At 72.1% G+C, this 113058-nt stretch carries 104 protein-coding genes, 1 tRNA gene, 2 pseudogenes and 1 riboswitch (2 of these 108 cut by a window edge); of the genes and pseudogenes, 51 read left to right on the top strand and 56 right to left on the bottom strand.

All coding sequences use genetic code 11. The features are described 5' to 3' along the window. A protein-coding gene (locus D1J63_RS12355) for an SEL1-like repeat protein (protein ID WP_125628923.1) crosses the window boundary here: on the top strand, window positions 1–749 show its end. Its footprint begins 1081 nt before the window's first position; only the last 749 of its 1830 coding nucleotides appear in the window; its start codon lies off the left edge, out of view; the stop codon is at window positions 747–749. 256 nt (window positions 750–1005) lie between these two features. Here the strand turns inward: D1J63_RS12355 and D1J63_RS12350 are convergent. Beyond that, window positions 1006–1079, bottom strand: a tRNA-Met gene (locus D1J63_RS12350). Window positions 1080–1129: 50 nt separating this feature from the next. Continuing rightward, window positions 1130–1546, bottom strand: a complete 417-nt coding sequence (locus tag D1J63_RS12345; RefSeq protein ID WP_125628922.1) for a Fur family transcriptional regulator — start codon at window positions 1544–1546, stop codon at window positions 1130–1132. A 153-nt stretch (window positions 1547–1699) separates the two neighbouring features. On the opposite strand from D1J63_RS12345, the gene D1J63_RS12340 reads away from it, so the two are divergent. Next, window positions 1700–3151 carry a catalase gene (locus D1J63_RS12340; RefSeq protein ID WP_125628921.1) on the top strand — a complete coding sequence of 484 codons (1452 nt, stop codon included), beginning with the start codon at window positions 1700–1702 and terminating at the stop codon, window positions 3149–3151. A 146-nt stretch (window positions 3152–3297) separates the two neighbouring features. Here D1J63_RS12340 and D1J63_RS12335 read toward each other — a convergent pair whose 3' ends face one another. Continuing rightward, complete coding sequence (locus D1J63_RS12335; RefSeq protein WP_164712815.1) at window positions 3298–3705, bottom strand: CBS domain-containing protein; 408 nt, start codon at window positions 3703–3705, stop codon at window positions 3298–3300. A gap of 132 nt (window positions 3706–3837) precedes the next feature. Next, a complete protein-coding gene (gene hisN, locus D1J63_RS12330) occupies window positions 3838–4638 on the bottom strand; it encodes a histidinol-phosphatase (RefSeq protein WP_125628920.1) in 801 nt (266 codons plus the stop codon). 194 nt (window positions 4639–4832) lie between these two features. Between hisN and D1J63_RS12325 the strand changes: the two genes are divergently transcribed. Then, on the top strand, window positions 4833–5444 hold the full coding sequence (locus tag D1J63_RS12325; RefSeq protein ID WP_125628919.1) for a TetR/AcrR family transcriptional regulator: 612 nt from the start codon (window positions 4833–4835) through the stop codon (window positions 5442–5444). Between the two features lie 11 nt (window positions 5445–5455). Here the strand turns inward: D1J63_RS12325 and D1J63_RS12320 are convergent, their stop codons facing one another. From D1J63_RS12320 to D1J63_RS12305, 4 genes are all read right to left on the bottom strand, one after another. Beyond that, entirely contained in the window at window positions 5456–5779 is a 324-nt protein-coding gene (locus D1J63_RS12320) for a multidrug efflux SMR transporter (RefSeq protein ID WP_030400671.1), read from the bottom strand. Window positions 5780–6000: 221 nt separating this feature from the next. Next, the gene (gene rsgA / locus D1J63_RS12315; RefSeq protein WP_125628918.1) at window positions 6001–7014 is read right to left on the bottom strand and encodes a ribosome small subunit-dependent GTPase A; all 1014 of its coding nucleotides are present in this window, start codon (window positions 7012–7014) and stop codon (window positions 6001–6003) included. A 12-nt stretch (window positions 7015–7026) separates the two neighbouring features. Further along, entirely contained in the window at window positions 7027–8343 is a 1317-nt protein-coding gene (gene aroA, locus D1J63_RS12310) for a 3-phosphoshikimate 1-carboxyvinyltransferase (protein ID WP_102928308.1), read from the bottom strand. 165 nt (window positions 8344–8508) lie between these two features. Continuing rightward, the gene (locus D1J63_RS12305; protein WP_125628917.1) at window positions 8509–9231 is read right to left on the bottom strand and encodes a M50 family metallopeptidase; all 723 of its coding nucleotides are present in this window, start codon (window positions 9229–9231) and stop codon (window positions 8509–8511) included. Window positions 9232–9281: 50 nt separating this feature from the next. Between D1J63_RS12305 and D1J63_RS12300 the strand changes: the two genes are divergently transcribed. From D1J63_RS12300 to D1J63_RS12255, 10 genes are all read left to right on the top strand, one after another. Then, on the top strand, window positions 9282–10097 hold the full coding sequence (locus tag D1J63_RS12300) for an SOS response-associated peptidase (protein WP_125628916.1): 816 nt from the start codon (window positions 9282–9284) through the stop codon (window positions 10095–10097). A gap of 22 nt (window positions 10098–10119) precedes the next feature. Beyond that, the gene (locus D1J63_RS12295) at window positions 10120–10755 is read left to right on the top strand and encodes an alpha/beta family hydrolase (RefSeq protein WP_125635416.1); all 636 of its coding nucleotides are present in this window, start codon (window positions 10120–10122) and stop codon (window positions 10753–10755) included. A 257-nt stretch (window positions 10756–11012) separates the two neighbouring features. Beyond that, window positions 11013–11696 carry an RNA polymerase sigma factor SigR gene (sigR, locus tag D1J63_RS12290; protein ID WP_102928304.1) on the top strand — a complete coding sequence of 228 codons (684 nt, stop codon included), beginning with the start codon at window positions 11013–11015 and terminating at the stop codon, window positions 11694–11696. Further along, window positions 11693–12004: a mycothiol system anti-sigma-R factor gene (gene rsrA, locus D1J63_RS12285; protein ID WP_102928303.1), complete on the top strand. Its 312-nt coding sequence runs from the start codon at window positions 11693–11695 to the stop codon at window positions 12002–12004. Before sigR ends, rsrA begins: the two co-directional genes overlap by 4 nt. Window positions 12005–12142: 138 nt before the next feature. Beyond that, window positions 12143–13465: an HD-GYP domain-containing protein gene (locus D1J63_RS12280; protein ID WP_125628915.1), complete on the top strand. Its 1323-nt coding sequence runs from the start codon at window positions 12143–12145 to the stop codon at window positions 13463–13465. Between the two features lie 712 nt (window positions 13466–14177). Further along, complete coding sequence (locus tag D1J63_RS12275) at window positions 14178–15398, top strand: metal-dependent phosphohydrolase (protein WP_125635414.1); 1221 nt, start codon at window positions 14178–14180, stop codon at window positions 15396–15398. A gap of 113 nt (window positions 15399–15511) precedes the next feature. Next, complete coding sequence (locus tag D1J63_RS12270; RefSeq protein WP_102930966.1) at window positions 15512–16492, top strand: hypothetical protein; 981 nt, start codon at window positions 15512–15514, stop codon at window positions 16490–16492. A 151-nt stretch (window positions 16493–16643) separates the two neighbouring features. Further along, window positions 16644–17294 carry a peptide deformylase gene (gene def, locus D1J63_RS12265; protein WP_087807313.1) on the top strand — a complete coding sequence of 217 codons (651 nt, stop codon included), beginning with the start codon at window positions 16644–16646 and terminating at the stop codon, window positions 17292–17294. 259 nt (window positions 17295–17553) lie between these two features. Then, window positions 17554–18639: an epi-isozizaene synthase gene (gene cyc1, locus D1J63_RS12260; RefSeq protein ID WP_125628914.1), complete on the top strand. Its 1086-nt coding sequence runs from the start codon at window positions 17554–17556 to the stop codon at window positions 18637–18639. Beyond that, on the top strand, window positions 18636–20021 hold the full coding sequence (locus tag D1J63_RS12255) for a cytochrome P450 (RefSeq protein ID WP_125628913.1): 1386 nt from the start codon (window positions 18636–18638) through the stop codon (window positions 20019–20021). The genes cyc1 and D1J63_RS12255 overlap by 4 nt, the downstream gene beginning before the upstream one ends. A gap of 15 nt (window positions 20022–20036) precedes the next feature. Here the strand turns inward: D1J63_RS12255 and D1J63_RS12250 are convergent, their stop codons facing one another. Then, window positions 20037–21005, bottom strand: a complete 969-nt coding sequence (locus D1J63_RS12250) for a helix-turn-helix domain-containing protein (RefSeq protein ID WP_125628912.1) — start codon at window positions 21003–21005, stop codon at window positions 20037–20039. 92 nt (window positions 21006–21097) lie between these two features. On the opposite strand from D1J63_RS12250, the gene D1J63_RS37145 reads away from it, so the two are divergent. Continuing rightward, window positions 21098–21352 (top strand): hypothetical protein, encoded by a 255-nt coding sequence (locus D1J63_RS37145; RefSeq protein WP_125628911.1) that lies wholly within the window; start codon window positions 21098–21100, stop codon window positions 21350–21352. Here the strand turns inward: D1J63_RS37145 and D1J63_RS12240 are convergent. The 6 genes from D1J63_RS12240 to D1J63_RS12215 all read right to left on the bottom strand — a co-directional run bounded on the left by D1J63_RS12240 (window position 21265) and on the right by D1J63_RS12215 (window position 28436). Then, window positions 21265–22296, bottom strand: coding sequence for a ribonucleotide-diphosphate reductase subunit beta (locus D1J63_RS12240; protein ID WP_102930970.1), 1032 nt, complete (start codon window positions 22294–22296; stop codon window positions 21265–21267). The genes D1J63_RS37145 and D1J63_RS12240 overlap by 88 nt on opposite strands. Beyond that, window positions 22296–24704 carry a ribonucleoside-diphosphate reductase subunit alpha gene (locus D1J63_RS12235; RefSeq protein ID WP_125628910.1) on the bottom strand — a complete coding sequence of 803 codons (2409 nt, stop codon included), beginning with the start codon at window positions 24702–24704 and terminating at the stop codon, window positions 22296–22298. The genes D1J63_RS12240 and D1J63_RS12235 overlap by 1 nt, the downstream gene beginning before the upstream one ends. Before the next feature lie 144 nt (window positions 24705–24848). Next, window positions 24849–24946, bottom strand: a riboswitch (cobalamin riboswitch). Between the two features lie 93 nt (window positions 24947–25039). Next, the gene (locus tag D1J63_RS12230) at window positions 25040–25546 is read right to left on the bottom strand and encodes a GNAT family N-acetyltransferase (protein WP_102930972.1); all 507 of its coding nucleotides are present in this window, start codon (window positions 25544–25546) and stop codon (window positions 25040–25042) included. A 73-nt stretch (window positions 25547–25619) separates the two neighbouring features. Continuing rightward, window positions 25620–27230, bottom strand: coding sequence for a sodium:solute symporter family protein (locus D1J63_RS12225; RefSeq protein WP_125628909.1), 1611 nt, complete (start codon window positions 27228–27230; stop codon window positions 25620–25622). Then, a complete protein-coding gene (locus tag D1J63_RS12220; protein WP_164712812.1) occupies window positions 27227–27514 on the bottom strand; it encodes a DUF3311 domain-containing protein in 288 nt (95 codons plus the stop codon). The genes D1J63_RS12225 and D1J63_RS12220 overlap by 4 nt, the downstream gene beginning before the upstream one ends. Window positions 27515–27671: 157 nt before the next feature. Beyond that, window positions 27672–28436: a GntR family transcriptional regulator gene (locus D1J63_RS12215; protein ID WP_003973740.1), complete on the bottom strand. Its 765-nt coding sequence runs from the start codon at window positions 28434–28436 to the stop codon at window positions 27672–27674. A 453-nt stretch (window positions 28437–28889) separates the two neighbouring features. Between D1J63_RS12215 and D1J63_RS12210 the strand changes: the two genes are divergently transcribed. The 4 genes from D1J63_RS12210 to D1J63_RS12195 all read left to right on the top strand — a co-directional run bounded on the left by D1J63_RS12210 (window position 28890) and on the right by D1J63_RS12195 (window position 33693). Further along, on the top strand, window positions 28890–30191 hold the full coding sequence (locus D1J63_RS12210; RefSeq protein ID WP_102930975.1) for a sugar ABC transporter substrate-binding protein: 1302 nt from the start codon (window positions 28890–28892) through the stop codon (window positions 30189–30191). A 138-nt stretch (window positions 30192–30329) separates the two neighbouring features. Further along, window positions 30330–31322 carry a sugar ABC transporter permease gene (locus D1J63_RS12205; protein ID WP_102930976.1) on the top strand — a complete coding sequence of 331 codons (993 nt, stop codon included), beginning with the start codon at window positions 30330–30332 and terminating at the stop codon, window positions 31320–31322. After that, window positions 31319–32194, top strand: a complete 876-nt coding sequence (locus tag D1J63_RS12200) for a carbohydrate ABC transporter permease (RefSeq protein ID WP_102930977.1) — start codon at window positions 31319–31321, stop codon at window positions 32192–32194. The genes D1J63_RS12205 and D1J63_RS12200 overlap by 4 nt, the downstream gene beginning before the upstream one ends. An 8-nt stretch (window positions 32195–32202) precedes the next feature. Then, window positions 32203–33693 (top strand): glycoside hydrolase family 3 N-terminal domain-containing protein, encoded by a 1491-nt coding sequence (locus tag D1J63_RS12195; RefSeq protein WP_125628907.1) that lies wholly within the window; start codon window positions 32203–32205, stop codon window positions 33691–33693. A gap of 325 nt (window positions 33694–34018) precedes the next feature. Here the strand turns inward: D1J63_RS12195 and nagB are convergent, their stop codons facing one another. Together nagB and D1J63_RS37140 are read right to left on the bottom strand one after the other, a co-directional pair. Then, on the bottom strand, window positions 34019–34804 hold the full coding sequence (gene nagB / locus D1J63_RS12190; protein ID WP_102931833.1) for a glucosamine-6-phosphate deaminase: 786 nt from the start codon (window positions 34802–34804) through the stop codon (window positions 34019–34021). 132 nt (window positions 34805–34936) lie between these two features. Then, window positions 34937–35068: pseudogene (locus D1J63_RS37140) on the bottom strand (short-chain dehydrogenase); the annotation flags it as partial. Here D1J63_RS37140 and D1J63_RS12180 point away from each other — a divergent pair. Beyond that, window positions 35052–35255: pseudogene (locus D1J63_RS12180) on the top strand (TetR/AcrR family transcriptional regulator); the annotation flags it as partial. The pseudogenes D1J63_RS37140 and D1J63_RS12180 sit on opposite strands and share 17 nt — an antisense overlap. 432 nt (window positions 35256–35687) lie before the next feature. Next, entirely contained in the window at window positions 35688–37163 is a 1476-nt protein-coding gene (locus D1J63_RS12175) for a PAS domain-containing sensor histidine kinase (RefSeq protein WP_102931832.1), read from the top strand. Window positions 37164–37357: 194 nt separating this feature from the next. On the opposite strand, the gene D1J63_RS12170 is transcribed toward D1J63_RS12175, so the two are convergent. Beyond that, window positions 37358–37615 carry a WhiB family transcriptional regulator gene (locus tag D1J63_RS12170; protein ID WP_003973730.1) on the bottom strand — a complete coding sequence of 86 codons (258 nt, stop codon included), beginning with the start codon at window positions 37613–37615 and terminating at the stop codon, window positions 37358–37360. Between the two features lie 320 nt (window positions 37616–37935). Beyond that, the gene (locus tag D1J63_RS12165; RefSeq protein WP_125628906.1) at window positions 37936–38904 is read right to left on the bottom strand and encodes a diacylglycerol kinase family protein; all 969 of its coding nucleotides are present in this window, start codon (window positions 38902–38904) and stop codon (window positions 37936–37938) included. Window positions 38905–39037: 133 nt separating this feature from the next. On the opposite strand from D1J63_RS12165, the gene D1J63_RS12160 reads away from it, so the two are divergent. Next, window positions 39038–39490: a hypothetical protein gene (locus D1J63_RS12160; protein WP_125628905.1), complete on the top strand. Its 453-nt coding sequence runs from the start codon at window positions 39038–39040 to the stop codon at window positions 39488–39490. Between the two features lie 19 nt (window positions 39491–39509). On the opposite strand, the gene D1J63_RS12155 is transcribed toward D1J63_RS12160, so the two are convergent. The 3 genes from D1J63_RS12155 to D1J63_RS12145 all read right to left on the bottom strand — a co-directional run bounded on the left by D1J63_RS12155 (window position 39510) and on the right by D1J63_RS12145 (window position 41516). After that, window positions 39510–40574 carry an RNA polymerase sigma factor SigF gene (locus tag D1J63_RS12155; RefSeq protein ID WP_164712811.1) on the bottom strand — a complete coding sequence of 355 codons (1065 nt, stop codon included), beginning with the start codon at window positions 40572–40574 and terminating at the stop codon, window positions 39510–39512. Between the two features lie 17 nt (window positions 40575–40591). Next, window positions 40592–41005, bottom strand: coding sequence for an anti-sigma regulatory factor (locus tag D1J63_RS12150; protein ID WP_003973726.1), 414 nt, complete (start codon window positions 41003–41005; stop codon window positions 40592–40594). 250 nt (window positions 41006–41255) lie between these two features. Beyond that, entirely contained in the window at window positions 41256–41516 is a 261-nt protein-coding gene (locus D1J63_RS12145; RefSeq protein ID WP_059300643.1) for a UBP-type zinc finger domain-containing protein, read from the bottom strand. A gap of 62 nt (window positions 41517–41578) precedes the next feature. Here D1J63_RS12145 and D1J63_RS12140 point away from each other — a divergent pair, with 62 nt between their 5' ends. Beyond that, on the top strand, window positions 41579–43171 hold the full coding sequence (locus D1J63_RS12140) for a Na+/H+ antiporter (RefSeq protein WP_125628903.1): 1593 nt from the start codon (window positions 41579–41581) through the stop codon (window positions 43169–43171). A 29-nt stretch (window positions 43172–43200) separates the two neighbouring features. On the opposite strand, the gene D1J63_RS12135 is transcribed toward D1J63_RS12140, so the two are convergent. Both D1J63_RS12135 and D1J63_RS12130 read right to left on the bottom strand, forming a co-directional pair. Next, the gene (locus D1J63_RS12135) at window positions 43201–44109 is read right to left on the bottom strand and encodes a pyridoxal-phosphate dependent enzyme (RefSeq protein WP_125628902.1); all 909 of its coding nucleotides are present in this window, start codon (window positions 44107–44109) and stop codon (window positions 43201–43203) included. A gap of 95 nt (window positions 44110–44204) precedes the next feature. Beyond that, complete coding sequence (locus tag D1J63_RS12130; protein WP_125635412.1) at window positions 44205–44783, bottom strand: N-acetylmuramoyl-L-alanine amidase; 579 nt, start codon at window positions 44781–44783, stop codon at window positions 44205–44207. A 359-nt stretch (window positions 44784–45142) separates the two neighbouring features. On the opposite strand from D1J63_RS12130, the gene D1J63_RS12125 reads away from it, so the two are divergent. From D1J63_RS12125 to D1J63_RS37135, 5 genes are all read left to right on the top strand, one after another. Further along, entirely contained in the window at window positions 45143–46549 is a 1407-nt protein-coding gene (locus D1J63_RS12125; protein WP_125628901.1) for a family 2B encapsulin nanocompartment shell protein, read from the top strand. Between the two features lie 85 nt (window positions 46550–46634). Then, window positions 46635–47810 carry a family 2 encapsulin nanocompartment cargo protein polyprenyl transferase gene (locus D1J63_RS12120; RefSeq protein ID WP_125628900.1) on the top strand — a complete coding sequence of 392 codons (1176 nt, stop codon included), beginning with the start codon at window positions 46635–46637 and terminating at the stop codon, window positions 47808–47810. 216 nt (window positions 47811–48026) lie between these two features. After that, window positions 48027–48671 carry a GNAT family N-acetyltransferase gene (locus D1J63_RS12115; protein ID WP_125628899.1) on the top strand — a complete coding sequence of 215 codons (645 nt, stop codon included), beginning with the start codon at window positions 48027–48029 and terminating at the stop codon, window positions 48669–48671. A gap of 91 nt (window positions 48672–48762) precedes the next feature. After that, window positions 48763–49347 (top strand): dihydrofolate reductase family protein, encoded by a 585-nt coding sequence (locus D1J63_RS12110; RefSeq protein WP_125628898.1) that lies wholly within the window; start codon window positions 48763–48765, stop codon window positions 49345–49347. A gap of 26 nt (window positions 49348–49373) precedes the next feature. Beyond that, window positions 49374–49595, top strand: a complete 222-nt coding sequence (locus tag D1J63_RS37135) for a hypothetical protein (RefSeq protein ID WP_125628897.1) — start codon at window positions 49374–49376, stop codon at window positions 49593–49595. Between the two features lie 180 nt (window positions 49596–49775). Here the strand turns inward: D1J63_RS37135 and sodN are convergent, their stop codons facing one another. Beyond that, window positions 49776–50171, bottom strand: coding sequence for a superoxide dismutase, Ni (sodN, locus tag D1J63_RS12100; protein WP_003973716.1), 396 nt, complete (start codon window positions 50169–50171; stop codon window positions 49776–49778). 145 nt (window positions 50172–50316) lie between these two features. Between sodN and sodX the strand changes: the two genes are divergently transcribed. Beyond that, the gene (gene sodX / locus D1J63_RS12095; protein WP_164419795.1) at window positions 50317–50751 is read left to right on the top strand and encodes a nickel-type superoxide dismutase maturation protease; all 435 of its coding nucleotides are present in this window, start codon (window positions 50317–50319) and stop codon (window positions 50749–50751) included. Here the strand turns inward: sodX and D1J63_RS12090 are convergent. Next, window positions 50655–51284 (bottom strand): CGNR zinc finger domain-containing protein, encoded by a 630-nt coding sequence (locus D1J63_RS12090; protein ID WP_102928404.1) that lies wholly within the window; start codon window positions 51282–51284, stop codon window positions 50655–50657. The genes sodX and D1J63_RS12090 overlap by 97 nt on opposite strands. Before the next feature lie 98 nt (window positions 51285–51382). Between D1J63_RS12090 and D1J63_RS12085 the strand changes: the two genes are divergently transcribed. Then, window positions 51383–52192 (top strand): class I SAM-dependent methyltransferase, encoded by an 810-nt coding sequence (locus D1J63_RS12085; RefSeq protein WP_125628896.1) that lies wholly within the window; start codon window positions 51383–51385, stop codon window positions 52190–52192. 62 nt (window positions 52193–52254) lie between these two features. Here D1J63_RS12085 and D1J63_RS12080 read toward each other — a convergent pair whose 3' ends face one another. From D1J63_RS12080 to D1J63_RS12070, 3 genes are read right to left on the bottom strand one after another with little or no spacing between them, the layout of a single operon-like run. Next, window positions 52255–53016, bottom strand: coding sequence for an amino acid ABC transporter ATP-binding protein (locus tag D1J63_RS12080; RefSeq protein WP_125628895.1), 762 nt, complete (start codon window positions 53014–53016; stop codon window positions 52255–52257). Beyond that, the gene (locus D1J63_RS12075; RefSeq protein ID WP_102928401.1) at window positions 53013–53963 is read right to left on the bottom strand and encodes an amino acid ABC transporter permease; all 951 of its coding nucleotides are present in this window, start codon (window positions 53961–53963) and stop codon (window positions 53013–53015) included. Before D1J63_RS12075 ends, D1J63_RS12080 begins: the two co-directional genes overlap by 4 nt. A gap of 30 nt (window positions 53964–53993) precedes the next feature. Continuing rightward, window positions 53994–54956: an ABC transporter substrate-binding protein gene (locus D1J63_RS12070; RefSeq protein ID WP_125628894.1), complete on the bottom strand. Its 963-nt coding sequence runs from the start codon at window positions 54954–54956 to the stop codon at window positions 53994–53996. A gap of 639 nt (window positions 54957–55595) precedes the next feature. Here D1J63_RS12070 and D1J63_RS12060 point away from each other — a divergent pair. The 4 genes from D1J63_RS12060 to D1J63_RS12045 all read left to right on the top strand — a co-directional run bounded on the left by D1J63_RS12060 (window position 55596) and on the right by D1J63_RS12045 (window position 59012). Beyond that, window positions 55596–56825, top strand: a complete 1230-nt coding sequence (locus D1J63_RS12060) for an NADP-dependent malic enzyme (RefSeq protein WP_125628892.1) — start codon at window positions 55596–55598, stop codon at window positions 56823–56825. A gap of 294 nt (window positions 56826–57119) precedes the next feature. Further along, window positions 57120–58085: a zinc-binding dehydrogenase gene (locus tag D1J63_RS12055; RefSeq protein ID WP_102928398.1), complete on the top strand. Its 966-nt coding sequence runs from the start codon at window positions 57120–57122 to the stop codon at window positions 58083–58085. Between the two features lie 151 nt (window positions 58086–58236). Continuing rightward, complete coding sequence (locus D1J63_RS12050; RefSeq protein WP_061442592.1) at window positions 58237–58446, top strand: helix-turn-helix domain-containing protein; 210 nt, start codon at window positions 58237–58239, stop codon at window positions 58444–58446. Continuing rightward, window positions 58446–59012, top strand: a complete 567-nt coding sequence (locus tag D1J63_RS12045; protein WP_125628891.1) for a Clp protease N-terminal domain-containing protein — start codon at window positions 58446–58448, stop codon at window positions 59010–59012. Before D1J63_RS12050 ends, D1J63_RS12045 begins: the two co-directional genes overlap by 1 nt. A 105-nt stretch (window positions 59013–59117) precedes the next feature. Here the strand turns inward: D1J63_RS12045 and D1J63_RS12040 are convergent, their stop codons facing one another. Together D1J63_RS12040 and D1J63_RS12035 are read right to left on the bottom strand one after the other, a co-directional pair. Continuing rightward, window positions 59118–60203, bottom strand: a complete 1086-nt coding sequence (locus tag D1J63_RS12040; protein ID WP_125628890.1) for a PadR family transcriptional regulator — start codon at window positions 60201–60203, stop codon at window positions 59118–59120. Window position 60204: 1 nt separating this feature from the next. Continuing rightward, window positions 60205–61155: a DUF4097 family beta strand repeat-containing protein gene (locus tag D1J63_RS12035; protein WP_164713173.1), complete on the bottom strand. Its 951-nt coding sequence runs from the start codon at window positions 61153–61155 to the stop codon at window positions 60205–60207. A 137-nt stretch (window positions 61156–61292) separates the two neighbouring features. Between D1J63_RS12035 and D1J63_RS12030 the strand changes: the two genes are divergently transcribed. After that, window positions 61293–62231 (top strand): hypothetical protein, encoded by a 939-nt coding sequence (locus tag D1J63_RS12030; protein ID WP_125628889.1) that lies wholly within the window; start codon window positions 61293–61295, stop codon window positions 62229–62231. A 172-nt stretch (window positions 62232–62403) separates the two neighbouring features. Here the strand turns inward: D1J63_RS12030 and D1J63_RS12025 are convergent, their stop codons facing one another. Further along, window positions 62404–62586: a DUF6104 family protein gene (locus tag D1J63_RS12025; protein WP_014176503.1), complete on the bottom strand. Its 183-nt coding sequence runs from the start codon at window positions 62584–62586 to the stop codon at window positions 62404–62406. Between the two features lie 179 nt (window positions 62587–62765). Between D1J63_RS12025 and D1J63_RS12020 the strand changes: the two genes are divergently transcribed. From D1J63_RS12020 to fxsT, 8 genes are all read left to right on the top strand, one after another. Beyond that, window positions 62766–63236, top strand: a complete 471-nt coding sequence (locus D1J63_RS12020) for a CU044_2847 family protein (RefSeq protein ID WP_125628888.1) — start codon at window positions 62766–62768, stop codon at window positions 63234–63236. After that, window positions 63233–65488 (top strand): trypsin-like peptidase domain-containing protein, encoded by a 2256-nt coding sequence (locus tag D1J63_RS12015; RefSeq protein ID WP_125628887.1) that lies wholly within the window; start codon window positions 63233–63235, stop codon window positions 65486–65488. The genes D1J63_RS12020 and D1J63_RS12015 overlap by 4 nt, the downstream gene beginning before the upstream one ends. Window positions 65489–65657: 169 nt before the next feature. Continuing rightward, window positions 65658–66680, top strand: coding sequence for a MoxR family ATPase (locus tag D1J63_RS12010; RefSeq protein ID WP_102928373.1), 1023 nt, complete (start codon window positions 65658–65660; stop codon window positions 66678–66680). A gap of 208 nt (window positions 66681–66888) precedes the next feature. Further along, a complete protein-coding gene (locus D1J63_RS12005; RefSeq protein WP_125635410.1) occupies window positions 66889–70128 on the top strand; it encodes an SAV_2336 N-terminal domain-related protein in 3240 nt (1079 codons plus the stop codon). A gap of 85 nt (window positions 70129–70213) precedes the next feature. Beyond that, complete coding sequence (gene fxsA, locus D1J63_RS12000) at window positions 70214–70420, top strand: FxSxx-COOH cyclophane-containing RiPP peptide (protein ID WP_125628886.1); 207 nt, start codon at window positions 70214–70216, stop codon at window positions 70418–70420. A 233-nt stretch (window positions 70421–70653) separates the two neighbouring features. Beyond that, entirely contained in the window at window positions 70654–71964 is a 1311-nt protein-coding gene (locus D1J63_RS11995) for an FxsB family cyclophane-forming radical SAM/SPASM peptide maturase (protein ID WP_232249167.1), read from the top strand. After that, window positions 71964–73589, top strand: coding sequence for an HEXXH motif-containing putative peptide modification protein (locus D1J63_RS11990; protein ID WP_125635408.1), 1626 nt, complete (start codon window positions 71964–71966; stop codon window positions 73587–73589). The genes D1J63_RS11995 and D1J63_RS11990 overlap by 1 nt, the downstream gene beginning before the upstream one ends. Window positions 73590–73718: 129 nt before the next feature. Further along, window positions 73719–76742 (top strand): FxSxx-COOH system tetratricopeptide repeat protein, encoded by a 3024-nt coding sequence (fxsT, locus tag D1J63_RS11985; RefSeq protein ID WP_125628885.1) that lies wholly within the window; start codon window positions 73719–73721, stop codon window positions 76740–76742. A gap of 112 nt (window positions 76743–76854) precedes the next feature. On the opposite strand, the gene D1J63_RS11980 is transcribed toward fxsT, so the two are convergent. The 4 genes from D1J63_RS11980 to D1J63_RS11965 form a co-directional block, all read right to left on the bottom strand. Beyond that, the gene (locus D1J63_RS11980) at window positions 76855–80658 is read right to left on the bottom strand and encodes a multifunctional oxoglutarate decarboxylase/oxoglutarate dehydrogenase thiamine pyrophosphate-binding subunit/dihydrolipoyllysine-residue succinyltransferase subunit (protein ID WP_125628884.1); all 3804 of its coding nucleotides are present in this window, start codon (window positions 80656–80658) and stop codon (window positions 76855–76857) included. A gap of 280 nt (window positions 80659–80938) precedes the next feature. Next, window positions 80939–82063 carry an ATP-binding protein gene (locus D1J63_RS11975; RefSeq protein WP_125628883.1) on the bottom strand — a complete coding sequence of 375 codons (1125 nt, stop codon included), beginning with the start codon at window positions 82061–82063 and terminating at the stop codon, window positions 80939–80941. Further along, the gene (locus D1J63_RS11970) at window positions 82060–82794 is read right to left on the bottom strand and encodes a response regulator transcription factor (RefSeq protein ID WP_003973686.1); all 735 of its coding nucleotides are present in this window, start codon (window positions 82792–82794) and stop codon (window positions 82060–82062) included. The genes D1J63_RS11975 and D1J63_RS11970 overlap by 4 nt, the downstream gene beginning before the upstream one ends. Window positions 82795–82907: 113 nt before the next feature. Next, window positions 82908–83606: a spermidine synthase gene (locus D1J63_RS11965; protein WP_125628882.1), complete on the bottom strand. Its 699-nt coding sequence runs from the start codon at window positions 83604–83606 to the stop codon at window positions 82908–82910. Between the two features lie 184 nt (window positions 83607–83790). Between D1J63_RS11965 and lon the strand changes: the two genes are divergently transcribed. Next, window positions 83791–86214, top strand: a complete 2424-nt coding sequence (lon, locus tag D1J63_RS11960) for an endopeptidase La (RefSeq protein ID WP_125628881.1) — start codon at window positions 83791–83793, stop codon at window positions 86212–86214. Between the two features lie 75 nt (window positions 86215–86289). Here the strand turns inward: lon and D1J63_RS11955 are convergent, their stop codons facing one another. After that, window positions 86290–87114 (bottom strand): lysozyme, encoded by an 825-nt coding sequence (locus tag D1J63_RS11955; protein ID WP_125628880.1) that lies wholly within the window; start codon window positions 87112–87114, stop codon window positions 86290–86292. A gap of 256 nt (window positions 87115–87370) precedes the next feature. Here D1J63_RS11955 and D1J63_RS11950 point away from each other — a divergent pair, with 256 nt between their 5' ends. Next, entirely contained in the window at window positions 87371–87865 is a 495-nt protein-coding gene (locus D1J63_RS11950) for a MarR family transcriptional regulator (protein ID WP_061442572.1), read from the top strand. A 21-nt stretch (window positions 87866–87886) separates the two neighbouring features. Here D1J63_RS11950 and D1J63_RS11945 read toward each other — a convergent pair whose 3' ends face one another. Then, the gene (locus tag D1J63_RS11945) at window positions 87887–88678 is read right to left on the bottom strand and encodes a protein phosphatase 2C domain-containing protein (RefSeq protein WP_125628879.1); all 792 of its coding nucleotides are present in this window, start codon (window positions 88676–88678) and stop codon (window positions 87887–87889) included. Between the two features lie 462 nt (window positions 88679–89140). Between D1J63_RS11945 and D1J63_RS11940 the strand changes: the two genes are divergently transcribed. The 5 genes from D1J63_RS11940 to D1J63_RS11920 are packed head-to-tail and all read left to right on the top strand — an operon-like array spanning window position 89141 to window position 95449. Then, window positions 89141–92539 carry a nitrate- and nitrite sensing domain-containing protein gene (locus D1J63_RS11940; RefSeq protein ID WP_125628878.1) on the top strand — a complete coding sequence of 1133 codons (3399 nt, stop codon included), beginning with the start codon at window positions 89141–89143 and terminating at the stop codon, window positions 92537–92539. Beyond that, entirely contained in the window at window positions 92536–93057 is a 522-nt protein-coding gene (locus D1J63_RS11935) for a roadblock/LC7 domain-containing protein (protein WP_164712810.1), read from the top strand. Before D1J63_RS11940 ends, D1J63_RS11935 begins: the two co-directional genes overlap by 4 nt. After that, window positions 93054–93506, top strand: a complete 453-nt coding sequence (locus tag D1J63_RS11930; RefSeq protein ID WP_102928170.1) for a DUF742 domain-containing protein — start codon at window positions 93054–93056, stop codon at window positions 93504–93506. The genes D1J63_RS11935 and D1J63_RS11930 overlap by 4 nt, the downstream gene beginning before the upstream one ends. After that, window positions 93487–94128, top strand: coding sequence for an ATP/GTP-binding protein (locus D1J63_RS11925; RefSeq protein WP_164712809.1), 642 nt, complete (start codon window positions 93487–93489; stop codon window positions 94126–94128). The genes D1J63_RS11930 and D1J63_RS11925 overlap by 20 nt, the downstream gene beginning before the upstream one ends. A gap of 58 nt (window positions 94129–94186) precedes the next feature. Beyond that, window positions 94187–95449, top strand: a complete 1263-nt coding sequence (locus D1J63_RS11920) for a styrene monooxygenase/indole monooxygenase family protein (RefSeq protein WP_125628877.1) — start codon at window positions 94187–94189, stop codon at window positions 95447–95449. Between the two features lie 211 nt (window positions 95450–95660). Here the strand turns inward: D1J63_RS11920 and D1J63_RS11915 are convergent, their stop codons facing one another. From D1J63_RS11915 to D1J63_RS11865, 11 genes are all read right to left on the bottom strand, one after another. Further along, window positions 95661–96797, bottom strand: coding sequence for a C40 family peptidase (locus D1J63_RS11915; protein ID WP_125628876.1), 1137 nt, complete (start codon window positions 96795–96797; stop codon window positions 95661–95663). Window positions 96798–96900: 103 nt separating this feature from the next. Beyond that, entirely contained in the window at window positions 96901–97224 is a 324-nt protein-coding gene (locus tag D1J63_RS11910) for a hypothetical protein (protein WP_125628875.1), read from the bottom strand. 66 nt (window positions 97225–97290) lie between these two features. Next, complete coding sequence (locus D1J63_RS11905) at window positions 97291–97944, bottom strand: TetR/AcrR family transcriptional regulator (protein ID WP_125628874.1); 654 nt, start codon at window positions 97942–97944, stop codon at window positions 97291–97293. A 48-nt stretch (window positions 97945–97992) separates the two neighbouring features. Then, window positions 97993–98931, bottom strand: a complete 939-nt coding sequence (locus D1J63_RS11900) for a diiron oxygenase (protein WP_125628873.1) — start codon at window positions 98929–98931, stop codon at window positions 97993–97995. Window positions 98932–99078: 147 nt separating this feature from the next. Continuing rightward, window positions 99079–99585 (bottom strand): DUF3291 domain-containing protein, encoded by a 507-nt coding sequence (locus tag D1J63_RS11895; RefSeq protein ID WP_125628872.1) that lies wholly within the window; start codon window positions 99583–99585, stop codon window positions 99079–99081. 45 nt (window positions 99586–99630) lie between these two features. Then, the gene (locus D1J63_RS11890; protein WP_125628871.1) at window positions 99631–101088 is read right to left on the bottom strand and encodes a penicillin-binding transpeptidase domain-containing protein; all 1458 of its coding nucleotides are present in this window, start codon (window positions 101086–101088) and stop codon (window positions 99631–99633) included. Then, on the bottom strand, window positions 101085–102446 hold the full coding sequence (locus D1J63_RS11885; RefSeq protein WP_164712808.1) for an FtsW/RodA/SpoVE family cell cycle protein: 1362 nt from the start codon (window positions 102444–102446) through the stop codon (window positions 101085–101087). Before D1J63_RS11885 ends, D1J63_RS11890 begins: the two co-directional genes overlap by 4 nt. Window positions 102447–102489: 43 nt before the next feature. Then, the gene (locus D1J63_RS11880) at window positions 102490–102936 is read right to left on the bottom strand and encodes an SH3 domain-containing protein (protein ID WP_125628870.1); all 447 of its coding nucleotides are present in this window, start codon (window positions 102934–102936) and stop codon (window positions 102490–102492) included. Window positions 102937–103073: 137 nt separating this feature from the next. Then, a complete protein-coding gene (locus D1J63_RS11875) occupies window positions 103074–104318 on the bottom strand; it encodes a HAMP domain-containing sensor histidine kinase (protein ID WP_125628869.1) in 1245 nt (414 codons plus the stop codon). Beyond that, window positions 104315–105127, bottom strand: a complete 813-nt coding sequence (locus tag D1J63_RS11870) for a hypothetical protein (protein WP_125628868.1) — start codon at window positions 105125–105127, stop codon at window positions 104315–104317. Before D1J63_RS11870 ends, D1J63_RS11875 begins: the two co-directional genes overlap by 4 nt. 129 nt (window positions 105128–105256) lie before the next feature. Further along, window positions 105257–105763, bottom strand: coding sequence for a dual specificity protein phosphatase family protein (locus tag D1J63_RS11865; protein ID WP_164712807.1), 507 nt, complete (start codon window positions 105761–105763; stop codon window positions 105257–105259). A 106-nt stretch (window positions 105764–105869) separates the two neighbouring features. Between D1J63_RS11865 and D1J63_RS11860 the strand changes: the two genes are divergently transcribed. Beyond that, window positions 105870–106673, top strand: a complete 804-nt coding sequence (locus D1J63_RS11860) for a nuclease-related domain-containing protein (RefSeq protein WP_125628866.1) — start codon at window positions 105870–105872, stop codon at window positions 106671–106673. A gap of 13 nt (window positions 106674–106686) precedes the next feature. Here the strand turns inward: D1J63_RS11860 and ligD are convergent, their stop codons facing one another. Further along, on the bottom strand, window positions 106687–107568 hold the full coding sequence (gene ligD / locus D1J63_RS11855) for a non-homologous end-joining DNA ligase (RefSeq protein ID WP_125628865.1): 882 nt from the start codon (window positions 107566–107568) through the stop codon (window positions 106687–106689). 65 nt (window positions 107569–107633) lie between these two features. Between ligD and D1J63_RS11850 the strand changes: the two genes are divergently transcribed. Next, window positions 107634–108755, top strand: a complete 1122-nt coding sequence (locus D1J63_RS11850; protein ID WP_164712806.1) for a Ku protein — start codon at window positions 107634–107636, stop codon at window positions 108753–108755. A 37-nt stretch (window positions 108756–108792) separates the two neighbouring features. Here D1J63_RS11850 and D1J63_RS11845 read toward each other — a convergent pair whose 3' ends face one another. The 6 genes from D1J63_RS11845 to D1J63_RS11820 form a co-directional block, all read right to left on the bottom strand. Beyond that, complete coding sequence (locus D1J63_RS11845) at window positions 108793–109461, bottom strand: hypothetical protein (RefSeq protein WP_125628863.1); 669 nt, start codon at window positions 109459–109461, stop codon at window positions 108793–108795. 240 nt (window positions 109462–109701) lie between these two features. After that, window positions 109702–110448, bottom strand: coding sequence for a DUF4142 domain-containing protein (locus D1J63_RS11840; protein WP_125628862.1), 747 nt, complete (start codon window positions 110446–110448; stop codon window positions 109702–109704). Between the two features lie 195 nt (window positions 110449–110643). Then, a complete protein-coding gene (locus D1J63_RS11835; RefSeq protein ID WP_102932870.1) occupies window positions 110644–111078 on the bottom strand; it encodes a PPOX class F420-dependent oxidoreductase in 435 nt (144 codons plus the stop codon). 101 nt (window positions 111079–111179) lie between these two features. Beyond that, the gene (locus D1J63_RS11830; protein ID WP_125628861.1) at window positions 111180–112091 is read right to left on the bottom strand and encodes a DUF3152 domain-containing protein; all 912 of its coding nucleotides are present in this window, start codon (window positions 112089–112091) and stop codon (window positions 111180–111182) included. A gap of 247 nt (window positions 112092–112338) precedes the next feature. Further along, window positions 112339–112674, bottom strand: coding sequence for a TcmI family type II polyketide cyclase (locus tag D1J63_RS11825; protein WP_011030169.1), 336 nt, complete (start codon window positions 112672–112674; stop codon window positions 112339–112341). Between the two features lie 33 nt (window positions 112675–112707). Continuing rightward, window positions 112708–113058, bottom strand: the 3' portion of a protein-coding gene (locus D1J63_RS11820) for an SRPBCC family protein (RefSeq protein ID WP_102932868.1). It continues 129 nt past the right edge of the window; 351 of the gene's 480 nt are visible here — the last part of the coding sequence; its start codon lies off the right edge, out of view; it ends in the stop codon at window positions 112708–112710.

Here is a 113058-nt window from a genome sequence, read left to right as displayed (position 1 = left end):
TCCTGCTGCTGCGGGCCGGGGACGAGGCCGGTGCCGAGCCGTGGTTCTCCAAGGCCGCCGAGGCGGGCAGCGTCGACGCCGCCTTCAACCTCGGGATCCTGCACGCCGGGCGGAGCGAGGAGCGGGCGGCGCTGCGCTGGTACGAGCGGGCGGCGGCGGCCGGACACACGGAGGCCGCGCTCCAGGTCGGGATGGCCCGGCTGCGCGGCGGGGACGAGCGCGAGGCGGAGCGGTTCCTGCGCTGTGCGGCGGGGGGCGGCAGCGCGGAGGCGGCGTACCGGCTGGCGACGGTGCTGGACGCGCGCCGGCCGCCCGCGCCCGCGCACGAGCTGGGTGAGCCGGCGCAGGAGAAGTCCGAGTGCGAGGAGTGGTACGAGCGGGCCGCGTCCCAGGGGCACCGGCGGGCCCAGGTGCGGGTCGGGATGCTCGCCGCGGCGCGGGGCGACGTGGTGGAAGCCGCGCGGTGGTACCGGGAGGCGGCGGAGGCCGGGTCGCGCAACGGGGCGTTCAACCTCGGGCTGCTGCTGGCCCGTGAGGGCAGCGAGCCGGAGGCCGTGGTGTGGTGGCGCCGGGCGGCCGATGCCGGGCACGGGCGGGCGGCGCTGCGGCTGGCGCTGGTGTTCGCGCGGCGCGGGGAACTGGCGGAGGGGCAGCGGTGGGCCGACCTCGCGGTGTCGCTGGGGCCGGCGGAGGTGGGGGAGCGGGCGGCGCGGTTGCGGGACGCGTTGCGGCAGGAGCTGTCGGCGTGACGCGTGACGCTGCGCTGGGCTGGGGCGCCGTTTTGTAGGTGCCCGGTGTTGGAGTGGGGCGTGGGTGGGGAGCGCGGCCCGGCGTTGGCGGGGTGCCTCCCCCAGTGCCTGAACGGCCTGGGAGGTACCCCCAGCGCCCACCCGTGCCGCCCCAGCGGCACGACTGCCCGCAGCTACGACGGCATGCGACTGGCCGCAGTTCCTGTAAACACGCCTGGGGCCGGAATCCGTTTGGATTCCGGCCCCAGGGTTTCAGTAGCGGGGACAGGATTTGAACCTGCGACCTCTGGGTTATGAGCCCAGCGAGCTACCGAGCTGCTCCACCCCGCGTCGATGAATGGAACACTACGTCAAGACGAAGACGAGAAGCAAATCCGTGCTCACGCCGCCGCGCAGTCCGGGCAGGTGCCGCGGTAAGTGACCTCGACCTCCGACACCGTGAAGCCGAAGCGCTCGGAGTCGGGGAGGTCGGCCAGCGGGTTGCCGGTCGGGTGGACGTCGCGGATCGCACCGCACTGGGCGCAGACCAGGTGGTGGTGCGGCCGGTGGGCGTTCGGGTCGTAGCGCTTGGCGCGCTTGTCCGTCGCGACCTCCAGCACCTCGCCGAGGGAGACCAGCTCGCCCAGGGTGTTGTAGACCGTCGCCCGGGAGATCTCGGGGAGCTTGTCCACGGCCCGGGAGTGCACCTCGTCGGCCGTCAGGTGGACGTGTTCGCCGTCGAGGACCTCGGCCACCACGCGACGCTGCGCGGTCATGCGCCAACCGCGACCACGCAGCCGTTCCAGAAGGTCACTCATACCGACCAGCCTAACAGCAAGGGGGACCAGGTCCCGAACGGGTGTGACTTTGGAGTCCTACTTGACTTAGACATTGTCTATTGTAGGATCTGGAACGGCATTAGCCAAGGAACAGAACGTGCAGTACTGCCAGGACTGGCACAGGAGGAGCTCGTGACGCAGGGACCGCTCACTACGGAGACAGGTGCTCCCGTAGCCGACAACCAGAACAGTGAGACGGCGGGCGTCGGCGGCCCCGTGCTCGTCCAGGACCAGCTCCTGCTGGAGAAGCTGGCCCACTTCAACCGTGAGCGCATCCCGGAGCGCGTCGTGCACGCCCGCGGCGCCGGTGCGTACGGCACCTTCACGGTCACCGCCGATGTCACCCGGTACACGCGCGCCGCCTTCCTCTCCGAGGTCGGCAAGGAGACGGAGACCTTCCTCCGCTTCTCCACCGTCGCCGGCAACCTGGGGGCGGCGGACGCGGTCCGCGACCCGCGCGGCTTCTCGCTGAAGTTCTACACCGAGGAGGGCAACTACGACCTCGTCGGCAACAACACCCCGGTGTTCTTCATCAAGGACGCCATCAAGTTCCCCGACTTCATCCACACCCAGAAGCGCGACCCCTACACGGGCTCGACCGAGATGGACAACGTCTGGGACTTCTGGAGCCTGTCGCCGGAGTCGACGCACCAGGTGACCTGGCTGTTCGGCGACCGCGGCATCCCGGCGTCGTACCGCCACATGGACGGCTTCGGCTCGCACACCTTCCAGTGGAACAACGAGGCGGGCGACGCCTTCTGGGTCAAGTACCACTTCAAGACCGACCAGGGCATCAAGAACCTCACCCAGGCCGAGGCCGACAGGCTCGCCGGCGAGGACCCCGACTCCCACCAGCGCGACCTGCGCGAGGCCATCGAGCGCGGCGACTTCCCGTCCTGGACGGTCGGCGTGCAGATCATGCCCGTGGCCGAGGCGGCGACCTACCGCTTCAACCCGTTCGACCTGACCAAGGTGTGGCCGCACGCGGACTACCCGATCGTCTGGTTCGGCAAGCTGGAGCTCAACCGCAACCCGGAGAACATCTTCGCCGAGGTCGAGCAGTCGATCTTCTCCCCGGCGCACTTCGTGCCCGGCATCGGCCCGTCCCCGGACAAGATGCTCCAGGGCCGCCTCTTCGCGTACGGCGACGCCCACCGCTACCGCGTCGGCATCAACGCCGACCAGCTGCCGGTGAACCGCCCGCACGCCACCGTGGCGCGCACCAACTCCCGTGACGGCCACCTGTACGACGGCCGCCACAAGGGCGCGAAGAACTACGAGCCGAACAGCTTCGGCGGCCCCGTCCAGACGGACCGCGCCCTGTGGCAGCCGGTCCCGGTCTCCGGCGTCACCGGCGAGACCCGGGCACCCTCCCACGCCGAGGACGACGACTTCGTCCAGGCGGGCAACCTCTACCGGCTGATGACGGACGAGGAGAAGGAGCGGCTGATCGGCAACCTGGCCGGCGCCCTCTCCGGCGTCTCGCGCGACGACATCGTCGAGCGTGCGATCGACAACTTCCGTCGGGCCGACGGTGACTTCGGCAAGCGGCTGGAGGCCGCGGTCCAGGCCCTGCGCGGCTGACATCCAGCACTGGACCGCTTGCCGTAGCGGCGGGCCGGATCCCCGGGAGGGGGCCCGGCCCGTTTGTCGTAGGGATCGTGTGTCCGGGAACGCGCGTCCGGGCCGGCCGTGCCTCCGGGCGGCCGTGCGTACGTCGCTCCGTTCCGTCAGGCGGTCACCACCGGCGCGTTGTGCGGGGTGCGGGCGGGTGCCCAGCGGCGGATGATGTCGCGCACCGAGACGATGCCGACGGGCTCACCGCCGTCCAGGACGATGAGGTGGCGGAAGCCGCCGTGTGCCATCGCGGCCGCCGCCTCCTCCACGGTCCAGGTCGGTGCGGCGAACACGACGTCGGTGGTGGTGTGGCCGTGGGCGCGCTCGGTGTCCGGGTCCTGGCCCCGGCCCACGGAGACCAGGACGTCGCGTTCGGTGAGGATGCCGATGCCGTCGGCGTCGGGGTCGTGCACCACCGCCGCGCCGACGCGGCGGGCGGACATCAGGGCGGCGGCCTGGCGGAGCGTGTGGGCGGGACCGATGGTGAGGACGACCGTGCTCATGACTTCGCGGACGAGCATGGGTGGAGCCACCTCCTGCCGGTGATCCATGAGTTAGTTCATGGATTCACAAGTTCACAAGTGGGGGAACTCTCAGAGTGGCAGGTAAAGCAGGGGTCAACAAGGGGGCGCGGAGGGCGAGTCGGCGGGCGCTCAGTAGCGCTGGTTGAGATACCCGAGCAACTCGTCGTGGAGCCGGCCGTTCGACGCCGCCGCGTTGCCGCTGTGCGGGCCGGGGCGGCCGTCGAGGCCGGTGAAGGTGCCGCCGGCCTCCGTGACGATGATCGCGTTCGCCGCCATGTCCCAGAGGGAGAGCTCGGGTTCGGCGCAGATGTCGACCGAGCCCTCGGCGACCATCATGTACGGCCAGAAGTCGCCGTACGCGCGCGTGCGCCACACCTCGCGGGTCAGGTCGAGGAAGCCGTCGAGGCGGCCCTGCTCCTCCCAGCCGCTCAGCGAGGAGTACGCGAAGGAGGCGTCGGAGAGCGTGGAGACCTGGGAGACGTGGAGCCGGGAGGCCGAGGTCAGGCTGCGGCCGGTGAACGCGCCGTGGTCCTGCACCGCCCACCAGCGACGGCCGAGGGCGGGCGCCGAGACGAGGCCGACGACCGGCTGGTAGCCGCCCTCCTTCGCCTCCATCAGCGCGATGAGGGTGGCCCAGACGGGGACGCCCCGCACGTAGTTCTTGGTGCCGTCGATCGGGTCGATCACCCAGCGGCGCGGGCCGGTGCCCGCCACGCCGAACTCCTCGCCGTGGACCGAGTCACGGGGGCGGGCGCGGGCGAGGTGACCGCGGATGAGTTCCTCGGCGGCCTTGTCCGCCTCGCTCACCGGGGTCATGTCCGGCTTCGTCTCGACCTTCAGGTCGAGGGCCTTGAAGCGGTCCATCGTCGCGGCGTCGGCGGCGTCGGCTAGCACGTGGGCGAGGCGGAGGTCGTCGAGGTAATCGGGCATGCCGTCACGCTATCTGTCCCGGGCGGGCCGGGGCCACCAGGGGTTTGGCGGGCGTGGCGGAGCGCGGGAAGGCAGTGCGGGGACGCCGCTCAGCGGGTGCGAGAACCCTTGACAGTGCCCCCATACCCGTCAAATCTGGCAGCGAGTCGCTCGGCATGACTGGCAGCAAGTCGCTCGGCCCGAGGGAGGCGAGGGTGCCTGCAGCCCGGGAGTCCCTGCTCGACGCCGCCCGTACGGCGTTGGCGCGCCGGCCGTGGTCCGCCGTGCGGATGGTGGACGTGGCCGCCTCCGCCGGGGTGTCCCGGCAGACGCTCTACAACGAGTTCGGCAGCAAGGAGGGCCTCGCCCGGGCGCTGGTCAGGCGCGAGGCCGACGGCTATCTCGCCGGAGTGGACCGGGCGCTGTCCGGGGCCGGCGACCCCTGCGAGCGGCTCGCCGCGACCGCCGAGTGGATGATGGCGGCGGCTCACGACAACGCCCTGGTCCGGGCCATGCTCACCGGTTGCTGGAGCGAGCGGCTGCCCTCGCCGGCCCTGACGGCGGTGCCCTCCTCCTCCGCCGTGCCGGCCCAGCGGCGGGCCGACGGTCCGCTGCCCTCGCCCGGCGACTTCGTGGGCCTCGTCCGCGACCGCGCCGTGGCCGTGCTCCACGCCGCGGGCCCGGCTCCGCCGCCGGACGTCGCCGAACTGGCCCGCTCCTGCGAACTGGCCGTCCGGCTCGCCCTCTCCTGCGTCGCGGCGCCGCCGGCCCGGGGCGGGGTGGCCGACCTGCTGCGCGCCGCCCTGCCTCCCCGGCCGACGGCGTAGCGGCGCTCGGCTCAGTGGGCCGAGCCCGACAGCTGCAGCCCGATCACGCCGATGATGACGAGGCTGATCGAGACGATCTTCAGGGTCGAGACCAGGTCGCCGAGGAAGACCATGCCGTAGATGGCGGTGCCCGCCGCGCCGATGCCGGTCCACACCGCGTAGGCGGGACCGACGTCGAGCTTCTTGAGGGACATGGTCAGCAGGCCGAAACTGCCCAGCGCGAAGGCGCAGAAGGCGATGGTGGGCCAGAGCCGGGTGAATCCGTGCGAGAGCTTCAGACAGACGGCGAAGCCGGTCTCGAGCACTCCGGCCACTATGACCAGCAGCCACGCCATGTCTCGTCCTCCCGTAGTCCCGTACCGTGACCGCTGTGTCGATCGGTGTCGATCAGGTGTCGATCAGTGGCTTCGTCCGGCAAAGCCCCCGCCCGGCAAACGACTTCGTCCGGCAAACGACTTCGTCGGGCAAGGACTTCGCCGGGTTTTGCTCGGGCTTGGTTGCGGCTTGGTGCGATTATGCACTTACCGGCCGCAGCGCATGGCAAACAACGCGGTGGTCAGTCGCCTTCCTTGCGTTCCCGTGTCGACAGCAGCCGGCGCAGGGAGTACAGCCGGGCCGGGTCGGCGTGCCCCTCGGCGACCCAGTCGTCCAGCGCGCAGTCGGGCTCGTCGTGACTGCACGCGCGCGGGCAGCCCTCGGTGCCCGGCACCAGGTCGGGGAAGGCGTTGATCACCCGGGACGGGTCGATGTGCGCCAGCCCGAACGACCGTACGCCCGGGGTGTCGACGACCCAGCCGCCCTCCGCCGAGGACAGCGGCAGGGCGAGCGCCGAGGTCGTGGTGTGCCGGCCGCGCCCCGTCACCGCGTTGACGTGCCCCGTCACCCGGCGGCGGTCCTCCGGCACCAGGGTGTTGACCAGGGTCGTCTTGCCGACGCCGGAGTGGCCGACGAAGGCGGTGATCCTGCCGTCCAGGTGCTCGCGCACGAGGTCCGCGGCGGCGCCGTTCTCCAGCTCATCGCGGCTGGTGACGACGTACGGGATGTCCAAGGCGCCGTACAGCTCCAGGAGTTCGTCCGGCGGTGCCAGGTCCGACTTGGTCATCACCAGCAGCGGGGTGAGGCCGCCGTCGAACGCCGCGACCAGGCAGCGGTCGATGAGGCGGGGGCGCGGCTCGGGATCGGCGAGGGCGGTGACGATGGCGAGCTGGTCGGCGTTGGCGACGACGACGCGCTCGTACGGGTCGTCGTCGTCCGCGGTACGGCGCAGTACCGACGTGCGCTCCTCGATGCGGACGATGCGCGCGAGGGTGTCCTTCTTGCCGGACAGATCGCCGACCAGGGCCACCCGGTCGCCGACCACCGCGGCCTTGCGGCCCAGTTCACGGGCCTTCATCGCCATGACGACCCGGTCCTCGACCAGACAGGTCAGCCGGCCGCGGTCCACCGTCAGGACCAGGCCCGCGGCTGCGTCCTCGTGCTTGGGGCGGATGTGGGTGCGAGGCCGGTTGCCCTTGCGGTTCGGGCGGGTGCGGATGTCGTCCTCGTCGGTGTGCTTGCCGTAGCGGCGCATGGCGAACCGTCCCTACGCCCCGAGCATCCCGGTCCACAGGTCGGGGAAGTCGGGCAGGGTCTTGGCGGTGGTCGCCACGTTCTCGATCTGCACGCCCTCGACCGCGAGGCCGATGACGGCGCCGGCGGTGGCCATGCGGTGGTCCTCGTAGGTGTGGAACACGCCGCCGTGCAGCCGGCGCGGGCGGATGTGCAGGCCGTCGGCGGTCTCGGTGACGTCACCGCCGAGTTCGTTGATCTCCTTGGTGAGCGCGGCCAGCCGGTCCGTCTCGTGCAGCCGCAGATGGGCCACGCCCCGCAGCGTCGAGGGGGAGTCCGCCAGGGCGGCGACGGCCGCGATGCCCGGGGTCAGCTCGCCGACCTCGCCGAGGTCGACGTCGATGCCGTGGATCGTGCCCGATCCCGTGAACACGAGCCCGAAGTCCGTCAGTTCGCAGGAGCCGCCCATCTCGGTGAAGATCTCGCGCAGCCGGTCCCCGGGCTGGGTGGTGCGGGACGGCCAGTCGGGGATCAGGACCTTGCCGCCGGTCACCAGCGCCGCCGCCAGGAACGGCTGGGCGTTGGACAGGTCCGGCTCGATCGTCAGGTCCCGGCCGAGCAGGGCGCCCGACGTGACCCGCCACACGTTCGGCTCGCCGCCGGACTCCGGGGTGTCGACCTGGGCGCCGACCGCGCGCAGCATGTCGACGGTCATCCGGATGTGCGGCATTGACGGCAGCGCGGAGCCGGTGTGGCGCACCTCGACGCCCTGGTTGAAGCGCGGCCCGGACAGCAGCAGGGCGCTGACGAACTGCGAGGAGGACGACGCGTCGATCTCGACCGGGCCGCCCTCCAGGGCGCCGCCGCCCTGCACGGTCAGCGGCAGGGAGCCCCGCCCGTCGTCGTCGATCCGGGCGCCCAGCACGCGCAGCGCGTCGATCACGCCGTGCAGCGGACGCTCGTACGAACGCGGGTCGCCGTCGAAGCGGACGGGACCGTCGACGAGCGTGGCGACCGGCGGCAGGAAGCGCATCACCGTGCCGGCGTTGCCGACGTCGACCGTGGCCGGGCCGCGCAGGCCCGCGGGGATGACCCGCCAGAACTCGCCGGTGCCGTCCGGGCCGACGCCCTCCTCGATCTCGACGCCCATCGCGCGCAGCGCCTCGGCCATCAGCACGGTGTCGCGGGAGCGCAGCGGGCGGCGCAGCCAGCCGGGCTCGGAGGCGAGGGCGGCCAGCACCAGGGCGCGGTTGGTGACCGACTTGGACCCGGGCACGTGGACGGTCGCGTCGACGGCTCCGCTCGCGTGCGGGGCGGGCCAGAGGGCGGTGTGCGCGGGATTCACGGTCATGGGCCCCACTTTAATGGCTGGGGACGGCCGGAGATCTTGATCAAAAGCGGCGAAACCTGACCGAAACTACGACAGTGCACTTGCCGTGCATATATGCGGTCGCCGGGACGTTTCCTCTGCGGTCGCCGGGAGGATTCCTCTCGGGCGCCGTCGGAGGTTCGCGCCTCACAGCTCCAGCAACCAGCGTCCGCCGCCGATCAGCGAGCACAGCGACACCGCGTGGAAGAGGAAGAACCACACCCCCGCCGGCGCGTGCGTCAGCCGCGCCAGCTGGTCCGCGTCCGAGTCCCCGGCCCCGCCCCGCGCCCGCTTGGCCTGCAGCTCGAACGCCGGGCGCACCCCGCCGAGCAGCAGGAACCAGACCACCGCGTACGCGAACGCCGCCTGCACCTGCGGCCCGGCCAGCCAGGACACCAGGACGAACGTGCCGCCGGTGACCACCACCGTCAGCACCCCGTAGGCGTTGCGGACCATCACCAGCAGGGCCACGAGCAGCGCCGTCGCCAGCCACAGCAGCAGCGTGATGCGCCCCGCCGCCAGCAGCGCGGCGCCACCGAGCCCGAGCAGCGGGGGAGCGGTGTAGCCCGCGACGGCGGTGAGGATCATCCCGAGGCCGTGCGGCTTGCCCCGGCTCACGGTCAGGCCGCTGGTGTCCGAGTGCAGGGTGATCCCGGTCAGGGTGCGCCCGGTCAGCAGGGCCACCAGTCCGTGACCGCCCTCGTGGGCGATGGTGATCGCGTTGCGCGCTATCCGCCACGACCCGCGCGTCACGACGACGGCGAGCGCGGCCACCAGGGTCGCGATCACCACCCACAGGTCGGGATCGGGCTGGGTGCCGGAGACCTCGTCCCACAGGGAGGTGAGCGAGGCCGTTGCGAGGTGGTCCATGTTCGGGGAGGGCTCCTCGTAGAAACGCGGGGTCTGGCAGTGTGGCACGTATGTGCGGACGGTATGCGGCGAGTCGTCGACCCGAGGATCTCGCGGGAATCTTCGAGATCGAGAAGTGGGAGCCCAAGGAGAGCTTGGAGCCCGACTACAACGTGGCCCCCACCAAGGAGGTCTACGCGGTCCTGGACCGTCCTCTGAAGGACGTCGAGGACCCGAAGCCGGTTCGCCAGCTGCGGAAGCTGAAGTGGGGACTCGTTCCCTCCTGGTCCAAGACGCCCGAGGGCGGCGCCCGGATGATCAACGCCCGCGCGGAGACCGTCCACGAGAAGCCCTCCTACCGCCGTGCCTTCAGCACCCGGCGCTGCATCCTGCCCGCCGACGGCTACTACGAGTGGGTCACCGGCAAGCAGGAGCGGGACCTGGAGGTCGAGGGGCGCAAGAAGCGGCCCCGCAAGCAGCCGTACTTCGTCACGCCCGCCGACGGCTCCGTGTTCGCCATGGCCGGGCTCTACGAGTTCTGGCGGGACCGGACCCTTCCCGACGACCACCCGCAGGCCTGGTGGGTGACGTGCTCGGTGATCACCACCGAGGCCGAGACCGCGCCGCTCGCCGTGGCCCCGGCCGACGGCCCGCACGCCCTGGCCGACATCCACCCCCGGATGCCGCTGATGCTGACCCCGGACCGCTGGGACGACTGGCTCGACCCGGCGCGCACCGACCCCGACGAGCTGAACTCCCTCCTGGCGCCGCCGCCCACCGGTCTGATGCGGGCCTTCCCCGTCTCGACGGCCGTGAGCAACGTCCGCAACAACGGGCCGGAGCTGCTCAAGGAGCTGGAGGCACCGGAAGAGGGCACACTCTTCTGACGTGACGGATGCGACAGAGGTTGTGACAGAGGCGGTCGAGACGGACGCGGGCCCCGCCCGCATCACCTGGCACCGGGCGAGGCGGCCCCGGCTCGTCCTCGCCGCGAGCCACGGCGCCGGCGGCGGCATCGAGGCACGCGACCTGCAAGCCCTGGCCGGCGCCCTGCCCGCCCACGGAGTGAGCGTCGCCCTCGTGGAGCAGCCCTGGCGGGTGGCCGGCAAGAAGCTGGCGCCCGCGCCGAAGACCCTGGACACCGGCTGGCGGGGCGTCTGGCCCGCGCTCGCCGCGCCCGGCCTGCCGGTGATCTCGGGCGGCCGCAGCGCAGGAGCCCGGGTCGCCTGCCGCACCGCGGCCGAACTGGGCGCCCACGCCGTGCTCGCGCTCAGCTTCCCCCTGCATCCGCCGGGCAAGCCGGAGAAGTCCCGCGCCGCCGAGCTGCTCGGGGCCGGGGTGCCCACCCTCGTCGTCCAGGGCGGCAACGACCCCTTCGGCAAACCGGCGGAGTTCCCGGCGGCGCCCGAGGGCACCTACGACCTGGTCGAGGTGCCGTACGGAGACCACGGCTTCGCCGTGCCCAAGCGGGCCGAGATCAGCCAGGAACGGGCGCTGGAGCTGATCACCGACGGCGTCCTGAAGTGGACCGGCTCACTCGGCTGAACGGCCGGGAATGACCGGCGCACGGCCGCTGTTGTGCGGTGCATACGTTGCTGAGAATCAGCACCGACGCCGTAGGAGAGGAAGTCCGCCGCATGGGTTCAGCCTTCTGCCCGAGTCGCAGCAGCCGCGCCGACCTGGACTGGACCGTGCTGCACGCTGCCAAGACCGCCCCTATTCGGGCGGCGGGCGGACCGGATCGTCGTCTATCCTCCGATTCGAGTGAGGCCGCTCTCGGTTTCACGACGACACTGGAGGAGGTGGGTCCGGTCACTGGGACCGACGCAGGGACCGAACACGGCCAGGCGGAGCAGCCCGAGGGCCGGGGTACGGGCGCGGAGTCGGCCGCCGAGCGCAGTGCGCGCTTCGAGCGGGACGCGCTGGAGTTCCTCGACCAGATGTACTCGGCCGCGCTGCGCATGACGCGTAATCCGGCCGACGCCGAGGACCTGGTGCAGGAGACCTACGCCAAGGCGTACGCGTCCTTCCACCAGTTCCGCGAGGGCACCAACCTCAAGGCATGGCTGTACCGCATCCTCACCAACACCTTCATCAACTCGTACCGCAAGAAGCAGCGCGAACCCCAGCGCAGCGCGGCCGAGGAGATCGAGGACTGGCAGCTCGCGCGTGCCGAGTCGCACATGTCGACGGGTCTGCGCTCCGCGGAGTCGCAGGCGCTCGACCACCTGCCCGACTCGGACGTGAAGCAGGCGCTCCAGGCGATCCCCGAGGAATTCCGTATCGCCGTGTATCTGGCGGACGTCGAGGGCTTTGCCTACAAGGAGATCGCGGACATCATGGGGACACCCATCGGTACGGTGATGTCCCGGCTGCACCGTGGACGCCGTCAGCTGCGCGGCATGCTGGAGGACTACGCCCGCGACCGCGGTCTGGTCCCCGCCGGCGCCGGAGAGTCGAACGAAGCGAAAGGCTCGGGGTCATGAGCTGCGGAGAGCCGCACGAGACGGATTGCAGCGAAATCCTCGATCATCTCTACGAGTTCCTCGACAAAGAGATGCCGGACTCGGACTGCGTGAAGTTCGAGCACCACTTCGAGGAGTGCTCGCCCTGCCTGGAGAAGTACGGGCTGGAGCAGGCCGTGAAGAAGCTGGTCAAGCGGTGCTGCGGCCAGGACGACGTGCCGGGTGACCTGCGCTCCAAGGTCATGGGACGGCTGGACCTGATCCGGTCCGGGCAGTCCGTGCCCGAGCACGACGTCACGGCCACACCTTCGGCACCGCAGGAGTCCTGAGCCGTCTCCAGCCGTCGCGAGTCCTTCGTACATCACTCGTACGTCACTCGTACGTGCTAATCCGCGGGTTATCTGCCCGCGGCCTCCCCTTCGCCGCCCTAGGCTCCGAGCCTTACAGGCGTGGCCGGGGAGGGGCTCATGGACGCGGTACCCGCACGCGCGCGTGCGTACGTCGTTTGCGTCGCCCTCGTCGCCCTGCTGTGCCTGCGGCCCCTGCCGTCGGTGCACGCGCCCTGGTGGGCGGTGCTGCTGCTGGCCGGGGTGTACGCGGGCTCCGAGCTGGTCGCGCGGTCCCGCTTCGTAGGAACCTGCTACCCCGTCCTGCTCGCCGGTGCCTTCCTGCTGCCGCCGCCCGCCGCCGCGCTCGTGGCGCTGCCCGGGGCCCTGCTGTCCCCGGTGCCCCGGCGGCCGTTCGGCCTGCGGCGCGTGTGGCGGGCCGCGCAGTTGACCCTCGCCGTGTGGGCCGCCGCCTGCGTCCACTGGCGGCTCGGCGGCCGAGACGCGGTCGTGGAGCCCGCCTTCCCGTACGCCCTCGTGCCGGCCGGGGCCGCCGTCCTCGCGTTCTGCCTGGTGCTCACCGTCCTGGACGGCGGGATCCTCACCCTGGCCGACCGCGTGCCGCCGAGCCGGGCCTGGCGGGGGCTGTTCTCCCGGTCGCTCGCGCCGATCGCCGTGCACGGGCTCGCCGGGCTGATGATGGCCGTCCTGTGGCGCAGCCCGTACGGTCCGGTGGCCGCGCTGCTCGTGCTGCTGCCGATGTGCGTGGCGTGGTGGGCCTTCGCCCAGTACCACCGCGAGCGGGCCGCGCACCAGGCGACCATCCGGGCGCTGGTGCAGGCCGTCGACATCAAGGACGGCTACACGCGCGGCCACAGTGAACGCGTCGGCCAGGCCTCCATGATGATCGCCCGCGAGCTGGGCATGGACGACGAACGCGTCGAGACCCTCCGCTTCGCCGGGATCCTGCACGACGTGGGCAAGCTCGGCGTCCCCACCCGGCTGTTGCGCAAGGACGGGCCGCTGACGCCCGACGAGCGGCGGGTGATCGAACTGCACCCCGAGTACGGGCACGAGATGGTGCGCGGCATCCGCTTCCTCGGAGAGGCCCGCGCCGCCGTCCTCCACCACCACGAACGGCTGGACGGCAGCGGCTACCCCTACGGACTGGCCGGCGACCGGATCCCCGAGTCGGCCCGGGTGGTGGCCGTGGCCGACGCCTTCGACGCGATGACCTCCACGCGCTCCTACAGCAGAGCACGTCCCGTCGCGGTGGCGCTGCAGGAGCTCCAGCGGTGCGCCGGGGCGCAGTTCGATCCGCGGATGGTGCGGGCGCTGGTCCGTGCCCTCGGCCGCCACGGCTGGCGCCCGTCGGTGACGGCGGACGGCACACCGGCCCGCGCCGACCCGGTACCGGGCGGGGGCGATGGCGCGCGGGACCGGGTCGGCAGGGGGGCGTCATGAGGAACGCGGGGCCCTCGGCGGGCCTCCCCCGGCCCTGCCACCCGCGTCGCGTCTGCCGCGTGCGACCCGTTGGGCGCCTAGGTGCGGTTCGTCGTCCGTGCTCTGCGGGGAGCTTCCGGGAGACCCGCCGCCCGCGCCGGGTCCGGTGTCCGTGGCCCGTGGGGTGGCTCGGTTCGGTTGTGAGTGCGGGTCGTGCGGAGGGTCTGCGGCGGGGCTGTGGTCCGGGAGGTTGCCGTCTTTGCCGGGGTGGTCGCCCGGCGTGTTGGGTTTGGGGGCTGTGGTCCGTGGGGTGGCTCGGTTCGGTCGTGAGTGCGGGGCCGGCGGACGGCCTCCGGCGGGCCCGCCGTCCCGACGGTCGCCGTCCTCGCCGGGGCGGTCATCCGGGCCGCGCCCGTTGTACGCCTGCCGTCGGCCTAATCCAGTGCGCCTGGTGGTCGGGGCGTGACCGGGGGACGGCACCGGCCGGACGCGGTCGGGGATCGGGCCTGGCGGGCGCGGCGGCGTGGGACGTCCGTGCGTGCACGGGGTCCGCGGGCCGGCGGTTCCCGGTGGCGGGGCGCGGCGCTGAGCGCGCGGGCGGGGGTGTGCCGTGACGTCCTTCCGGCCGCGGGCCACTTCCTCCTCCGCGTCGCCGCCGCTGCGGCGAGGGCGTCCGGTCGCGTTCCCGGGGCCCGGGAGTGGAGGACAGCACCGTTCCCCGGCTCCGGCGGCGCTGCTTCTCGTACCCGGCTGTGCCGGGCTCCTCGCGTTCGGGTGTCTGGCCTCCGTACTGGTCTCGGGGCCCGTGCAGCGGCCCGTGGCGCTCGCTTTCGGGGGCCTCGTCGCCCTCGGCGAGCTGACCCGGCGGACCGGCACCGAGGCCCGGGAGGCGGCGCCGCTCGGGGCCGCGGGCGCGCTGGCGTACGCGCTGCTCGGGGACGTCGCCGGGCAGCCCGCGCACCACGGTGTCGCGCAGACCGTCACCGTCGTGCTCGCCGCCTCACTGCTGGGCAGCGTGCCCTACGTCGCCCGCGGCAGCGGCCCCGTCCTCGACCACCTGGCGCGGCGCGTACTCACCGTCGCGTTCGCCGCGGTGTGCTTCCGGCCGCTGTCCAACCAGGGCGTCTTCGACTACTGGAGCGGTCCCGCCTACGCGCTGCTCCTGATCGCGCTGCTCGCCCTGACCACGCTGTGCGACGCCGTGCTCGCCGCCGCGCCCGCGCACGCGCGCACCGGCTGGCCCTTCGGGCCCCTGCTGCGCGAAGAGCTGCGCGGCATGGTCGGGATCACCTCCGCGGTGTGCGCGACCGGCGCGGTGATGGCGCTCGCGGTGAGCGTCGCGGGACTGTGGGCGCTGCCCGTCTTCTCCGTTCCCCTGCTGCTCGCCCAGCTCTCCTACCGCCGGTACGCGGCCGTCCGGGCCACCTACCGGCAGACCATCGCCTCCCTGGCCCGCGCCACCGAGATCGCCGGGTACACCCCGGCCGGGCACGCCCGCCGCGTCGCCGGACTCGGGGTGGCCGTCGGGCGGGACCTGGGGCTTTCCGGGGCCGAGCTGACCGTGCTGGAGTACGCGGCCCTCATGCACGACATCGGCCAGCTGAGCCTGGTGGACCCGGTCCCGGCGGGCGCCACCGCGGACCTGCCCGTCACCGAACAGCGGCGGATCGCGCTGCTCGGCGGGGCCGTCGTCCGCCAGACCGGCGTCGACGCGGCGGTCGCGGTGGTGGTGGAGCGGCAGGCCGACCCGTGCCGGGAGCAGCCGGTCGCCGCGCGGATCGTCCGGGTCGTGAACGCCTACGAGGAGAAGGCGCGGGACGCGGGCCCCGGCGGTGTGCTGACGGCGCTGGAGGAGCTGCGTCTGGCCACCGCCGGTGACTACGCTCCCGAAGTGGTGGAAGCGCTGGCCCGGGTCCTTTCCCGGGGCAGCCTTACCGGGCCCTCGGCTGGGTAACCCATGGGTAATGAGCGCCTCCGCAGCCGTACGTGGTTTGATGCCCGGGAGAGGGTGTCCGGGGGCGCGAAAGGCACAGCCAGCCCACTGAACGGAACTGGCAGGCGGGAATCGTGAGGATCTTCGGCAAGGCACGGCACCGGCCCTCCGCCTCCTGGCGGCAGGCCACCGACCGCGCGTTCACGCTGATCGGCGACGGTCGCTACGAGGACGCGGGCGCGCTGCTCACGCGGGCGGCGGACCTGGAGCCCTGGCTGTCGGAGTCCTGGTTCAACCTGGCGCTGCTGCACAAGTTCCGGCACGACTGGGAGCAGGCCAGGGCGGCCGGTCTGCGCGCCGTCGCGCTGCTCGACCGGGACGCCGGCGCGCCCGACTGGTGGAACGTCGGCATCGCCGCGACCGCCCTGCAGGACTGGCCGCTGGCCCGCCGGGCCTGGCAGGCCTACGGGCTGCGCACCCCGGGGGACGCCACGGACGCCGGTGAGCCGCTCGGTATGGACCTCGGCAGCGCGGCCGTACGGCTCTCCCCGGAGGGCGAGGCCGAGGTGGTGTGGGGGCGGCGGCTCGACCCCGCCCGCGTCGAGGTGCTGTCCATCCCGCTGCCGTCCTCGGGCCGGCGCTGGGGCGAGGTCGTCCTGCACGACGGCGTGCCGCACGGGGAGCGGACGACCAGCGCCGGGCACTCCTACCCCGTCTTCGACGAGATCGAGCTGTGGGCGCCGTCGCCCGTGCCCACCTGGGTGGTCCTCCTGGAGGCCGCCACCGAGGCCGACCGCGACGCCCTGGAGCAGCTGGCCGCCGACGCCGGGTTCGCCGCCGAGGACTGGTCCTCCTCCGTCCGGCTGCTGTGCCGGATGTGCTCGGAGTCCCGGATGCCGTCCGACGAGGGCGAGGGCGAGCACCTGGACCCGCACGACCACAGTGAGCCGGGACACCCCGGGCCCCTCGGGCACCGCACCGACGGGCAGCTGTGGGTGCCGGAGCGGGAGTGCGGGGTGGCCGCGCCGGCGGGGCTGGTGAAGGGGCTGCTGGACGGGTGGGTCGCGGACAGCCCCGATTCCCGGGACTGGCGGGACCTGGAAGAGGTCTGCTGAGGACTCTCTTTCCAGTGCGGCTACGTCGTGGCTGGTCGCGCCCACGCGGCGGAGCCGCATATCGACGCTGGCCCGCGCCCCTGAAGGGGCGCGTCACCGTACCCTGTACCAAGCATCACGCAGGTTTCATCCAGGAAGGCATACGTCGGTCATGGCCCAGCAGGACACCGATCAGCAGCACCCTGGCGTGCTCCCCGTGGACGACGAGGGGTTCGTCGTCGACACCCAGGACTGCGAGGAGCGTGAGGCCGACTGGCGCGGGCGCGGCACCTCGCGCCCGATCACGGTGGTCGGCAACCCGGTGCTGCACAAGGAGTGCGAGGACGTCACGGACTTCGGCGAGGAGTTCCAGCAGCTGGTGGCCGACATGTTCGCCAGCCAGCGCACCGCCGAGGGCGTCGGCCTGGCCGCCAACCAGATCGGCGTCTCCAAGAAGGTCTTCGTCTACGACTGCCCCGACGACGAGGGCGTCCGCCACGTCGGCGTCGTCTGCAACCCCAAGCTGGTCGAACTGCCCGCCGACCGCCGTCGCCTGGACGACAGCAACGAGGGCTGCCTGTCCGTGCCGACCGCCTACGCACCGCTCGCCCGCCCCGACTACGCCGAGGTGACCGGGCAGGACGAGAAGGGCAACCCCGTCAAGGTGCGCGGCACCGGGTACTTCGCCCGGTGTTTGCAGCACGAGACGGACCACCTGTACGGGTACCTGTACATCGACCGGCTCTCCAAGCGCGAACGCAAGGACGCGCTGCGGCAGATGGCCGAGAACGAGCCCCGCTACCCCGTGGTCGCGAACGACTGACACCGCCCCACCCGCCCCACATCTCCCTTGTGTACGGCGCCTGTTCGGGTCTCCCCCGAGCCGGCGCCGTTCGTCTGTGCACGCGCATGGAAAGCCGCCACACAACAGGAGAATTCCGGCACCGGGGGGTAGTGAATGAAGCAAATCCGTTCCCAGAACGGTCAGTTGTGGTGCTGAATGGGAAGTGCGGGGATACGCAACGGCGCACGCCCCGCTCAGGGAGAGGGGTGCGCCACCGGCGGCTGAGAGGGGTTTGTTCGTGCATGCTTTCTCACACGGCACCACAGCGACACCGACCGCGATCGCAGTACCGTCATCGCTTCGTCTTCCGGTGATCGAGGCGGCATTTCCCCGGCAACTGCATCCGTATTGGCCCAGGCTCCAGGAGGCCACCCGCGCCTGGCTGCTCGAAAAGCGGCTCATGCCGGCGGACAAGGTCGCGGAATATGCCGACGGCCTGTGCTACACGGACCTCATGGCGGGCTACTACCTGGGCGCCCCCGACGAGGTCATGCAGGCGATAGCGGACTACAGCGCGTGGTTCTTCGTCTGGGACGACCGGCACGACCGCGACATCGTCCACGGTCGTCCCGGCGCCTGGCGGCGGCTGCGCGCCCGGCTGCACACGGCACTCGACTCACCCGGTGACCACCTGCACCACGAGGACACCCTGGTGGCCGGGTTCGCCGACAGTGTGCGGCGGCTCTACGCCTTCCTGCCGGCCACCTGGAACGCCCGGTTCGCCCGGCACTTCCACGCGGTGATCGAGGCGTACGACCGGGAATTCCACAACCGCACCCGCGGAATCGTGCCCGGCGTCGAGGAGTACCTCGAACTGCGCCGGCTCACCTTCGCGCACTGGATCTGGACCGACCTGCTGGAGCCGAGTTCGGGCTGCGAACTCCCGGACGCCGTACGGAAACACCCGGCATATCGCCGGGCGGCGCTGCTGAGTCAGGAATTCGCCGCCTGGTACAACGACCTCTGCTCACTGCCGAAGGAAATAGCGGGAGACGAGGTCCACAATCTCGGCATCAGTCTCATCACCCATCATTCACTCACGCTCGAAGAAGCCATCGGAAAAGTCCGGCGACGCGTCGAGGAATGCATCACCGAATTCATCGCCGCGGAGCAGGACGCCTTACGGTTCGCCGACTCGCTCGCCGACGGAACCGTACGCGGAAAGGAACTGAGCGGCGCCGTGCGGGCCAACGTCGGCAATATGCGGAACTGGTTCAGTTCCGTCTACTGGTTCCATCACGAGTCCGGCCGGTACATGGTCGACAGCTGGGACGACCGGTCCACGCCCCCGTACGTCAACAACGAAGCGGCAGGTGAGAAATGACCGTCGAGTCCGTCAACCCCGAAACCCGCGCACCCGCGGCACCCGGAGCACCGGAGCTGCGCGAACCGCCCGTCGCGGGCGGCGGCGTGCCGCTGCTCGGCCACGGCTGGCGGCTGGCCCGCGACCCGCTGGCCTTCATGTCCCAGCTGCGCGACCACGGCGACATCGTGCGCATCAAGCTCGGCCCGAAGACCGTCTACGCGGTCACCAACCCGGAGCTGACCGGCGCCCTCGCCCTGAACCCCGACTACCACATAGCCGGCCCGCTGTGGGAGTCGCTGGAGGGCCTGCTCGGCAAGGAGGGCGTGGCCACCGCCAACGGGCCGCTCCACCGCCGCCAGCGGCGCACCATCCAGCCGGCCTTCCGGCTCGACGCCATCCCCGCCTACGGGCCGATCATGGAGGAGGAGGCGCACGCGCTCACCGAGCGCTGGCAGCCGGGGAAGACCGTCGACGCGACCTCCGAGTCCTTCCGGGTCGCCGTGCGCGTCGCGGCCCGCTGTCTGCTGCGCGGGCAGTACATGGACGAGCGGGCCGAGCGGCTGTGCGTCGCGCTCGCCACCGTCTTCCGGGGCATGTACCGGCGCATGGTGGTCCCGCTCGGACCGCTGTACCGCCTGCCGATTCCGGCCAACCGCCGATTCAACGACGCGTTGGCCGATCTGCATCTGCTGGTCGACGAGATCATCTCCGAGCGCCGTGCATCCGGTCAAAAGCCGGACGATTTGCTCACGGCATTGCTGGAGGCGAAGGACGACAATGGTGACCCGATCGGGGAACAGGAGATCCACGACCAGGTGGTCGCGATACTCACCCCGGGCAGTGAAACCATCGCGTCCACGATCATGTGGTTGCTCCAGGCACTTGCCGACCATCCGGAACATGCCGACCGCATACGCGACGAAGTCGAAGCGGTGACCGGAGGGCGCCCCGTGGCATTCGAGGACGTCCGCAAGCTCGCGCACACCGGCAATGTCATCCTGGAGGCCATGCGTTTGCGTCCGGCCGTATGGGTATTGACGCGGCGCGCGGTGGCCGAGAGCGAACTCGGTGGCTATCGCATTCCGGCCGGTGCGGACATCATCTACAGCCCGTACGCAATCCAACGCGATCCGAAGTCGTACGACCACAACCTGGAGTTCGACCCGGACCGCTGGCTCCCGGAACGCGCGAAGAATGTGCCGAAATACGCCATGAAGCCTTTCAGCGCGGGCAAGCGGAAGTGCCCCAGTGACCACTTCTCGATGGCCCAGCTCACGCTGATCACGGCCGCGCTCGCCACGAAGTACCGCTTCGAGCAGGTGGCGGGCTCCAACGACGCGGTACGGGTCGGCATCACGCTGCGCCCGCACGACCTGCTGGTCAGGCCCGTGGCGCGATGACGCGACCGTGACGGATCAGGCGGCGGCCTCCGGGCCCCGGAAGGTGCGCCGGTAGGCCTGCGGGGTGGTGCCCAGGGTCCGGACGAACTGGTGCCTCAGGGCCGCCGCCGTGCCGAAACCGGCGCGCCAGGCGATCGTGTCCATCGTCTCGTCCGTCGCCTCCAGCAACCGCTGGGCCAGCAGCACCCGCTGGCGCAGGATCCAGCGGTAGGGAGTCGTACCCGTCTCCTGCTGGAAGCGGCGGGCGAAGGTGCGCGGGGACATGTGCGCCCGGGCGGCCAGCTGCTCGACGGTGACCTCCTCGTCGAGGTGCTGTTCCATCCAGGCCAGCACCTCGCCGACGGTGTCGCAGGAGGAGCGCGGCAGCGGCCGTTCGATGTACTGCGCCTGTCCACCGTCCCGGTGCGGCGGCACCACCATGCGCCGGGCGATGCGGTTGGCGACCTCCGGCCCCTGCTCCTTGCGCACGATGTGCAGGCAGGCGTCGATGCCGGCGGCCGTTCCGGCGGAGGTGATCACCGGGTCCTCGTCGACGTAGAGCACGTCCGGCGCGACCCGCGCCCGCGGGTACTGCCGGGCCAGCTCGGCCGCGTGGTGCCAGTGCACCGCGCACCGCCGCCCGTCCAGCAGACCGGCGGCGCCCAGCACGAAGACGCCGGAGCACACGCTCAGCACGCGGGTGCCCCGGTCCGTCGCCCTGCGCAGGGCGTCCAGCAGCTCGGGCGGGTACTCCCGGCGGACGAAGTCGCTGCCCGCCGGGACCGCGATCAGGTCGGCCTCCTCCAGCCGCTCCAGACCGTACGGCGTGGAGACGGTCAGCCCGCCGACGTGGGTGCCCAGCGTGGGGCCCTCCGCGGAGACCACCGCGAAGTCGTACCCCGGCAGGCCCTCGTCGCTCCGGTCGATGCCGAAGACCTCGCAGATCACGCCTAGTTCGAAGGGATGCGCACCGTCCAGCAGGACGGCCGCCACGTTCTGCAGCATGCCGCCAGTGTGCCTCGCCGGTGGCAGGAAATCGAGGTCTTACGGCAGTCCTGCCACTGACGGTAAGGAGTCTCCGGCGCGACAGTGGTGTCATGACCGGAAACCAGATAGAAGGCCTCGTCGGAATGCTCGCGACCTTCGGACTCCTCGTCCTCATGGTCCTCCCCTCCGTGATCGGCATCGTGCGCGACAGGCGCATCGACCGCCGGATCAGGGAGGCCCAGGAGGGGAGGGGTCAGGGAAAGGAAACCCGGAAGACTCAGAAGTCCTCGTCCAGGTCGACGGTGCCCTCCACCGCCACCTGGTACGCCGAGGGACGCCGCTCGAAGAAGTTGGTCAACTCCTGAACACCCTGCAGCTCCATGAAGGAGAAGGGGTTCTCGGAGCCGTACACCGGGGCGAAGCCGAGCCGCGTCAGACGCTGGTCGGCCACGCACTCCAGGTACTGCCGCATCGAGTCGGTGTTCATCCCCGGGAGGCCGTCACCGCACAGGTCGCGCGCGAACTGCAGCTCGGCCTCGACGGCCTCCCGCAGCATGTCGGTGACCTCCTGCCGGAGCGCGTCGTCGAACAGCTCCGGCTCCTCCTTGCGCACGGTGTCGACCACGTCGAACGCGAAGGACATGTGCATGGTCTCGTCCCGGAACACCCAGTTGGTGCCGGTGGCCAGACCGTGCAGCAGGCCACGGCTGCGGAACCAGTAGACGTAGGCGAAGGCGCCGTAGAAGAACAGGCCCTCGATGCACGCGGCGAAGCAGATCAGGTTCAGCAGGAAGCGGCGCCGGTCGGCCTTGGTCTCCAGGCGGTCGATCGACTCGACGGAGTCCATCCACTTGAAGCAGAACCCGGCCTTCTCCCGGATGGACGGGATGTTCTCCACGGCCGCGAAGGCGGCGGCCCGGTCGTCCGGGTCGGGCAGGTAGGTGTCGAGGAGCGTCAGATAGAACTGGACGTGGACGGCCTCCTCGAAGAGCTGGCGGGACAGGTACAGCCGCGCCTCGGGGGAGTTGATGTGCTTGTACAGCGTCAGCACCAGGTTGTTCGCGACGATCGAGTCGCCGGTGGCGAAGAAGGCCACCAGCCGGCCGATCAGGTGCTGCTCCTCGGGGCTGAGCTTGGCCAGGTCGGCGACGTCCGAGTGGAGGTCGACCTCCTCGACGTGCCAGGTGTTCTTGATGGCGTCCCGGTAGCGCTCGTAGAAGTCGGGGTAGCGCATGGGGCGCAGGGTCAGTTCGAAGCCCGGGTCGAGCAGGTTCTTGGTGGTGGGGTTCGCGGGGGTCTCGGTGGTCATTACTGGCAGGCCTCGCAGGACTCGGGGTTTTCCAGGGAGCAGGCGACCGCTTCGGGGTCCGGGCCGGCCTGCACGGGGACGGGGGCGGTGGCTCGGGCCGCGGCGCGGGCGATCCGGGTCGCCGGGCGGGAACGCAGGTAGTACGTGGTCTTCAGGCCCTGCTTCCAGGCGTAGGCGTACATCGAGGAGAGCTTGCCGATGGTCGGCGTCTCCAGGAACAGGTTCAGCGACTGGGCCTGGTCGAGGTACGGGGTGCGGGCGGCGGCCATGTCGATCAGGCCGCGCTGCGGGATCTCCCAGGCGGTGCGGTACAGCGCGCGCACGTCCTCGGGGATCCAGCTGAAGCCCTGCACCGAGCCGTTGGCCTCGCGCAGCGCCTCACGGGTACGGGCGTCCCACACGCCGAGCCGCTTGAGGTCGTCCACCAGGTAGGAGTTGACCTGGAGGAACTCGCCCGACAGTGTCTCGCGCTTGAACAGGTTGGACACCTGCGGCTCGATGCACTCGTAGACACCGGCGATGGAGGCGATGGTCGCGGTCGGCGCGATGGCCAGGAGCAGGGAGTTGCGCAGCCCGGTCGTCGCCATGCGCGCGCGCAGGGCGGCCCAGCGCTCCGGCCAGGCGGGCTCGACGCCGTAGTGGTCCGGGTGCAGCACACCCTTGGCCGTGCGGGTCTTCTCCCAGGCCGGCAGCGGGCCGTTGCGCTCGGCGAGGTCGGCGGAGGTCTCGTACGCGGCGAGCATGATCCGCTCGGCGATGCGGGTGGACAGGGCCCTGGCCTCGGGGGAGTCGAAGGGCAGCCGGAGCTGGAAGAAGACGTCCTGGAGACCCATCGCGCCGAGGCCGACCGGGCGCCAGCGGGCGTTGGAGCGGCCCGCCTGCTCGGTCGGGTAGTAGTTGATGTCGACGACCCGGTCCAGGAAGGTGACCGCGGTGCGGACGGTGGCGTCCAGGCGCTCCCAGTCCATGTCGCCGTTCGCGGGGTCGACGAAGGCGCCGAGGTTGACCGAGCCCAGGTTGCAGACCGCCGTCTCCCCGTCGTCGGTGACCTCCAGGATCTCCGTGCAGAGGTTGGAGGAGTGGACGACGTGGCCGGGGGTCGCGGTCTGGTTGGCCGTGCGGTTGGCGGTGTCCTTGAAGGTCATCCAGCCGTTGCCGGTCTGCGCGAGGGTGCGCATCATGCGGCCGTACAGCTCACGGGCGGGCAGCGTCCTGCGGGCGAGCCCCGCCTCCTCCGCCCTGCGGTAGGCCGCGTCGAACTCCTCGCCCCACAGGTCGGTCAGCTCCGGCACGTCGGCGGGGGAGAACAGCGACCAGGTCCCGTCGTCGTCCACGCGGCGCATGAACTCGTCCGGGATCCAGTGCGCCAGGTTCAGGTTGTGCGTACGGCGGGCGTCCTCGCCGGTGTTGTCCCGCAGCTCCAGGAACTCCTCGACGTCCGCGTGCCAGGTCTCCAGGTAGACCGCCGCCGCGCCCTTGCGCCGGCCGCCCTGGTTCACGGCCGCCACCGAGGCGTCCAGCGTCTTCAGGAACGGGACGATGCCGTTGGAGTGCCCGTTGGTGCCGCGGATCAGCGAACCCCGGGCGCGGACACGGGAGTAGGCGATGCCGATGCCGCCCGCGTGCTTGGAGAGGCGGGCCACCTGGTGGAGGCGGTCGTACAGGGAGTCCAGCTCGTCCCTGGGGGAGTCCAGGAGGTAGCAGGACGACATCTGGGCGTGCCGGGTGCCGGAGTTGAAGAGGGTGGGGGAGGAGGGGAGGTAGTCCAGGCGGCTCATCAGGCCGTACAGGGCGGCGACCTCGTCCACCGCGCGGACCGTGTCGTCCTCGGCGAGTCCGGCGGCGACCCGGAGCAGGAAGTGCTGGGGCGTCTCGACGGCCTTGCGGGTGATCGGGTGGCGGAGCAGATAGCGGCTGTAGAGGGTGCGCAGTCCGAAGTAGCCGAAGCGGTCGTCGGCGTCCGGGTCGATCAGCGCGTCCAGGCGGTCCGCGTGCTGCCGTACGAAGGCGGCCGTGCGGTCGGCGATCAGGCCCTCGCGATGGCCGGTGGCGACCGAGTCGGTGAACGTCACGACGCCCTGGGAGGCGGCCTCGGCGCGGATGCCGATGGTCAGCAGGCGGGCGGCCAGCCGGGAGTAGACCGGGTCCTCGGAGATCAGACCGGCGGCCGCCTCGGTGGCCAGCTCGCGCAACTCCGCCTCGTCGGCGTGGGCGGACCGGCCGCGCAGTGCGGCGGCGGCCACCCGGCCGGGGTCGGCGTCCTGGAGGTCGGCGGTCAGCCCGGTCAGGGTCCGCAGCAGGGCGGCACCGGGTCCGTCGGGTTCCCCGGTGGTGGGGTCGGCGGATCCAGGGGCGGCCGGAGCCGTCACCGGTTTCGCTGAAGCCGGGTCCGCTGGCGCGATGGTCACGTGGAGCACTCCCTCGCTCGGCACGGGGCCTGGGAGAGGGCAGGGGGCAGCTCACGAGCGCGCACGGCGTCGCGTCCACCGGCCCACTCCACGAGGCCCGGACGTATGGCACCCGGGCCGGGGCGGCCGGGCGCACTGTCGGCAGGTCCTCGGACTGAACAGGCGTGCGCGCACGTGCGAAGACGTACGGATGCACGCAAGTACACCGTTGCGGGACAGTTCCGGATTCGCACCGGATTCCCCTGCGGCGACAGCGAGCATGAGCATACATCTTGTGCCGGACTTCGCCAGCACCCCCAGATGTTGTGTCAGCGCGTCAGTTCACCGCTTCGGGTTCACAGCGTCAGTTCGTAGGCGAGCAGCATGATGTCGTCCAGCTCCGGCAGGGGATTCCAGTCGCGGTCGGGCGTGCGGACGAAGCCCAGGCGCTCGTAGAGGCGGTGCGCGGTGCGCATGGCGGCCTGCGTCGACAGCACGACGCCCGTGCAACCGGCCACCGTCCGGGCGCGGTCCACGCAGGCCCGCACCAGGGCCTCGCCCGCCCCGCGGCCGCGCGCCTCGCGGGCGACGGCGAGCATGCGTATCTCGGCCTCGCCGGGACGCGCGATGTCCGCCATGGGGCCGCCGGACGGCACGAAGGTCACGCCGCCGAGCACCCGGCCGTCCGCCGCCGCGACCAGCACCTCCGCGGCCGCGGCGCGCTTGGCCACGTTTCGCAGCTCGTCCAGGTACGAGTCGCTCTCCCCGAAGTCGAGGAGCCCGTCGCGCAGGTAGGCCTGCGCGGTGATCTCGCCGAGGGTGTCGTACTCCTCGGCCGCCGCCCGCCGAATCACGAAGTCCATGCCGCCGAGTGTGCCCCACGGGCACGACGACGGGCCGCCGGATTTCTCCGACGGCCCGCTGAAGAGAGCGCCGCTAGTGCGAGCTGCCCGCCGTGGCCGGCGGCAGTTCCACCTGGACGCCCGGGTCGCCGGCGTCCGCCGTGTAGTCGCTCGGCCGGGTCTCGTCGACGCCGTCGGGCGCCTTGACCGCCCTCAGGACGAAGGTGAGGACCACGGTGACCAGCACGTTCAGCACGAAGGCGGTGAGGCCGATGTAGCCGATCTCGCCGATGCCGGGGATCTCGTCGGAGGAGCCGCCGAAGTGCTTCTGCGTCGGCGAGGCGACACCGTAGGCGGCGACCGTGCCGTAGACCATGCCGACCGCCCAGCCGCCGAGCAGCGCCCAGCGGTGGAACCAGCGGGTGAACAGGCCGCCGACCAGGGCCGGGAAGGTCTGCAGGATCCAGATGCCGCCCAGCAGCTGGAAGTTGATCGCGACGGTTTTGTCCATGCCCAGGACGAAGATCAGCGCGCCCACCTTCACCAGCAGCGACACCAGCTTGGAGACCTTGGTCTCCTGCTGCGGCGTGGCGTCCGGCTTGATGAAGTCCTTGTAGATGTTGCGGGTGAAGAGGTTCGCGGCCGCGATCGACATGATCGCCGCCGGGACCAGGGCGCCGATGCCGATCGCCGCGAAGGCCACGCCCGCGAACCAGTCCGGGAACATGTTCTCGAACAGCTGCGGGATCGCCAGCTGGCCGTTCTCCACCTTGACCCCGGCCGCGATCGCCATGAAGCCCAGCAGCGCCAGCAGGCCCAGCATCAGCGAGTACAGCGGCAGGATCGTGGTGTTGCGGCGGATCACCTCACGGCTGCGCGAGGACAGCGTGGCGGTGATCGAGTGCGGGTACATGAACAGCGCCAGTGCCGAACCGAGCGCCAGCGTCGCGTACGTCCACTGGCCCTCCGAGTCGGGCACCACTCCACCCTTGCCCGACTCGGTGAACTTGTCGCTCGCCGACGCGAAGATGTCGTCGAAGCCGCCCAGCTTGATCGGGATGTAGATGATCGCCACCGCGATGACGATGTAGATCAGCGTGTCCTTCACGAACGCGATCAGCGCGGGCGCCCGCAGTCCCGACGAGTAGGTGTACGCCGCCAGCACACCGAAGGCGATCAGCAGCGGCAGGTCCTTGATGAACCAGTTGGTGTCCTCGCCGCCGCCGACGCCCATCACGTCGAGGACGGCCTGGATGCCGACCAGCTGGAGCGCGATGTACGGCATGGTCGCCAGGATGCCGGTCACGGCCACCGCCAGCGACAGGCCCTTGGAGCCGAACCGGCCGCGCACGAAGTCCGAGGTCGTCACGTACCCGTGCTTGTGCGAGACCGACCACAGGCGGGGCAGGAAGGTGAAGATCAGCGGATAGACCAGGATCGTGTACGGCACCGCGAAGAAGCCGGACGCGCCCGCCGCGTAGATCGCCGCCGGGACGGCCACGAAGGTGTACGCGGTGTACAGGTCGCCGCCCAGCAGGAACCAGGTGACCCAGGTGCCGAACGAGCGGCCTCCCAGGCCCCACTCGTCGAGGCTGTGCTCGTTCTCGGCCCGGCGCCAGCGGGCGGCCATGAAGCCCATGGCGGTGACGAGGACGAAGAAGAAGATGAAGACGGCGAGTGCGACGCCGTTCACGCCGTCGTTCATCGCGACTCACCGCCCTTCGAGGCAGCGGGAGCGGAGTGGGCGGCGGCGCGTCCGCGCTGGTCGCGCTGCCACAGCTTGTACGCGGTGACCGTGAGCAGGGTGGAGATCAGCACCCAGGCCATCTGGTACCAGTAGAAGAACGGGATGCCGATGAAGGCCGGGTCCGTCTTCGTGTACGAACCGACCCAGAGCATGGCCACGAACGGTGCGACGAGACAGAGCCCGATGACGACGCGCACCGGCGTCACCACCGGCTCTCTGCTCACTTCTGTGTCTTCTGACATGCGCGGCTCCGTCCCCTCGCTGATCACCTCGTGCAGTGCGCACGAAATGTAGGTGACGGCGTCAAGACAGCGGAAGACCTCGTCCGTATATCGGTCCTCAACCGCAACTTCGCGCCCGTGCGTGGGGGGAAATCACCGGGTATGTGCCGGGCCGGTCCTAGTCCTGGGGGCGCTTGAGGCGGGCCACGAACTTGTAGCGGTCGCCCCGGTACACCGAGCGGACCCATTCCACCGGCTGACCGGTGCGGTCCTGGGAGTGCCGGGAGAGCATCAGCATGGGCAGGCCGACGTCGGTGCCGAGCAGGCCGGCCTCGCGCGGGGTGGCCAGGGAGGTCTCGATGGTCTCCTCGGCCTCGGCGAGGTGGACGTCGTACACCTCGGCGAGCGCGGTGTAGAGGGACGTGTACTTCACCAGGGAGCGGCGCAGGGCGGGGAAGCGCTTCGCGCTGAGGTGGGTGGTCTCGATCGCCATCGGCTCGCCGTTGGCCATGCGCAGCCGCTCGATGCGCAGCACCCGGCCGCCGGCCGTGATGTCCAGCAGCCCGGCGAGCCGGTCGTCGGCGGTGATGTAACCGATGTCCAGCAGCTGGGAGGTGGGTTCGAGGCCCTGGGCCCGCATGTCCTCGGTGTAGGAGGTGAGTTGCAGCGCCTGCGACACCTTGGGCTTGGCGACGAAGGTGCCCTTGCCCTGGATGCGCTCCAGGCGGCCCTCCACGACCAGCTCCTGCAGGGCCTGGCGCACCGTCGTGCGCGAGGTGTCGAACTCGGCGGCCAGCGTGCGCTCGGGCGGGACCGGTGTGCCCGGCGTCTGGGTCCGGGTCATGTCGAGCAGATGCTTCTTCAGACGGTAGTACTTGGGCACGCGCGCGGTACGGACGGTCGCCCCACCCTCGTTCTCCGCACTGCTGACGTCGGTGCTCATGCTCTGCCTTCCCGGCTCCGGATGCCGAAGCGACCGCTTCCCTGTCGGCCACGGCTCACATCGTGGCACGGCTTCGTGCCGGGATGGCCCCCGCACGCTCCGTGATCCCTTCTGTATACCCGCGGGAACACCCTTGGTCTAGTCCACAGCGGGGTCGGACGCCGCTGGTACGCGCGTTCGGGGGTCGGCCGGCGCGCCATTCGGTGGGGGGTGGTACACCCGGTCCCGGTGCGCCCGTTCTGTCGCTTGCGCAATGAAAGGTCCCTGCATATCTCGGTCGCATCACGGACGGACCGACTGGGTTTGAACACCCTTGACAGGCCTATTGGTCTGGGCCAAGCTCCCCCTACTGGTCTACACCATTGGTCCAGGTCCCGGCCCCAGGAGCGGTACGCGTTCACGCTTGAACCGCAGGGAGGCAGGGGGGTTTGTGGCATCCCTGAGGAGGGTGGCGTGAAGCGCAAGCTGATAGCCGCGATCGGTATCGCGGGCATGATGGCAAGCATCGCGGCGTGCGGAGGCTCGGACGACGAAGCGTCCAAGCAGGACCCGAAGGACCGCAAGGGCGAGCTCACCGTCTGGCTGATGGTGGACGCCCAGAGTAGCTGGCCCGAGCTGGTCAAGCAGGCGAACACCGAGTTCAACAAGAAGTACCCCGGGGTCAAGGTCAACGTCCAGTACCAGCAGTGGGGCGACAAGACCAAGAAGCTCGACGCCGCCCTCTCCGGCGACTCGTTCCCCGACGTGGTCGAACTCGGCAACACCGAGACCATGACGTACATCCTCAACGGCGCCCTCGGCGAGATCGACGCCAAGAAGTACGACAACTCGGACACCTGGATCGAGGGCCTCAAGGACACCTGTTCCTACGAGGGCAAGCTCTACTGCGTCCCGTACTACGCGGGTGCCCGCGTGGCCATCTACAACAAGGACATGTTCAAGGCCGGCACGGGCTCCGACCAGCTGCCGAAGACCGAGGACGAGCTGCTCAAGGCGCTCGACAAGGTCCAGGACAAGTACAAGAAGGACAACGCGTTCTCCGCGCTGTACCTGCCGGGCCGTTACTGGTACGCCGCCATGTCCTACGTGGCCGCCTACGGCGGTGAGATCGCCACCTACGACGAGGGCAGCAAGGAGTGGAAGGCCGCCCTGTCCACGCCCGAGGCGCAGAAGGGCATCCAGCACTTCATCGACCTGGTCAAGAAGTACAACCACGGTGACCAGACGAAGGACGAGCAGGACCACGCCAATGTCATGGCCAACGAGAAGACCGCTCTTCTCTACGGCAACGCCTGGGAAGCCGGCAGCGTCGTCGACTCCAAGACGAACGGCAACCCCAAGCTGAAGGACAAGATCGTCACGGCCGGCATGCCCGGTCCGGAGGGCAAGGCGCTTCCGTCCTTCATCGGCGGTTCCGACCTCGCGACGGTCTCCAAGTCCGACCAGCAGGACCTGGGTCAGGAATGGATCTCGTTGTTCACCAACGAGAAGTCCCAGGCCGCCCTGGCCGAGAAGAACATCCTGCCGAACAACACCAAGCAGCTCGAGCCGCTGAAGGCCAAGCCCGAGACGGCGCCGATCGCCAACGCGGTCCCGGACGCCTGGTTCACCCCGATCGCGCCGGGCTGGTCCGCGATCGAGAAGAAGGAAACGCTCGAGACGATGCTCCTCGACATCCTCAAGGGCAAGTCGGTCGCCGAAGCCACCAAGGCCGCCGACGCGGAGATCAACTCTCTAATCAACGAGGCCTCCTGAGCCTCCCCGCTCGAACCTCGTTGACCTCCGGTGCCTTGTCCGGCCGCGCCGCCGGACAAGGCCGGTCGGGCGGCCGGCCGCCTTGGGCGGGCCGGCCGCCGACTCGATGCAGAACCCTTCGAACGGAAGGCCAGCACAGTGAGTGCCGCCGACATCAAGACAGCCGGCCCGGAGGTGTCCGCCTCGCGGCCGCCTCGCGGTGACGGCCCGGCACCGTCCGCACCCCGGCGGAGCCGGTGGACGAACGGGCCGTTGCTGCCCTATCTGCTGATCGCGCCGGCTGTCGTGGCCCTCGCCGCGGTCTTCGTCTGGCCGCTGATCAAGACCGTGATCATGTCCTTCCAGGACGTCGGCCGACGGGAACTGTGGACCGGCCAGGCCGCCGAATGGGTCGGCTTCGACCAGTTCACCAACATCCTCGGTGACAGCGAGTTCTACGACGTCGTCTGGCGCACCGTGCTGTTCATGGTGGTGTGCGTCGTCAGCACGCTGGCCATCGGCCTCTTCCTCGCCCACGCCATGCAGCGCATGACCAAGGCGGTGCGGCTGCTGCTGACCGGCGCCCTGATCGCGGCCTGGTCGCTGCCCCTGCTGGTCGCCACCTCGATCTTCCGCTGGTTCGCCGACTCCGACTACGGCGTCGCCAACATGGTGCTCACCGAGTACCTGGGCCTCGACTTCCAGGGTCACAACTGGTGGCTCGACCCGAAGCAGGGCTTCCTCATGATCGGTGCCGTGGTGGTGTGGGGGGCCGTGCCCTTCGTCACCGTCACGCTGTACGCCGCCTTCACCCAGGTGCCGAGCGAGCTCGAGGAGGCCGCGGAGCTGGACGGCGCCGGACGCATCGGCGTGTTCCGCTACGTGACCTGGCCGGTGATCAAGCCCGTCTTCCAGATGGTGGCCACGCTCTCGGTGATCTGGGACTTCAACGTCTTCGGCCAGGTCTTCCTGATGCGCGGCAACAAGCCGGAGGAGGAGTACAACCTGCTCGGCCTCTACTCCTACGAGAAGGCCTTCGAGTCGAACAGCTTCAGCCAGGGCGCCGCCATCGCCCTGATCACCGTGCTGCTCCTCTCCGGCGTCGCCGTCTACTACCTGCGCCAGCTGCTCAAGATCGGAGAGGTCGAGTGAGCGAGACGACAGCCCCCGGCGCCACGGCGCCCGAGTACCGGCCCGACCGCAAGAAGCGCAGCCGGCACGTCTACAACCTCGTCGGTCTCGTCACCTTCGTGGTGATGGCCTTCCCGGTCTACTGGCTCGTGGTGAGCGCGCTGCGCCCCAACAACGAGATCCGCTCCTACGACCAGAAGCTCTGGCCGAACTCCGTCACCTTCGACAACTTCCGCCGGGCGATCGACGCGCCGAACTTCGGCACGGCCATCCAGTCCAGCCTCATCATCTGTGTGACCGCCGTCCTCGGTGCCATGGTGCTCTCCACGATCGCCGCCTTCGCGATCGGCCGGTTCCGGTTCGCCGGCCGCAAGGCGTTCATGATCGTGCTGCTCGTGGTGCAGCTGCTGCCGCCCACGGCCATGCTGATCCCCCTCTACATCCAGCTGAACGACCTGGGGGCGATCAACGAGTACTGGGGCGTCATCGTCATCTACCTCGTCACCACGCTGCCGTTCGCCACCTGGATGATCCGCGGGTTCGTCGTGAACATCCCGCTGGAGCTGGAGGAGGCCGCGATGGTCGACGGCTGCTCCCGGATGGGCGCCTTCTGGCGCGTGGTGTTCCCGCTGCTCGCCCCCGGTCTCGCCGCCGCGTCGATCTTCTCCCTGATCAACGCCTGGAACGAATACCTGCTCGCCTACATCGTGCTGCAGGACAACGACAAGTACACGCTCAACGTCTGGCTCATGAATTTCACCACCTCGCACGGCACCGACTACGGCGCCCTGATGGCCGCCTCGACGATGATCGCCATACCCGTCGTGGCCTTCTTCATGATCGTGCAGAAGAAGATGGCCGCCGGCCTCACCTCCGGCGCCGTGAAGGGATAGCGCCACCCATGACGACCCTCGCCAGGGCCACCGACACCCTCACCCGCGACGCGCTCACCGTCCTCCAGCCCGGCTTCGCCGGGACCACCGCCCCCGACTGGCTGCTGCGCCGGCTCGGCGAGGGGCTGGCCTCCGTCGCCCTGTTCGGGCGGAACGTCACCTCGCCCGAGCAGGTGGCGGCGCTGACCGCACAGCTGCGCGCCGAGCGCGAGGACGTGCTGGTCGCGATCGACGAGGAAGGCGGTGACGTCACCCGACTGGAGGTGCGCACCGGCTCCTCCTTCCCCGGCAACCACGCCCTCGGCGCGGTGGACGACGTCGGGCTCACCCGGGCGGTTGCCGCGGAACTGGGCCGACGGCTCGCCGCCGCGGGCGTGGACTTCAACTGGGCCCCGTCCGCCGACGTGAACTCCAACCCGGACAACCCGGTCATCGGCGTGCGCTCCTTCGGCGCCGACACCGACCTGGTCGCCCGGCACACCGCGGCCTACGTCACCGGCATGCAGTCCGCGGGCGTGGCCACCTGCACCAAGCACTTCCCGGGCCACGGCGACACGGGCATCGACTCCCACCACGCCATGCCGCGCATCGACGTGGACGCGGACGTGCTCGCCGAGCGCGACCTGGTCCCCTTCCGCGCGGCCATCGCGGCCGGCACCCGCGCCGTGATGAGCGCCCACATCCTGGTCCCGGCCCTGGACCCGGACCGTCCGGCAACGTTGTCCCGCCGCATCCTGACCGACCTGCTCCGGGGCGAGATGGGCTACGACGGGCTCATCGTCACCGACGGCATCGAGATGAAGGCGATCGCCGGCACCTACGGCATCGAACGCGGCACCGCCATGGCCATCGCGGCCGGCGCCGACGCCATCTGCGTGGGCGGCGGCCTGTCCGACGAGGGCACCGTACGGCGGCTGAGCGACGCGCTGGTCGAGGCGGTCCGCGCGGGCGAACTCCCCGAGGAGCGCCTGGCCGACGCCGCGGAGCGGGTCAGGGCGCTGGCCCGCTGGACCACGGCGAACCGGCCGGGCGCGGAGGCTTCGGCCACCGCGGACGGTGACGTGGGCCTGCGTGCGGCCCGCCGCGCCCTGCGGGTCACCGTCGCGGGGGAGTCCGCGCCGCTCACCGAGCCGGCGTACGTCGCCGCGTTCACCCCGGTGGCGAACATCGCGGTCGGCGACGAGACCCCCTGGGGTGTGGCCGCCGAGCTGGGCCGCCTGCTCCCGGGGACCGAGACCGGCAGCTTCAGCGGCGCCGACGCGGGCCGCGAGGCACTGGCCGCGGCGGGCTCCCGGCGCATCGTCGCCGTCGTCCGCGACGAGCACCGGCACCCGTGGATGGCGGCGGCCCTCGACGTCCTGCTGGCGGCCCGCCCCGACACGATCGTCGTCGAAATGGGCGTCCCGCGCGCGGAGGCCCGCGGCGCCCTCCACCTGGCCACCCACGGCGCGGCCCGCGTCTGCGGCCGGGCAGCGGCCGAGGCCGTCGCCGGCGTCTGACGACCACCCGTCGCCCCACTGAAGGCGCCGGTACCCTGACGGGCCGGCGCCTTCGGTGTGCGTGGCCGCGCACGGCCTCCCGGCGAAGGGCGGGCGAGCCCGGACGGTGGGCGAGGGAAACCGTCGCCGCGCGGGTGCGGGGAGCAGCGTGCTGGTGGCGGCGGGAGTGCGGGCGCTGGAGCGCGGTGCCCGGGGCGGTGCGGCCGGGACGCGGGCGCCGTGCCGGTGGTGGTGTGCGGGTACGGCGAAGGCGCCGGGGCCCTGTGACGGGATCCGGCGCCGTGCGCGCAGGGGTGTCCGGCCCGCCGGACCGGGACTGGACGGGTCAGATGCCCTGCCAGTCCGGCTTGTGGGCGTAGGTGTGCCGGAAGTAGTCGGCGAGCTTCAGCTTGGACGCGGCGGCCTCGTCGACGACGACCGTGGCGTGCGGGTGCAGCTGCAGCGCGGAGGCCGGGCACACCGCCGCGACCGGGCCCTCGACGCTCGCGGCGACCGCGTCGGCCTTGCCCTCGCCGGTGGCGAGCAGCACCACGTGCCGCGCCTCCAGGATGGTGCCGATGCCCTGGGTGATCACGTGGTGCGGCACCTGCTCGATGTCGCCGTCGAAGAAGCGCGCGTTGTCGACGCGGGTCTGCTCGGTCAGCGTCTTGATGCGCGTCCGCGAGGCGAGCGAGGAGCACGGCTCGTTGAAGCCGATGTGTCCGTCGGTGCCGATGCCCAGCAGCTGGAGGTCGACCCCGCCGGCCCCGCTCAGCGCCCGGTCGTAGGCCTCGCACGCGTCCTGCACGTCCGCGGCCGTTCCGTCGGGGCCCATGAACGCGTCCATGCCGATCCCCAGCGGCTCGAGCACCTCGCGCCGCAGCACCGAGCGGTACGACTCCGGGTGCTCCGCGGGCAGCCCCACGTACTCGTCGAGCTGGGCGATCCGGGCCCGCGCGGTCTCCACGGCACCCGAGCGCACCTTGGCCGCCAGCGCCTCGTACACGGGCAGCGGCGTCGAGCCAGTGGCCACCCCGAGCAGGGCGTCGGGCTTGCGCCGGAGCAGCTGCGCCATGGCTTCGGCTATGAGTTCGCCGCCCGCTCTGGCATCGGGAACGATGACAACTTCCACGCTGGCCTGCCGTTTCGAAGAGAGGACTCACCCGGGGTCCGGGACTGGCTATGTGGTTTAGACCAATCTAACAGAGCGGGGCCCCGCGGTCGCGCCGAAACGGTCGGGTGGGTGGCCGTGTCCGCGCGGCGGCGTCAGGTCAGCGCCCCCCGTGGCGTCCACCCAGCTTCCCGTGATCCACCGGCTCTCCCGCGGGGCGAGGAACGCGACCACGTCGGCCACCTCGGCCGGCGTCCCCACTCCGCCCAGCGCCAACATCGAGGCCATCGAGCGCCGGATCGAGGCCGACGTGGACCGGGGTGTGCTGCCCCCGGGCACCGACGCCCCCGCCCTCGCCCGGCACACCGGTGCGATGATCCAGGGCATGTCGCAGCAGGCGCGCGACGGCGCGAGCCGGGCGGAGCTGGAGGCGCTCGCGGAAATTGCCCTGGCGGTCCGGCCCCGTGGTTGAGCCAACAGGGTTAGGCTTCTAGGGGCTGCTACCCAGGGACGCAGTCGGCACGAGTCACCAGCAACAAACAACGTCCACCGCATGGACACGGTAAGTGGTCTAGTCCAGAATGGTCGCTGAGACACTGACCGAGTCACTCACGCAAGGTGATCGTCGAGCTTCCGTCCTCCCCGCACAGGAGGACGGACCGAGGATCCGGAGCTCTCTGCCCTGACTGCCCCGGCTCCTCATCCTTCGGCCGACCGGGACCGCACACCCCACGGCCGATGTTGCTCCGGGCTGCGGTGCCGGGAGGGTTGAGGGTCCCTCTCAGGCGCCGCGGCCCGCGGGTGTTTCCGGGGGCCGTCCGGACGGCGTCGGAGGCCGGGGCGGGGATCCGTGGAGCGTGGCTGGTTTCCGTCGCCGTCCGTACCGCCAGGTACGCTCAGCCCCGTGCCCTCCATGAACGAACTCGTACGCCAGCACACCGCACTCGACGACTCCGACCTCGAGTGGCTCCATCTGCTGGTCTCGGAGTGGCAGCTGCTGTCCGACCTCTCCTTCGCCGACCTGGTCCTGTGGGTCCCCACCCGCGACGGCACGCGCTATGTCTCCGTCGCCCAGATGCGGCCCAACACCGGCCCCACCTCGTACCAGGACGACATGGTCGGCCACCTCGTCCCGCGCGGCCGGCGCCCCATGCTGGACGCCGCCCTGGACGAGGGCCGCATCGTGCGCGAGGGCGACCCGGAGTGGCGCGAGGAGGTCCCCGTCCGCGTCGAGTCCATCCCCGTGCGCCGCCAGGGACGCGTCCTCGGGGTCATCGCCCGCAACACCAACCTGCTCACCGTGCGCACTCCGAGCCGGCTGGAGCTGACCTATCTGCAGAGCGCGTCGGACCTGGCCCAGATGATCGCGGCCGGGGCCTTCCCGTTCGAGAACCAGCAGGTCGACATGGACGCCTCGCCCCGCGTCGGCGACGGCCTGGTCCGGGTCGACGGCGACGGCATCGTCCAGTACGCCTCCCCGAACGCGCTGTCGGCCTACCACCGCATGGGCCTGGCCGCCGACCTGGTGGGCCAGCACCTGGGCCGCACCACCGCCGAACTCGCCCCCTCCCGCGGCCCGGTGGACGAGGCGCTCGCCAAGGTCGCCAGCGGCTGGGCGCCGCGCGAGTTCGAGATCGAGGCGCACGACGGGGTGATCCAGTTCCGCGCCATCCCGCTCAAACCCAAGGGCACCCGCATCGGTTCGCTCGTCCTCCTGCGCGACGTGACGGAACTGCGCCGTCGCGAGCGCGAGTTGATCACCAAGGACGCCACCATCCGGGAGATCCACCACCGGGTGAAGAACAACCTCCAGACGGTGGCGGCCCTGCTGCGCCTGCAGGCCCGGCGCATCGAGTCCGACCGGGGGCGCGAGGCACTGGAGGAGGCCGTGCGCCGGGTCGGCTCGATCGCGATCGTGCACGAGACGCTCTCCCAGAACCTGGACGAGCGCGTGGAGTTCGACGAGATCGCCGACCGGGTGCTGGCGATGGTGGCCGAGATCTCCCCGGGCAGGGTCACCGGCCGGCGAACCGGCCGCTTCGGCATCCTCGACGCCGAGGTCGCCACCCCGCTGTCCATGGTGCTGACCGAGGTGCTGCAGAACGCCCTGGAGCACGGCTTCCGGGACAGCGACACCGGCACGGTCGAGGTCTCGGCGGTCCGGGGAGGCACGACCAAGGAGGCCCGGCTGCTGGTCACCGTCCAGGACGACGGCGTGGGCCTGCCCGAGGGCTTCGACCCGCACCGCTCCGGCAACCTCGGCCTGCAGATCGTCCGCACCCTGGTGGAGGGTGAGCTGGGCGGCACCTTCGACATGGTCCCGGCCCCGGAGCGCGGCACCCGGGTGATCCTCGACATTCCGGTGCCCGCCGCGAAGTAGCGGCCGTCGGGTGAGGGGCACGGCCGGGTGGTGGGCACAGCAAAAAGCCCCGGACCTGTGAAGGTCCGAGGCCTGTGCTCGTGCGCTACATCGTCCGATGCGCATCGGGGGTACTGCGCGCTGCGGCTCGGGAGCGGGGGATGCGTACTCGCTGTACGCGCCGCCAAGCTGAGGCTGTCAGTAGGGGTGGGTTGTCAGGCGGAGGCCTGACGAGCCCGGTTGCGGGCGGCACGGCGCTTCATTGCGCGGCGCTCGTCCTCGCTGAGACCACCCCAGACGCCGGAGTCCTGACCGGACTCGAGCGCCCACTGCAGGCACTGCTCCATGACGGGGCAGCGACGGCAGACGGCCTTGGCTTCCTCGATCTGCAGCAGCGCGGGACCGGTGTTGCCGATGGGGAAGAAGAGCTCGGGGTCTTCCTCGCGGCAAACGGCGCGGTGACGCCAGTCCATGGCTGCTACCTCTCCTTGGTATTACATGCTGGGATGCTTGTGAATGTGAACGCTTTCACGAATCCCTCAACAAGGGAAGGGCCTACCGCCAGGTTCCCTGGCGTGGTCCTGTGGTTTGAAGAGGGGTTCCGGTGATCTGTGGATGCCGGTCTTGCGGGCTGTCCCGATCGCCAAGAAGAGACTCGCAAACCTCGGCGGCGGATACAACCCCTTCCGGAAAGTTTTTTTTGATTCTTCGGTGTCGACTAGGTCACAGCCGTACTTCCATGGGGTGGATCCTGGTCTAAACGTTCGAGTGAAAGGACTTTCGCCCCTTCTGCTCACACAATCACACGCAGTGCACGGCGTACGCCTGTGAACGTCACGCTGGTACGCAACCCCAGGTGGTCACCGTCCATCTGAAGGGGCAGGGGCACCTTCGAATGCAAGGTGAACTCGGTCAGATCGTGCAGGGAGACCGCGTGCCGACCGCGCGGCCCGCGCTCGGGGGACGAAGTGAGCAACTGGGTGCCATACCGGGCAACCGCGGCCGTCGACAGCCGGCTGAGACCGAAGACGTCGAGCGCGGTGTCGAACGAGGCCTGGGGGGAGGCGTAGATCGGGCGGTTGCCGAGGAACGTCCAGGGACAGGTGTTCGAGACTATGGACAGCACCAGATCGGTGATCGGGTCCTCGCCCGGCCGCTCCAGCGTGATCGTCCCGCTGCGGCGGTGCGGCTCGCCGATGAGCTGGCGCACCACCTGACGGACGTAGAGGGCGTGCGTCGACTTCCTGCCGCGCTCACGGTGCTGCTCGACGCGGCCGACCACGCCGGCGTCGAAGCCCAGTCCGGCGTTGAAGGTGAACCAGCGGGCCGGGACCGCCTCGTCCTCCGTGCCCGCCGTACCCGACGCCAGGCCGAGGCCGACGGTCCGCTCGCTGCCCTCGCGCAGCGCGTCCAGCAGCGCTCCGGTGGCCTCCACCGCGTGGTTGGGCAGCCCGAGGGCGCGGGCGAAGACATTGGTGGAACCTCCGGGGACCACCGCGAGACCGGGCAGGTGCTCCGGGTCGGGGCCCGCGTGCAGAAGGCCGTTGACGACCTCGTTCACCGTGCCGTCGCCGCCGAGGGCCACCACCAGGTCGACGTCCTCGCTCTGGGCCGCCTGCCGGCCGAGGTCGCGCGCGTGGCCGCGGTACTCGGTGGTGACCGCCTCCAGCTTCATCTCGCTCGCCAGCGCGTGGATCAGCACGTCGCGCGTACGCGCACTCGTAGTGGTTGCCGCCGGATTGACCACGAGAAGTGCACGCATGGTGTGCAGCGTACCTACCGGGCGGTACTCGGCCCAGACCGGAGTGAAGATCGCCACCCCGGCCCGCCGCGCGTGATACGCCCGACACCCGGGCGGGCGCGGGCACAGGTGCGCCGAGGGCTACCCTGCAGGGGTGAGCAGTGAGCAGACCCCCGACCCCGCAGCCGCCGAGGAGGCGGAGCCCCGCCCCGCCCGGGTGACCGCCGCGGCCGCGATCGCCGCACTGGAGGGCCTGGCGCTCGTCGTCGGCGGCGCCTGGATGCTCGTGGGGGGCCTCACCGGACACCCCGACGACCGGACCTCGGCCGTCACCGGCGGCGTCACCCTGCTCGTCCTCGCCCTGCTGCCGCTGCTCGCCGCCCGCGGACTGATCCGCCTGCGGGGGTGGAGCCGCGGCCCGGCCGTGATCACGCAGATCATGGCGCTGCCGGTCGCCTACAACATGGCGGGGGCCGACAGTTTCGCCGTCCCGGCGGGCGTCGTGCTCGGCGTCGCGGCGCTCACCGCGCTGTACCTGCTCATCAACCCCGAGACCACCCTGGCCCTCGGCATCCGGGGACCGGGCAACGCCGGCAAGCGGCCGTAGGACGACCGCCGACCGGCCGCTACTCCTCGACCAGCAGCTTCTCCCGCAGCTGCGCCAGCGTGCGGGCCAGCAGCCGGGACACGTGCATCTGCGAGATCCCGACCTCCTGCGCGATCTGGGACTGGGTCATGTTGCCGAAGAAGCGCAGCAGCAGGATGCGTTTCTCCCGCGGCGGCAGGTCCTCCAGCAGCGGCTTGAGCGACTCCCGGTACTCCACCCCTTCGAGCGCCTCGTCCTCGGCGCCGAGGGTGTCGGCGACCGCCGGGGACTCGTCGTCGGTGTCCGGGACGTCCAGGGACAGCGTGGAGTAGGCGTTGGCCGACTCCAGGCCCTCCAGGACCTCCTCCTCCGAGATCGACAGCTTCTCGGCGAGCTCGTGCACCGTGGGGGAGCGGCCGTGCAGCTGGGAGAGCTCCGCCGTGGCCGTCGTCAGGGCCAGCCGCAGCTCCTGGAGCCGGCGCGGGACGCGCACCGCCCAGCCCTTGTCTCGGAAGTGCCGCTTGATCTCCCCGACGACCGTGGGTGTCGCGTACGTGGAGAACTCCACCCCGCGGTCCGGGTCGAAGCGGTCGACCGACTTGATCAGGCCGATGGTGGCGACCTGGGTGAGGTCGTCCAGGGGCTCGCCGCGGTTGCGGAAGCGGCGCGCGAGGTGCTCGACGAGCGGCAGGTGCATGCGGACCAGCCGATTGCGCAGCTCCGCGTACTCCGGGCTGTCCTTCTCCAGCGTGCGCAACTCGGCGAACAGGAGGCGCGCCCCACTGCGGTCCTGCGGGTCGTGCCGTGTGCCCTGCGTGCCCCGTGCACCCGGCGCGTGGCCGTCGGCGTGTCGCTCGTGCTCGCTCATCGTCCCGCCCGTCGCCCTTTCCCGAGCCCGCGCCTCCGCTCGGACGGGCCGGACGGGGGTGCCCCCGGTCCGCGGCCCGTCGCCCGGAACGACGGCCTCGGGCGAGGTCTCGTCCTCCGGATGCGGCCGGGCCTGCTCGGGGATGCCGTCGATGCCGTCCGCCGTGCGTCGCGCCTCGTTCTCAGAACGTGCGCCCTCGGCCGGCAGCTCCCGTGTACCGCGCTCTTCGTCCCGCACCGGCCCGTCCCCGTCCCTCACGTCGGCCCGGGTCCCGCGCCGCGCTGTTTGTAGAGGCTGATCGAAACGGTTTTGTCCTCGTCCACGGCGGAGGAGACCTTGCCCGCGAGGGCGGAGAGCACCGTCCAGGCGAAGGTGTCCCGCGAGGGGGCGTGGCCGTCCGTGGTCGGCGCCGAGACGGTGACCTCGAGCGAGTCGTCGACGAGGCGGAAGACACAACTGAGCACCGAGCCGGGCACGGCCTGCTGGAGCAGGATCGCGCAGGCCTCGTCGACTGCGATGCGCAGGTCCTCGATCTCGTCGAGGGTGAAGTCCAAACGAGCTGCGAGGCCGGCCGTCGCCGTACGCAGCACCGACAGGTAGGCACCCGCGGCCGGCAGCCGGACTTCGACGAAGTCCTGGGTCGCGGGCTCGCCTGCGATCTGGGACACCCTCACCTCCAAGGTGGTACAAGCGTTACAGGGCCGAGGGACGCCCCCCGGGATAACGCGATGCATGGTTCAGCGGTGACGTTATCGCGCTCCGAAGTTTCCTGTCCCCAAGACCCCAACCCCGTGCTGTCACTCATAGTAAACACTCGAACACGCACAGTGGCTAGGGGGTTGGCGGGCCCAAATCGGAAGAGCGCGCGCCGGGTTGACGTACCCAGACGTCAGACGTTCGAACCGTCCCCGGCAGAGGTCACACCAGGACGTGATCGACGAAGCACCAACGCCAGCTCTCCCCGGGCTCGAAGGTCCGCATCACCGGATGCCCGGTCTCCTTGTGGTGCGCCGTCGCGTGCTGCCTCGGCGAGGAGTCGCAGCAGCCGACATGGCCACAGCTGAGACACAGCCTCAACTGCACCGGGTCCGTGCCCTCGGCCAGACACTCCGGGCAGGTCTCGCCGCACGGCTCGGGTTCCGGGTGCGGCAGCGCGTCGGCGTGCGTGCACTGTTTCATGATTGCCAGGTTACGACGGCTGCGCGGAAGACCGCGCGGAAGAACGAGGGCGGGCGAGGACGATGGACGTGATGCCGCTGCTGTTGCTGGTGGCCGGCAGCGCCGCGGTCGCCGCGGCGGGACGGCGGGTGCCGGTACCGGCGCCGCTGCTGCTGGTCGCGGCGGGCCTGGCGGTGAGCTACGTCCCCGGTGTGCCCGACTACACCCTCGACCCGCACATCGTGCTGCCCCTGCTGCTGCCCCCACTGCTCTACACGGCGGCCACCGACAGCTCCTACCTCGACCTGCGGGCGCAGGCCCGGCCCGTGGCGCTGCTGTCCGTGGGCTACGTCCTGTTCGCCACCTTCGTCGTCGGCGGCGCGGCCTACCTCGTCGTGCCGGGCCTGCCGCTGACCGCCGCCCTGGTGTTCGGCGCGGTCGTGGCGCCGCCGGACGCCGTCGCGGCCACGGCGGTCGCCCGCCGCGTGGGGCTGCCCTCGCGCATCACCACGATCCTGCAGGGCGAGTCCCTGGTGAACGACGCGACCGCGATCACCGCCTTCAAGGTGGCGCTCGCGGCGGCCGTCGGCGAGGGCGCCACCTGGGCCGGCGGCATCGGCGAGTTCCTGATCGCCGCGGTGGGCGGCGTGGGCGTCGGGCTGGTGCTCATGGTGCCGCTGCACTGGCTGCGCACCCACCTCACGGAGGCGCTGCTGCAGAACACGCTCTCCCTGCTGATCCCGTTCGTCGCCTACGCGGTCGCCGAACAGGTGCACGCCTCGGGAGTGCTCGCGGTGGTCGTCGTCGCGCTCTATCTGGGCCACCGCGCGTGGGAGGTCGATTTCGCCACCCGGCTCCAGGAGGAGGCGGTGTGGAAGATGGTGGCGTTCGTCCTGGAGTCGGCCGTGTTCGCCCTCATCGGACTCCAGCTGCCCGTCGTCCTCCGGGGCCTGGGGGAGTACGAGGGTGCCGACGCCGCCTGGTACGCCCTCGTCCTCTTCCTGGTGGTCGCCGTGGCGCGGTTCGTGTGGGTGTACCCGGCGACCTTCCTGCCCCGGCTGTCGGCACGTGTACGCGCGCGTGAGGGCGACCTCTCCTGGAAGGGGCCGTTCGTGATCGGCTGGGCCGGGATGCGGGGCGTGGTCTCCCTGGCCATCGCCTTCTCCATTCCGATGACCGTGCACGGCGGCGAGCCCTTTCCCGAGCGCAACCTCATCCTGTTCCTGACCTTCACGACGGTCATCGGCACGCTGGTCGTCCAGGGCGTCAGCCTGCCGCCGCTGATCCGCCTGCTGAAGTTCCCCGCGCACGACGTGCAGGCCGAGACGCTCGCGGAGGCCAACGCGCAGGCGCAGGCCTCGCGGGTCGCCGAGCAGCGCCTGGACGACCTGCTCGACGACGAGCGCAACACGCTGCCGGCCCCCCTCGCCGACCGCCTCCGCACGGTCCTGGAGCGCCGTCGCAACGCCGTCTGGGAACGGCTCGGCCAGGTCAATCCGGTCACGGGCGAGACCGTCGACGACACCTACCGGCGGCTCTCCCGGGAGATGATCAGCGCCGAGCGCGAGGTCTTCGTCCGCCTGCGGGACGGCCGCTACATCGACGACGAGATGCTCCGGACGCTGCTGCGCCGGCTGGACCTGGAGGAGGCGGCGGCCTACCGCGAGACCACCTGAACCGGTGCGCCGGCGCGGTGGTGGGCCGCTCAGGGGAAGGGCCGGCCGGTGACGACCGCCGCGAGGGCCGTCCCGCGCGGGAAGGCGCCCTCCTCGGTGAGCGCGAGCAGGGCGTACAGCAGCTTGGCGACGTAGACGCGCTCGACGGCCAGACCGTGGCGCTGCTCGAAGTCGTCGGCGAAGGCGTCGAGGCCGGGCGTCGTGCGGGCGTAGCCGCCGTGGTGGAAGCGGTCGTCCAGGCTCCAGGTGCCGCGCCGTCCACCGAACGCGCGCTCCTGGAGCCGCCGTATGTCGTCCGCCAGGAAACCGCCCTTGAGAACGGGTATGCCGAGGGCCTGCCGCCCCGCAGGGAGCCCGGCGGCCAGCCCGGCCAGCGTGCCACCGGTGCCGCAGGCGAGAGCGGTCACGTCGGCGTGTTCGCCCAGTTCCTCGCCCAGGGCGCGGCAGCCGCGGACGGCCCGGGCGTTGCTGCCGCCCTCGGGGACGACGACGGCGTCCTCGGCCTCCACCGCGCGCAGCAGGGCGGCCAGGGTCTCCGGCTGGGCCTTGCGGCGGTACGTCGAGCGGTCGACGAAGTGCAGCCGCATGCCGTCGGCGGCGCACCGGGCCAGCGAGGGGTTGAGCGGCAGCTCCGCCAGCTCCTGACCGCGGACGACACCCACCGTGGGCAGCCCCAGCAGGCGCCCGGCGGCGGCCGTGGCCCGCAGGTGGTTGGAGTAGGCGCCGCCGAACGTGACGACCGTACGGCCGTCCGCCGCGTCGAGATTCGGCGCCAGTTTGCGCCATTTGTTGCCGACCAGCTCGGGGTGGATCAGGTCGTCCCGCTTGAGCAGCAACCGGACGCCGTGCCGCTCGAAGCGTCCGTCGGCCACCTCCCGCAGGGGAGAGGGCAGACGGGGCCGCAGGGCGGCGAGGCCGCGGGTGTCGGTGCCGGTCACCCCGCCATTGTCGCGCCGCCGCGCGTGGCGGACACCTCGCGTCGGCCGGTCCCGGGGGCGCGGCCGCTCCCGGGACCACTGCGGGCGGTCCCCGGTCACTTCAGCCGGTCGCGGACCCGCTCGCGCAGTGAGGCCATCGTGAACCCGCGCGGATCCACCTTCCCCGGCTGCCACTCCAGGTGGCCGATGACCGACCGCTCGTTCCAGCCGTGGTGGCGGCACACGGCCGCGGCGGCCCGCTCGATCGCCTCCAGCTGCTCCGCCGGCCACGGATCGTCGCCGTCGCCGAGGTTCTCGCACTCGAAGCCGTAGAAGTGCCGGTTGCCGTCGGTGCCGGCCTCGTTGTCCTGTGGCAGCGCCTTCTGGGCGATCACCGCGCGCAGGACGTCGTCGTCGCCCGGGCCGGCGTGGTTGGCGCGGCCGTACCCGACCAGATGGACCCGGCCGTCCTTGGTGACGACGCCGTGGCACAGCGGGCCCGGCAGATCCTCGTGGCCCTCGCGGCAGACGTCCACCGTCCGCGCGCTGCCCCTGGTGGCCGTGTGGTGGATCATCACGCCGTGCACGGGGCCCCAGGGCCCCTTGTGGTTGCGGTTGTGCTCCCGCCAGTCACCGACCTCGACGACGGTGAGGCCCTCCGCCTTCAGTGCCTCGAGGAAACTGCTCGCGGACATGGGTGGGGCCACGGCCGGCTCCTTCGCGCTCGGCGACGACCGCCCGACGCGACCGCCTCGTAGGGAGCTTGTACCGAAACGGAGTGCCTCCTATTGCTCGTTTCGGTCCGGGCGTTCCCTGTTCGGTCCGTGTGCGAGCCGTTTCGGACACTCCCGTCCCGGCCGACGCCGCCGAACCGGGCGGCTCCGCGCCGGACTTGTCACGGAGACGCCGAACAAGCCCCCATATCTGCCCCGGCCGCACGTGATCCATTCCCGCTCTTTCGTGTAATAGCACCGGCACGCTCCGTGAGGAAGGCTGGTCCACGCACATCGATGCCGGGCGCAGTCGTCCGGCATGACCGGGAGGGCAATTCCTTATGTCGGTAGGCGAAGAGGTCCGCACCGAGCAGACCAGGCCGCAGCAGAGCCTCGGCACGGCGGCCGCGCGGAACCTGGCCACCACCACCAAGTCCGTTCCTCAGATGCAGGAGATCAGCTCGCGCTGGCTGCTGCGCACGCTCCCCTGGGTGGACATTCAGGGCGGCACGTACCGGGTGAACCGGCGTCTGACCTACGCCGTCGGCGACGGCCGTGTGACGTTCGTGAAGACCGGAGACCGCGTCGAGGTCATCCCCGCCGAGCTGGGCGAGCTGCCGGCGCTGCGCTCCTACGAGGACGACGAGGTCCTGTCGGAGCTCGCGCAGCGCTGCGAGCAGCGGGAGTTCGGCCCCGGTGAGGTGATCGCCTCCTTCGGCGGCCGTGCCGACGAGGTTTACCTGCTGGCGCACGGCAAGATCGAGAAGGTCGGCACCGGTCCCTACGGCGACGACGCGGTGCTCGGCGTCCTCGCCGACGGCGCCTACTTCGGCGACCAGGCGCTGCTCGACGGGGACGCCATCTGGGAGTACACCGCCCGCACGGTGACCGCCTGCACGGTGCTCGTGCTGCCCCGCCAGGAGGTGGAGCAGGTGGCGGAGCGCGCCGACTCCCTGCGCGAGCACCTGGAGCAGCGGCGTGCGATCCCGGAGCAGCGCACCAACCGGCACGGTGAGAAGGAGATCGACCTCTCCGCCGGTCACAGCGGCGAGCAGGACATCCCGCACACCTTCGTCGACTACGAGGGCCGGCCCCGCGAGTACGAACTGAGCGTCGCCCAGACGGTGCTGCGCATCCACTCGCGCGTGGCCGACCTGTACAACCAGCCGATGAACCAGACCGAGCAGCAGATCCGGCTGACGGTCGAGGCGCTGAAGGAGCGTCAGGAGCACGAACTCATCAACAACCGTGAGTTCGGCCTCCTGCACAACTGCGAGTACGACCAGCGCATCCAGCCGCACGACGGCGTGCCCGGTCCGGACGACCTCGACGAACTGCTCAGCCGCCGGCGCGGCACCAAGCTGCTCCTCGCCCACCCGCGTGCCATCGCCGCCATCGGCCGCGAGCTCAACAAGCGCGGACTCGTCCCGGAGACGATCGACGTCGGCGGGAACCGCATCCCGACCTGGCGCGGGGTGCCGATCTACCCCTGCAACAAGATTCCGGTCACCGAGGCCCGCACGTCCTCGATCATCGCGATGCGTACCGGCGAGCAGGACCAGGGCGTCATCGGCCTGCGCGCCACCGGCATCCCCGACGAGATCGAGCCGAGTCTGTCGGTGCGCTTCATGGGCATCAACGAACAGGCCATCATCAAGTACCTGGTCACGGCCTACTACTCGGCCGCGGTCCTCGTGCCGGACGCGCTCGGCGTCCTGGAGAACGTCGAGATCGGCCGCTGGCGGTGACGCCACTGTCCGCGGCGCCGTGTTCCCGCCCCTCGGGGCGGGTACACCCCCGGGGTACGGACGGGCCCAGGGGGAAGGTGAGTCCATGACGGAGATCCGGCGCGGCGCCACCGTGACGCGCCGTTCCACCGGAACGCCGGAAGGGCACGGACCCATCGGCACACAGCGGGACAACGAGCCGGGGGAGCCGTCCGGGGGACGGGGCCGGGCCCAAGGGCAGGGACCCGGGGCCGAGGGGCACGAGGCGGCCGTGCTCCTGAGGGAGTCGCGTGCGTCGGTCGACCCCGAACTGCGCTCCGCCATCGCCTCGCTGCCCGACTCGATGCGCCGGATCGCGCTCTACCACTTCGGCTGGCAGCACGCGGACGGCACGCCCGCGACGGGCAACGCGGGCAAGGCGATCCGCCCCGCGCTCGTCCTCACCGCGGCGACCGCGCTCGGCGGGCCTGCGGCCCGTGCGGCGGCCGGCCGGGCCGCGGCAGCGGTGGAGCTGGTTCACAACTTCACCCTGCTGCACGACGACGTGATGGACCGGGACGCCACCCGGCGGCATCGGCCCACCGCGTGGACCGTGTTCGGCGACGCCGACGCGATTCTGGCCGGGGACGCCCTTCAGGCGCTCGCCCTGCGGCTGCTCGCCGCGGATCCGCACCCGGCGTCCCCGGCGGCGGCCACCCGGCTCGCGGACTGCGTCATGGAGCTGTGCGAGGGCCAGCACGCGGACACGGCCATGGAAGGGCGCCCGCCGGACCAGGTCACCCTCGACGAGACGCTCGCCATGGCCGAGGCGAAGACCGGGGCCCTGCTGGGCTGCGCCTGTGCCCTCGGCGCGCTGTACGCGGGCGCCGCCACGGAGGACGTCGAGGCCCTGGACGCCTTCGGCCGCGAGGCCGGGCTGGCCTTCCAGCTCATCGACGACGTCATCGGCATATGGGGCGACCCGCGCCACACCGGCAAGCCGGCCGGCGCGGACCTGGCCGCCCGCAAGAAGTCGCTGCCGGTGGTCGCCGCCCTCACCTCCGGCACCCCGGCCGCCGCCGAACTCGTCGAGCTGTACGCGGCGCCGTACGACAAGGACAAGGAGGACCTGGAGCGCACCGCCCTGGCCGTGGAGCGGGCCGGCGGCCGGGACTGGGCGCAGGCCCAGGCGGCCGACCGGATGGCGAGGGCCATGCAGGAGCTGGCCCGTGCCGTACCCGACCCGGAGGCGGCGGGCGGCCTGCTCGCGCTGGCCGAGTTCGTGACCCGGCGCAGCACCTGACGGCCACCCGGCCGCGCAAGACCCCGGAGCCCGTGCAGGGCCGTACGGCACCTGACCGACGTACGGCCGCACCGCCGGCGGCTCCGGTCCGGCGGGTCCCGCACTTCCCCACGGTGTGCGGGGCCCGCCTCCCTGTCTCTCCCGCCGGGCGGGCAAACTCACCGGATAGGCTCAACCGCCGTACGTACGAGCGATGTTGAGTCGAAGGGGCGAGGCATGGGTGTGGTGATCCGGACGGCGGGCGAGGACGACCGGGAGCTGGTCGTCCGGCTGCTGGACGAGGCCTTCCAGAACGATCCGGTGAGCAGCTGGGTCTTCCCCGGCGAGGAGTACCGCCGCCGGACGCACCACCGGCTCATGGCCGCGTTCACCGACGCCGTCCTCGCCGACGGGCGCATCGACCTCACCGAGGACGGTGCCGCCTGCGCGCTGTGGCTGTCCGTACCGGCCGACGAGCACGCCGGCGCCGAGCCGGACGACGGGTCCGGGGAGGACGCCGGGTCCGGGAAGGACGCCGAGGACATACCCGCGCGGATCCGCGAGGCCGTCGACCCGGAGAACGCGCGCGTGGAGTCGATAGCCCGGCTGACGGACGGCATCCACCCCTCCGGCCGGGCCCACGAGTACCTGTGGATGATCGGCGTCGTCCCCGAACGGCAGGGCGAGGGGCTGGGTACCGCGCTGATCGAGAGCGTCCTGGACCGCTGCGACCGCGAGGGCCTGCCCGCCTACCTGGAGGCGAGCAGCGCCCGGGGAAAGGTGCTGTACGAACGTCTCGGCTTCGAGTTCACCGGACGGGCCCTCGACCTGCCGGACGGCCCCCGGATGTGGCCCATGTGGCGGGAGCCCCGGACCTGTTGATCGCTCGACCGCGCCCATCCGCTCGCCAAACAACTACATACGGAGTACTGTGGTCGTAGTGGTCAACGGTCCACGCGAAAGGGAGACCGGTTTGCGCAAGCTCACGTACTTCGTCGCCTGCTCGATCGACGGCTTCATCGGCGGCCCGGACGGCGACGCGTCGTTCATGCTCCCGTTCGTCGACGGGGAGTTCCTCGAGTTCCTGAAGGCGGAGTATCCGGAGACGGTGGCCACCCACGGCCGCCGGGCACTCGGCCTCGACGACCTGCCCAACAAACGGTTCGACACGATCGTCCAGGGAAGGGCCAGCTACGACCTGGCCCTCAAGGAGGGCATCACCAGCCCGTACGCACACCTGCGCGAGTACGTCGCCTCGCGCACGCTCACCGAGTCGCCCGACCCGAACGTCGAGATCATCGAGACGGACCTGGTCGGCAGGGTCCGGGAGTTGAAGGCCGAGGACAGCGCCTTCGGTATCTACCTGTGCGGCGGATCGGCCGTCGCCGGCGAACTGGTCGACGAGGTCGACGAACTGGTCATCAAGACCTACCCGGTGCTCCTCGGCTCCGGCATGCCGATGTTCGCCTCCGGCTTCGAGGTCTGCGAGTTCGTGCCCGACTCGGTGCGCACCTTCGGCAACGGCGTCGTGGTGCGCACGTACCACCGGAAGCGCTGAGCCGCCGTCCGGCCTAGCCTGGGGGTATGGACAGCGACACGTACGTCTGTCCCCAGTGCGGACAGCCAGTCGAAGCAGTCGTCCGGCGCCACAAGACGCTGGGCGCGTGGGTCCCGACGTGGGCTCCCGGTCCGTGCCACAACCCGAAGTGCACGGCAGGTTCCGAGCCGGACGCCGGGACCGCCGAGGGCGGGGCGCGGCCCGAGCCGGTGCGACACCGCCGAGGGGCGACCACGGAGACGCCCTGAGCGCACGGAAGTCCGGCCGGAGGGAATAGCCGGAGGGAACGGGCCGGAGGGGACGCCTGAGAGGGCGCCTGCCCCGGGGTGACGCCGAAGGGGCCCGGCCGGGATGCGGCCGGGCCCCTTCGGGGTCTCCTGCGGCCTGCGATGGTGCACCGATCGCCGGCCCCGGGGTGCTGACCCGTGTCAGGCCTTCTTGGTCTCCCAGAAGATCTTGTCGATCTGGGCGATGTAGTCCAGGGCCTTCTGGCCGGTCGCCGGGTCCTTCGAGCCCTTGGCGGCCGAGAGGGCCTTCAGGGTGTCGTTGACCAGCTGGTGCAGCTCCGGGTACTTCTCGAAGTGCGGCGGCTTGAAGTAGTCGCTCCACAGCACGGAGACGTGGTGCTTCGCGAGCTCGGCGCGCTGCTCCTTGATGACCGTGGCGCGCGTCTGGAAGTGCGGGTCGTCGTTGCCGGCCATCTTCTCCTGGACGGCCTTCACCGACTCCGCCTCGATGCGGGCCTGGGCCGGGTCGTACACGCCGCAGGGCAGGTCGCAGTGGGCGCTGACCGTGACCTTGGGGGCAAACAGGCGGGAAAGCATGAAGCGTTCCTTCCTCGTGATCGTCTTCTCAGGGGGGACATTACTCCCTGGGAGGCCCGATTTCGCGAGTGCCCCCGTGGGCTTAGGACAAAAGTCCGGGGTGAGACTGAGACTGGTGGAGGAAAGACCGGGGAGGTGCCGGGTGATGCCGGAGCAACTGTCGCAGGAGACCGAGCGCGCCAGAGGGGCGCTGCCCTTCGGGCCGGCCGAGGTGACCGGGCCGTCGATGGTGCCCACGCTGCACCACGGTGACGTGCTGCTCGTGCACTGGGGGGCGCGGGTCCGGCCGGGTGACGTGGTGGTGCTGCGGCATCCCTTCCAGCAGGACCTGCTCGTGGTCAAGCGGGCGGCCGAACGGCGCGGGGCCGGCTGGTGGGTGCTCGGGGACAACGCCTTCGCGGGCGGGGACAGCACCGACTACGGGGTCGTCCCGCAGGACCTCGTCCTGGGCAGGGTCCGGTTCCGGTACCGGCCACGGGCGGGTCAGCGCTCGCCGTTCGCCGTGGTCCGCTGGGCGCTGTCGGCGGTCAGGCCGGTGCTGGCCGACCGGTCCGCCTCCAGGCGCTTGCGGGCGCGGTAGGCCGCCACGTTGGCGCGGGTGGCGCAGCGGTCGGAGCAGTAGCGCCGGGAGCGATTGGTCGAGGTGTCCAGGTAGGCGTTGCGGCACGGGGCCGCCTCGCACAGGCCCAGCCGGTCGACGCCGTACTCGGTGAGGTGGAAGGCCAGGCCCATCGCCGCGATGGCCGCGAAACCCGCGGTCGCGTTGGAGGGGTGGTCCGCGAGGTGCATGTGCCACAGCGGGCTGCCGTCGTCGGCGCGCTGGTCGTGCCCGGAGATCTGCGGGCTCACCGGGAACTCCAGGAGCAGTGAGTTCAGCAGGTCCACGGCGAGGGTCTCGTCGCCGCCGTCGGCAGCCTCGAAGACCGCGCGCAGCCGTCCCCGCACCGAGCGGAACCGCGTCACGTCGGCGTCGGACGCGCGGCGGGCCGCCGACTGGTTGGCGCCGAAGAGTTCGCGGACGGCCTCCACCGAGGTCAGGGAGTCCTGGCCCCGCGAGGGTTCCTCGGTGTTGACGAGACGTACGGCGTAATCCGAGTAATAGGCCAGTTCCACTTGTAGTCCTTACGAAGGGGCTCTAGGGTCGTGCCTGCGGTCAGTAATGGCTGATTGTGCTTCCAGGGTATTACGTGACGCAGGTGTGGAGGGGCTCGATGACGGACGCGGACGCCACGACGACTACCAGGACCACGGTGACCACAACGACGGCCGCCGCGACGGGTACCGACTGGCAGGCCTGGCAGGAGAGCTGGGACCGGCAGCAGGAGTGGTACATGCCGGACCGGGAGGAGCGGTTCCGGATCATGCTCGACATGGTCGAGGCGCTCGTCGGACCCGCGCCGCGCGTCCTCGACCTGGCCTGCGGCACCGGCACCATCACGGCCCGGCTGCTCGCCCGGTTCCCGCGGGCCACCAGCACCGGCGTGGACCTCGACCCGGCGCTCCTCGCCATCGCCGAGGGCACCTTCGCGGACGACGACCGGGTCTCCTTCGTCACCGCCGACCTCAAGGACCCCGACTGGCCGGCGAAGCTGCCGTACGACACGTACGACGCCGTGCTGACCGCCACGGCCCTGCACTGGTTCCACGCCGAGCCCCTCGCGGATCTCTACGGTCGGGTCGCGGGATTGGTCCGCGACGGTGGTGTCTTCATGAACGCGGACCACATGATCGACGACACGACGCCCCGGATCAACGCGGCCGAGCGCGCGCAGCGGCACGCCCGGATGGACTCCGCCAAGGACGGGGGCGCCCTGGACTGGTCCGAGTGGTGGCAGCTCGCCGCCGAGGACCCGGTGCTGGCCGGGCCCACCGCCCGCCGCTTCGAGATCTACGGCGAGCACGCCGACGGCGAGATGCCCTCGGCGGCGTGGCACGCGCGCGTACTGCGCGAGAAGGGCTTCGGCGAGGCACGGCCGGTGTGGTGCTCGCCGTCGGACACCCTGCTGCTGGCCGTGAAGTGAGCCGCTGAAAGCCGGCAGGGGCGGTACGGGAGATCCGTACCGCCCCTGCCGCGCACGTGGCCTCAGAGGACCTTGGACAGGAACGCCTTCGTCCGGTCGTGCTGCGGGTCGGTCAGGACGTCGCGCGGGTTGCCCGACTCGACCACCACGCCGTTGTCCATGAAGACCAGGCTGTCGCCGACCTCGCGGGCGAAGCCCATCTCGTGGGTGACGACGACCATCGTCATGCCGGACTCGGCGAGGTCGCGCATGACGTCGAGGACGTCGCCGACCAGCTCCGGGTCGAGCGCCGAGGTCGGCTCGTCGAACAGCATCAGCTTCGGGTCCATCGCCAGGGCCCGCGCGATGGCGACCCGCTGCTGCTGGCCGCCGGAGAGCTGCGAGGGGTAGTTGCCGGCCTTGTCGCCCAGGCCCACCCGCTCCAGCAGGGACCGTGCGCGGTCCCGGGCCTGGGACCTGCTCGCGCCCTTGACCTGGACCGGCGCCTCCATGACGTTCTCCACGGCCGTCATGTGCGGGAACAGGTTGAAGCGCTGGAAGACCATGCCGATGTCCCGGCGCTTGAGGGCGACCTCGCTGTCCTTCAGCTCGTAGAGCTTGTCGCCCTTCTGGCGGTAGCCGACCAGCTCGCCGTCGACGTACAACCGCCCGGCGTTGATCTTCTCCAGGTGGTTGATGCAGCGCAGGAACGTCGACTTGCCGGAGCCGGAGGGGCCGATGAGGCAGAACACCTCGCCCTGCTTCACCTCCAGGTCGATGCCCTTGAGGACCTCGACGGCGCCGAAGGACTTGTGGACGCCCTCGGCCTTGACCATGGCGGTCATGCCGCACCTCCCGTCGTGCTGGAGCGGTTCGACAGGGAGAACAGGTTCGCCCTGATCTTCTGCATCGGGGTGGGCGGCAGGCTGCGGCTGGAACCGCGGGCGTAGTGCCGCTCCAAGTAGTACTGGCCGACGCTGAAGACCGAGGTCAGCAACAGGTACCAGGCCGCCGCGAGGAACAGCATCTCGGCCGGTGCGCCCGAGGTCTGGCCGATGTCCTGGGCGACTCTGAACAACTCGGCGTACTGGACGACCGACACCAGGGAGGTCGTCTTCAGCATGTTGATGACCTCGTTGCCCGTCGGCGGCACGATCACGCGCATCGCCTGCGGGACCACGATCCGGCGCAGCGTCTTGGCGTGGCTCATGCCCAGCGCGTGCGCCGCCTCGGTCTGTCCCTCGTCGACCGCGAGCAGACCGGCGCGGCAGATCTCCGCCATGTACGCCGCCTCGTTGAGGCCGAGGCCGAGCAGCGCCGTCAGGAACGGCGTCATGAAGTCGGACCACTCGTCGCGGTAGAACGGGCCGAGGTTGATGTACTCGAAGACCAGGCCGAGGTTGAACCAGACGACCAGCTGCACCAGGACCGGCGTGCCGCGGAAGAACCAGATGTAGAACCACGCGATGGACGAGGTCACCGGGTTCTTCGACAGCCGCATCACCGCGAGCAGGATGCCGCCGACGATGCCGATCAGCATCGCGAGGACGGTGATCAGCAGCGTCTTGCCCATGCCGGTCAGGACGCGGTCGTCGAAGAAGTAGTCCGGGATCGCACCCCAGTTGATCTTGCCCTGGGAGAACGCGTAGACGACCGCGGCCAGCAGCGCGATCGCGACGACCGCGGAGACGTAGCGCCCGTAGTGCCGGACCGGGATGGCCTTGATGGCCTCCGGCGGGGTCGGCGGGTTACCCGCCGGGCCGCCCGCCGTCTTGTCGATGTCAACAGTCACGGATGTTGCCTTTCAGTGCCCGCAGCGCGGTCACTTGCCGCCGTTGATGGTGGCCTCCGTGACGGCGCCTTCCGCCACGCCCCACTTGTCCATGATCTTCTTGTACTCGCCGTTGGCGATCACCGCGTCCAGCGCCGCCTTCAGGGCGTCGCGCAGCTGCGTGTTGTCCTTGGCGACCGCGATGCCGTACGGGGCGGCCTCGACCTGCTCGCCGACGATCTCGAAGTCCTTGCCGCCGCCGGAGGTCTTCACGGCGTACGCCGCGACCGGGAAGTCGGAGGAACCGGCGTCCGCGCCGCCCGCGCGCAGGCGGGTCTGGGCCTGCTGGTCGTTGTCGAAGGCCTCCATGGAGATCTTCTTGCCGGCCGGGCACTTCTCGTTCTCGGCCTTGGCGAGGTCCTCGGAGACCGTGCCGCGCTGGAGCACGAGCTTCTTGCCGCACAGGTCGGACCAGGTCTTGATGCCCTGGTCGTCGCCCTTCTTGGTGTAGATCGAGACACCGGCGGTGAAGTAGTCGACGAAGTCGACGCCCTGGCCGACCTTCTTGCCGGTGTCGGCGTCGATGCCCTCCTGGCGGTCCTTGGTGTCGGTCATCGCGGACATGGCGATGTCGTACCGCTTGGAGCGCAGACCGGTGATCAGCGTGTCGAAGGTGCCGTTCTCGAACTCGAACTTCACGCCGAGCTGCTTGCCCAGGGCGTCCGCGAGGTCGGGGTCGATACCGACGGTCTTGCCGGAGTCGTCCTTGAACTCGACCGGCGCGTACGCGATGTCGGAGCCGACCTTGATGACGCCCTTGTCGCGGATCGACTGCGGCAGCTTGTCGGCCAGCGGGGCGCCGCCCGAGGACTGGGTGTCGCCGCCGCCCGAGCCACTGCTCTCGGTCTGGTCGCCGCATCCGGTGAGCAGCAGGGCGCCTGCGACCGCGATCGCACCGACCGCTGCTAGCCGGGAGTGCGCGGCGGTCGTACGACGGGTGGAGCGTGCGGTCATGGTGGTTCCTCCGGCGGATGAGGGAGTAGCCGATGGGGACGGGTGAGTTCCGGTGTGACGGAACGCCGGCCGGGGGCCGACCGGCATCGTGAGGCGACGAGAGCACACACCTTCGAGCGCCGCGACCTCGTGCGATTACGGCATCTTGCCATTCGGACTCGGCCATTCAGGGGGGCCGTCATGTCAAAATCGGATAACGGGTCACCCCCCGAACCGCACCAGGTCGGTACATCACGACCGAACCTTTGCGGGAATCTGCCCTTCCGGCCGGAAGATCTACGGAATTTCTTGTTATCCGAACATGGATGACGAGTGATCAAGGTCGTTGAAGATGGCACTTGCGGGTCTGTCAAGTGGTTCCGGGAGGTTGTCCGGAACCGTGGCTATGAGCCATGTCACCGACATGCGGCGTTCGGGGTCCGGCATGTGAGCTTGCGCTTATCGGACTCGTCGCGAGGGCCGTCCGTCGGGTAAGAAGGTTCTTTACACCCCTCATCAGGGGCTCAGGGCGCGTGTGCGGCGCGCCCGTCGCGCAGGGGCCTCGTGGCCCGGACAGCCATCTCCCTGTGCGGTGCCCGCCCATTCCTCACCAGGAGTGGACAAACCCTCAATCCATGAACTCTTAAGGGGTAAGACAAAGTGGCAGCGGAGATCGTCAATCCTCGCAGCGACAGCGAAGCCGGTGCGGAACAGGGGGAGGGCGCCGAGCCGCTCGACTCCTTCGACCCCGCGTTCGCGCTGCACCGCGGCGGCAAGATGGCCGTCCAGGCCACCGTGCCGGTCCGCGACAAGGAAGACCTGTCCCTGGCGTACACGCCCGGCGTCGCGAAAGTGTGCAGCGCGATCGCCGAGCAGCCCGACCTCGTCCACGACTACACCTGGAAGTCGTCGGTCGTCGCCGTCGTGACGGACGGTACGGCGGTGCTGGGCCTCGGGGACATCGGGCCCGAGGCCTCCCTTCCCGTGATGGAGGGCAAGGCCATCCTCTTCAAGCAGTTCGGCGGTGTGGACGCGGTCCCGATCGCCCTGAACTGCACGGACGCCGACGAGATCGTCGAGACCGTGGTCCGGCTCGCGCCCTCCTTCGGCGGCGTCAACCTCGAGGACATCTCGGCACCGCGGTGCTTCGAGATCGAGCGCAAGCTCCAGGAGCGCCTCGACATCCCGGTCTTCCACGACGACCAGCACGGTACGGCCGTCGTGACGCTGGCGGCGCTGCGGAACGCGGCGCGGCTGAGCGGGCGGACGCTGGGCGAGCTGCGGGCGGTGATCTCGGGCGCGGGCGCGGCCGGGGTCGCCATCGCCAAGATGCTCGTGGAAGCCGGCATCGGGGACGTTGCGGTCGCCGACCGCAAGGGCGTCGTCTCGGCCGACCGGGACGACCTGACGCCGGTCAAGCAGGAGCTGGCCTCCTTCACCAACAAGGCCGGGGTGTCCGGCCCGCTGGAGGCGGCCCTCGCGGGCGCCGACGTCTTCATCGGCGTCTCCGGCGGTACGGTGCCGGAGCCGGCGGTGGCCTCGATGGCGAAGGGCGCGTTCGTCTTCGCGATGGCCAACCCGAACCCGGAGGTGCATCCGGAGGTCGCCCACAAGTACGCGGCGGTCGTGGCGACGGGGCGCTCGGACTTCCCGAACCAGATCAACAACGTGCTGGCGTTCCCGGGCATCTTCGCGGGCGCGCTGCAGGTGCGGGCGTCGCGGATCACCGAGGGCATGAAGCTGGCGGCGGCCGAGGCGCTGGCCTCCGTGGTGGGGGACGACCTCGCCGCGGACTACGTCATTCCGTCGCCGTTCGACGAGCGGGTGGCGCCGGCCGTGACGGCGGCGGTGGCCGCGGCGGCTCGGGCGGAGGGGGTTGCGCGCCGGTGACCGTGTGATCCCCGCGGTGTGGTGAGCGGCCTCGTCCTTGGGTGGGCGGGGCCGCTTGTCTTTTGGGTGCGGGTGCGGGTGCGGGTGCGGGTGCGCTGGTGCTGGGCGCGGGTGGGGGCGCTGACCGGCGCTGGGCGGGTGCCGGTGCGCCCACCCGTGCCGCCCTGGGGGTACCTCCCAGGGCGTTCAGGCACTGGGGGAGGCACGACTGCCCGGAGCTGCGCGGCGCAAGAGGGGGTGTGTCACACGGGGCCGTGGTTCCCGTTGGGCGGTGGGGAACCTATCGTCAAGGTCATGTTCGCTGTCTACGCCGCCCGAATCGACCGCGACCAGCCCTTGGCCGGCCTGGAGTTGGGAGAGCTTCCGGCTCCCGAGGCCCGGCCCGGCTGGAGTGTCGTCGATGTCAGGGCCGCCTCCCTCAACCACCACGACCTGTGGTCCCTGCGCGGCGTCGGCCTCCCCGAGGACCGGCTGCCGATGATCCTCGGCTGCGACGCCGCCGGGGTCGACGCGGACGGCAACGAGGTCGTCCTGCACTCCGTGATCGGCCAGACCGGCCACGGGGTCGGCCCCAAGGAGCCCCGCTCCATCCTGACCGAGCGCTACCCGGGGACGTTCGCCGAGCAGGTCGCCGTGCCGACCTGGAACATCCTGCCCAAGCCCAAGGAGCTCTCCTTCGAGGAGGCCGCCTGTCTGCCGACCGCCTGGCTGACGGCGTACCGGATGCTGTTCACCAACGCCGGGGTGCGTCCCGGTGACTCCGTACTGGTGCAGGGCGCCGGCGGCGGGGTCGCGACGGCCGCGATCGTCCTCGGCAAGGCGGCGGGGCTGCGGGTCTTCGCGACCAGCCGGGACGAGGCCAAGCGCAAGCGGGCCCTGGAGCTGGGTGCCGTGGAGGCCGTGGAGACCGGGGCTCGGCTGCCGCAGCGGGTCGACGCCGTGATCGAGACCGTGGGCGCCGCCACCTGGTCGCACTCCATCAAGTCCCTGCGGCCCGGCGGCACCCTGGTCATCTCCGGTGCCACCAGCGGCGACCGGCCCTCCCACGCCGAGCTGACCCGGATCTTCTTCCTGGAGCTCAAGGTCGTCGGCTCCACGATGGGATCCAAGGACGAGCTGGAGGACCTGCTGTCCTTCTGCGCCGCCACCGGTGTGCGGCCCGTGATCGACGAGGTGCTGCCGATGGACCGGGCCCGCGAGGGGTTCGAGCGGATGGCCTCCGGCGGGCAGTTCGGCAAGATCGTGCTCCGCAACTCCTGAGCCCCGTCTGCGAACGCCTTCCTCCGCCTTCGGCGGGTCCGGTTCTCCGGGCCCGCCGTTCGCGTTTGCCGTACCCGTTCCCGCCTTCGTTCCACTCCCTCATCTGTCAACTACGGTTGACGGATGTCGATTGTCAACCTAAGTTGACTGCATGAGCGAAGCAACGGATCTCGCCACGCGTGCGGGTGACCGCGATCCCCGGATCGGGCTGCGGGCCGTCGCCGCCCTCCGGAAGCTCGTGGAGCAGCTGGAGGCCGTACAGGTGCGCAGCGCGCGCCATCAGGGGTGGTCGTGGCAGGAGATCGCCACGGAGCTGGGAGTCAGCAGGCAGGCCGTGCACAAGAAGTACGGGAGGCATTGATGTTCGAGCGATTCACGAAGGACGCCCGGGCGGTCGTGCAGGGGGCCGTCGAACACGCCGAAGCGGTGGGGGCCGGGACCGTCGAGCCCGAGCACCTGCTGCTCGCCCTGCTGGACCGGGAGGGCAGTCGCGCCTCCTTCGCGCTGGCGGCACTCGGCGCCGGCGAGCACCGGGACGCGGTACGGCAGGAGCTGCGGGACGCGCGGCGCCGGGCCGGTCTGTCCCAGGCCGAGACGGAGGCCCTCGCCGGGCTGGGGGTCGATGTCGGGGAGATCGTCGCCCGGGTGGAGGAGGCGCATGGCGTCGGTGCGCTGTCCGCAGACGACCGGAAGGGCGGGCGCCGCTGGTCCGGGCACCGCAGCTTCAGCCGGGGTGCCAAGGAGGTCCTGGAGAAGTCCCTCCGGGTCGCCGTCGCCCGGCGGGACCGGCACATCGGGGACGAGCACCTCCTCCTCGCCCTGGTCCTGCGCCCCGGTGTGCCGGCCGAGGTACTCGCCGACCACGGGGTGACCCACGAGTCGCTGACCAGGGTGCTGGGCGACGGAGGCGGACAGGCCTGCGCCTGACCGGCGCTCCACCTGTGCGTGACCGGTCGCCCACGGGCGTCCAGCGGGCGTCCACCGGCGTACGGCGCTCCCGAGGGAGTCAGGGGGCGCCGTGCCGTGCCGGGCTCAGGCCTTCGGGGTCCGCAGGATCGCCCCGATGTGTGCCGCGGCCTCCGACAGTCGGCGGCGGCTCTCGCGCAACTGGTCGGCCGTCACACCGTGGTCCCGGGCGGCGTCGCGGATGTCGTCCCGGAAGCGGTCGAGCAGCCGGTCCAGGTCGCGCTCCGGGTCGCCGGTGGATTCCGCGGCGTCCTCGTGGGCCCAGCTCGGGGCGTATCCGGCGGGGAAGTCCTCCGGCGTGACGGAGTACTCGGCGCCGGGGGAGCGGTCGGTCCGCGGGCCGGCGCTCCCGGTGTCGGTGCGGCCGAAGCCCCAGTCCTTGCCGAACTCCTTCCCGAAGTCCTTTCCGAAGTCGCCGACCTCCTTGGCCAGTTCGCTCAGGCCCTCGCGCAGCCCCGTCGGCCAGTCGCCCCGCGAGAAGTGGTCCTGCACCTGCTCCTGCACGCGCTGGGCGATGCGCTGGACCTCCTCCTGCGCCTGGGCCCGGGCCCGCTCCTGGGCCTCCTTGGCCTGGCGCCGGGCCCGCTGTGCCTCGTCACGGGCGCGGCGGCTCTCGTCCTTGGCGCGACGGGCCTGCTCCTTCCACTCCTGCTTGACCCGCCGCATCTCCTCCTTGGCGGCCCGCCACGCCTCCTTCTCGTCGGTGTCCCCGGCACCGCCCGCGGAGCCGCTCCACTCCTCGTGCGCCCCGGAGCCGGTGCCCCGGCGGGCGGCGGTGGCCGCGGCCCGCATCTCCCGCCGCAGATCGCCGGCCGCGCCCCGCACGTCGGCCCGGATCTCGGCGGCCAGCTCGGCGACCGACTCCCGGATCTCCAGCTCCAGGTCGGCCAGCTCCCCGCTGCGGTCGGCCAGCTCGGCGCGGCCCGCGTCCGTGATGGCGTACACCTTGCGGCCGCCCTCGGTGGTGTGGGTGACCAGGCCCTCCGCCTCCAGCTTCGCCAGCCGCGGGTACACCGTGCCCGCGGAGGGGGCGTAGAGGCCCTGGAAGCGCTCTTCGAGGAGCCGGATCACCTCGTAACCGTGGCGCGGGGCCTCGTCCAGAAGCTTGAGGAGATAGAGGCGGAGTCGGCCGTGGGCGAAGACGGGGGGCATGTCAGAGCACCTTCTTGTCGGTCGTGCCGTCGGAAGGGGCACCGGTGGCGCCCTGGTCCCGGACGGAAGCGGAATTGTCCCCCGAGTCGCTCTGTGCGTGGTCCACCGGGCCGGTGTCCTGTGGCTCCCGCTCCCACGGTGTGTCCTCCGTCGCCGGACGGCGGAGCAGGGCGATCGAGCCGGAGACCGTGGTGGCCTTCAGCCGGCCGTTGCCCGCGCCGAGCCTGCCGGTGATGCGCTTGGCCCCCCACTGGCCGCCCACCCGGAGGTCCTCGAAGGCGCTGCTGACCGTGCCGCTGGCCGTGTTCGCCTCGACCCGGGCGTCGGCCGGCTGGGGCAGCCGGATGGCGATCTCGCCCGAGACGCTGTTCAGGCTGATGTCCGTGGGCCCGCCGGCCGGGTCCAGATCGACGATCATCGACCCGCTCACCGAGTCGGCCCGCACGGAGGAGCCCGCCTCCACCACCGTCAGGTCGCCGGAGACGGAGTTGAAGCGGAGGTCGCCGGTGAGGGCCTGGGCCTCCACGTTCCCCGAGACGGTGTCGGCGCGGACCGGGCCCGCGAGGCTCACCAGCGTGGTGTCACCGGAGACGCCCTTCACCTCGGCGGGGCCGTCCAGACCGGAGACCACGGCCGCGGCGCTGACCGCGCCCACCTCCACGCGGGTGCCGGTCGGCACCGCCAGGGAGACCACCGCGCTGCGGCGCCAGCCCTTGCGGTCCAGCCACTTGAGGAAGCCCTTCCAGGGCAGGTCCTCGTACGCCACCGTGAGCACGCCGTCCCGGTGGGTCACGATCAGAGGTGGCCCCTCGATCTCGGAGACCTGCAGACGGGCGGAACCTTCGTCCGTGCCCACCACGTTCACCGTTCCACCGACGATGCGTACGTGGAGCCGGTGCACGGACTCGTCGAAGGAGAGCTTCCTGGGCTCCGCGACGGACCACTCGGACATGGTGACGACCTCCTCGACCGAACGCGCCATATCGCGTCCTCCGTAATTCACGATATATCGCGGAGGGGAAAAGTCAAGACACCCGTTCTGGTGATCAAAGATGGGCTGAGCGGGCCGACTCGCCCTAGTTTGATGCCGTGTCGACGGAAAAGTTCGAGCGTGGTCTCGCTCCCGGTGCCCTGCTGCTCTGCCGCGCCGAGCCGGACGCCGTCGCCGCCGTCGCGCCGCTGCTGGGCGAACGGATGCCGTTGCTCCGGGCCGGGGAGGGATGGAGCGTGATCGTGCCGGAGGGCGGGCCCTGGCGGGACGGGGGCGAACCGGTCGACCGTGTCGTCACCGGCTGGGCCGCGGCACTCGCCGTCGGCGCCCCGTGGCCCGTCCTCGCCCTGTGGTGGGACGCCGACCGGGCCGGGTACACCCTCGCGTCCGGTTTCCGCCGCCCGGTGGGTTACGTGTGGCTCGCGAACGGCACGCCGGTCGGCGAGGACGAGGCGATGCGCACCTTCGCCGCCCGGCTCGGTCTGGACCCGGTCCTGGACGTGCAGTCGCTGGACCGGCTGACCCGGCCCGAGGCGGACGCCGATCGCGCATCCGGGCCGGCCGGTGCCGGCGCCCGGGCCAGGCTGCGCGGACTGCTCGCGGTGCTCACGCGCGCGGGGATCACCCTCCCCGCCGGACTCGACCCCGGCGAGGGAGCCGAGCGTCTCGGCGCGACCGCCCGCGCCCTGCCCGACGTGCGCCGGACCGAGACCGCCGGACGCCATCCCGCCGCCGGGCCCCGCCCGACCGCCGAGGGCTCCGACCCGACTGCCGAGGGGCCCCGCCCAAGCGCCGCCGGGGGCCGCCCGACCGCCGACTGGACTCGCCCGACCGACGCCGGGGGCCGCCTGGCCGGCTGGATGCCCTGGACCGGCGGCTCGGGGGCCCGCGCGCTGGCCCTGGCCCAGGTGGCGGTGGGCCTGCCGCTCACCGTCTGGGGTCTGCGGCGCCGCAGCGGAGGCTGGACCGTGGCGGGGGCGCTGCTGGTCGGACGCGGCGCGCTCGGCGTGGCCCACGGGCTCCCCGGGCGCACCTGACGTCTCCGCCCGACGCTTCCGCGGGCCCCGCCGGGCAGCCGAGCCGGCCCCGCCGTACGGTCTGGTCGGCCCCGGGCGCCTGCCCGCGCCTACGCGCTCCTTCCCGGAGCCCGGAGCCCGAAGCCCGAAGCCCGGAGCCCGTGCGCCCCCGCTCTCCTCGCCTCCCGGCGTGCTACTCGTCCTCGTCCTCGTCGTCCAGCCGTGCCAGCCACGTGGCCAGGCGCTCCACCGGGACTTCGAAGTCCGGGTTCAGGTCGACGAACGTACGCAGCTGCTCGGCGAGCCACTCGAAGGTGATCTCCTCCTCGCCGCGCCGCTTCTCCAGCTCCTCGATGCCGCGGTCGGTGAAGTACATGGATCGTGCTCCGTCGGGTCTTCGCAGGGTTGAGAGTCTCCCGTGCGGGAAGAAACCTGTGCCTGCGGGGTGGAGAGATGGGGTCTTTCCGTCTGTTGTGAAAAGACAGCACAAGGATAGGCGTCCACGGGGTCGTGCCTTCCGGGGCCGTCGAGGGGACGCGGGGACGGGGGAAACGCATGGGACAGGAAGCGACGCGCGTCACGCGCATCGTGCTGCCGGACGGGACACCGGTCTGGGCCCGGATCTCGGGCGCGGCGGAGCTGCCGGCACCGTCCGGGCAGCTGTCGTTCAGCGACACCGGCTTCACCGAGCGGATCGAGGCGAGTGTCGAGAGCCTGAACGCGCTCGTCACCGGTGTCGCGCGCTCGCTGGCGGAACCGTTGCGCGCGGTGCGGCCGGACGAGGTGAGCGTCCAGTTCGGCATCGAGCTGACCGCCAAGGCCGGCAAGGTCGTGGGGCTCCTGGCCGACGGTGAGGCGAAGACGGGCATCTCGGTCACCCTCACCTGGAACGGCGGCCCGCCGGACCCGCCCGCGCCCGGCTCCGGTGCCCCGGGTGGTGAGCCCCCCGACGCCGCGGCCGACGCGTCCGCCCGCGCTCCGGGGCACGGCGGGGCCGGTGACGCCGCCTCCGGGAGCGGGGCGTGATGCACGGACGCGCCCCCGGCGCACCGGGGGCCCACGACGCTGCCCGCCGTGCGCTGCGTGGCCTCGTCATGGCGGCGACCGTCCGCATTCATCGGCCGGACGCCGGGTATGCCCTCGACGAACCCGGGACGTTCCTCGGCAGCGGCTACTTCGTGGCGCCGAGCTGGGTTCTGACCTGCGCACACGTGGCACGCGGCGGTGAGGGGGACGAGGTCGTGGTGGTGTACGAGCCCGCACCGGGCCGCGGCATGTCCGCGGTCTCGGGCCACGTCGCGGCGGCGCTGCCCGAGGGCGCCGGACCCGTGCCCGGCAGCTGGCCCGCCCCCGACCTCGCGCTGGTGCGGCTGAGCGAGCCCGTCGACCACGAGTGCGTGTACCTCTCCGAGCGCCCGGCGGCCTACTTCGGCGAGGGCAAGGTCCTGTACGCGGGCTGGACGGTGGTCGACGGGCGGCTGAGCATGCTCGACGGCACCCTCACCGTGCAGGGCACCATCGGCGGCTGGACCACGGACGTCCAGATGCGGCTCGGGGACAACGACCTGCCGGACGGCGTCTCCGGCGGCCCCGTGATCGATCCGGAGCGCGGCGAGGTCATCGGCGTACTGAAGTCGCGCTCCGACCACGCGCGCGGGGGCACCTCCACCGGGCTCGAACAACTGCGGACGCTGCCCGCGCCCTCCGGCGAGCTGAAGACGGAAGCCGACGATCTGTACCAGGCGGTGGTGCACGCCCACGACCGCTATCACCGTGACCGGCAGCGTCATCCGGACGCGCGCCGCCACACCTGGGCCGACGTGCAGGGCCAGCTCGGTGCCCGGCCCGGTCGGACGCTGAGCCCCGACGAGCGCGTCCAGTTGCTCGGGCGTCTCGCGGACCTGCCGCCCCCGGCCAGCACCCGTTCCCTGCTGGACATCCTCGACTCGCTGTCGGACTTCGAAGCCCCGGCCCCGCTGCCCGCCCCGCGCGGCTGGCGCGACGGACTCGGTGCCCTGTACGAGTACGCGCGCGACGACGGCGCCCTCTACCTGGTGCTCGACTACGCGGTGCACGCCATGACCGCCGACCGCCCGTTCCTCGCGTCCAGCACGCCGGCCGCGGAGGAGGCCCTGTGGGCCGGGGTGCGGCAGGCCGCCCAGCGGCTCGGCCCCGGCCGCCGGACGGCCCTCGTCGAGCGGCGGAAGGCCAGGTTGGAGGCGCGCCGGCCGACCCGGGCGGGGGACCACCCGGGGACCGGAGCGAACGCCGGCGGCCCGGGAGGGGCGGCGGCCGCGCAGTCGTCCGTGCTGGTCGAGATCGTGCGGCGGGGCTGGGAGCCGGACCGCTGCGACTGGTCGGTCTTCGTCGTGAGCGCCGACGGAGAGGCGAAGCGCCTCGAGGAGGTCCAGCGCGTCCCGCTGGCCGACCTCGCCACCCACCTGTCCGCGCCCCTCAAGGAGGCGTTCCGGCAGTGCGACACGCCGGGCCGGCCGGCGGTCCTGCAAGTGGCGACGGAACACTCGCTGCTGGCACTCGACGTGGACGAATGGCGGCTGGGCCCGGAGGAGGAGCGACTCGGCACCCAGCGCCCGGTCGTCCTGCGCTGCTCCGACCGCGACCAACTGACGGAGAACGGCGAGTACGGCGAGTACGGCGAGTACGGCGAGAACGGCAAGTACGCGGAGTACGGCGCCCAAGGCGCCCATGGCGGCCGGGGCGACCACGGGGAGCGCGGCGGAGCCGGCGGGCGGCGTGAAACCGGCGCGGTCGGCGCCCAGTCGGCGGCCGCCCTGAACGGCGACCACCGGCTGGACATCGACGAGGAACGCAGAGCCCGCTGGCGCTGGCTGCACGCACACCCCGTGACCGCCGCGGTCCTCGACTGCGACGACGGCCTGCGCAAACCGGTACCGCCGGTCGAGGAGTTGCGGGGCCTGTCGCACGGCACGGTCCCGGTGCTGTGCCGCTTGGACACCCACGGCCGAGAGGGCGACGCGGAGGGGCTTGCCCGGCTCGTGCGCGGCGGCTTCGGCGTGGCGCTGTGGCGCCGTCGGCACGGGCTGCCGGAGGCGGTCTGCGGCGAGTTCCACCGCGGCACCCTGGACCAGATCGCGGGCCCCATCGGCGCCCACCGACTGCCCGAGGCCGTGCGCGACCTGCGCTTCAAACTGCGATCGGGACGGCCCGAGACCTTCTGGGCGCACGGCATAGCGCTGTTGTACGACGATCCGCACCAGCCCCTGCCCGGCACCGGTGACCTGCTGGAGGCACCGTGACCGCGGCCCGCGCGTGCCTCCGTCGGCGGCCCGCCCCCGTGTTTCAACTCCCTTTGTCGAGGGACCCGTTGGGTGATGTGCCTCTTACCAGTCCCGTTCAGGATCGATACCGTGATGGACGCCCCCACGACGACCGCGCCCCCGGACGAGTGACGACGAGGATTGGATCATGACCGAATCCAGCGAGTGGCTCATCTACCGGGGCGCCGGCGAACCCCACGACGGCCTGGACCGGCTTCCCGACCCGCCGCCGTGGCGGGACTTCACCAGCCGGGACGCGGCGGGGTCCGGCGACGGGTCGCAGGACCGCAGACTCGGCGCCCACCGGCACCTGGCCGAACTGCACCGGCCGGGCGCCGAGGAACTCGAGATGATCAACGCCGCGCTGTACCTGCGCCGGCCGCTCCTGGTCACCGGCAGCCCCGGCGCCGGCAAGAGCACCCTGGCCCACTCGGTGGCCTACGAACTGGGCCTGGGCAACGTACTGCGCTGGTCCATCGTCAGCCGCTCCGAACTCCAGGACGGCCTCTACCACTACGACGCCATCGCGCGACTGCAGGACGTGCAGATCGCCGCGCAGGCGGACCACGGCCCCGGATCCGGGGCGCCGGGCGCCGTCGACGGGATCGGCGGTTACATCCGGCTCGGCCCCCTCGGCACCGCCCTGCTGCCCTCCGACAAGCCGCGCGTCCTGCTCATCGACGAGCTGGACAAGAGCGACATCGACCTGCCCAACGACCTCCTGAACGTGCTGGAGGAGGGCGAGTTCGCCATCCCCGAGCTGGAGCGCATCGCGGACCGGCTGCCGGACCGCACGGCCGAGGTGCTCACCGCGGACGGCGTGAAGGTGCCGGTGCGCGACGGCCGCGTGCGCTGCCGCGCCTTCCCGTTCGTGGTGCTCACCAGCAACGGCGAACGCGACTTCCCGGCCCCGCTGATGCGGCGCTGCATCCACCTGGAGCTCGGCCGCCCGGACCACAACCGGCTCGCCACCTTCGTACGGGCCCACCTGGGCGACGAGGCGGCCCGCGCGGGCGACGACCTCGTCACCCGGTTCCTGGAGCGGTCCCGCAGCGAGCTGCTGGCCACGGACCAGTTGCTCAACGCCATCTACCTCACCGACGCCGCCGCCACGCCCAGCCGCGACCGCCTGGCCGACCTGCTCATCCAGCGGCTCGATCGCCCGAGGTGACGCGATGCCCGACGAGACGGCGCGGCACGGTCCCGGCCACCGCGGCACCCCCGGCGACGAGGGTTCCGGCGCAGGGCACGCCGCCGTGCCCGCGGACGAGGGGGCCGGGGGAAGGCGCGCCGCCGTGCCCGCGGAGGCGGGCCCCGGGGGAGCGCACCCCGCCGACGACCCGCTCGCCCGACTCGTCCTGCGGCTGCGGGAGATCGGCATGGATCCCGACGCCGAGCAGCTCTGCGACGCGCTCTGGCTGGCCCGGTGGACCCGGTCCGCCGACGCCGCGGACGCTCCGCCCGACCCGGGCCCCCTGCTCGCGCCCCCGGTGGTCGGGCCGCCCGTCAGGCCCGTCCCGCTCCCACCGGGCGCGACCCGGGTGCCCGTGCCCGAACAGCCCGAGGCTCCGGCCGCCCGGCGGGTGGCCCTCTACCCGCTGCCCTCCGGCCAAGGATCCGGGGTGCACGGAGCCGGCCGGGCCCGCGCACTGCCGGTGGGCGTGCCCGCCGCGCCGGTGCTGCCCGCGCCGCTCGAACTCCAGCGCGCCCTGCGCCCCTTGCAGGGCTACCGGAGCCCGGCCACACCGCTGCGGTCCGAACTGGACGAGGTCGCGACCGCGGAGGTTAGCGCCCGGGCCGGCGGACTGATCCTGCCCGTCCGCCGGTACCTGTCCCGCCGCGACGCCCGACTGCAACTGGTGCTGGACGCCTCCTCCTCGATGCGCGTGTGGGGCCGGCTGTTCGCCGAACTCGCCCAGATCTTCAGCCGGCTGGGAGCCTTCTCGGACGTCCAGGTCAGCCACCTGCACCAGGGGCCGGACGGGGGACCGGCCGTCAGCCGCAGTGCCGACCCGCACGGTGCGCCGCTGCACGCCGCCGACCGGCTCAGCGATCCGACCGGACGCCGGATCGTCGTCCTGGTCAGCGACTGCGCGGGCCCGCTGTGGCACAGCGGCCACGCCCACCGGCTGCTCCACCACCTCTCCCGGCAGGGCCCCGTCGCCGTACTCCAGCCACTGCCGCAGCGGATGTGGAACCGCACCCGGCTGCCCGTCACCTTCGGCGGCCTGTCGCGCGGGGACACGCTGGGCGGCGGCGCCGTGCTGCGGGTGCGCACCGCGTCCGGCACCTCCGCCGAGGCCCGCCGGGGCGCGCTGGCCGTCCCCGTACTGCCGCCGGAGCCGGTGGCCCTCGGGTCCTGGGCGCGTCTGCTGTCCGGTGCCGGCCCGGTCCCGGGCGCCGTGGGCTGGGTGCGTGCCGACCAGCCGGCCGCACCTGCGGCCCGCCCGGACCGCCGCCGCACGCCGTTGGAACGGGTCAGCAGGTTCAGCGCCGGAGCGTCTCCGGCCGCCGCGCGCCTGGCCGTCTATCTCGCGGCGACCCCGCTCTGCCTCCCCGTGATGCAGCTGGTCCAGCGGACGATGCTGCCGGGGTCCGGCCCGTCCGAACTCGCCGAGGTGCTGGTCGGCGGCCTGGTCACCCGGGCCCGCGCGGACCACGGCGAGGACGGCTCCCAGTGGTACGACATCGACCCCGAGGTGCGCGAGGCCCTGCTCTCCCGGCTCGGCCGGGACGAGGCCATGCTGGTCCTCAAGCACTGCTCGGAGTACATCGAGCAGCACTTCGGCAAGGGCGGACCCAACTTCCCGGCGCTCGCGCTCGCTCAGCTCGGCGACGACGGCCCCGGACGCCCGCACCCGCACGCCTCCGGCGCCGAACCCACGTACGCGGGCGACAACGGCGGCGACGGCGGGGCCGCCCCGGTGCCGCAGCCCTTCGCGGAGGTCGCGGCCCGGATCCTGGAGCGGTTCATGCCGTTGCCCGAGCAGTTCGCGACGTACGACGGCCGGACCAACGTGGCGATCAGCGCGGAGCGGCCCACGCACCACGCGGTCGTCCGGGCGCGTGCCCTGCTCGCCCGGTTCGACGCCGAGGGCATGGTCCAGGACGTCATCGACGCCGTGCAGCTGCTGCGCGGCGCCACCGAGCAGGAACGGCCGGCCGGCGCCGACCCCGAGCTGTGGGGCGAGTACGCACGCTGCACCCTGCGGCTGTGGGAGGTGCAGGGCGGTGCCGCGCTGCTGCGGGAGGCCACCCGGGCCGCCGAACGGGCCGCCGCGCCCCCGCACGCCCTGCGCGAACGCGCCGTCCTCGCGCGCGTGCTGCACGCCGCCGCCACCGACGCGCGACGGCGCGGAGACCGGTCCGGCGCGCTCGACCTGCTGCGCCGCGCCGACCGGGAGTACGCGGTCGCGTGCGCGGCGCCCGGCCTGGACGAGGAGGAGGCGCTGCGGCTCACCCTGGAACGGGTCGCCTCCCTGGAGACGCAGTGGCGCCTGGGCGGCGACAGCGCGCTCCTGCAGAGTGCCGTCGGCATGCTGGAGGCGTTCGCCGACGCCTGGCCCGACCGGAGCGAGCGCCCCGCCGAGCTGCTGTTGGCCCACGGCCGCGCCCTGCTGCGTCTGTCGCAGGTGACGGCGGACCAGGTCCAGGCCCGGCTGTACGCGGAGCAGTCGGCGCGGTCGCTGCGCCGGGGGCTGGACTCCGGCCCGGAGCAGGACACCGCCGAGTCCGTCCGCGACCGGGTCCGGGTGCTGATCGACCTGGTCGACGCGCTGCTGTCGGCGGGCGGCCCGCTGGACGAGGCCCAGGCCCGGACCGACGAGGCCCTCGGCCGCGTACGCGAGCAGGCGCAGCGCGCGGCGCTGCTGGTCCGCGCCGGGCGGGTGGCCCTCGCACGCTACGCCGAGTCGGGGGAGCCGCCCGAACTGCACGGGGCCGCCGACCGTTTCGCGCAGGCGGCGCACTGGATGTCACGGGACGCGCCCGCGCACGCCGACGTGCTCGCCGAGTGGGGGAGCGTACTGCTCCGGCTGGCCACGCTGGAGCCGGCCCACCGGCGCCAGGACCGGCTGTCCCGCGCGATACGGGTGTTGCGGGACTGCCGGATGGAGACCCCGGCGGGCAGCCCGCGCGTCGCCCACCGGCTGCTGCTCCTCGGACAGGCGCTCATGCTCCGGTACCAGGCGCGCGGCGACCGGGTCGACCTCAGGGAGGCGGAGCATCTCTTCGGGCTCGCCGCGGCCGACGCGGAGGACCCGCTGCTGGCGGCGCGCTGCCGACTGGAGCTGGGGCAGGCCCAGTTCGAGGCGTTCCAGAGCCTCGGCCGCGCCGCACGCCTGGACGTGGCGGTCGACGCCTTCCGGGCGGCCGCCGAGTCGTCCCGCCGGGCCGAGGAGGAGGCCGAAACCGAGCGGCGGCGCCAAGAAGCCGTGGAGCTGGCCGCGCAGGCGCACCACTGGCGGGGTATGTCCTTCGAGGCGGCCGGCCGGCCCCGCGCGGCCCGGGACGCCTACGCGGCGGCGCGGGCGCAGTGGGACCGGCTGCCGGACGACCGGCTGGCCACGGGGGATCCGACCGCACGGCAGACGGCGCAGCGGCTCGCCGACCTGGAGTGAGGGCGGACGCCGGCAAGCCGGACGCGGGCGCCGCAGACCTGGTCCGAAGGGGCAGCGCAGCTGCATGGCGGAGGAAGGAACGGGGATGGACACACAGGACGAGGCCGGGACGGAGCGGGCGCTCACGGGCGCCGGGCAGCCGACGGGGGAGCCACTGCCGGACCTGCTGGAACTGGACCTGGCACAGCTGGGCACCATCGAGCATCCGGTGCTGCGCGAGGTGCTGGGGGAACTGAGGGCGCGCGCCGCGGAGCCGAGCGAGATGCTGTGGGGCTTCGACAACTCCTTCTGATTCCCTCTGCTTCCCTCTGCTTCCCCGTGATCCGTCTGCTTCGTTCGGCCCGGCGGCCGCGGTCATCTTGGTGCCTGAAGACATGTGAATAGGACAACTTCCACGGCGTCGAGTTTCGGGCACCCGCCGCGCCGGGAATGCGGCTCCGTGCGGCACGCGGCCGTGGCGCCGACTCACGGCGGCACCGGCCGGACCGTTACGGCATGGGGGGTGCTGGAGTGTCGGAACAAGCCATGACCGATCCGGCTCCCGCCGTTCCCGGCCCGCGGACCGGTCCCGAAGGTCCCTTTCCCTTCCGCCAGTTCATCGTCAAGATGCACGGCCGCTGCAACCTGGCGTGCACCTACTGCTACCTCTACGAAGGCCCCGACAGCGGCTGGCGAGACCGTCCCGCCGCCGCCTCCGCCGCCGTCCTGGACCGCACCGCCACCCGCATCGCCGAGCACGCCGCCCGGCACGCGCTGCGCGACCTGGCCCTGGTGCTGCACGGAGGCGAACCGCTGCTCGCGGGGGCCGGACCGCTCGCCGCGTTCGCCGGGCGGGTGCGGGAACTGGTCCCGCCAGGCTGTCAGGTCCACGCCACCGTGCAGACCAACGCCACCCTGCTCACCGAGGAACGCCTCGCCGTACTGGCCGACGCCGGCGTCCGCGTCGGCATCAGCCTCGACGGAGGCACCGCCGCCCACAACCGACGGCGGGTGGACCACGCGGGCCGCCCGTCCTGGCCCGCCGCGGCACGCGGGGCCCGCCTGGCCGCCGAGCGCTTCCCGGAGGCGTACGCGGGTGTGCTGACCGTCGTCGACCCGACGCTGGACCCGGTCGAGACGTACGAGTCGCTGCTCGGCCTGCGCCCGCCCGCGCTGGACCTGCTGCTGCCGCACGGCAACTGGTCCGCGCCGCCGCCCGGCCGAACCGGCGTACGGTACGGCGACTGGCTGTGCGCCGTCTTCGACCGCTGGTGGGCCGCCGGACGGCGCGAGGTCCGGGTACGGCTCTTCGAGGAGTGCGTGGCGCTTCTGCTCGGGCTGCCCGCGGCCACCGAGGCGCTGGGGCTCGCGCCGTTCGACGCGGTCGTGGTGGAGACCGACGGGTCGATCGAGCAGGTCGACTCGCTCAAGTCGGCCTATCCCGGCGCCGCGCGGACCGGCCTCGACGTGTTCCGCCACACCTTCGACGACGCGCTGCGGCACCCGGGCGTGGCCGCCCGGCAGGCCGGCCCCGCGTCGCTCGCGCAGCAGTGCCGGGCCTGCCCGCTGCTGCGGGTCTGCGGAGGCGGGCACTACGCGCACCGCTACCGCGCCGGGCACGGCTTCAGGAACCCGTCGGTGTACTGCGCGGACCTCCAGCGCTTCATCCGCCACGTGTCCTCACGAGTCGCCGAGGCCGCGAGTGCGGGGAGTGCCGCGAGTGCGGCGACTGCCGCTCCGGCGTCGGCAGGTCGCGGTTCGGGCGGTCGCGGTTCGGGCGGTGAGGCTCGCGCACGGTCGGCCGCGCGTGGTTCGGCCCGGGCCGGGACGGTCTCGACCGGAGGGGGTGCTTCGTGATGTTTCCGGTGGTTCCCGAGCGGGCCCTGCTCGAACTCGCCCGGACCGAAGGCGGACCCGACACCCTGACCCTCCTCGTACGGGACCAGGACACGCGGCGGTTGTTGCTGCTGCGAGCCGTGCTCGACGCGGCCGAGGCGGCCGGGCCGTCCGTCTGCACCGCCGCGCAGAAGGCGAGACTGCGCGAGGACTGGGCGCTGCTGACCGAGGCGGACCGACTGCCGGCGCCGGGTGCGCCGACCTCGGAGCACCGGCCCGGCCGCGCGGCAACGCGCAACGACCGCGACGCCCCGCCCGGTGCGCGGGGTACGAGCGCCGTGGCCGACGCCCCGCCCGGCGGGCGGAGCACCCGGGCCGCAGACGAAACCCCGCCGGGTGCGCGTCGCCACCGGACGGGAGCCGGTGCGGCCCCGGCCGGTGGCGACGCGCGGTACACGAACCCGGCGCGTGCCCGCCTGTTCCATCCCCTCACCGGCCCTTGGGCGCGTTCCTGTCTGCGTGGACTCGACGCCGCTCCCGGGCCGGCGGACGGGGAGCGGGCGCGGCGGCTGCGGCGCGACCTCGCGCACTTCAGCGCGATCGCAGCGGTCGTCGCGGCCGGGGCGGGCATCCCCTTCCGCACCCGGCTCACGGCCCGCGCCGGAGTCCTCGCCCTCCCGTCGCTCGGCGCGCTGCACACGGCACGGTCCGGGGACGTACCCGTCGACGTCACCTGCGCCGAGGGCCGACTGGTCATGCGCCAGGCCGACGCCCCCGACGTGACCGTCCGCCTGGAGAGCGGCGTCGGCGCCTGGTCCGGCGCCCTCGCCTGGACGCCCGCGCACGCCCTCCCCGGCCTCACCCGGACCGCCCCGCCCCTGCCGCTCGACGACCTCGACCCGTACCGCGAGCTGCCCGACGGCCCCGGCCACGGCAATCTGCGCACCCCGCTCGCCCTCGACGACGCGGAGCGCAAGAGGTGGCTCCAGGCCTGGTCCGGCACGGCCCTCGCGCTCCGCTCGGGCGGCGCTCAACGCCTCGCCGAGGCCGGTGCGCTGCTGCGCTGCCTCGTCCCGCTGGAGACGCCGCCCGACGTCGGCACCGGCCGCGGCAGTTGCAGCGCCACCCGCCGCGAGGCGTTCGGCGGCCTCCTCAGCAGTACCCCGCCCGACGCCGTGACCCTCGCCGCCACCCTCGTCCATGAACTGCAGCACGCGAAACTCGCCGCCCTCAGCGACCTGGTGACACTGCACCGGGCCGGTCCCGCGGCACGGTACTTCGCTCCCTGGCGCACCGACCCCCGGCCCTACGACGGCCTGCTGCAGGGCACGTACTCCCACCTCGCGATGGCCGCGTTCTACCAGCGCCGGGCACTCGTCGGCGGGCTGCCGGACCGGGACTGGGCCTGGGCCCAGCACGCGCGCTACCGCGCCCAGGTCGGGGCCGCCCTGCCCGCCCTCGTCGGCTCGCCCGACCTCACGGTGCGAGGGCGCCGGTTCGTCGACGAAATGGCCGCCACCCACGAACGGATGGCCGAACATCCCGCGCCCCGGGGCCACGTCGCACGCGCACAGGCGTACGTGGCCTCCGCGCGCGCACTGTGGGCCCAACGCCACGCGTCCGCGCTCCCGCCCTCTAACGGATGAATGCCCACACACCGCGGCCCGGGTACGGAAAGATCGTCCGTACAGGGGGTGTTGCCGTCGGTCGGCGGACTTACGCGCGACGCTCCGGAGTCCTAGGATTTTGCGGTACTACGTGCTGGAGGCCACTGCATGTCTGGAGCTCGCAAGCCGGTCGAGACGGCCGAGAGGGGGACCGCCAGGCAGACGGTCACGATCCACTTCGCAGGCTTCAACCGGGCCTGGGCGGCCTGGATCGGGGACCGGCTGGAGCGGCGTGGCGTACGGGTGGTGCCGCTGCGCTGGGACTCCCCGGCCGACGTCCCGCTGGTGGACCTGCTGCGCGACCTGACGCTCGCCGAGGGCCGGGTCCTCATCATCGTCAGCGAGTGGTACTTCCAGCTCGGACCGCGCACCCACGAGGAGTGGAACGCGGCCCTGCGCGAGATCGTCGCCCCGGACCCGTCCCGCTTCGCCGCCGTGTCGGTCACCACGGCGGCGGTCCCGGCCGCCGCGGCCGTCCTGGCACCGGTCGCCCTGACCAACATGGGCGCCGAGGAGGCGGAGCGCCGCCTGCTCGACCGGCTCGACCTGTCGCCCGACGCGCCCGCCGAGGGCGCGGCGGATTCCCGCCGCGGGCCGCGGTTCCCGGCCGCGATGCCGGACGTGTGGGGCGTGGTGCCACGGCGCAACACCCGCTTCACCGGCCGCGAGCCGCTGTTCAACGAGGCCTACCACCTCCTCCAGAGCGCCGAGCCCGGCGCCGGAGTGCTGACCCTGCACGGCATGTCGGGGGTGGGCAAGACCCAGTTCGCCGCCGAGTACGCGCACCGGTTCGGCTCGGAGTACGACGTGGTGTGGTGGGTGAACGCGGAGAAGCGCGTCACCTACCGGCGGCAACTGGCCGAGCTGGCACCCAAACTGGGCCTGCGGACCGGTCAGGAGTACGGCGAGCGGCTGCGTGCCGTGCGCGACGCGCTCCGCCGCGGGGAGCCGTACTCGCGGTGGCTGCTCATCCTCGACGGGGCGGACGAGCCGGAGCAGATCTGGGACCTGCTGCCGACCGGCCCCGGACATGTCATCGTCACCTCGCGCAACCCCGAGTGGAGCGAGCACAACAGCAAGCTGCTCGAAGTCCGCGTCTATCCCCGCGACGAGTCGGTCGCGTTCATCCGCCGCCGCGCGCCCCGCCTGTCCGAGGCCGAGGCCGACCAGCTGGCGGAGGCGCTGGGCGACCTGCCGCTGCTGCTCGACCAGACGGCCGGCTGGCTCAACGACTCCGACCTGTCGGTCGACCAGTACATCGCCCTGCTGGAGGGCGGTATCGACAGCGATGTGGTCAAGGTGTCGGCGGACTTCCCGCTGGCCTTCCAGACCGCCTGGTCGATACTGCTGAACAAGCTCCGGGAGACCGTCCCGGAGTCCGTCGACCTCCTGCGCCTGTGCACCTTCTTCGCGCCGGGATTCATCCCCGTACGCCTGCTGAAGGAGATGCCCGTCGACGAGCTGCCCGAGCAACTCGCCGGACTGCTCAACGACCCGCTGCTGTGGAACAAGGCGATCAACCAGCTGCGCACCTACTCGGTGGTCCGGCTGGAGTCCCACGAGGCCTCCCTCGACGAGCCGGTCTCCGCCGGGGAGTCGCTCTACCTGCACCGCATGGTCCACCAGATCGTGCACAAGGACATGCCGGACGCCGACCGCGGCGAGTTCATCGACGTCGTACGGCGGGCCCTCGCCGCGGCCGACCCGGGCCGGCCGACCGAGACCCGGCTGTGGCCCGGTTACGCGGAGATCGTGCCGCACCTCAAGTACGCGGACGTCCTCAAGAGCAAGGACGCGAAGGTCCAGCGCCTGGTCCTGAACTGCCTGCGCTACATGTACTTCTCCGGCGAGTACCGGGCCGGCATCAAACTGGGCGAGCGCGCCCTCACCGCCTGGCGCCGCCTCCTCGGCCCGACCCACGCGCGCATCTGGGAGCTGACCTACCACTACACCAACCTGCTGCGCGCCATGGGCGACTACGCCCGCACCGAGTCCCTCAGCCGCGACGCGGTCGAGCACCTCCGGGAGGAACGCGGGCCGCAGGACCTGGACCACCTGCGCGCCGCCGCGGGCCTGGGCGGCGACCTGCGCGGCCTGGCCCGCTACGACGAGGCCCTGGAACTCTCCCAATGGGTCCTGGCGGCCTACCGCGAACTCCTCGGCGACCAGGACTCCAGGACCCTGAACGCGCAGAACAACCTGGCCACCTCGCTGCGCCTGCTGGGCCGCTACGAGGAAACGCTGGAAACGGACCGGCGCACCATGGAAGCGCGCCGGCAACTCCTGCGCGCCCGCCACCCGTGGGCGCTCAGCTCGGAGATCAACTACGCGGTGGACCTGCGCCTGTTGGGCCGCTACTCCGAGGCGGAGTCCATCCAGGTGAAGAACGTCCGTGAGAACCGCCTGGTGATGGGTCAGGACAATCCGCAGACCCTCAAGGCCGAGTACAACCTCGCGCTGTGCCGGTACCGCACCGGCGAGCAGGCCCCTCGTGGTGAGGAGCCGGGCCCGATGCTCGCGAGCGTCCTGGAGCGCGGTGAGCGCGTCCTCGGCGAGGCCCACCCGCTCACGCTGATCTTCGCGACGGGCCAGAGCTGTTACGCCCGCGAGCACGGCGACATCGACCAGGCGCGCGAGGTCAGCGAGGCCGTCGTCGCACGCTACGAGATGATGCTCGCCGAGGGGCACCCGTTCATCGCCGGGTCCCGCGCCAACCAGGCCCTGGTCCTGCGCAACGTCGGCGAACGCGAGCACGGGCACGTCCTCGCGGAGCAGGCGCTGGCCGAGATGACGCAGGCCGTCGGCGAGAGCCACCCCTGGACGCTCGGCTGCGCCCTGAACGCCTCCGCGCTGCGGAACCTGGTGGGCGACACCGAGGGCGCCGCCGAACTCAGCCGGGACTCGGTGGCGCGGGCCATCGAGTCGCTCGGTCGCACCCACCCGCTCACGCTGTCCACCCGTATCGCGTACGCGGCGGACCTGCGCGGCCTGCGGGACCGGAGGCAGGCGGAGAAGGTCGAGCAGGAGGCACTGTCCGACCTGGACGCGACACTGGGGACCAAGCACACGCACACCCTCTCGGCCCGCTCCCGCAATCGCCCGTACTGGGACTTCGAACCTCAGATCACCTGACGGCCGGGTCCCGGTCACGCGGCCGGACCGCGCCGCAACGCCGAAGGGCCCGGCCCCGGAGAGTTCCGGGGCCGGGCCCTTCGGCGTTGCGGCCGTGGGCGGTGTCAGAGGCTCACGCCTCGAACACCTCGCGGACCAGCTGCTCCTGCTCGGCCTGGTGCCGCTTGGCGGAACCGACGGCCGGGGACGAGCTGTGCGGGCGCGAGATGCGGCGCAGGCGCTCGCCGTGCGGGACGTCGGCGCCGACCGCCAGGTCCAGGTGGTCGATCAGGTTGAGCGCGATGAACGGCCAGGCACCCTGGTTCGCCGGCTCCTCCTGGGCCCACAGGTACTTCTCGGCGTTCGGGTACTTGGCGATCTCCGCCTGGAGCTCGGCACCCGGCAGCGGGTACAGGCGCTCGATGCGGATGATCGCCGTGTCCGTCAGGCCGCGCTTCTTCCGCTCGGCGTCCAGGTCGTAGTAGACCTTGCCGGCGGTGAAGACGACCTTCTTGACGGCGGCCGGGTCGACCGAGTCGTCGCCGATGACCGGGCGGAACTGGCCCGTCGTGAACTCCTCCGCCTTCGAGGCCGCCGCCTTCAGGCGCAGCATCGACTTCGGGGTGAAGACCACCAGCGGCTTGTGGTGCGGGTTGTGCACCTGCCACCGCAGGAGGTGGAAGTAGTTCGACGGCAGGGTCGGCATCGCGACCGTCATGTTGTTCTGCGCGCACAGCTGCAGGAACCGCTCGGGGCGGGCCGAGGAGTGGTCCGGGCCCTGGCCCTCGTAGCCGTGCGGGAGCAGGAGGGTGACGCCGGAGGTCTGGTTCCACTTCTGCTCGGCCGACGAGATGAACTCGTCCACGACCGTCTGCGCGCCGTTGACGAAGTCGCCGAACTGCGCCTCCCACATCACCAGCGCGTCCGGGCGGGCCAGCGAGTAGCCGTACTCGAAGCCCATCACCGCGTACTCGGAGAGCAGGGAGTTGTAGACGTTGTACCGGGCCTGGTCCTCGGACAGGTACAGCAGCGGGGTGAACTCGTCGCCCGTCTCACGGTCGATGACGACCGCGTGGCGCTGGCCGAAGGTGCCGCGCTGCGAGTCCTGGCCGGTCAGCCGGACCGGCACGCCCTCCAGCAGGAGGGAGCCGACGGCGAGGGTCTCGCCCATGCCCCAGTCGATCGTGCCGTCCTCGACCATCGCCGCACGGCGCTGCAGCTGCGGCAGCAGGCGCGGGTGGATGGTGACGTGGTCGGGGATGTTGACCTGGGACTCGGCGATCCGCTTGACGGTCTCGGCGCTGACCGCGGTGTTCACGGCGACCGGGAACTCGGCCTGCGGGTCGGAGGGCTCCGCGGCGGTCGGCTGCGAGACGGCCTCGCGGACCTCGGTGAAGACCTTCTCCAGCTGGCCCTGGTAGTCCTGGAGCGCCTGCTCGGCCTCTTCCAGGGTGATGTCGCCGCGACCGATGAGGGACTCGGTGTAGAGCTTGCGCACCGAGCGCTTCTTGTCGATCAGGTCGTACATCAGCGGCTGGGTGAAGGCCGGGTTGTCCGACTCGTTGTGACCGCGGCGGCGGTAGCAGATGAGGTCGATCACCACGTCCTTGTTGAACGCCTGGCGGAACTCGAAGGCCAGCCGGGCAACGCGGACGACGGCCTCGGGGTCGTCGCCGTTCACGTGGAAGATCGGGGCCTCGATCATGCGGGCCACGTCGGTGGCGTACATGGACGAGCGGGAGGACTCCGGGGCGGCGGTGAAGCCGACCTGGTTGTTGATGACGACGTGGACCGTGCCGCCGGTGCGGTAGCCGCGCAGCTGCGACATGTTCAGGGTCTCGGCCACCACGCCCTGGCCCGCGAAGGCCGCGTCGCCGTGGATCGCCACCGGCAGGACGGTGAAGTCCGTGCCGCCCTTGTTGATGATGTCCTGCTTGGCGCGCGAGACGCCCTCCAGGACCGGGTCCACCGCCTCCAGGTGCGAGGGGTTGGCGACCAGCGAGACCTTGATCTGCTCGCCGTCCAGACCGGTGAAGGTGCCCTCGGCGCCCAGGTGGTACTTCACGTCGCCGGAGCCGTGCATCGACTTCGGGTCGAGATTGCCCTCGAACTCGCGGAAGATCTGCGCGTACGACTTGCCGACCACGTTGGCCAGGACGTTCAGCCGGCCGCGGTGGGCCATGCCGATGACGACCTCGTCCAGGCGGGACTCGGCCGCCGAGTCGATGACCGCGTCGAGCAGCGGGATGACGGACTCGCCGCCCTCCAGGGAGAACCGCTTCTGGCCGACGTACTTGGTCTGCAGGAACGTCTCGAACGCCTCGGCGGCGTTCAGGCGGCGCAGGATGCGCAGCTGCTCCTCGCGCTCGGGCTTGGTGTGCGAGCGCTCGATGCGGTCCTGGATCCACTTGCGCTGCTTCGGGTCCTGGATGTGCATGAACTCGACGCCGGTGGTGCGGCAGTACGAGTCGCGCAGCACGCCGAGGATGTCGCGCAGCTTCATCAGGGACTTGCCGGCGAAGCCGCCGACCGCGAACTCGCGCTCCAGGTCCCACAGGGTGAGCCCGTGCTCGGTGATGTCCAGGTCGGGGTGCTTGCGCTGCTGGTACTCCAGCGGGTCGGTGTCGGCCATGACGTGGCCGCGGACCCGGTAGGAGTGGATCAGCTCGAAGACGCGGGCGGCCTTGGTGACGTCGTCGTCGTGCGAGGCGTCGATGTCCTTGAGCCAGCGGACCGGCTCGTAGGGGATGCGCAGCGCCTTGAAGATCTCGTCGTAGAAGCCGTTCTCGCCGAGCAGCAGGTTGGCGACCTGGCGCAGGAACTCGCCGGAGGCGGCGCCCTGGATGACCCGGTGGTCGTAGGTCGACGTGAGCGTCATGACCTTCGAGATGCCGAGCTTGTTCAGGGTGTCCTGGCTCGTGCCCTGGAACTCCGCCGGGTAGTCCATGGAGCCGACGCCCAGGATGACCGACTGGCCGGGCATCAGGCGCGGCACGGAGTGGACGGTGCCGAGACCGCCGGGGTTGGTCAGGGAGACCGTGACGCCGGTGAAGTCGTCCATCGTCAGCTTGTTGTCGCGGGCGCGACGGACGATGTCCTCGTAGGCCTGCCAGAACTCGAAGAAGTTCAGCGTCTCGGCCTTCTTGATCGCCGCGACGACCAGCTGGCGGTCGCCGTTGGGCTTGACCAGGTCGATGGCGAGGCCGAGGTTGATGTGGGCCGGCTTGACCAGGGTCGGCTTGCCGTCCTTCTCGCCGAACGAGTGGTTCATCGACGGCATGGCCTTGATGGCCTGCACCATCGCGTAGCCGATCAGGTGCGTGAAGGAGATCTTCCCGCCCCGGGCGCGCTTGAGGTGGTTGTTGATGACGATGCGGTTGTCGAACAGCAGCTTCACCGGGACCGCGCGCACGGACGTGGCCGTGGGCAGCTCCAGCGAGGCGTTCATGTTCTTCGCGACCGCGGCGGCCGGGCCGCGCAGGGTCACCAGCTCGGGGCCCTCGGGGGCGGCAGCGGCGTCCTTGGCGGGCGCGGCGGCCTTCGCCTGCGGCTTGGCGGCGGGCTTGGCCGGGGCGGCGGCGGGCTTCGCCGCCGGAGCGGCGGGCTGCGCGGCCGGCTTCGCGGGCGCCGGGGCGGCCGCCTTCGGCTGGGCGGGGGCGGCGGCCTGCGCCTGCGGGGCGGGCGCGGCCTGCGGCGTGCTGCCGGAGTCCGTGGTCACCGCGCCGGAGGCCGGCTGGGCCGCCGCTCCGGGCTTGTAGTCGGCGAAGAAGTCCCACCAGGCTCGGTCCACGGAGTTCGGGTCCTGGAGGTACTGCTGATAGATCTCGTCGACGAGCCACTCATTGGCACCGAACGCGGCCGCGGGGTTCTTTCCCGCGGTGCCCGCTTGGTCGGTGTCGGTCGAGATGCTCGAGTTACTGGGGGACTGTGGCGACACGGCGAGAACCGCCCTCTTCCGCTTCACAAGATGGTGGACAGCGGGAATCAAGGCTACGCCTTGACGACCCCGAAGGTCAGACCGGGCCCGTTCATCGTCGCGTAAGTCACATCGCAGACTGCGTTTCGGCGCTGGAAATGGCGGGAAACAAGCGAGGTTCCGCTGCGTGAGGGATCGGGAGACCGAGGCCCGGCGCCTCGAAAACGCGGGCCTGCGCCTGATCACACGTGTCCGCCAGCGCGGATGCCGTGGATCTTGATGCTCCGCTTCGAACCCTACGTCAACCGGATCGCGACGGCAGGCCCGGAAGAGTGATGAGAATCCGGCAGCCCCGCTCGGATTCGGCCACTCCGATCCGGCCGCCGTGCAGATCCACCGCCCAGCGCGCGATCGCGAGCCCCAGACCGGTGCCTCCGTCGCTGCCCGGACCGTGCGGCCGCGACACCGAACCCCGGTTGAACCGCTCGAACACCCGGCGCCACTCCGAGCGCGGGATGCCCGGTCCCTCGTCGAGCACCTCCAGCTCCAGCGACTCGGGCTCTTCCCCGGGTCGCGCCCGGACCGTCACCCGGCCGTGCGGCGGGCTGTGCTTGACGGCGTTGTCGATGAGGTTGGCGACCACCTGGTGGATGCGCTCGGGGTCCGCGTGGGCGGTCAGGTCGTCGGGGGAGACGTCGAGGGCCAGATGGACGTCGGTGCGGGTGTGGCTGCCGGAGCCGGAGGCGATGCCCGCGCGTGCCGACGCCACCATGTTGGCCTCCTTCAGCACGCCCGCGAGGTACGGCCACACCTCGAAGCGCCGCTTGCGCAGCGGTATGACGCCGTTGTCCAGACGGGAGAGGTCGAGGAGCGTCTCCACCAGCCGGCCGAGCCGCTCGGTCTGCCCGAGCGCCGTGCGCATGGTCTCCGGGTCGGCCTCGGTGACCCCGTCGACGATGTTCTCCAGCACCGCGCGCAGGCCCGCGATCGGGGTGCGCAGCTCGTGCGAGACGTTCGCCACCAGCTCCTTGCGCTGGAGGTCCTGGGCCTCCAGGTCGTCGGCCATGCGGTTGATGGTGACGGCCAGGGCGCCCAGCTCGTCGCGGCGGTTCTCACTCACCCGCCGGGTGTAGTCGCCGTGCGAGATGGACCGGGCGACCGCGTTCATCTCGTCCAGCGGCGCGGTCAGCGAGTGCGCCACGAACTGCGTGATCAGCAGCGTGGCGATCATTGAGAACACCGTGATGAAGCGCAGCTCGGTCTTGGTGTGGACCGCTATCACCGACAGGCCGGTGGTGATCAGCACCGACGTGACGACCAGCGCGCCCAGCTTGGTCTTGATCGAGAACGGGCGTACGCCACCCCAGGGATCCCCGGTTCTCCGGGGGTCGGGGCTCCTCCGTGCGGCTTCCCGTCCCCGGCTCATGGCGTCGGCGTCTCCAACGCGTAGCCCACGCCGTGCACGGTGCGGATGCGCTCGGCGCCGATCTTCCGGCGCAGCGCCTTGATGTGGCTGTCCACGGTCCGGGTGCCGGAGGCGTCCGCCCAGTCCCACACCTCGGCGAGCAGCTGCTCGCGGGAGAGCACCGCGCGGGGCGTGTTCGCCAGGCAGACCAGCAGGTCGAACTCGGTCGGCGTGAGGTGGACGTCCTCGCTGCGCACCCGCACCCGGCGCTGCGCGTGGTCGATCTCCAGCTCGCCCAGGCGCAGGATGCCGCTGCGCGGGGTGGAGGCGGCCACCACGGCCCGCTCCACCCGCCGCAGCAGCACGTGCACGCGGGCGGCCAGCTCGCGCATCGAGAACGGCTTGGTCATGTAGTCGTCGGCGCCCACGCCGAGGCCGACCAGCATGTCCGTCTCGTCGTCGCGCGCGGTGAGCATCAGCACCGGCACCGGCCGCTGGGCCTGCACGCGGCGGCAGACCTCCAGGCCGTCGAAGCCGGGCAGCATGATGTCGAGGATCAGCAGGTCGGGCTGCCACGCCTCGGCCGTGTCGACGGCGGACGGACCGTCGCCCGCCGTCTGCACCAGGAACCCCTCGGCGCGCAGGCGGGTCGCGATGGCGTCCACGATCGTCTGATCGTCCTCGACCACCAGGACCCGGCGCTGGGCGCCCTGGGTGGCCGTGCCGTTGTGGGAGGTCTGTGTCTGCTCCATCGCCCGCCCCTGAGGTGTGCTTTCCGGAATCCGTGGGGTGATCCCATGACTGCGCTTGACGCTTGAATGATCCGCGTCAGGGCAGCAGCGTACGGGGAGTCACCGCGCCTTTGCTATCCAGGCCCGACGCCGATGTGCACGACGTCCGGAACGCCCCGGGCAACGGGGATCTCTTCGGTACGCACCTGTTGGAAACCGGCATTACGCAAGGTTTCTTCGAATTCCGGAGAGGGCTGCGCGGACCATACGGCGAGCACCCCGCCGGGCCTCAACAGCCGTGCGCAGCCCGCCAGTCCGGACGGCGCGTACAGCCCGTCGTTGCCCTCGGTGACGGTCCAGCCGGGGCCGTTGTCGATGTCCAGGCACAGGGCGTCATACGTGTCGGATGTCTCATTGACGTACTCGACCAGGTCCGCCTCGACGATCTCGGTGCGGGGATCGGACAGCGCGTCGGCGGTGAGCGCGGCCAGCGGTCCGGTGCGGTGCCAGTCGATGATGGCGCCCTCGCGTTCGACGACCGCGATCCGGCCCCAGCGGGGATCGGCGGCCGCGTGGACCAGGGAGAAGCCGACGCCCAGTCCGCCGACCAGCAGATGCGGCCCGGTCCGCCCGCCGCCGGCGGCCAGCGCGTCGGCCGCCGCGTCGATCAGGCGCCGCTCCGAACGTCCGTCGGAGGTGTCCATCAGGAAGCAGCCGTTCGCGATGATCTGCAACAGCGTCCCGTGCCGGCGCAGGACCACCTCGCCGTACGGACCGTCGCGCCGGTCCAGCACCTCGGGGGCCTCGGGGAAGTCGTGGGTAGTGAGGGGCATCGGCCCATCCTGGCACTCGCCGGGCGGCGGAATGCCGGGCGGTCGGAGGGTGCTGACCCGACAGGTGCCCGGCGGGCAGGGGCCCGGAGCCTTGATCGCTGAGAGCGAACACCCCGTGGGGAACAATCCCGGGCTCCCTTTCATTGAGTCGATGTAACTCAACTTGACTGCCGAAGGGGAGATCATGGCTGCTGAGTCCGCCGCCTTCACACCGCTCACCCTGCCCGTGCTGCCGCTCGACGACGAAGTGGTCCTGCCCGGAATGGTCGTCCCCCTGGACCTGAGCGACGCCGAGGTACGGGCCGCGGTGGAGGCCGCTCAGGCCGCCGCGAGGTCCGAACCCGGCAAGCCCCGTGTCCTCCTCGTCCCGCGCATCGACGGCACCCACGCCGCCACCGGCGTCCTCGGCACGGTCGAGCAGGTCGGCCGTCTGGCCGACGGCGACCCCGGCGCCCTGATCCGCGGCCGGGGCCGGGTGCGCATCGGCGCCGGCACCACCGGCCCCGGCGCCGCGCTCTGGGTCGAGGGCACCCGGGTCGACGAGACCGTCCCCGATCCGCTGCCCGGCCAGGTGGCCGAGCTGGTGAAGGAGTACAAGGCACTCGCCACCGCCTGGCTGCGCAAGCGCGGCGCCTGGCAGGTCGTCGACCGCGTCCAGGCCATCGACGACGTGTCCGCGCTCGCCGACAACTCCGGCTACTCGCCCTTCCTCAGCACCGAGCAGAAGGTCGAGCTGCTGGAGACCACCGACCCGGTCGCCCGGCTCAAGCTCGCCACCCAGCAACTGCGCGACCACCTCGCCGAGCAGGACGTCGCCGAGACCATCGCCAAGGACGTCCAGGAGGGCGTCGACAAGCAGCAGCGGGAGTTCCTGCTGCGCCGCCAGCTCGAAGCCGTCCGCAAGGAGCTGCGCGAGATCAACGGCGAGCAGGACGGGGAGGAATCCGACGACTACCGCGCCCGCGTGGAGGCCGCCGACCTGCCCGAGAAGGTCCGCGAGGCCGCGCTCAAGGAGGTCGACAAGCTGGAGCGGTCCTCCGACCAGTCGCCCGAGGGCTCCTGGATCCGCACCTGGCTCGACACGGTCCTGGAGATGCCCTGGAACGAGCGCACCGAGGACGCCTACGACATCCGCGGCGCCCAGTCCGTGCTCGACGCCGAGCACGCGGGCCTGGAGGACGTGAAGGAGCGCATCACCGAGTACCTGGCCGTGCGCAAGCGGCGCGGCGACCGGGGCCTCGGCGTGGTCGGCGGCCGGCGCGGCGGCGCCGTACTGGCCCTGGTGGGCCCGCCCGGCGTCGGCAAGACCTCGCTCGGCGAGTCCGTCGCCCACGCGATGGGCCGCAAGTTCGTCCGCGTCGCCCTCGGCGGCGTCCGCGACGAGGCCGAGATCCGCGGCCACCGGCGTACGTACGTCGGCGCGCTGCCCGGCCGGATCGTGCGGGCGATCAAGGAGGCGGGGTCCATGAACCCGGTCGTCCTGCTCGACGAGATCGACAAGGTGGGCTCCGACTTCCGGGGCGACCCGGCCGCGGCCCTGCTGGAGGTCCTGGACCCGGCCCAGAACCACACCTTCCGGGACCACTACCTGGAGGTCGAGCTGGACCTGTCCGACGTGGTCTTCCTCGCCACCGCCAACGTCCTGGAGGCCATCCCGGAGGCCCTGCTCGACCGCATGGAGCTGGTCCGCCTCGACGGCTACACCGAGGACGAGAAGGTCGTCATCGCCCGTGACCACCTGCTCCCGCGCCAGCTGGAGCGGGCCGGACTCGACACCGACGAGGTCACCGTCGACGAGGGCGCGCTGCGCAAGCTGGCCGGCGAGTACACCCGCGAGGCGGGCGTGCGCACCCTGGAGCGGTCCATCGCGCGGCTGCTGCGCAAGGTGGCGGCCCAGCACGAGCTGGGCGAGCGGGAGCTGCCGTTCACCGTCACCGACGCCGACCTGCGCGGCCTGATCGGGCGGCCGCACCACGTGCCCGAGTCCGCCCAGGACCCGGCCGAGCGGCGCACCGCGGTGCCCGGCGTGGCCACCGGCCTCGCGGTCACCGGTGCGGGCGGCGACGTCCTGTACGTCGAGGCGTCGCTGGCCGACCCGGAGACGGGCGCGGCCGGGCTGACCCTGACCGGTCAGCTGGGCGACGTGATGAAGGAGTCGGCGCAGATCGCGCTGAGCTTCCTGCGCAGTCACGGCGCCGAGCTGGAGCTGCCGGTGGGCGACCTCAAGGACCGGGGAGCGCACATCCACTTCCCGGCGGGCGCGGTACCCAAGGACGGCCCGAGCGCGGGCGTCACCATGACCACGGCCCTCGCCTCGCTGCTGTCCGGCCGGCTGGTGCGCACCGACGTGGCGATGACCGGCGAGGTCTCGCTGACCGGGCGGGTGCTGCCGATCGGCGGGGTCAAGCAGAAGCTGCTCGCCGCGCACCGGGCGGGGATCACCACGGTGATCATCCCCAAGCGCAACGAGCCCGACCTGGACGACGTCCCGGCCCAGGTGCTGGACAAGCTCGACGTCCACGCCGTCACCGACGTCCGCCAGGTGCTGGAACTGGCGCTCGCACCGGCGACCAACGGTGCGCGGCCGGAGGTTCCGGTCGCGGCGTGACGGACGCGGCCGGATGAGAAAGGGGACGGCCCGGATTCCGTGTGGAGTCCGGGCCGTCGCCGTACGCGTCGTGCGTCAGCCGTTCGCGAGCGCCTGGACGCGGTCCAGTGCGCCGTTGAACTTGTTGTGGTCGCCGACCGTCGGTCCCGACGACGTGTACTGCCACATCGTGTAGTAGCCCCAGCCGGCCGGCAGCGTGCCCACCGTCGAGGCGTACCGGGCGATCCACAGCGGGTTGTTCGAGGCGAAGCCGCCGTAGTTGCCGGTGCACTGGGTCCACCAGCTGGTCGCCGTGTAGATCACGGCGTCCCGGCCGGTACGGGCCTTGTAGGTGTTCAGGAAGTCGCGGATCCAGGTGACCATCCCGCTCTGCGACTTGCCGTAGCAGGTGGCGCCGTACGGGTTCCACTCGATGTCGAGCGCGCCCGGCAGCGTCTTGCCGTCCCGGGACCAGCCGCCGCCGTGGTCGACGAAGTAGTTGGCCTGGGTGGCGCCGCTCGTCGTGTCCGGGGTGGCGAAGTGGTACGCGCCGCGGATCATGCCGACGTTGTAGGAGCCGTTGTACTGCTGGGCGAAGTAGGGGTTGGTGTAGTACGTCCCCTCGGTGGCCTTGGCGTAGGCCCACTTGACGCCGCTGTTCCACAGGGTCGACCAGGCCACGTTGCCCTGGTGGCTGGAGACGTCGACGCCCTCGGTCTGGACGGCGCGGCCCGGTACGGGGGTGCCGTGTTCGCCGTCGTGGGCCGCGACGCCCATGCCCATGTGGGCGGAGCCGCGCGGCGGGACGTCGGCGGACGACGACGCGTCGGCGGGAAGGGTGAACACGAGGGAGAACGCGGCGAGCAGGATCCCGGTGACGGCGAAACGTCCGCGGGCCGATCCGGATCTGTGCACGAGCATGACGTGCCCTCCGATGGCTCGGTGGTGCTCGGTGGGGGTGCGCGAGTGGGGAGGACCCATGGACGACATGGAGGAACAGGATGGCGTGCGCATGCCATTCGGGGGTCCGGTGAAGACGCTACGCACGTAGAACCGGGGGTGGGAAGAGGGGCCGGAAGCCGCCGTTGGTCTAAGCCTGCGAAATACTTGGCGAGCTGCGGCGATGGCGCCCGGTGGCGGAAACTTTCAGGACCGGAAAATCGAGGCAGGGGCTGACGTGCACGAAGACGGGAACGGCGGCGGTCGCGGAGCTGAATCCCACCTGTCCGGCAGTGGTGTGAACCAACCGGAGTTCCTGGCCCTGGAGCGGGAGATGACGGTCCTGCTGCGGCGGGCCCGGGCCAACCAGGGCGAGATGGCCCGGGAGGTCCACCCCGACCTGGAGTCGTCGGCGTACGGCCTGCTGGTCCGGCTCGGTGAGTGCGGCGGCCAGCGCGCCACCGACCTTGCGGCCTTCATCGGCGTCGGCAAGGCCACGATGTCCCGCCAGCTGCGTGCGCTGGAGGAGCTCGGCCTCGTCGCCCGCGAGCCCGACCCCGCCGACGGGCGGGCCTGGCTGGTCAAGCTCACCCCTGAGGGCCAGGAACGCGTCGGCCGGGTCCGGGAGGCCCGCCGCGCCCGGTACGCCCGCCGGCTCGCCGACTGGGACCCGCGCGAGGTGACCGAACTGGCCCGGCTGCTGCACGAACTCAACCGGGGGATGGAGAAGTAGCACCGGCGCGCTCCGTCCCTCTCACAGCTCGGCGTGGACCACCGTCGCGTCGTCGTGCGCCTTGCCGCGCCCGAGGAACGCCCGGTCGCCCGCCGCGTCCGCGCGCTCCAGCTCCCGCACCCGGTCCACCAGGGCCTGCGCGCCCTGCTTGCGCACCAGCGCCAGGCAGTCCGCCCAGTCGCCCTCCCCGAACGTCTCCACCCACCGCGCGGCCCCGTCCGTCAGCGCCGTCAGCGACCGCACCCCCTCGCGCGGCAGCGTCCCCGTCACGGCCCGCGCCGCCACCCCGGGATCGGCCGCCGCCGTGAAGAAGCCGCCCTCCTTGTTGCGCAGCCGGGCGTCGATCATCGCGTCGGTCGCCAGGGCCGAGCGGGGCAGCCGGGCCAGCCGGTCGTCCAGGACGGGCGTGAGCGTGCCGTCCGGGGCCTCCAGGAGCAGGGCCGAGTCGGACAGCACCAGGTACTCGACCGCGGCCGGGGACCAGCGGGCGAGAACCACGGTTGCCTGCGGCGTACGCGGGTGAGAAAGGTCACAGGTTTCCGCGTGTGCCGCCGCGGTACGAGCGAGGGCGCGGGACAGCGCGTCGGCGAGGGGAAGATCCGGGAGTGAAACGGTCAGTTCGGTCAGTGCTCCACCCAGGCGCGCCGTGAACCAGGGCACGGAATGCAGACACCCCGTCGCGGTCCGGGGTGGGGTCACGCCGTCCAGCACGACGAGTGAACCACCTTGCCCCGAGGCCGGTAGTCCGACGCTCGCGAAGTCCTCGTTGGGCCGGTCGGCCAGGCCTGGTTCCGAGACGAGTTCCGTACGCATCCGGCCAGTCTGCACGACCCCTTCACAGCGTTCGCAAAAGGCTGGCACCTTCCGCGACTTCTCCCGGAATCGGCGAGGCGACGCAGGTCAGGCGCCGGATTTGGGAGGGAATTCCATCCTCCGGCGGCGCGCGGCGGCACATAGTGCCACCGCCCGTCGCAGACGTCCAACCGGCTCGCCGCGCGACCGTGCGGCACGAGCCAGGGGAACTTGCCCCTCAACTTCCCTTCGGGGTTCACTCCTTCGGGTGGCGGGTCGGATGATGCGCGCTCACCGCCCACCGGCACTGGGAGGGTCGGGAACCGGTGGGGGGCCTGCCCCGCTCACACGGTCTCCCCGCCCGACGCGCTGCCGGCCGGGGAACGTGCCGACGTCCGGCGGAGGGTGCCCGCGCCCCCGACCGGCCAGTTGACGGAGCGCCACCCGGGCCCACGGGTACACGAGTCAGGAATGCGAGCACCGGTGCAGAAGACGCGGCCTCGTCGCACAGGCAAGCAGACGGCCCCCGCGGGGAGCGCGGAGCACACCTCCGGCACCGCCGGAACCTCCACCCCTCCGCCGCCGCAGGCCCCCGTCGGCAAGGGCCGCCCCACCCACGTACGCAACCGCCTGATCGTCGCCGTGGCGGTCGTGGCAGCCGCCGTCGCCGGGGCCGGAGCACCGTCGGTCGTGGCCGCCTCCGGCCAACTGCACGACTCCCAGGCACTGGTGACGCTCGCCGAGCAGACCCAGGGCGCGCTCACCCTCGCCCACTCCCTCGCCGACGAACGCGACGAGGTCACCCCGTACATCGCGGCCGGCCGCCCCAAGTCCAAGGCGCCCTCCGAGCAGCGCAGCGCCCGCGTCGACCGCCAGGTCGAGGAACTGCGCGCCGACCCCGACACGCCCGCCTCCCTGCGCGAGGACCTGGACGCCGTCGCCGCGCTGCGCCGGGCCGCACTCACCGGCAAGAGCACGGCGCTCGAAGCCCACGAGGCGTACTCGGAGGCGATCACCGAACTCCACGCCCTGGCCGAGAAGCTGGGCGAGGAGATGCCGCCCCGCGCGGGCTCCGGCGCGTACGCGCTGGCCGAGCTGGACACCGCCGTCCAGCAGGCCGCCGCCACCCGGGGACTGCTGCTGGCGGCCCTGAACGTGCCCAGCACCACCCAGACCGTCATCGACCCGATCACCGGCCTGCCCACCGAGACGTCGACCACCTCGGACGCTGACGCCGAGCAGCGCGACGTGCTCTCCGCCGCCGCCCAGCAGGCCCGGGTCCGCTCCGACGCCGCCCTCGCCGACTTCCGCGAGGGCGCCCCCAAGGAGGCGCGGAGCAGCTTCGACGCCACCGTCGCCGGACCCGACGTCAACTCCGCCGAGAAGTACCTCGCCGGCCTCACCGACGAGCCGACGCTCTCCGACGGCGACCTGCGCACCAGCACCAAGCGGCTGGACGCCGCGCTCTCCGCCCGCGTCGACGCCATGCGCGGCGCCGAGGCCGCCCTGTACGAGAAGCGCGTCAAGGCCCTGGAGCAGCTGCGCGACGACGACGTCACCGCGCTGGAGATCCGGATCGCCGTCCTCGGCGCCCTGATCCTGCTCGCCGTCGGCATCGCCACCGCGCTGGCCCGCACCCTCACCCGCCCGCTGTCGGTCCTGCGCCGCGGCTCGGCCCGGCTCGCCGGCGCGGAGGACCCGACGGCCGAGGAGCCGGTCGCCTTCACCGGCCGCAACGACGAGTTCGCCCAGGTCGTCCGGTCGGTCAACGCCCTGCACACGCACGCCGCCACGCTCGCCGGGCGCGTCGCCACGCTGGAGTCCGACCGCAAGCACCTCGTCGGCCAGCGGCAGAAGATGGCCGACGCCCGCGAGGAACTGCGCGCCGAACTCGCCGAGTCCGCCGCCCAGCTGGAGGTGGTGCGCAAGAGCATCGGCTCCACCTTCGTCAGCCTCGCGCTGCGCACCCTCGGCCTGGTCGAGCGGCAACTCGCCGTCATCGAGAGCCTGGAGGAGCGCGAGCAGGACCCGGACCGGCTCGCCACCCTGTTCAAGCTCGACCACTTCGCCACGGTCATGCGCCGGCACAGCGAGAACCTCCTCGTCCTGGCCGGCACCGAGCACGTCCAGCACAGCGCCTCGCCGGTGCCGCTGGTCGACGTGGTCCGGGCCGCGGTCAGCGAGATCGAGCGGTACGAGCGGGTACGCATCGCCGCGCTGCCGCCGCACGCCCACGTGGCCGGGTTCGCCGCCGACGACCTCTCCCACCTGCTCGCCGAACTCCTGGAGAACGCCACCTCCTTCTCGCCGCCGGACCTGCCCGTCGAGGTCTCCGGCTGGCTGCTGGAGAACGGCGAGGTGATGCTCTCCGTCCAGGACGAGGGCATCGGCATGGCCACCGAACGCCTCCAGCGGCTCAACGCCCGCCTCACCGACTTCGACCCGGAGGCGCCGTACGAGCGGGAGGGCGAGGAGGGCGAGGACGGTCTCGGCCTCGGCCTCTACGTCGTCGCCCGGCTCGCCCATCGGCACGGGGCGCGGGTGCGGCTGCGGGAGCAGAAGCAGGGCGGCGTCGCGGCCGTCGTCGTGCTCCCGGCCCCCCTGCTCGCGGCGGCCCCGCCGGCCGCGCTGGCCCCGACCGTGCCGGTCTCCGACGGCACCGGCTCCTTCACCCTGCCCGGCGCCGACGCGGAGGCCAACTCCAACGTCCTGCACGGGCGGGCGGAGAAGTCCGAACAGGCGGCCCCGCCCGCCCCGGAGGACGCCGACCCCGACCCGTTGGTGGCGTCGGCGGAGGAAGCCGTACGCCGCGCCGGGGCGGACACGGACGCGTCCCCCGGCGAATCGGCCCCGGACACGCCGCACACGGAACCCGCCCCGGACACGCAGAACCGAGAGCCCGCGGACTCCGCGACGAGCAGCCGACAGACCCCGAGCCAGACGGCCCCGGGCCCGGAGCCCGAGCACGAGGAGACCACGAGCCGCGAGGCGACCGGCCCGGACACCGCGAGCCGCGAGACGGCCGGTTCGGACACCGCGAGCCGGCCGACCGCCGGCCCGGACACCGGGAGCCAGCCGACCGCCAGCCCGGACACCGGGAGCCGGGACACCCTGAGCCAGGCGGCCCTGGGCCCGGAGTCCGGGCACGAAGAGACCGTTACCCGCGAGGCGACCGGCCCGGACACCGAGAGCCGCGCGACGACCGGTTCGGGCACCGAGGGCCAGCCGACCGCCGGCCCGGGCAGCGAGAGCCTGGAGCACGACGGTCGCGAGGCCTCGGCCGTGGGACCCGTGGACGGGTCCGACCCGGAGCAGCCCGGGCGGGAGGCGGCACTCCCCACAAAGGGGGCCGCCCCCGGCAGCGACCTCCCCGACGACGCGACGATGGCCCTCTTCCTCCCGGCCCTGGCGGACCCGGAGAACCGGACCGAGCCCGCCTCCGACCCGTACGCCATCGGCCCCGACGCCCACGACCGCACGCCGGACGAGGGCGCGGCCCGGACACCGGACGCACCGGACACACCGGCCGCGCAGGCCACGCCGGTCGTTCCCGACCCCGTGGCCGCCCCGGAACCGACCCGCGCCGACGACCCCGCACCGGACCGGGCCGAAGCGTCCGACCCCGTCACCGACAAGGGCCTGCCCAAGCGGACCCCGAAACTCACCGCCCCCGCCGCGGTGCCGCGCCCGCGCACGTCGGGTTCCGTCGACGCCGACGCGCTCCGCCGGCGTCTGGGCGGATTCCGCCGGGGGGCGGAGGCCGGACGCCGGGACGTCGAGGCGGAGATCGCCGACCGCACCGGACAGAACCCGGCGCCGGACGCCGCGGCGGACACAACCGAAGAAGCCACGGGGGGCACTGTCGAGGAGGCAAGCAGTTGACCGCGCCCAGTACCTTCGGACTGAGCAGTGAAGCCCGCAATCTCCACTGGCTGCTGACCAACCTCGTCGAGGAGGTGCCCGGCATCCGGTCGGTCGCCGTGGTCTCCTCCGACGGGCTCCTGCTCCTGTCCTCCGACCCCGGCCGCAACGAGGAGGCCCGGCAGGTCCGCGAGACCCCCCGGGCGGGCCCGCGCGGTTCCGCCGCCGACCTCGCCACCGTCGTCTCCGGCGTCGGCAGCCTGACCGTCGGCGCCGCCCGGCTGATGGACTTCGGCACGGTGAAGCACACGATGGTCGCCATGGACGAGGGCAGCCTGTTCGTCATGTCGATCAGCGACGGCTCGCTGCTCGGCGTGCACGGCTCCGCGGAGTGCGACATGAGCGTCGTCGCGTACCACATGGCGCTCTTCGTCGGCCGCGCCGGCCACGTCCTGACCCCCGAACTCCGCACCGAACTGCGCAAGTCCCTGGAGTCGGAGTCGTCCGAGTCGTCCCAGCCGACGGGGAGCGCCCGATGAGCAGCAGTCCCGGAAAACCCGGCAAGAACGGCCGGGGCAACCTCCCCGTGCGCGGCGCCGACCGCAAACCGGCCCGCGTACGCCCCTACTCGCTCACCGGCGGACGCACCCGCTTCGGTCACGTCCTGCTCGTCGAGACGTTCGTCGGCGCCACGGCCGGCACCGCCGCGCTCGAAGCCGCCGAGGAGCGCAAGGAACTGACCAACGGTGGCCTCACCTCCCGCGTGATGCCGGAGATGCGGGCCATCGTCGAACTGTGCCGTCGGATGCGTACGGTGGCCGAGATCGCCGCGCTGCTGAAGATGCCGCTCGGCGTGGTCCGCGTCCTCATCAGCGACCTGGCGGACCAGGGAAAGATCCGTGTGTACGGCACCGGGACCGGCCACGGCACGGGCCGCCCGGACCGCGCACTGCTCGAAAGGGTGCTCAGTGGACTCCGTCGTCTCTGACGCCGCCGCGTTCGGCGTCCCCCCGCTCGTCGACACCGACGGGCCCGTGCAGCCCTGGCAGACGGATCCCACCCGCGCTCCGGTCGCCACGAAGATCGTCGTCGCGGGAGGGTTCGGCGTCGGCAAGACCACGCTGGTCACCGCCGTCTCGGAGATCACGCCCCTGCAGACCGAGGCGCTGATGACCGAGGCGAGCGAGGAGACCGACGACCTCACCGCCACCCCGGGCAAGCTCACCACCACCGTGGCCATGGACTTCGGCCGCATCACGCTCGACGACGACCTGGTGCTCTACCTGTTCGGCACCCCGGGCCAGCAGCGGTTCTGGTTCATGTGGGACGACCTGGTGCGCGGCGCGATCGGCGCCGTCGTGCTGGCCGACACCCGGCGTCTGAAGGACTGCTGGCCGGCCCTCGACTACTTCGAGAGCTGCGGCCTGCCGTACGTCGTCGCCGTCAACCACTTCGACGGCAGCGAGCTGTTCGAGGCGGAGGACGTGCGGGAGGCGCTGACGATCCCGGCGCACGTACCTGTCATGATCATGGATGCGCGCCGTCGGATCTCGGCCATCGAGACGCTGTTGTCCCTCGTGGGCCACGCGCTCGACGAAACACCCGAGTAGACGAACCCTCGTCCAGACGCCCTCGCTCAGACGCCCTCGACCAGGAGACGGAAACCGCATGCGGAAGATACTCGTCGTCGGAGCCGGCCAGTCCGGTCTCCAGCTCGCCCTCGGCCTGCAGTCGCACGGCTACGAGGTCACCCTGATGTCCAACCGGACCGCGGACGAGATCCGCACCGGCCGGGTCATGTCGACGCAGTGCATGTTCCACACGGCGCTCCAGCACGAGCGCGATCTCCAGCTGGACTTCTGGGAGTCCCAGGCCCCGAAGATCGAGGGACTCGGCGTCTCGGTTGCGGCCCCCGGCTCCTTCGACCCGGGCCCCTCGCAGCGCGCGATCGACTGGCTGGGCCGCCTCGACGGCTTCGCGCAGTCGGTCGACCAGCGGGTGAAGATGGCCGGCTGGATGGAGACCTTCGCCCAGCGCGGCGGCCAGCTCGTGATCCACGGCGCGGCCGTCGGCGACCTCGACTACTTCTCCCGCGCCTACGACCTCGTCCTGGTCTCTGCGGGCAAGGGCGAACTGGTCCAGATGTTCGGCCGCGACGCGGAGCGGTCGCCCTACAGCGAGCCGCAGCGCGCCCTCGCCGTCGCCTACGTCCACGGGATGGGCCCGCGCCCCGAGCACCCGGAGACGGAGGCCGTGCGCTGCAACCTGGTGCCCGGCGTCGGCGAGATGTTCATCATGCCGACGTTCACCACCTCGGGCCGCGCCGACATCCTGTTCTGGGAGGGCATACCCGGCGGCCCGCTGGACGCCTTCAAGGACGTCAAGGACCCCTCGGAGCACCTCTCCCTGACCCTGGAACTCATGGAGAAGTTCCTCCCCTGGGAGTACGCGCGGGCCACCAAGGTCGAACTGACCGACGCCGGCGGCACCCTCGCCGGCCGCTACGCCCCCACCGTCCGCAACCCGGTCGGCCGCCTCCCCGGCGGCGGCGCGGTCCTCGGCGTCGCCGACGTGGTCGTCGCCAACGACCCGATCACCGGCCAGGGCTCCAACTCCGCGTCCAAGTGCGCCGCCTCCTACCTCGCGTCGATCATCGAGCACGGGGACAAGGAGTTCGACGAGGCCTGGATGCAGCAGACCTTCGACCGCTACTGGGAGACGGCCCAGCACGTCACCAAGTGGACCAACACCATGCTGGCCCCGCCGCCGGAGCACATCCTCAACCTGTTCGGCGCGGCGACGCAGCTCCAGCCCATCGCCGACCGCTTCGCCAACGGCTTCAACGACCCGTCGGACTTCGAGAACTTCTTCTACGACCCGGCGAAGACCGAGGGCTACCTGGCCGAGGTCTCGGGCGCCGCGGGCGCGTAGGTTTCCGGCGGCCGGGCGGGGGAACACCCGGCAATCACCCGGCGGACACGCGCCGCGTTCGTCGCTGACTCCGATGCCGCCGGGCCGGGCGGACGACGTGCGGCGCGGCGACACCGGCGCACGGGTCCTCCGTCTCTCGCGGGCGCGGACACGCCCGCGGAGCGCATGGGCACGGCTGCCGTTTCGGCGTCCGCCGTCCGCGGGGCCGAAGTCACCGAGCGGGCCCCGAGGCCGCGTACCCCTCGTCCGACCCGTCCGTCGCCCCCGCGGGGAGCCTCGGGGGCGTGTAGCGCCGTACGGGCTCCCCGCCGGGGTCGGGCCGTACGGCGCCGAGCACCGGGTTGGCGGCGATCGGCGAGACCTTGACGTCGGCGCCGGGGCGGGGTGCCTGGACGACCATGCCGTCGCCGAGGTACAGCGCCACGTGGGTGGCCTCCGGGAAGTACACGACCAGGTCACCGGGGCGCAGCCGATCCAGCGGCACGTGCTCCAGCCGCGCCCACTGCTCCTGGCTGGTCCGGGGGATCGGGGTCCCCGCCCGCTCCCAGGCCACCGAGGTCAGCCCGGAGCAGTCGTACGACGCCGGGCCCTCGGCGCCCCACTCGTACGGCTTGCCGAGCTGCTCCACCGCGAAGCGCACCGCCCGGTCGCCCTCGGCGGACGGTTTGGCGTCGTCGCCGAGCGCGCCGGAGGCCAGGAAGCGCTCCTGCTGCTCGGCGATCCCGCTCTGCTCCAGCTCCGCCAGCGCGGCCAGTTGCTCGGGGGTGAGCGAGGCGAGCAGCTCCTCGACGGCGCGCAGCCGTTCGCGCACGCCGTCCCGTTCCCTCTCCTGGCGTTCGGCGAGGGAGGCCTGCCGGGCCAGCGCCTCGCGCGAGCGCCGGGCCAGCTCCTCGGCCTTCTTCTCGTCGCCCGCCAGGCGGCCCACCGTCTCGACCCGTTCCCGGGCCAGCCGGCCGATCACATGACCCTGGTCGATCGCGTGCTGCGGGTCGCGGGCCAGCAGCAGCCGCAGGTAGGGGGAGAGGTCGCTGCGGTTCTGGTACTGCTGCCGGGCCAGCCGTCCGGCCGCGCCGCGGCTGTCGTGCAGGGACGTGCGGGCCCGCGCCAGCTCTTTGTCCAGCCGCCGCACCTCGGCGCGCTGCTTGCGCAGGCGCTCCTCGGTGCCGTTGTAGGTCTCGGTGGCCCGCTCCGCCTCCCGGTACAGCCGCTGAAGGTCCGTCAGCAGGCCCGCCACGGTGCGGTCTTCGGTCGTCGCGGGTGCCGGTTCGGCGGCGGCGGGCACGGGCGCGAGGACGATCCCGGCCGCGAGCGCCGCCGTACACGCCAGACGCAACAGCCTTCCTGACACCTCATCACCTCCCGTGCGAGGCGGTGGGTCCGCCTCGCACGGCGAGCATGTGGCGGGTGCGCGGGCTTCGCGCGCCGAGTGTGCGCGGATCGGCGCAACGGGGTCACCCGTCCGCGTCGTCCGGCTTGCCGTGCGGCGTGGCGTCTGGATCGGCGGTCGCCGGGCGGTCCGGTTTCGACCACGGCCACTTCCGGTCGGAGCCCTTCCGGCCCGAGGGGTCGTACGTGTACTTCCACCGGGCGAACCGCAGCCCGCCCCGGGGGTCCCGGGGCTCCCTGCGGTACACGAGCACGGTGGGCGGGCCGCCGTCCGGGTCCGGTACGGGGATGCGGTACGTCTTCGGCGGGTGCCCGGTCATCCCGACCAGGACGGGCAGCACGCGTCCGTCCATGGGGCCGCCCTCGAAGGGGGTGTCTTCGCTCTTCACGGGACCAGTGTCGGCGATCGGCGCGGCGGCGGTGGCCGGCGCCGGGCCGGTGGCCGGCGTCCGGTGTCAGAGGTCCGCCGACAGTGCCTCGACCAGGGCCGCGGTCTGCGGGTCGCGGCGGGCGGTGACCGTCAGCACGGCGAGGAACTGCTCCACCAGCCACTCCCGCAGTTCGTCGAGGGGCGGCTGCTTGTCCTCGTCGAGCCAGATCAGCGAGGCCGCCTCCACCGCCGTGATCCACATCCGGACCGTCATCCGCAGCCGGGGGCCGGGCTCGGCGACGTCCAGGTGGCTCATGATGTGGTCGGCGGCGGCCCGGCGTACGCCGTCGACGATGCCCGAGGTGTGCGAGGTCTCGACCACGCTGCCGCCGCGCAGCAGGGCGCTGAAGCCGGTGTCGTGCTCGTCGACGAAGGCGAGGTAGCGATCCAGGGCGCGGGAGAGCCGGGCCAGCAGCGGGCCCACGCGGGGCTCGTCGAAGCACAGGCGCAGCTCGTCGGCGGCGGAGCCGAGCGCGGCCTCGTACAGCTGCTGCTTGCCGCCGGGGAAGTACCGGTACACCAGCGGCCGGGAGACCCCGGCCTGCTCGGCCACGTCGTCCAGGGAGACCTCCTCCGGGGGCCGGTGCGCGAAGAGGGCGAGCGCCGCGTCCAGCAACTGGAGGCGGCGCTCTTCGACGCTGAGGCGGCGGTAGGCGGGGGTGGAGGCCTGCGGATTCATGTCCGCAGGGTAACCGCGCGGCCCGGCGCCGCGGGGCGGCTGAGGGGCTTACGCCAGCAGCCCCGAGGACCGCCACAGCTTCCGGCCGGCGCCGCGCAGGACGCCGATGTCGTCCAGGAAGTCCGTGAGGCGCTTCGCGCCGGTCTGCATGATCTCCTTGCGGTGGCCGCTGGCCTGGACCTGGGCCAGGGCCTCCCGCTTGTCCAGGCCGACGTTCGTGTAGACCTCGGGGTTGATGAAGGCCTTGGAGAAGACGCGGGCGAATTCGCCGGAGGTGACCCTGGTGAACTCCTGCGACCACTTCGGGGCCGTCACCATCTGCCGGCGCAGCTCCTCACGGGCGTAGCGCACGTGCCGGGCCTCCTCCACGACGTGGATGCGCGTGACGCCCCGGATCAGCGGCTGGACCCGCTCGTCCGGGAAGGTCAGCCGCTGCATCCAGTCCAGGACCTCCTCGCCGAGCAGCGTGGCGGTGAAGGAGCCGGGCGTGGTGGAGATCGTCTTGAAGAGGCGGCCGAGGTGCTGGTGGACCGGGCTCACCGGGTACCACGGGGTCTCGCCGCGCGATATCAGCCGGGCGAACATCTTCGAGTGCCGGCACTCGTCCTCGATCTCGGTCAGCGCGTAGCGCACGTGGGCGCTCGTCGCCGCCTTGTCGTAGACGTGCCGGACCAGGAGCTGCATCAGGATCAGCTCGAACCAGATGCCGAGCGAGGCGAGCGCGGCGGCCTCGTGCTGGGAGAGCAGGATGCGCTGCTCCTCGCTCATCCGCTGCCACATCGGGGTGTCGTACAGCGACACCAGCTCCGGCGGCCAGAACCACTTGCCGTCCTCGAACGGCGCGTCCCAGTCCAGCTCCTTGTCCGGGTCGAAGGAGTGCTTGGCGGACGAGTCGAGCAGCCGTTCGGCCACCTGCTCCCGGTCCTTGAGCAGGCCGAGCGCGTCGCGCAGGCCCTCGAGCGCGTCGGCTTCCGTCAGGGTCGTCATGGCTGTGTCCCACCTCGTCGAACGGATCGTGTTACCCGCGGTCACTCCAGCGTGCTGCGTCTTATGAGACTGCGTGTCAGCAAGCTCGTCAATCCCCTGCGCGGAACTTGTTGACCACGAGTAAAGAAGTGAGACGTGTTCAGGTTCCTAGCGCGAGCAGCCCAGCCCCTCCGGCACCTCGCCGAGTACGGGCTCCGACGCCCCCGCCGGATAGGACGTCCGCAGGGTGAAGGCGTACGGCGTCGGTCCGTGGGTGCGCAGGTGGAGCAGCCGGGACTCGGCCTCCGCGACCGTCGGGCGGTGGCCCGCCGGCACCCACCACAGGGCCGTGACGGCCTCCGCCAGCCGCTCGAACCACTCGCGCCGCCGTGCCAGCATCTCCCGGTGCCGCCCCTGGTACATGAATGCCGTCAGCGCGTTCGCGTCCCGCCAGACCGTCAGGTTGACGATCAGCCAGGAGTCGCCGAAGACGGGGATGTCGGTCGCGTCGCCGCCCTCGCTCTGCAGGCGCCAGACGAAACCGTCCGCCGCGTCGGCGGACGCGTTCACCGGGTCGAGCGCGTCCACGAAGTCCTTCAACTGCGGTGAGTCCAGCGGGGCCTTGAGGCGGGCGATGTTGACCTGGGCGAGTTCGTACACGGCGTCGTCAGTCATGGACCGAACGTTAGGTCGGGCCGCTCGGGAGGCGGTACCCCCGTCTCATCCAGCGAGCACCGCCTCCATCACCCCCCGGGCGATCGGCGCCGCAAGACCGCCCCCGCTGATGCCCTCCCGGTCCGCCGCCGAGCCCTCGACCACCACCGCCACCGCGACCTTCGGCTCCATGTCCCCCTCGCCCCGCGCCCAGGAGATGAACCACGCGTACGGCGTGCCCGAGTTGCCGACGCCGTGCTGGGCGGTGCCGGTCTTGCCGCCCACGGTGGCCCCCGGGATCGCGGCCTTCGCGCCGGTGCCGTTGGCCACGACGCCCGTCATCAGCTCCTTGAGCAGGGCCGCCGTCGAGGGCCGCATCACCTCCCGGGAGGGACGCGACCCGGCCGCCGCCACCAGGCTGCCGCCCGCCCGCAGCGTCCGCTCCACCAGATACGGCGAGCGCACCTGGCCGCCGCCCGCCACCGCCGCCGCCACCATCGCCATCTGCAGCGGCGTCGCCCGGGTGTTGTACTGGCCGATCGACGACAGGCCCAGCTGCGCCCGGTCCACCGTCGTGTCGAAGGTGGACCGCGCGACCGGGAACGGGACCCGCAGCCCGTCGTCGTTGAAGCCGAAGGCCTCGGCCATCGCCGTCATGCCGCGCACGCCCACGTCCACGCCGAGCTTGGCGAACACCGTGTTGCAGGACCACTCGAACGCCTCCCGCAGCGAGGCGTCGAGGCACCCGTCGGCCTCGTTGGTGAGCTTCGTCCGCGTCCCGGGCAGGGTGTACGGGTCGGGGGAGCGGGTCGGTGCGTCCAGGTCGCGGATCACGCCCGCGTCCAGCGCCGCCGCCGCGGTGACCACCTTGAACGTCGAACCCGGCGGATAGGTCCGGCTCACCGCCCGGTTGAGCATCGGCTTGTCCGGGTCGGCGTTCAGCCGGTTCCAGGCGCGGGTGGCGGCCGCGCTGTTGCCGGACAGCAACTGCGGGTCGTAGGACGGCGTGGAGACCAGGGCCAGGACGCGGCCCGTGGCCGGCTCGATCGCGGCCACCGCCCCCTTGCGCCCGCCGAGCCCTTCGTACGCCGCCCGCTGCGCGGCCCCGTCGATCGTCGTCACGACGTCGCCGCCCGGGTTGTGGGCGCCCGTGACGTCGTTCCACAGCGGCAGCGGCGCGAGCATCGGGTCGGCGCCGGACAGCAGGCCGTCCTCGGCGTGCTCGAGGAACGTCGTCCCGTACGCCTGCGACGCGAAGCCGGTGATCGGCGCGTACATCGGTCCGTTCGCGTAGGTCCGCTCGAAGCGCAGGTGCTCGCCGGTGTCCCGGGAGCCGGTGACCGCCTTGCCGCCGACCAGGATGTCGCCGCGCGGCTGCTGGTAGCGGGCGATGTCGGGGCGGCGGTTGGCCGGGTTGTCGTCGTACTCCGGCTTCTGCACGATCTGCACCCGGGCCGCGTTGACCACCAGCGCGACCAGCAGCAGCGCGCAGAAGACGGCCGCGTGCCGGATGTTCCGGGTCACGAGGGCGTCCCGCGCCGGGCCGCGTGGCTCACCCGGATCAGCAGTGCCACGATCGCCCAGTTGGTGACGACCGAGGACCCGCCCTGCGCCAGGAACGGCATCGCCATCCCGGTCAGCGGGATCAGCCCGGTCACCCCGCCCGCGATGACGAACACCTGGAGCGCCACGATCGAGGAGAGCCCGACCGCCAGCAGCCGCCCGAAGGGGTCGCGGGCGGCCAGGCCCGCCCGGTAGCCGCGCTCCACCAGCAGCCCGTACAGCAGGAAGACGGCGGTCAGGCCGAGGAAGCCCAGCTCCTCCCCGGCCGTCGCCAGGATGAAGTCCGACTTGACGGCGAAGCCGATCAGCACGGAGTGGCCGAGGCCGAGACCGGTGCCGGTCACCCCGCCCGCCGCGAAGGCGAAGAGGGACTGGGCCAGCTGGTTGGGCCCCTGACCCGCCTCGATGGACGCGAAGGGGTGCAGCCAGTCCTCCACCCGGCTGTGCACGTGCGGCTCCAGCCAGCCCACGGCCACCGCGCCCAGCGAGGCCAGCACCAGGCCGACGGCGATCCAGCCGGTGCGGCCGGTGGCGACGTAGAGCAGGACCACGAACAGGCCGAAGAAGAGGAGCGAGGTGCCCAGGTCCCGCTCCAGGACCAGGACGCCGACGCTGACCAGCCACACCGCCACGATGGGGCCGAGGACCCGGCCGGTGGGCAGTTGCAGCCGCCACACCCGGCGGCCCGCGTACGCCAGCGCGCTGCGGTTGGCGGCCAGGTAGGCGGCGAAGAACACCGCGAGCAGCACCTTGGCGAACTCGCCGGGCTGGATGGAGAAGCCCTCGATCCGGATCCAGATGCGGGCGCCGTTGACCGCCGGGAAGAAGATCGGCACGGTGAGCAGGGCGAGCGCGGCGGCGACGCACACGTAGGCGTAGCGCTGCAGGACGCGGTGGTCGCGCAGGAGCAGGACGACCACGATGAACAGCGCGACCCCCAGCGTCGACCAGACCAGCTGGGTCGGGGCCGCCCGGTCGCCCGGCGTCTCCAGGTCGAGCCGGTAGATCAGCACCAGGCCGAGGCCGTTGAGCAGGACGCCGATGGGCAGCAGCAGCGGGTCCGCGTACGGGGCGCGCAGCCGTACCGCCAGATGGGCGAGGAGTGCGAGCACCCCGAGCCCGGCGCCGTAACCGGCGGCGCCGGGCGGGAGGGCGTCGTGCTGCGCGAGACCGACGTTGCAGTAGCCGAACACCGACAGCAGGACGGCCATCAGGATCAGCGCGAGTTCGACGCCCCGGCGCCGGGGGAGTCGGGCGACGGGAGCGGGGGTGTCCGCCTGTGCCACGGTGAGTCCGGTTCCGGTTCCGGCCTTGGTCATGTCCGGAACTTACCCAAATGGTGTGGTCTGCGCGCCGTCTTGCTCAGCACCAGCGCGGCGCGGGGCCGATGTTGTCGATGTAACGGGCCGCGCCCCAGGCCCAGGTGCCGTCCGTGAGGAGGTACCAGAGGGGGTTGCCCTGCACCTTGCTGCCGGGCGTCTTGCAGTAGATGGAGACGACCTCGCCCCGGCGGGCGTAGCGGATGACGTCCGAACCGCGGGTCGGCGAGGTGTGCAGCGCGAGCCGGTTCGCCGTCACGACGCCCCGGTAGCGGCCCTGCTCCTGGCGGTCGTCGCCCCCGCCCCACGCGTCGCCGCCGTTTCCGCCTCCGGTGACGCCGGACGTGGAGCCCGTCTCGCCGCCGCCCCAGTCGTCGTTCGCGACGGCGGGCGTGACGGCGACGGCGGTGGCGAGCGCGCCGGCCGCGAGGGCGGTGGCGAGGCCCCGGACCAGGGGAGAGCGCGAGGGCGGTGCGGACACGAGCGACATGGGAGTACCTCCCGGGAGCGAACGGGTTTTCAGGTGTCTTCGGGTGTCTTCGGGTGTCTTCGGATGACTAACCGCCACATTAGGAGCGCCCAGGACGCATCGCCCGCCGCACTGAGCCATCGGGGAAGGTGTCGTGGTCAGGGCTGCTGAGGCAGTGTCAGCCGGGCCAGCGCCCCGCCGTCCGGCGGGTTGGTGAACTCCAGCCGCGCCCCCAGCACCTCGGCCTGCCCCAGGGCGATGGTCAGCCCCAGTCCGTGCCCCTTGGTCCCGCCCTCGGTGCGAAAGCGCTGCGGCCCGTGCGCGAGGAGGTACTCCGGATAGCCGTCCCCGTGGTCCCGCACGGTGATCACCGCACCGTCCACGGTCAGCACCACCGGCGCCCGCCCGTGCCGGTGCGCGTTCGCGACCAGGTTGCCCAGCACCCGCTCCAGGCGCCGCCGGTCGGTCTCCACCCGCGCGTCCCGTACGACGACCACCCGGGTGTCCGTGCCCGAGCCCCGCACCACCCGCCGGGCCAGCGCGCCCAGTTCCTCCGGCTCCGTCGCCGGCCGTTCCCGCCCGCTCTCCAGCCGGGAGATCTCCAGCAGGTCCTCGGTCAGCGTGCGCAGCGCCGCCACCCGGTCCCGCACCAGTTCGGTGGGGCGGGACGGCGGCAGCAGCTCGGCCGCCGCGTGCAGGCCGGTGAGCGGGGTGCGCAGCTCGTGCGCCACGTCGGCGGTGAAGCGCTGTTCGGCCAGCAGCTTGCCCTGCAACGACGCCGCCATCGAGTCCAGCGCGGCGGCGACCGACGCCACCTCGTCCTGCGCGCGCGTCGGATCCTGCGCGCGCGGATCGCCGACCCGGGCGTCGAGGTCCCCGGCGCTGATCCGCCGCGCCACCCGCGCCGTCGTGTGCAGCCGGCGCGTCACCCGCGTCACCGCGAAGGCGCCGACCAGCAGCGTCGCCCCGATCGCCAGCGCCGACGCCCACACCAGCGTGCCGTCCAGACCGTCGATGGTGGCCTGACCCTGGGAATGGTCGACCCGCACCGCCAGCGCCCGGCCGCCGTCGGCGGGGCCCGCCGCCCACATCGTGGGGCGCCCCTCGTACTCGGCGACCATCGTGCCGCGCCGGCCCGACACGGCCAGCTCGCGCAGTCGAGGCGGCAGCCCCGGCGGATCGAGGCCGGCCCCGCGCCGCAGCGGGTCGCCCGCCTCGTAGGCCTCCGTGGCGTCCCGCAGCCGGGACAGGGCCACGTCACGCGCCTGCCCGACGGTCCGGTCGGTCACCGAGACGTGCACCAGGACGCCGAGCAGCGCGGCGAGCGCGCAGCACATCACGGTGATGAACACGGCCGCCCGCACCGCGAGCGGTCCGGCCCACCGGGGAAGGGCGAGCCTCACCGGGCGCCCGCCGGGGACGACGAACCGGAGGACGGCGAGGCGGAGGCAGGCGAGGACGAGGCTGAGGGCGAGGGGGACGGCGACGTGGACGGACGCTTCGTGTGCCGTCCGCCGTCGTCGGTGCGCAGCATCTCGTCGCTGGTCAGCAGCATGGCCCGCTGATCGGCGTCCCAGGTCCACTGCAAGCGGTACTCGTAGCCGGCCACCTCCGAGGGCGAACGCACGATCACCGTCCGCCCGGCCAGCTCGACCGCGCTCACGGCGTCCTCGTAGGACATGACCCGCACGAGCCGGTCCTTCTCGACGGTGTAGACGCGCACGGCGGTCAGCTTCTCCGGCAGCAGCCGGAACCCCAGGGTCATCTCGGGGCGCCCGTCGCCGGTCAGGTCGCGGTAGTACGGCCGCAGCACCGGGCAGCGGCCCTCCCCGGCCCCGTCCGCGCCGCAGTCCGCCATCCGCACGGACGTCTCGTGGTACGGCGCCTTCGCGCCCGCGTAGTCGTCCGGGTGCGCGGCGATCTCGGCCCCCACCGCGGCCACCGGGTCCGCCCTGCGGATGTCGCCGCCGGGCACGGCGACGCCCTCGACCACCGCGTGCTCCACCTCGCCGATGTCGTACGCCGGACTGGACGCCGGCGTCAGCCCGGGCCAGAGCCGGGCCGGATTCCGCGCGGCGGGCGTCGCCCCGGCGGCGCGCAGACCGCCGGTGTCCCCGCAGGCGGCCAGCGCACCGGCGGCGGCCGCGGTCGCCAGGAGCAGCGCGAGGGCGGCGGGGACTCGGGCGGGGCGCCCGCGGCGGCTCGGGGGCACTGCACTCCTGGGGTCCGGGACCGGCGATCGGTGAACGGCGATCGGCGTCGGCTCGGCCGCGCGGCAGCGGGCGTCGCCGTACGCGTTCTCGTACGGAAGGCCATTTTGCGTGCGCACGGGCCCGCGGGGCTACTCGGCCAGTTCCTCCAGCTGCCGCACGGTGGGCAGACCCGCCCGCAGATACGCCACGAACAGGTCGTTGTGCAGCGCCCACGGCGAGCGCCGGGAGCGGATCAGCCGGATCGCGTCCTCGGCGCCGCGGCCCCGGCGCATCAGCGTGTGCGCGACGACGAGACCGGAGCGGTTGTAGCCGTGGTAACAGCGGACGAGGACCTTCCGGCCACCGTCCAGCGCCTCGCCCGCCGCCCGGGCCAGCCGGATCACCCCGGCGAGCTGGGTGCCGTCCAGGGGGCCGTCGGGGATGGGCCACACATGGTGTTCGACACCCTCGTCCGGGCCGTGCCCGGGCAGCCGCAGCAGCGTCTGCACGAGGTCGAACTCGTCCCGCACCACGGCGAACTCCAGCCGCCCGGCCGCCGGCCGGAACTCGTGCCCGCCCATCCACAGCCCGGGCACGATCTCGTCCCACGGCCGGTCCGGGGCCGGCACGTCCGGACCTTTCCCACGGGTACGCAAAGGCACCTCCCCAGTCCCGCCCAGGGCCTGCCCAACTCCACCCAAAGGTATCCGGGTTCTTGCCCCGGCAGCACCCCTCCTGGTCCCATGGAAGGGGGTGTTGTGCGTGGACGGACTGCGCGTCGTACCGACCTGGCGGCACGGCCGGGAACGGCTCTACGTCTGCCTCCCGGACGGCGGGAACGTCGCCTGGTACGACCGTGAGGCGGCCCGCGTCAACCTGCTGAGCGACGACCGCAGGGACGAGGTCCTGCAGGCCCTGGCCCCCTTCCTCACCGGCCAGGTGGCCGTCGGCCCGCCCCCGGTCCCGACCCCGGCCGAACTGGCCCGGCTCTCCCTCCACCCGGACGACGACCTCGCCCCCAACCGCCCCGGCGAGGCGCTCCTGGTCGCCCTGGAGCGCGACCCCGGACCGGCGCACCGGCTGCGCCCCGACCCGCGCCGCCGCGCGCTCGCCGCCGAGCAGGCGACGGGGGAGGCACTCGACCGCCTCGACGGCGCCGGCTGGCACACCCTCCACTCCCTCCCGCTGCCCGGCGGCGACCGCGTCCACCACCTGCTGATCGGGCCCGGCGGCCTCTTCGCCCTCCACGTGCTGCCCGCCCGCAGACAGCGGGTGCGGATCGACGACCCCCTGGTGACGCCGGGCCGCCGCGCGCCGCTTCCCCTGCTGCGCCGGGTCCGCGCCGACGCCGACCGGGCCTCCTACGCCCTGACGGCGCAGGTGCGCCCCGTCCTCGTCCTCGTCGAGCCGGCCCACGTGAGCTTCGGCGTTCCGCCCCGCTCCGTGCGCGTCCTCACCGACGGGGAGCTGCCGGAGCTGGCCCGGACGGGCGGGATGCTGAAACCGGCCGACGTGGAGGCCCTGCACGCCGCGGCCCGGGACCGCGCCACCTGGGCCCGCCTCTGACCGGGGCCGGGCGTCAGGGCAGCTTCGCCGCCCGCCGCCGGTCGAACAGCGGCGCCAGCAGGTCCCCGTAGTCCGCCACCCGTGGCCCCACGTCCCCGGGCCGGAAGACGAACTGCTCCGCCCGCCCGCACCCGGCGACCTCGTCCCACGTCACCGGGGTGGACACGGCCGGCACGTCGCGGGCCCGCACGGTGTACGGGGCGGCCGTGGTCTTGCGGGCGGCGTTCTGGCTCCAGTCCACGAACACCTTCCCCGGCCGCAGACTGCGCGTCATCCGGTGCACCACCAGCTTCGGCAGCGCCCGCTCCGCCTCCACCGCCAGCGCCTTCGCGTACTCCGAGACCCGCTCCGAGGACGCCCCCCGCACCCCCGCCAGCAGGTGCAGCCCCTTGGCCCCCGAGGTCTTGGCGTACGCCTCGACACCGTCCGCCGCCAGCCGCTCCCGCAGCCACAGCGCCACCTCGCAGCACTGCACCACGGTCGCGGGCGCTCCGGGGTCCAGGTCGAACACCAGCCGGTCGGCCTCCCCGGGGTCGTCCGCGGTCCACTGGTGGGTGTGGAACTCGGTCACCAGGTTCGCCGCCCACATCAGGCTCGCCAGGTCCTGCACCAGCACCATCCGCGCCGGGCCCTCCGAGCGGGGCACCTCGGCCGTGGTGACCCACTCGGGCGTACCCGGCGGCACGTTCTTGGTGAAGAACACCTGGCCGTCCGGTCCGTCCGGGTACCGCAGGAAGGACACCGGACGGTCCCGCAGGTGCGGCAGCAGCACCGGGGCGGTCGTCGCGTAGTAGTGCAGCAGCTCGCCCTTGGTGAGGCCGGCCGCGGGATACAGCACCTTGTCCAGGTTGCTGAGGGCCACCCGCCGCCCCTCCACTTCCGTCATCGGCGCCATACCATGAGAATCTCATAGAACATGGACAAAACACCTGGAAGCGCCCGAAAGGAACGGTGCTGCACGTGCGATCCATCTGGAACGGCGCCATCTCCTTCGGCCTGGTCAGCATCCCGATCAAACTGGTGAACGCGACCGAGAGCCACGCGGTCTCCTTCCGCCAGATCCACACGGAGGACGGCGGCCGGATCCGCTACCGCAAGGTGTGCGAACTGGAGGACCGCGAGGTCACCCAGGCCGAGATCGGCAAGGCCTACGAGGACGCCGACGGCTCGATGATCCCGATCACCGACGAGGACCTGTCCCAGCTGCCGATCCCGACGGCCCGCACCATCGAGATCGTGGCCTTCGTGCCCGAGGACCGCATCGACCCGCTCCAGATGGGCTCGGCCTACTACCTCGCGGCGAGCGGTGCCCCCGCCGCCAAGCCGTACACGCTGTTGCGCGAGGCGCTCAAGCGCAGCAACCGGGTCGCGATCGCCAAGTTCGCGCTGCGCGGCCGGGAGCGCCTCGGCATGCTCCGGGTCGTCGGCGACGCCATCGCGATGCACGGCCTGCTGTGGCCGGACGAGGTGCGGGCCCCCGAGGGCGTCGCCCCGGAGGGCGGCGTCACCGTCCGCGACCAGGAACTGGACCTCGCGGACGCCCTCATGGACACCCTCGGCGAGATCGACCTGGACGACCTGCACGACGAGTACCGCGAGGCCGTCGAGGAGGTCGTCGCCGCCAAGGCCGCCGGCGAGCGTCCCCCAGAGGCCCGCGAGGAGGCGGCCCCCGGAAAGGTGCTGGACCTGATGGCCGCGCTGGAGAACAGCGTGCGGGCGGCCCGCGAGTCCCGGGACGGCGAGGAGGCCGGGCCGGCCGAGGAGGCCGAGGTCAGATCGCTGCCGCAGCGCAAGACCTCGTCCCGCCGGGCCCCCAAGGAGACCGGCGGCAAGAAGTCGACTTCCACGGCGGCGAAGAAGACGGCGGCGAAGAAGGCGGAGCCGAAGAAGTCGACGGCCAAGTCCGGCACGGCCAGGTCCACGTCGTCGTCCCGGGCCGGGTCCGCGTCCGCGTCCGCGAAGAAGACGGCGGCCAAGGGCACCGCCAAGAAGGCCGCGGGGCGCAGCACGGCCAAGGAGACCGCCAAGAGCACCGGCAGGAGCACCGCCAAGAAGACGGCGTCCCGCAGGCGCAGCGCCTGACGCCCGCCGTTGAGTCGCTTGTCCAGGAGCCGTTTGTTCAGGAGGAGGCGGAGGCCCGGGGTATCGCGGAGGGGGCGGGGTCGAAGACGGCGGGGCTCGCGGCGGCGGACTCGGTCGGCGCGAGGGACTCCCCCACGGACTCCGCGAGGGAGTCCGTGGGGGAGTCGGCGCCGGAGTCCGTGCCCGCGTCGATGCCCGTCCCGGAGCCCGTCCCCGAGTCCGTCCCCGCGTTCACCGAGGGCAGGGCGGGGCTCTCCTCCAGGCGCTGCCCGATCGTTTCGGCGGGGCCGCTGCCCGGGGTGACCGGGCCGGTGGACAGCTGCGACCACGCGGTCAGGGCGAGGGCGACCGCGGCGGCCGTGCCGAGCACCCGGCCGACCCGCCGCACCCGGGCCCGGCCGTCCAGCTCGCGCCAGGCAGGACCCGCCCACCGGTCCTCCGGACGCCACGCCTCGCCGACCGTGTCGGAGGTGAGGGAGGAGGGGGAGGAGGGGGAGGAGGAGCGGACCGGGCGGGCGGGCCCGCCGGCGGGGGGCTCCGGCTGCCGGCCGGGGAACCGGTCCCGTGCGGCGGGCTCCCTGGGGGCGGAGGCACGGATGGCGCGTTCGTCGTCCTCCAGGAACAGCCGCCAGACGTACTCGGGCACGGACGGCGTACCGTCCGGCTGGTCCGGGGTGTCGCCGCCGCCCGGTCCGGAAGCGGTCATGGTCCCGCTCTTCCTGTCGTCGGCCCCGGGCGGGCGAGGGCAGGAGGAGGGACGGCCCGCCCACCACCGGTCCCGGCGCCGGATGGTCATGGCCCGGCGGACTCCGTCGGCCGCCAACCCCTAAGAACGCGTGGGGCCCGGGGCCCGTTCCCCGCGCCGCCGGTCGTGACGCGGTCGTGATGGTGCCGGCGTGGGACGCCGGACTCGGGAGGCCGATCGGGCTCGCGCGGGGGGCCGGACTCAGGAGGCCGCCGGGGACGGAGTGGGCGTCGGGGAGGCGGTGTTCACGTTCAGGTCGGGGCGCGGCTTGAGCACCAGCACCTGTTCGCCGGGCTGCGGCGGGGGCGGGGTGACCTTCTCCCGGGGCAGCTTCGCCGGACCGGTCTGGTTGAAGGTGACCTGGTCGTACTCGACCAGGCCGGTCTTCTCCAGCACCGTGATGTGGTCCAGCACGGTGTCGTTGGCGAGGTCCGCCAGCTGCCGCACGAGGGTGTTCTTGGTGGACGCCCGGATCTTGGCGATCGCCGGGAAGATCTGGCCGTGCGTCACCCGCATGATGTTGACCGCCGCCGAGTCGAACTCCTTGCCGCTCTTGGCGTCCACCGTCGCCACGAACCCCTCCTGCTGCGGGGAGGCCCGGTTGGGCAGGGTGATGCCCAACTCGGGGGAGATCTCGCGGCACATCGCGTCGAGACCGGCGTGCCCGACGACCAGGTGCTCACCGGCCGTCTTCATCGCCTTCGTCGTACCGCGCTCCATCACCATCTCGCCCAGCGGGTACTCCCACAGCCCGGCGGCGCGGACCTTGACCACGAAGTCGCGGTCCGCCTCGGTGAGCGGACCGAACTTCGTACTGGCCACCACCCGGTTCTGGTTGCCGTCGGGCTTGTCCAGACCGAGCACGGCCGGGAAGGCCAGCGCGGTGAGGGTCAGGGTCATCGCACCGAACAGGACGACGACTCCGATCCTGCTGCGGGACAGGCGCATGGTGCCTCCAGGGGCGACGCGAGGAACGCGGGGACGCGCACGCGTGCTCGGGTTCGTGCTCGCGCGCACAGCGGTACGCCAGGAGGTACGGAAACGGCGGGCGGATCTATCACCGCTCCGGCACAAATCTCGCGGATCCCGGCGAGGGGCCCGCCGCCCCGCCGGTTCCCGCCCCGGTCCCCAACCCGCTTCCGGTCAGCCGATGTCGGCGCCGTACACGCGCTCGACCGTGATGGTGAGCAGCACCCGGCGGTCGGACACCATCGTCGCCCGGTACTCGTCCCAGTCCGGGTGCTCCCCGGACGCGGCGCGGTAGTACTCCACCAGCGCCTCGACCTCCGGCCCGTGCGGGTCGGTGCCCGGCCCGGTGAGGGTGGCGACGCCCTCGGCGGTGGCCCAGGACCTGCCGTCCGGGGCGGTCACCTCCAGCGTGGCCCGCGGGTCCCGGCGCAGGTTCGCCGTCTTGGCGAGCCCCTCGCGCGTCGACACCCGGATGACGCCGGCCTCCGGGTCGTAGGCGGGCATCACGGGGGAGAGCTGCGGGCGGCCGTCCGACTTGATCGTCGCCAGGACGCCGAGCCGGCTCTCGGCCAGCAGGGTACGGGGATCGAAGCGCGGTGTGGTGGTCATGGAGCGATCATCGCCCCGGGCCCCGCGGCCTGTCCCGCGAACCGTCCGCCGAACAGGCCCCGCGTGGACCGCTCAGGGCACCGAGGGGCCCCGTGGACCGCTCAGGGCACCGAGGGGCCGCTCAGGTAGTCGCCGTTCTCGTCGTACGGCCAGGCGTTGGCCACGCATCCCTTGAGGCCCTTGATCTGCTGCATCATCGCCGGTGCGGGCCGGCCGGCGCCGGGGCACGTCTCGTGGCCGTGGCCGATGCGGTGACCGACCTCGTGGTTGACGATCAGCGCCCGGTACTCGTGGATCGGGCCGTCGAACTCCGGGGAACCCAGCACCCAGCGCTTGAGGTTCACCACGACGTCCGTCCCGACGCTGCAGTTGACCTCGCCCCGGGTGAGCAGGCCCGCCGCGCCGCAGATCCGGTCCACGGTGCCCGGCGTGGCGATCTTCACCACGAAGTCGTACGAACCGCTGCTGACCAGCCGGAAGGAGTTGGTCCCGTCCCGGGTCCAACCGCGGTCGTCGGCGAGCACGTCGGATATCTCGGCGGCGGCGGCGCTCGGCCGGACGTCGATGCCCTCCTCGACCAGGACCTTGTAGCGGCGCACGCGACTGCCGGTGCCCACGGTCGTGCCGTCGGCTTGGGCGGTGACGAAGGTGCCGGGCCCGGTCGCCGGAATGGCGATGGTGGAGGGGGAAGGGGAGGCGGAGGGCGAGGCCGAGGGCGACGCGGAGGCCTTCGGGGAGGCGGACGGAGAGGGGGAGGAGGAAGCCGACGGCCTTCCCGTCGACGCGTCCAGGGCGTCCGTGACGTCGGCCACCTGGTCGTCCGTCACCGGCGGCCGGGTGTCCCGCCAGTACGCGACGGCGGCTCCCGCCGTGAGCAGAACGGCCCCCAGGGCGACGAAGGCCAGGACCGCGCGGGCGGGGCCGCGGCGTCTGCGTCTGCGGGAGCGGGGTCTGTGCCCGGCACCGTCCTGCCCGGATCTTCGGCCGGCTCGGCGGGCGGTGGATCGGCCCACGGTGTGCGTCCTCTCTTCTGGTCGTCGGGGCACGCACGGCGGACTCCGGTGTGCTGTTGTACCCCCAAGATCCAAGCGGACGCACGTGCGAAAACGTCACGGTTTCCGCCGTGTCCCTTCTCACGCCGGGATTCGATTGCTGAGGGCAACCGATCGGCCTCCCGGAACGTCTTCGTCGGGGTCACCCGGTTTCCGCCCGGTGACCCCGACGCGTGCGGGGAGGAACCGCCCTCGGCCGGTGGCGCGGTCAGCCGGCGGGCGTTCGCTCCCAGCGGTAGAAGCAGCGCGCCATCGCGTCCTTCGGACCGCGCCAGGTCGCCGGGTCGTACGCCGAGACGTACGGCTCGAGCCGCTCGCTGACCTGGCGGAACTCCGGGTGACCGGTCAGCCTGCCGATGGTGGGTGCCGGGTCCTCGTCGCTCTCGATGAGGTGCAGGTACACGCCGTCACCGAACTCGAAGAGACTGCGCCGGTTGACGCCCACCAGGTGCGGCAGTTCGCCGCTGTCGGACTCCGCGAACACCTTCGCGATGTCCGGTGCCGCGCCCGGCGCCATCCGGGCGACGATCAGTGTGTGGTGCATGAGGGTGCTGCCCTTCGCCGATGTTCGTACGGGTCAGTCGGCGAGCACCGACGCGGTGCGCCGCTCGCCCGCCGCCTGCTCGATCCGGTCCCGGATCAGCGCCATCTGCGTACGGGAGTTGCGGTTGATGTTGTCCGTCATCCAGGCGTCGTCCACGGGCGCGTCCGGCTTCATCGCGAAGTCCTGCGTCCAGCGCATGACGGTGCCCTCGGCGGTCTCCGCGTACTCCCAGACGATGTTCATGTACTGGAAGGGGCCGGTCTCGACCCGCTGGGCGCGGACGGTGCGGGTGACCGGGTCGGCGACCCGCTCGGAGACCCAGCTCCACACCTTGCCGTCGGCGTCCGGGTGCATGGTGAGCCGGAAGGTGACCTTGTCGTCGTC

Source organism: Streptomyces sp. KPB2, assembly GCF_003950055.1.
GTDB lineage: Bacteria > Actinomycetota > Actinomycetes > Streptomycetales > Streptomycetaceae > Streptomyces > Streptomyces salinarius.
This window is presented reverse-complemented; position numbering and strand designations above follow the sequence as displayed.

What these genes read in the sequence shown, in the direction of transcription:
- D1J63_RS12345 (WP_125628922.1), bottom strand. Translation starts at nt 1,546, where the DNA reads ATGAGTGACCTTCTGGAACGGCTGCGTGGTCGCGGTTGGCGCATGACC.
- D1J63_RS12335 (WP_164712815.1), bottom strand. Translation starts at nt 3,705, where the DNA reads ATGCTCGTCCGCGAAGTCATGAGCACGGTCGTCCTCACCATCGGTCCC.
- hisN (WP_125628920.1), bottom strand. Translation starts at nt 4,638, where the DNA reads ATGCCCGATTACCTCGACGACCTCCGCCTCGCCCACGTGCTAGCCGAC.
- D1J63_RS12320 (WP_030400671.1), bottom strand. Translation starts at nt 5,779, where the DNA reads ATGGCGTGGCTGCTGGTCATAGTGGCCGGAGTGCTCGAGACCGGCTTC.
- rsgA (WP_125628918.1), bottom strand. Translation starts at nt 7,014, where the DNA reads ATGCGCCGCTACGGCAAGCACACCGACGAGGACGACATCCGCACCCGC.
- aroA (WP_102928308.1), bottom strand. Translation starts at nt 8,343, where the DNA reads ATGACCGTGAATCCCGCGCACACCGCCCTCTGGCCCGCCCCGCACGCG.
- D1J63_RS12305 (WP_125628917.1), bottom strand. Translation starts at nt 9,231, where the DNA reads ATGGACCACCTCGCAACGGCCTCGCTCACCTCCCTGTGGGACGAGGTC.
- D1J63_RS12300 (WP_125628916.1), top strand. Translation starts at nt 9,282, where the DNA reads ATGTGCGGACGGTATGCGGCGAGTCGTCGACCCGAGGATCTCGCGGGA.
- rsrA (WP_102928303.1), top strand. Translation starts at nt 11,693, where the DNA reads ATGAGCTGCGGAGAGCCGCACGAGACGGATTGCAGCGAAATCCTCGAT.
- D1J63_RS12280 (WP_125628915.1), top strand. Translation starts at nt 12,143, where the DNA reads ATGGACGCGGTACCCGCACGCGCGCGTGCGTACGTCGTTTGCGTCGCC.
- def (WP_087807313.1), top strand. Translation starts at nt 16,644, where the DNA reads ATGGCCCAGCAGGACACCGATCAGCAGCACCCTGGCGTGCTCCCCGTG.
- D1J63_RS12255 (WP_125628913.1), top strand. Translation starts at nt 18,636, where the DNA reads ATGACCGTCGAGTCCGTCAACCCCGAAACCCGCGCACCCGCGGCACCC.
- D1J63_RS12250 (WP_125628912.1), bottom strand. Translation starts at nt 21,005, where the DNA reads ATGCTGCAGAACGTGGCGGCCGTCCTGCTGGACGGTGCGCATCCCTTC.
- D1J63_RS37145 (WP_125628911.1), top strand. Translation starts at nt 21,098, where the DNA reads ATGACCGGAAACCAGATAGAAGGCCTCGTCGGAATGCTCGCGACCTTC.
- D1J63_RS12240 (WP_102930970.1), bottom strand. Translation starts at nt 22,296, where the DNA reads ATGACCACCGAGACCCCCGCGAACCCCACCACCAAGAACCTGCTCGAC.
- D1J63_RS12230 (WP_102930972.1), bottom strand. Translation starts at nt 25,546, where the DNA reads ATGGACTTCGTGATTCGGCGGGCGGCGGCCGAGGAGTACGACACCCTC.
- D1J63_RS12225 (WP_125628909.1), bottom strand. Translation starts at nt 27,230, where the DNA reads ATGAACGACGGCGTGAACGGCGTCGCACTCGCCGTCTTCATCTTCTTC.
- D1J63_RS12220 (WP_164712812.1), bottom strand. Translation starts at nt 27,514, where the DNA reads ATGTCAGAAGACACAGAAGTGAGCAGAGAGCCGGTGGTGACGCCGGTG.
- D1J63_RS12215 (WP_003973740.1), bottom strand. Translation starts at nt 28,436, where the DNA reads ATGAGCACCGACGTCAGCAGTGCGGAGAACGAGGGTGGGGCGACCGTC.
- D1J63_RS12195 (WP_125628907.1), top strand. Translation starts at nt 32,203, where the DNA reads ATGACGACCCTCGCCAGGGCCACCGACACCCTCACCCGCGACGCGCTC.
- D1J63_RS12170 (WP_003973730.1), bottom strand. Translation starts at nt 37,615, where the DNA reads ATGGACTGGCGTCACCGCGCCGTTTGCCGCGAGGAAGACCCCGAGCTC.
- D1J63_RS12165 (WP_125628906.1), bottom strand. Translation starts at nt 38,904, where the DNA reads ATGCGTGCACTTCTCGTGGTCAATCCGGCGGCAACCACTACGAGTGCG.
- D1J63_RS12145 (WP_059300643.1), bottom strand. Translation starts at nt 41,516, where the DNA reads ATGAAACAGTGCACGCACGCCGACGCGCTGCCGCACCCGGAACCCGAG.
- D1J63_RS12140 (WP_125628903.1), top strand. Translation starts at nt 41,579, where the DNA reads ATGGACGTGATGCCGCTGCTGTTGCTGGTGGCCGGCAGCGCCGCGGTC.
- D1J63_RS12130 (WP_125635412.1), bottom strand. Translation starts at nt 44,783, where the DNA reads ATGTCCGCGAGCAGTTTCCTCGAGGCACTGAAGGCGGAGGGCCTCACC.
- D1J63_RS12125 (WP_125628901.1), top strand. Translation starts at nt 45,143, where the DNA reads ATGTCGGTAGGCGAAGAGGTCCGCACCGAGCAGACCAGGCCGCAGCAG.
- D1J63_RS12120 (WP_125628900.1), top strand. Translation starts at nt 46,635, where the DNA reads ATGACGGAGATCCGGCGCGGCGCCACCGTGACGCGCCGTTCCACCGGA.
- D1J63_RS12115 (WP_125628899.1), top strand. Translation starts at nt 48,027, where the DNA reads ATGGGTGTGGTGATCCGGACGGCGGGCGAGGACGACCGGGAGCTGGTC.
- D1J63_RS37135 (WP_125628897.1), top strand. Translation starts at nt 49,374, where the DNA reads ATGGACAGCGACACGTACGTCTGTCCCCAGTGCGGACAGCCAGTCGAA.
- sodN (WP_003973716.1), bottom strand. Translation starts at nt 50,171, where the DNA reads ATGCTTTCCCGCCTGTTTGCCCCCAAGGTCACGGTCAGCGCCCACTGC.
- sodX (WP_164419795.1), top strand. Translation starts at nt 50,317, where the DNA reads ATGCCGGAGCAACTGTCGCAGGAGACCGAGCGCGCCAGAGGGGCGCTG.
- D1J63_RS12085 (WP_125628896.1), top strand. Translation starts at nt 51,383, where the DNA reads ATGACGGACGCGGACGCCACGACGACTACCAGGACCACGGTGACCACA.
- D1J63_RS12080 (WP_125628895.1), bottom strand. Translation starts at nt 53,016, where the DNA reads ATGACCGCCATGGTCAAGGCCGAGGGCGTCCACAAGTCCTTCGGCGCC.
- D1J63_RS12070 (WP_125628894.1), bottom strand. Translation starts at nt 54,956, where the DNA reads ATGACCGCACGCTCCACCCGTCGTACGACCGCCGCGCACTCCCGGCTA.
- D1J63_RS12055 (WP_102928398.1), top strand. Translation starts at nt 57,120, where the DNA reads ATGTTCGCTGTCTACGCCGCCCGAATCGACCGCGACCAGCCCTTGGCC.
- D1J63_RS12050 (WP_061442592.1), top strand. Translation starts at nt 58,237, where the DNA reads ATGAGCGAAGCAACGGATCTCGCCACGCGTGCGGGTGACCGCGATCCC.
- D1J63_RS12045 (WP_125628891.1), top strand. Translation starts at nt 58,446, where the DNA reads ATGTTCGAGCGATTCACGAAGGACGCCCGGGCGGTCGTGCAGGGGGCC.
- D1J63_RS12040 (WP_125628890.1), bottom strand. Translation starts at nt 60,203, where the DNA reads ATGCCCCCCGTCTTCGCCCACGGCCGACTCCGCCTCTATCTCCTCAAG.
- D1J63_RS12035 (WP_164713173.1), bottom strand. Translation starts at nt 61,155, where the DNA reads ATGTCCGAGTGGTCCGTCGCGGAGCCCAGGAAGCTCTCCTTCGACGAG.
- D1J63_RS12025 (WP_014176503.1), bottom strand. Translation starts at nt 62,586, where the DNA reads ATGTACTTCACCGACCGCGGCATCGAGGAGCTGGAGAAGCGGCGCGGC.
- D1J63_RS12020 (WP_125628888.1), top strand. Translation starts at nt 62,766, where the DNA reads ATGGGACAGGAAGCGACGCGCGTCACGCGCATCGTGCTGCCGGACGGG.
- D1J63_RS12010 (WP_102928373.1), top strand. Translation starts at nt 65,658, where the DNA reads ATGACCGAATCCAGCGAGTGGCTCATCTACCGGGGCGCCGGCGAACCC.
- D1J63_RS12005 (WP_125635410.1), top strand. Translation starts at nt 66,889, where the DNA reads ATGGATCCCGACGCCGAGCAGCTCTGCGACGCGCTCTGGCTGGCCCGG.
- fxsA (WP_125628886.1), top strand. Translation starts at nt 70,214, where the DNA reads ATGGACACACAGGACGAGGCCGGGACGGAGCGGGCGCTCACGGGCGCC.
- D1J63_RS11995 (WP_232249167.1), top strand. Translation starts at nt 70,654, where the DNA reads ATGACCGATCCGGCTCCCGCCGTTCCCGGCCCGCGGACCGGTCCCGAA.
- D1J63_RS11990 (WP_125635408.1), top strand. Translation starts at nt 71,964, where the DNA reads ATGTTTCCGGTGGTTCCCGAGCGGGCCCTGCTCGAACTCGCCCGGACC.
- fxsT (WP_125628885.1), top strand. Translation starts at nt 73,719, where the DNA reads ATGTCTGGAGCTCGCAAGCCGGTCGAGACGGCCGAGAGGGGGACCGCC.
- D1J63_RS11975 (WP_125628883.1), bottom strand. Translation starts at nt 82,063, where the DNA reads ATGAGCCGGGGACGGGAAGCCGCACGGAGGAGCCCCGACCCCCGGAGA.
- D1J63_RS11970 (WP_003973686.1), bottom strand. Translation starts at nt 82,794, where the DNA reads ATGGAGCAGACACAGACCTCCCACAACGGCACGGCCACCCAGGGCGCC.
- D1J63_RS11965 (WP_125628882.1), bottom strand. Translation starts at nt 83,606, where the DNA reads ATGCCCCTCACTACCCACGACTTCCCCGAGGCCCCCGAGGTGCTGGAC.
- lon (WP_125628881.1), top strand. Translation starts at nt 83,791, where the DNA reads ATGGCTGCTGAGTCCGCCGCCTTCACACCGCTCACCCTGCCCGTGCTG.
- D1J63_RS11955 (WP_125628880.1), bottom strand. Translation starts at nt 87,114, where the DNA reads ATGCTCGTGCACAGATCCGGATCGGCCCGCGGACGTTTCGCCGTCACC.
- D1J63_RS11945 (WP_125628879.1), bottom strand. Translation starts at nt 88,678, where the DNA reads ATGCGTACGGAACTCGTCTCGGAACCAGGCCTGGCCGACCGGCCCAAC.
- D1J63_RS11930 (WP_102928170.1), top strand. Translation starts at nt 93,054, where the DNA reads ATGAGCAGCAGTCCCGGAAAACCCGGCAAGAACGGCCGGGGCAACCTC.
- D1J63_RS11920 (WP_125628877.1), top strand. Translation starts at nt 94,187, where the DNA reads ATGCGGAAGATACTCGTCGTCGGAGCCGGCCAGTCCGGTCTCCAGCTC.
- D1J63_RS11905 (WP_125628874.1), bottom strand. Translation starts at nt 97,944, where the DNA reads ATGAATCCGCAGGCCTCCACCCCCGCCTACCGCCGCCTCAGCGTCGAA.
- D1J63_RS11900 (WP_125628873.1), bottom strand. Translation starts at nt 98,931, where the DNA reads ATGACGACCCTGACGGAAGCCGACGCGCTCGAGGGCCTGCGCGACGCG.
- D1J63_RS11895 (WP_125628872.1), bottom strand. Translation starts at nt 99,585, where the DNA reads ATGACTGACGACGCCGTGTACGAACTCGCCCAGGTCAACATCGCCCGC.
- D1J63_RS11885 (WP_164712808.1), bottom strand. Translation starts at nt 102,446, where the DNA reads ATGACCAAGGCCGGAACCGGAACCGGACTCACCGTGGCACAGGCGGAC.
- D1J63_RS11880 (WP_125628870.1), bottom strand. Translation starts at nt 102,936, where the DNA reads ATGTCGCTCGTGTCCGCACCGCCCTCGCGCTCTCCCCTGGTCCGGGGC.
- ligD (WP_125628865.1), bottom strand. Translation starts at nt 107,568, where the DNA reads ATGGCGCCGATGACGGAAGTGGAGGGGCGGCGGGTGGCCCTCAGCAAC.
- D1J63_RS11845 (WP_125628863.1), bottom strand. Translation starts at nt 109,461, where the DNA reads ATGACCGCTTCCGGACCGGGCGGCGGCGACACCCCGGACCAGCCGGAC.
- D1J63_RS11840 (WP_125628862.1), bottom strand. Translation starts at nt 110,448, where the DNA reads ATGCGCCTGTCCCGCAGCAGGATCGGAGTCGTCGTCCTGTTCGGTGCG.
- D1J63_RS11835 (WP_102932870.1), bottom strand. Translation starts at nt 111,078, where the DNA reads ATGACCACCACACCGCGCTTCGATCCCCGTACCCTGCTGGCCGAGAGC.
- D1J63_RS11825 (WP_011030169.1), bottom strand. Translation starts at nt 112,674, where the DNA reads ATGCACCACACACTGATCGTCGCCCGGATGGCGCCGGGCGCGGCACCG.